This is a genomic window from Caldimonas sp. KR1-144 (assembly GCF_049446155.1).
Classification (GTDB): domain Bacteria; phylum Pseudomonadota; class Gammaproteobacteria; order Burkholderiales; family Burkholderiaceae_C; genus Rivibacter.
Map to the genome: position 1 here is coordinate 1 of NZ_JBMSEE010000012.1, position 109,995 is coordinate 109,995.

A 109,995-nucleotide genomic window follows, 5' to 3' on the forward strand; every position below is an offset into this window, starting at 1 on the left:
CAGGCCCTCCACAGCTGGCAGCACCACTACAACTGGCACCGCCCCCACCGCGGCATCGGCCGCGTCGCTCCAGCCTCTCGACTACCGGGGCCTCGACACAACGTCTTGACAGCTCACACCTAGCTCCCGTTGGCAGCCTTGCCCAGCCCCAGCCGCTCGACCACGCGCTTCTCGTGCGCATAGGCATCGCGGCAGGCCTGCGCGTACTCGGCCGGGCCCAGGTAGGCCGGCTCCTGGTCGTACTTGGCGAGTTCGGCGACGTAGGCTGCGTCTTGCATCGCGGCGCGGAACGCGTCGTGCAGCGTGGTCACGATGGGCGGCGGCAGGCCGCGCGGCCCGGCGAGTCCGTAGGGCGAGTTCGCGACGATGCCGAAGCCCAGCTCCTTGAGCGTGGGCACCTGCGGCCAGCGCTTGCTGCGGTGCTCGCCGAAGGTGGCCAAAAGGCGCAGCTTGCCCTGGTCGACGAACGGGCCGAACGAGGTCGAGCCCACGCCGACCATCACCTGCCCGGAGGCCACGCCCAGCATCTGCTCGGCCGCGCCCTTGTAGGGCACGTGGATGTACTTCAGCCCGCGCTGCGCCATCAGCTCGTCGATCACGACGTGGGGCGTCGTGCCGACGCCGTTGGTGGCGATCGTCAGCTGGCCGGTCTTCTCGCGCGCCGCGGCGAATACGTCGTCGACCGTGCGCAGCGCGCTGTCGGCGGGCACGACGATGCCGAAGGTGGTGCCGGTGAGCTGCAGGATCGGCGTGGTGTCGCGGATCGGATCCCACAACAGCCTTTGCGTGTACGGCGCGCGAAACACCGTCTGCGGCATCTGCGCGATCGTGTAGCCGTCGGGCGCAGCCTGCTGGAGGATGGGCATCGCGAGCGTGCCGCCGGCGCCGGCGCGGTTCTCGATCGCGACCTTCTGGCCGAGCCGGTGGCCCGCGGCTTCGGCAAGCACGCGCATCGCGAGATCGGTGCCGCCGCCGGCCGGCCACGGGATCCACAGCGTGACCGGGCGCGATGGGAAGGGCTCCTGCGCGAAGGCGAAGGCGGGCGAGGCGATGGTGGCGCAGGTCGCGCCGATCAGCAGCCGGCGGCGTTCAGGGTTCATTGCGGGCCTCCGCCGCCGCGCTTGGTCAGTTGACCGAAGCCGCGCTGCGGGTCATAGCCCCAGCAAGCGAGCCCGAAGAACACCACGGTGCAGCCGATCACGATCCACGGCGCGAGCCCCGGATCCTTGCCGTAGATCGCGAAGCGGATCCACTCGACCGCGTGCGTGAAGGGGTTGAAGCGCGCCATCTGGTACACCCACTCGGCGCCCGACTCCTGCAGCTTCCACAGCGGGTAGAGCGCGGTCGAGAGAAAGTACATCGGGAAGATGACGAAGTTCATCGTCCCGGCAAAGTTCTCGAGCTGCTTGATGTGCACCGAAAGCAGGAGCCCGAGCGCGCCCAGCATCAGCGCCGCGCACACCAGCGCCGCGAGCGCGTGCAGCCCGTCGAGCGAGAGCAGCGGCAGCGTGGTGCCGATCAGCGCCGCGATCACGACGAAGGCCAGCGCTTGCAGCACCGACAGCAGTGCCGTGGCCGCGAGCTTGCAGAACAGCAGCCAGGGCCTGGGCAGCGGCGCGGTCAGCAGCAGGCGCATCAGACCCATCTCGCGGTCGTAGACCATCGCGAGCGACGACTGCATGCCGTTGAACAGCAGCACCATGCCCACCAGGCCGGGAGCGATGTAGACGTCGTAAGGGATGTAGGTGTCGTACGGCTCGACGATGGCCACGCCGAACACGTTGCGAAAGCCCGCCGCGAACACCGCGAGCCACAGCAGCGGGCGCACCAGCGCCGAGATCAGACGACCGGTCTGCTGGCTGAACTTCAAGAGCTCGCGCAGCGCGATCGCGCGCAGCGCCTGCAGGGCGTGGGCGAGCCCGTGCCGGGCGGCGGGGTCGCCGGCGCCGATCGCGGGGGTGGCGGTACTGCTCATCGGTTCATCTCGGGTTCTTGCACAGCTTCTCGGGCGCATCCGCCCCCAGCGTGTCGAGCACATTGCTCGGATGCAGCACGCCCTCGACCGGCGCCATCGAGATCACGCCTTGCCCATCGGTCAGCAGCATCGGCTGGCGCAGCTGGCCGTCCCAGGCGCGAAAGCCCATGGCCACGCCCTTGCTGCCGTCCAGCGGCAGCTTCGGCAGGTTCTGCGCCCACAGCGCGGGCGTGCCCTTGGGCGCGCCGGCGACGAGCTGCACCAGCACCTTGCCGGCCATCCACGCGGCCCAGTCCTGGGCGACCATCGGCCGCTTCGCGTTCTTCTGGAAGCGGCGCGAGACCTGCGGCGCGCCGAAGCGCTCGAACTGCGCGTGCCAGCCCACGGCCACCAGGCCGGCGTCGCCGACCACCGGGCGCGGCAGTACGGTGCGGTAGGGCAGGGTGCGCGCGAACTCGCCGTCGCTGTCGACCACCCACACCGCGTCGTACTGGTTGCCGGCGGTCAGGAGCAGCGGGTTGGCGAGGTCGCGCTCGCGCGGATCGGCCGAGAGCTTGAAGGGCTTGCTCGCCACCACCTGCAGGCCGTAGCGCTTGATCGAGGCCTGCGCCACCTGGCTGCGCTGCGCGTCTTCCGCGCTCGGGCCAGTGAGCAGCAGCAGCTTGCTCCACTTGCGCGAGAGCAGGGTCTGCGCGAGCGCGTCGGTGCGCATGCGTTCGCTCGGCAGCAGGTGGAACAGGCGCGCGCGGCAGTCCTGCTGACGCAGGCGGTCGCTCGGCTCGCCGACGTTGAGCACGGGGATCTTGACCGCGTCGGCGACGGCGAGCGTCCAGTCGGCGGGCAGGTCGGTCAGCAGCACCGCGGCGCCGGCCTTCTCGGCGGCGACCGCGAGCGCGCGCGCGGCGGCGAGGTCGCGCGCTGCCTTGGCATCGAGCGCGACCTGGGCGCCGGCGGCCTCGAGCTCGAAGCGCGCGTCGTCGAGCGCCATCTGCAAGCCTTCGGCCACCGGCCCGCCGGGGTGGCCGAGGTAGGCGCGCTCGATGCGGTTGCGCTCGAGGCGCGCGTCGTCCTCGGGCTGGATCAGCGTGGCCTTGAGCGTCGCGGCATGCGCGCAGGCCGCGGCCAGCGACGCGAGCGCGACGACGAGGGACTGGCGCTTCATCATCGATCGCTCACTCGACGATCACCACGCCGTAGGGCACGCGGCCCACCGGAATGCTCTTGAGCGCCTTGGCGGCCGGCACGTCGACGACCGTGATGTCGTCCGACAGGCCGTTGACCACGAGCAGCCGCGATTCGTCGCCATTGAGTGCGACGTTCCATGCGCGCTTGCCCACCAGCACCAGGTTCGTGACCTGGCGCTTGGCCACGTCGACGAAGGCCACGTGGTTGGCCTTGCCCAGGCCGACGAAGGCGCGCTTGCCGTCGCGGTTCATCGCGATGCCCACCGGCGTGATGTCCTCGGCGCGCGCGCCCTTGACCTCGAACTTGAGCGTCGCGATCACCTCGTGCGTCGCGGTGGCGATGATGCTCACCGTCGCGTCGAGCTCGTTGGTGACCCACAGTTCCTTGCCGTCGGGCGTGAGCGCCATGCGCCGCGGGCGCTTGCCGACCTTGATGTTCTTGACCACCTTGGCGCTCGCGGTGTCGATCACGTGCACCATGCTCGCGACCTCGCTGGTCACGTAGACCAGCTTGCCGTCGGGCGTGGCCTTCACGCCCTCGGGTTCCTCGCCGACCTTCACGGTCTTTTGCACCTTGCCCGTGGCCGCGTCGATGAAGCTCGCGCTGGCCTCGTCCTCGTTGGAGACGTAGGCGGTCTTGCCGTCGGGCGAGAGGTCGAAGGCCTCCGGCTCCTCGCCGAACGGGATGCGCTTGACCGACTGGCGCGTGGCGATGTCGATGAAGTCGAGCTGGTTGGAGTCGGTGCACGCGACCATGATCTGCTTGCGGTCGGGCGTGAGCTGCAGGTGTCGCGCGCGCTTGCAGGTGGGAACGCTGCCGGCCACCGTGAGGGTCTTCAGGTCGATCACGGCGAGCGCGTTGTCCTTCTCGCTCGAGACGAAGGCCAGGCCCTGCGCCTGGGCGCCCAGCGGCAGCGCGGCGGCGCCGCACAGCGCGGCAACGAGGAAGAGTCGGGTCGGGGTCACGCGTTGGTCTCCTGTGGCGGCTTGCGCGCAGCGGCCGGGCCATCGGCCGCGGGGTTGCCCGCTGTATTGCCGGTTCTGGCAATGAACCCCTGCTCCAGCGTCGGTTCCCCGAGCGCGGCCGTGACTTCTTCCCGAGTGCCGTCGGCCAGCAGCCGACCCTTGTGCAGCACCAGCACGCGATCGGCCTCGGCGGCCTCCTCGACCCAGTGCGTGGCCCACAGCACGCTCGCGCCGCGCTCGCGCACGTCGGCATGCAAGGCCGCGAGCAGGTCGCGGCGCGACTTCGGGTCGAGGCCCACGGTGGCCTCGTCCATCAGGAACAGCACGGGCCGGTGCAGCCCGGCGCGCACCAGCTCGACCTTGCGGCGGTTGCCGCCCGAGAGCTCGCGCACCTTGCGCGTGAGGTCGGCGTCGATCTGCAGGCGCTCGCAGCCTTCGGCGATGCGCGCTTGCGCGAGCGCGCGCGGCAGGCCTTGCAGGTCGGCCTGCAGCAGCAGGTTGCGGCGGATCGAGAGGTCGAGGTCGAGCGATGACTGCTGGAACACCACGCCCAGGGCGCGCAGCGCCGCGCTCGGCTCGCGGCGCAGCGAATGGCCGGCGATCTCGACCTCGCCTGCGTCGGCCGCGAACAGGCCTGTCACAACCTGGAACAGCGTCGACTTGCCGGCGCCGTTGGGCCCCAGCAGCACGGTGAAGCTGCCGGCGCGCAATTCGAGGCTGAGGTTGTCGAGCGCGGTGCGCTCGCCATAGCGTTTGGTGAGACCACGGACAGAGAGCATGATGAATAAGTCCACCCCCGAAGCGCCTTCGGCGCCTCCCCTCGAGGGGGCGACGCCAGCAGACCGGCATCGCCGGATCTGCGGCGTCTGCTGGATGATTTGTCTTGATGGATTGTTGTTGCAAACCACATGCCCTTGTTCCTCAGCAGATACCCTGGGCTATGTCTCCGATAGACCCTGCCGAGTCATGCTGGCTGGCGCCGCGGGACGGCCACCGCGTCTGGTGGCACGCCGAAGGCAATCCGCAGGCACCGGCGGTGCTGCTGGTGCATGGCGGCCCGGGCGGGCGCACGCGCGAGGAATCGATCGCGCCGTGGCGCGGCACCGGGCTGTCGATCATCGCCTTCGACCAGCGCGGCTGCGGGCGCAGCGAACCGCTCGGCGAGACCGCTGCGAACACGCTCGATGCATTGGTCGACGACATGGAGGGCGTGCGCGCCGCGGCCGGCGTGGAGCGCTGGGCGTTGGCCGCCGGCTCGTGGGGCGCGCGGCTGGCACTGGCCTACGCCGTGCGCCATGCCGAGCGCGTGAGCGCGTTGTGGCTGCGCAGCCCTTTCGTCGGCAGCCTGGCCGAGACGCGCCGCTACGTCGGGCCGTGGCGCGCCTGGCTGGGCGAGAGCGGCCGCGCCTGGCTGGGCGAGGCGACGGTCGACGCGGTGCGCAGTCTGTACCACGACCTGCGGCCGGCCGTCGGCGATGACACAGGGTTGTCCCGCGGCGTGCTGCCGCCGCTGTTCGACAGCGTGCATCTCGCGCTGGCGTGGTCGGCGTTCGACGACGCACAGTCGCTGCCGGGCGGTGCGAAGGCCAGCGGGGCGCGCTGCGATGTCGCCCGGCTCGCGGCAGCGGTCGCCGACCGGCGTCGCGGCTCGCCCGCGGCGCAGGCACTGGCGGGCTGGCGCGTGCATGCGATCCATGCGCTGCGGCGCTGGGGCACGGACGATGCGCTCGAAGGCGCCTGGCCCGAGGCGCGCGCGCTCGCACGGCGCTGGCAGGGGCCCGTGGAGATCGTCGCGGGCTGCGACGACGCGACCTGCGATCCGCAGGTCGCGCTGCAGTTGGCGAACGTCTTGCCGGATGCGCGCTGCCATCTGATGCCGGGGGCGGGGCATCGCATGAGCGACGAGCGGCTGGTGCCGGGCTTGGCGACGGCGGCGCGGGCGCTGGCGGCGCGGCTGGGTTTCAACTGAAAGACGCGTCTGGCGGGCTGAAACGCGAGCGTGAGGCCCGGCCGCGACGATGGGGGCCTCGCAACGCAGGAGGCCAGCGATGGACGACGACACCACCACCTACCGCGGCACGGTCTACCCGTGGCACTGCGACCACATGGGCCACATGAACGTCATGTGGTACGTCGGCAAGTTCGACGAGGCGCTGTGGAGCCTGCTCACGCGCTTCGGGCTCACGCCGGGCTACATGAAGCGCCAGCAGCGCGGCATGGCGGCGCTGGAGCAGAAGATCCAGTACCACCGCGAGCTGCTGGCCGGCGACGTGGTCGCGGTGCGCTCGGTGGTCGTCGAGCAGCGCGAGAAGGTGCTGCTCATCCGGCAGACGATGCTCAACGTCGAGGACGGCCATGCGGCGGCGACGATGGACATCGTGGCCTGCCATATCGACACCGCGGCGCGCAGGGCGGTCGCGTTTCCCGAGGCGGTGGTCGAGGCGGTGCATGACTACCAGCGGCGCTGCGCGCGGCCGCTGTCGACCTTGTCCGGCGCCTGAGGCCGTTTCAGCTGTAATGCACGCGCGGCGAGGCGGCCACGCCGCCCCGGCCGGCGGGTGACACACTGGCGGCGCGCGCCTCGACGCGGCGCCGAATCCGCACCGATGTCCACCGAGTTTTCCATCAACGACGACCGCGCGGCGCCGGCCGCCCTGCTGGTCGACACCGACGCGGCGCTGGCCGAGTTGCTGGCCGTGTGGCTCGGCGCCGCCGGACTGCAGGTGCGCATCGCGAGCGAAGCCGACGCGCCGGTGCGCGAGCGCGTTGACCTGATCGTTGCCGACATTTCGCCGCCCCGAGGCCGCGGCGGCGAGCGGCTGCAAGGGCTCGCCGCGCGCCATCCCGGCGCGCCGGTCCTGGCGCTGTCGACGGCGTTCTTCGCCGGCGTGCCCAGCCAGGGCGCGGTCGCGCGCGAACTGGGCGTCGCAGCGGTGCTGGCCAAGCCGGTCACGCGCGACGCGCTGCTGGGCGCGGTCGCTCGGCTGATCGGCGTGCGCGGCGCCTGAGGCTTGACCGACCACGATGGACTCGTCCAGCGACACCGCCGCCGAGCTGCCTGCCTGGCAGCGCAGCGGCCTGGTCGCCTGGCTCGGCGGGCTGATCATCGTTGCGATCGTCGGCCTGGCGGTCTACGACATCGTGCGCGGCTACCGCCAGACGATCGCGCGCACCGACGGCGAGCTCAACACGCAAGCGCGCGTGATCGCCGAGCAGACTGCGCGCAGCATCCAGGCGGTCGACCTGGCGCTGCGGCATCTGGTCGAACAGCACCGTGCGGGCAAGCTGGCGCAGCTGGGCCGAGACGAGCTGCACCTGTACCTCAAGGAGCAGGCCGTCGGCCTGGTGCAGATCGACGGCCTGGTCGTGTTCGAGCCCGACGGCCGCGTGCGTGCAGCCTCGCTGATGCCGCCGGCCGAGATGCCGCCGCTGGTGGCTGCGGCGCGCTCGCCGTTCATGCGCCTGAAGGGCGGCGAGTCGGGGCTGATGATCGACGACGCGTTCAAGAGCCCGGGCAACGGTCAGTGGGTGTTCCCGATGGGCCGGCGCCTCGAGACGCCGGCGGGCGAGTTCGCCGGCGCCGTCGGCGCGGCCGGGCGCGTGGCCTACTTCCAGCAGTTCTACCGCGACGCCTATCCCGAGCCCGGCACGCGCATCGCGCTGCTGCGCAAGAGCACGTCGCTGCTCGCGCGCCACCCGCCGGCCGACGATGCGCTCGGCAAGCAGTTTCCGATCATGCAGCGCCTGCTCGACGAGGCCGCGGCCGGCGGCCCCACGCTGACGCGCAACGCGAGCCCGCTCGACGGCATCGACCGCTTCGGCGCGATCCGCGAGGTGCCCGACTACCCGCTCGCGGTGATCGTCACGCGCGACGCCGACGCGGTGCTCGCGCCGTGGCGCGCGCAGGCTGTTGGTTCGGTGCTGCGCACGCTGACGCTGGCGGCACTGGCCGGCTTGCTGTTGCTGCTGACGCTGCGCCAGCTCGCGCGGCTGCAGGCCGCGCACCAGTCGCTGGCCGAGTCGCGCGAGCGCTTCAGCGTCGCGGTGGCCGGTTCGGACGACGGCATCTGGCTGTGGGACTTCGTCAACCAGCGTGCCTTCGCGTCGGCTCGCGCGCGAGAGATCCTCGGCCTCGCGCCGGCCGGCGAGATGCAGTCGATCGACGACTGGTTCGCTGCGATGGAAGGCCAGCTCCACCCCGGCGATCGCGCGCACCGGCGCGCCGCGATCGATGCGCACCTGGCCGGCGAGACGCCGGCCTACGAGGCCGAGTACCGCGTGAGGCATCGCCATTCCGGCAGCGACGAGTACCGCTGGATCCGCGTGCGCGGCGTGTGCGCGCGCGACGCGCAGGGCCGCGCGGTACGCATGGCCGGCTCGGTCAGCGACATCGACGCGCGCAAGCGCGCCGAAGCGGCGCTGCGCCGCTCCGAGGAGCGCTACCAGCTCGCGGTCGAAGGCGCGAACGAGGGCCTGTGGGACTGGGACCTGGCCAGCGACGTGCTGTTCCTGTCGGCGCGCGCGCAGGGCATCCTCGGCCTCGTGCCGGGCGAGACGCAGCGCCCGCGGCGCGACTGGATCGCGCTGATGACCTACCACCCGGACGACCTGCCGGTCGTGCGCAAGGCCATCCGCGACCACCTGCGCGGACGCACGCACCACTTCGCGGTCGAGTACCGGCTGAGGCTTTCCGACGGCGAATGGCACTGGTACCGCCAGCGCGGCATCGCGCTGCACGACGCGCACGGGCGCGCCTACCGCATGGCCGGCTCGATGGAGAACATCACCGGGCGCAAGCGCGCCGAGGCCGAGCGCGACCAGCTCGAGCGCCAGCTGCGCCAGGCGCAGAAGCTGGAGGCCATCGGCACGCTGGCCGGCGGCATCGCGCACGACTTCAACAACATCCTCTCGGCCATCCTCGGCTATGGCGAGATGGCGCAGAAGGACACGCCCGAGGGCTCGGCGCTGCGCCGCCACGTCGATGCCTCGGTCGCCGCCGGCCTGCGCGCCAAGTCGCTGGTGCAGCGCATCCTCGCGTTCAGCCGATCGGGCGTGGGCGAGCGCGTGCCGGTGCACGTGCAGTCGGTGGTGGCCGAGGCGCTCGAGGGCATCGCGGCGTCGCTGCCGGCCGGTGTGCGGCTGGAGCGGCACCTCGCGGCAGGCGACGCCGGCGTGCTGGGCGATCCGACGCAGATCCACCAGGTGGTGATGAACCTGTGCGCGAACGCCGTGCAGGCGATGCGCTCGGAGGGCCTGCTCGCGGTGGCGGTCGACACCGCCGAGATCGAAGAGCCGCGGCCCTTGTCCACCAGCCGGCTCGAGCGCGGCCGCTACGTGCGCCTGACCGTCAAGGACAGCGGCTGCGGCATTGCACCGCAGGTGCTCGAGCGCATCTTCGACCCCTTCTTCACGACCAAGGAGGTCGGCGTGGGCACCGGGCTCGGGCTGTCGCTGGTGCACGGCATCGTCACCGACCTCGGCGGCGGCATCGACATTGCCAGCCGCGTCGGCGAGGGCTCGACGTTCACCGTCTACCTGCCGTGGCAGGGCGTGGTCGCGCCGCCGGCACCCTCGATCGAAGACGTGGCGCCGGGATCGGGGGAGACCGTCCTGCTGGTCGACGACGAGGAAACACTGGTGCGCCTGGGCGAGGAGTTGCTGGCCGAGCTGGGCTACGAGCCGGTCGGCTTCACGTCGGCCGAGGCGGCGCTGGCCGCGCTGCGCGAGGAGCCGGGCCGCTTCGATGCCGTGCTGTCCGACGAGGCGATGCCCGGCATGACCGGCTCGGAGTTCGCCCAGGCGATCCGCCGCCAGGGCCTGGCGCTGCCGATCGTGCTGATGAGCGGCTTCGTCAGTCCGGCGCTCGTGCAGCGTGCGCGCGAGGCCGGCGTCGCCGAGGTGCTGTCCAAGCCGCTGGTCGCGCGCGACATCGCGCGCAGCCTCGCCGCGGCCTTGCGTCCGCAGGCGGTGGCGCGATGAGCCCTTTCACCGCCGGCTTGCGAGATGCAGCCTGCCGATCCATGCTTGATGAAATGAACCACCCCCGAAGCGCCTTCGGCGCTCCCCCCTCAAGGGGGCGCCGCGTGTGGACCGGCGAAGCCGGATCCACCGAGTCCGTCGGAATCTGCGGGTTCTCGCGCAGCCAGGCGCGCGAAGCGCGGCGGAGCCACTGACATGCAGGAGTTTTCGCTGCCCCACGTGCTCGCCGTCGACGACGACCCGGCGGTGCGCGAACTCGTCGCCGACTACCTGCGCGGCAACGAGCTGCGCGTGACCGCGGTTGCCAGCGGCCGCGAACTGGCCGAGGTGATGGCGCGCGAGACGGTCGATCTGCTCGTGCTCGACGTGCGCTTGCACGGCGAGGACGGCATGCAGATCGCGCGCCGCCTGCGCGAGAGCTCGACGATCCCGATCCTGATGCTCACCGGCCTGGGCGAGGAGGCCGACCGCGTGATGGGCCTCGAGCTCGGCGCCGACGACTACCTCACCAAGCCGTTCTCGACGCGCGAGCTGCTCGCGCGCATCCGCGCGCTGCTGCGCCGCGCGCAGGCGCAGGCCACGGTGGCCGACGCGGTCGCCAAGGTGCGCGCCTACCGCTTCGGCGGCTGGGAGCTCAACATCGGTCTGCGCCGGCTCAAGGATCCGCAGGGGCAGGCGGTGCCGCTCACCAACGGCGAGTTCAGCCTGTTGACCGCGTTTCTGTGCTCGCCGCAGCGCGTGCTGACGCGCGACCAGCTGCTCGACCTCTCGCGCCTGCACAACGCCGAGGTCTACGACCGCTCGATCGACGTGCAGATCCTCAGGCTGCGCCGCAAGATCGAGGAGGACGCGGCGCATCCGCGCTTCATCAAGACGCAGCGCGGCGCGGGCTATCTGTTCGACGCGCCGGTCGAGCCCGTGCGCTGATGCCGGCCCCCACGCTCGCCTTGCTCGCAGCCCCGAGGGGGCTGCGTCGGCTTGGGGCGGCCCGCCGCCGACGCTGAACCTCCTCAGGCGCGGTTTCAATCGAAATCGCACCGCGCGCTGCGGTAACCGCCGCGCAACCCCCGAAGCGCGAAATACCTCCTGCCGAGAAGGCCCTGGCGCCCGCAGCCCGCGACGCCGGCCCCGAGGCATCGCAGGAGGGGCGCGCGATGCAAGCCTCGAATTCCACCGCCGCCGACGCCGCGTTCGAGCTGCGCTTCGAGTCGCTGTTCGACGCCGGGCGCGGCTTTGCGTTTCCCTGCGACCGCAGCGGCCGCGTCGCGCGCACCGGCCTGCGTGAGCGCACCTGGCGCAGCTACCTCGCGGTGCTCGAGCGCGTCGGGCGCGACTTCTCGGCACCCGTGGTGTGCGCCGCGGCCGCTCACTGAATCGCGAAGGAGCTCGCATGACCGCCCTGCAAACCGTGCGCTGGACGTTCTCCCTGGCCGTCGGCGCTGCCTGCCTGCTCGTGCTGTGGGGCGCCGAAGCCGCGCCGCTGCCGCTGTCCGCGCTCTGGGCTCTTGCCCTCCATTCCTCTCGATGAGACCTGCCCGAATGAACACGCCTTCCCACCTGCGTCACGCCCTGATGCTGGCCTGCGCGACCGTCCTCGCGGGCTGCGCCGCGCCGCCCGACCGGGAGGCGCGTCCGCAGGCGATGGCGGTCGAACGCCTGGCGAGTGCCGACAGCCTCGCGGCCGCACCTGCGGCCCGCTGGCCCGCCGACGCATGGTGGCGCGCCTACGGCGATGCGCAGCTCGACGCGCTGATCGCCGAGGCGCTGGCCGATGCGCCCACGCTGGCGGCGGCGCGCGCCCGGCTGCACAAGGCCCAGGCGGCGGCCGATCGCGGCGTCGCCGAGCGCCGCCCGCGGCTGGATGCCAATGCATCGATCACCGCGCAACAGCAAAGCGAGAACCACCTCAGCCCGCCGTCGGCGACGCCGAATGGCTGGCACGACTACGGCCGCGCGACGCTCGACTTTTCCTGGGACCTCGATCTCTGGGGCCAAAGGCGCGCGGCCCTCGCCGCGGCGGTGTCCGAAGCCGCGGCCGCCGAGGCCGACCTCGCGCAAAGCCGCCTGCTGCTGTCGACCGCGATCGCGGCGTCGTATGCCGAGCTGGCGCGTGCCTACGCGGCGCTCGACACCGCGAAGGCCGCGTTCGAGGTGCGCGCCAAGACCGCGACGCTGTTCGCCGAGCGCCAGCGCAACGGGCTCGAGACGCTGGGCAGCGTGCGCCAGGTCGAATCGCGCCGCGCGAGCGCGGCGGCCGACGTGCTGGCGATCGAGGAGCAGATCGTGCTGCAGCGCCATCGCCTCGCCGCGCTGATGGGCGCAGGCCCGGACCGCGGCCTTTCGATCGAGCGGCCCGCCGAGCAGGCGCTGCGCCCGCTCGGACTGCCCGCGCAGCTGCCGGCGCAGCTCATCGGCCGCCGGCCGGACCTGGTGGCCGCGCGGCTGCGCGCCGAGGCGAGCGCGAAGCGCATCGACGAGGCCCAGGCAGCGTTCTATCCGAACGTCAACCTGCTGGCCTTCGTCGGCGTGCAGTCGCTGGGCCTGGACATGCTGGCCCGCGGCGCCTCGGCCATCGGCAGCGTCGGCCCGGCGGTGTCGCTGCCGATCTTCGACGGCGGGCGGCTGCGCAGCCGGCTGCGCGGCGCCGACGCCGATCACGCGCTCGCGGTGGCCGAGTACGACCGCACGCTGGTGCGGGCGCTGCAGGACGTGGCCGATGCCGCGGCCAGCCAGCGCGCCCTGGGCGCCCAGCTCGAACGCAGCGACGAGGCCGTGAACCTGGCGCGCGAGGCGTGGCAAGTCCAGAACCGCCGCTACGAGGGCGGCCTGGCGACCTACCTCGAAGTGCTGAGCGCCGAGGACAGCCTGCTGGCGACGCTGCGCAGTCAGGCCGACCTGCGTTCGCGTGCCTTCTCGCTCGATGTTGCCCTCGTGCGCGCGCTCGGCGGCGGCTACTCGGCACCGTCTCTCTGATCTCTTCGATCTCTTTGAACCAGGAGCTCTCCATGTCCCAGATGCAAACCCAACGGTTGGCTGCCGCGTCCGAAGAAATCGAGCGCGAGGCCGACGCGGCCATGAAGGCGCGCCGCAAGCAACTGCTCGTCGCGCTCGGCTGCGCGGTGCTGGTCTGTGCGTTCGGCTTCGGCGCCTACGAGTACATCCACGCCTCGCGCTTCGTGTCGACCGACAACGCCTACACCGCGGCCGAGACCGCGCAGGTCACCCCTACGGTCAGCGGCATCGTGCGCGAGGTGCGCGTGACCGACACGCAACGCGTGCGCCGCGGCGATATCGTCGTGCAGCTTGACGACACCGACGCCAGGCTCACGCTCGCGCAGGCCGAGGCCGAGCTGGGCCGCGCGATCCGCCGCGTGCGCGGCTACGCGGCCAATGACGACAACCTCGCGGCCCAGGTCGCCTCGCGGCTGTCGGAGCAGCAGCGCGCGGCCGCGCAGCTCGCCTCGGCGACCGCCGATCTCGACCGCGCCCAGATCGACCTCGCGCGCCGCGAGGCGCTCACGAGCTCCGGCTCGGTCTCGGCCGACGAGCTCACGCGCGCGCGCAATGCCTTCGAGACCGCCAAGGCCAACCTCGCGGCCGCGCAGGCGCAGACCGCGCAGGCGCGCGCCAACCACGCGGCGGCGGTCGGCGCGCGCGAGGCCAACGCGGTGCTGATCGCCAACGCGACCGAGGACAGCAACCCCGAGGTCGCGCTGGCGCGCGCGCGCCGCGACCAGGCGCGCGTGAACCTGGAGCGCACGGTGGTGCGCGCGCCGATCGACGGCATCGTCGTCAAGCGCCAGGTGCAGGTCGGCCAGCAGGTGCAGGCCGGCGCGCCGCTGCTGTCGATCGTGCCGATCGAGCTGGTGCACGTGGACGCCAACTTCAAGGAAGTGCAGCTCGAGCGCGTGCGCGTCGGCCAGCCGGTCGAGGTGGTCTCGGACCTCTACGGCGACGCGGTCAAGTACCGCGGCGTGGTGACCGGCTTGTCGGGCGGCAGCGGCTCGGCCTTCGCGACCATTCCCGCCCAGAACGCGACCGGCAACTGGATCAAGGTGGTGCAGCGCGTGCCGGTGCGCATTGCGCTCGATCCTGCCGAGCTGGCCGCGCATCCGCTGCAGGTCGGGCTGTCGATGACGGCCACCATCGACACGCGCGCCGCGACCCTGTAAGCCGCCTTCGTTCGAGGAGCAGCTCATGTCCGCGACTCCCTCCGGCGCCCACGGCGCATCGGGCGCCGACGCGCCGCTGCAAGGCGGCATGCTGTGGCTGGCGGCCATCGTGCTGGCCACGGCGAACTTCATCGCCGTGCTGGACATGACGATCGCCAACGTCTCGGTCGCCAGCATCGCCGGCAACCTGGGCATCAGCAGCACGCAGGGCACCTGGGTCATCACGTCCTACGCGGTCGCGGAGGCGATCGTCGTGCCGCTGACCGGCTGGCTGGCCGCGCGCTTCGGGCCGGTGCGGGTGTTCGCGACCTGCATCGCGCTGTTCGGCGTCTTCTCGGCGCTGTGCGGCCTGTCGGGCTTGCTCGGCATGCTGGTCTTCGCACGTGTGCTGCAAGGCCTGGCGGGCGGGCCGCTGATGCCGCTGTCGCAGACGCTCCTGCTGCGCATTTTTCCCAAGGAGAAGGCGGCGGCCGCGACCGCGCTGTGGGCGATGACGACGCTGATCGCGCCGGTGCTGGGGCCGGTGCTCGGCGGCTGGCTGTGCGACAACTTCGCCTGGCCGGTGATCTTCCTGATCAACGTGCCGCTGGCGATGCTGTTCGCACCGATCGCCTGGCGCATGCTCAAGCGCTACGAGGCGCAGCGCGTGCGCGCGCCGATCGACACCGTGGGCCTGGCGCTGTTGATCGTCTTCGTTGGTGCGCTGCAGCTGATGCTCGACCTCGGCAAGGAGCACGACTGGTTCGAGTCCAGCCTGATCTGCTGGCTCGCGGTGACCGCGGCGATCGGCTTCGCGGCCTTCATGATCTGGGAGCTGACCGAAAAGCATCCGATCGTCGACCTGCGCGTGTTCCGCCACCGCGGCTTCAGCGCTGCGGTGATCACGATCGCGCTCGGCTTCGGTGCCTACTTCGCCGCCAACGTGCTGACGCCGCTGTGGCTGCAGGGTTACATGGGCTACACGGCCACGTGGGCCGGCCTCGCCACGGCCTGGAGCGGCGTGCTGGCGATCTTTGCCGCGCCGGTCGCCGGCAAGCTGAGCACCAAGCTCGACCCGCGCCGGCTGATCTTCTGCGGCTTGCTGTGGCTGTCGTTCGTGACCTTTTGGCGCATCGCGAGCAACACGGACATGGGCTACTGGGACATCTCGCGGCCGCTGCTGCTCACGGGCCTGGGCCTGCCGTTCTTCTTCGTGCCGCTGACTGCGCTGGCGCTGGGCAGCGTCGAGGAGCGCGAGACCGCGTCGGCCGCGGGGCTGATGAACTTCATTCGCACGCTGTCGGGGGCGTTCGCGACCTCGCTCGTCACCACCTCGTGGGAGAGCCGCAGCGCCGTCGTGCACGAAGAGCTGGCCGGCAAGCTGGATCGCGGCGGCGAGCTGTGGGGCGCGATGATGCAGGCTCAGGTGAACGCCGATGCCGCACACGTGATGATGGAACACATGGTGCAGAGCCAGAGCGTGATGGTCGCGACCAACCAGATCATGGCCATCGTCGTGCTGGCCTTCATCGTCGCTGCCGCGGTGATCTGGCTGGCGCCGCGGCCCACGCGAGCGGTGGACCTGTCGCAGGCGGGGCATTGAGGTCGGCGCGTGCGGCGCACGGCCGCGACGCTGTCGACCAAGGCGGCGTCGGGCCGCGTCCCGAGCCGGCGGGACCGCGTGAGGCCCGGGATAATCCGCGCCCGTCCGGCGCGCTAGAGATGAAGTGAGATGAAGCCTCGCATTCGCCTGTCATCACCCCAACGGTCCGACCAGCGCGACTTCCTCGCCGCGGCGGGCGCGAGCCTCGCGTTGCATCGACCATGGGTCACGGCACCGTCCACGCCCCAGGCGTTTCGAGCCTACGTGGCGGCGATGCAGCGGCCGGAGAACCGCGGCTTCGTCGTGCGCTCTCGTGCGGACGACGGCCTCGTCGGCGTGATCAGCGTCACCAACATCGTTCGAGGCATCTTTCGCAGCGCCTACCTCGGCTACTACGCCTTCGCCGGCTACGAGCGCCAGGGCCTGATGACCGAAGCCTTGCGCGCCGTGGTGCGCGAAGCATTCGGGCCGATGAAGCTGCACCGGCTGGAAGCCAATATCCAGCCAGGCAACGTGGCGTCGATCGCCCTGGTCAAGGCTTGCGGCTTCTCGCTCGAAGGCTATTCGCCGCGCTACCTCAAGATCGGCGGACGCTGGCGCGACCACGAACGCTGGGCGATCGTCGCGCGCTAGCCTGCTCGCGCCCGTGGCGAAGGCTTCCCGGGATAATCCGCGCCATCCCAGTCCGGCTTGACCTCGCATGAGCCTCGATCCCGTTCGCCCCGATCTCGTCGGCAAGCGCCTCGTGCTGGCCTTGTCGGGCGGCGTCGCCTGCTACAAGGCGGCCGAGTTGCTGCGCCTGCTCACGCGCTCGGGCGCGCAGGTGCGCGTCGTGATGACCGATGCCGCGCGGCAGTTCATCACGCCGACCACGATGCAGGCCTTGAGCGGCCAGCCGGTGGTCACCTCGCAGTGGGACGCGAGCGAGGGCAACGCGATGCCCCACATCAACCTCACGCGCGACGCCGACGCGCTGATCGTCGCGCCGGCCAGCGCCGACCTGATCGCCCGGCTCGCGCACGGCCAGGCGGACGAGATCCTGAGCCTGATGTGCCTGGCGCGGCCGATCCATTCGTGCCGGCTGCTGATCGCGCCGGCGATGAACCGCGAGATGTGGGCGCACCCGGCCACGCAGCGCAACGTGCGTCGCGTGCGCGAGGACGGCGCCAGCGTGCTCGGCCCCGACGCCGGCGACCAGGCCTGCGGCGAGATCGGCGACGGCCGCATGCTCGAGCCCGAGGCGCTGCTCGAGGACATCGTGGCCGAGCTCTCGCCCAAGCCGCTCGCCGGGCGGCGCGTGCTGATCACCGCCGGGCCCACCTTCGAGCCGATCGATCCGGTGCGCGGCCTGACCAACCTGTCGAGCGGCAAGATGGGCTTCGCGATCGCGCGTGCGGCGCGCGAGGCCGGCGCCTCGGTGACCCTGGTGGCCGGACCGGTGCACCTGCCCACGCCGCGCGGCGTCGCGCGCATCGACGTGCGCAGCGCGCAGCAGATGCTCGACGCGGTGCTGCCGCAGGCGGCGTCGCACGAGGTCTTCGTCGCCACCGCCGCGGTGGCCGACTGGCGCCCGGCGCAGCTGGCCGAGCACAAGCTCAAGAAGAACGGCATGAAGGTGCCGCCTTCGCTCGAGCTGACCGAGAACGCCGACATCCTCGCCACCGTGGCCGCGCTGCCGAAGCCGCCTTACTGCGTCGGCTTCGCGGCCGAGAGCCACAACCTGGCGGCGCATGCGCGCGAGAAGCTCGAGCGCAAGAAGCTGCCGCTGGTGGTGGGCAACCTCGGGCCCGCCACGTTCGGCCGCGACGACAACGCGCTGCTGCTGGTCGACGCCAAGGGCGAGCAGCCGCTGCCGGCCGACGGCGCGGCGGCCGACAAGCTCACGCTCGCGCGACAGCTCGTCGCCGAGATCGCGCGCCGGCTCGCGGCCGCGCGCTGACCCACTTCTTTCTCGCCTTCACCCGATGCAACCGACGATCGACGTTCGCGTGCTCGACGCACGCATGGCCGAGCAATTGCCGGCCTACGCCACGCCCGGCAGCGCCGGCCTGGACCTGCGCGCCTGCGTGGAAGCGCCGCTGACGCTGGCGCCAGGCGAGAGCGCGCTCATCCCGACCGGCTTGTCGATCCACATCGGCGATCCGGGGCTGGCCGCGATGATCCTGCCGCGCTCGGGTCTGGGTCACAAGCACGGCATCGTGCTGGGCAACCTGGTCGGCCTGATCGACTCCGACTACCAGGGCCCGCTGATGGTGAGCTGCTGGAACCGCAGCCAGGTGGCGTTCACGGTGCAGCCGCTCGAGCGCATCGCGCAGCTGGTGATCGTGCCGGTGGTGCAGGCGGCGTTTCGCGTGGTCGACGGCTTCGAGGCCTCGACGCGCGGGCAGGGCGGCTTCGGGTCGACGGGCCGCAGCTGAGGCCGCGCCTCAGCGCGGCGAGATCAGCAGCCGCGCGCCGAGCCCGATCATCACCAGCCCGCTGGCGCGAAACACGCGGCGCACCGCGCGGTCGCTCTTGCGCAGCGTCTGGCTGAGCGCGCCGGCGGCCAGTCCGGCGGCCGCCTGCACCGTGATGCCCACGACCGAGAAGCCCAGGCCCAGCGCGATCGCGTCGAGCGTCGGCGTCGCGCTCGAGGCCGGCACGAACTGCGGCAGGAAGGCCAGGAAGAACAGCGCCAGCTTCGGGTTCAGCAGCGCCGACAGGGAGCCCTGCAGGAACAGGCTGGCATTGCCGACGCGGTCGGTGGCCGCGTGGATGTCGATCGACGGCGCGGCGCGCCACATCTGCACGCCGATCCAGATCAGGTAGAGCGCCCCGGCGATCTTGAGCGCGAGAAAGGCCGTCTCGGAGGCCTGCAGCAGCACGCTGACGCCGAAGGCCGCAAGCAGCGTGTGCGCCGCCAGGCCGAGCGTGAGGCCGGCGGCCGAGACCAGCCCGGCGCGCGCACCCTGCGCCAGCGCGCGCGAGACGACGTAGATCATGTCCGGGCCCGGCGTCAGCGCCAGCGCGAGCGACGCGGCGAGGAACAGGCCCCACTGGATGTCGGGCGACATGGCGGTGGGTCTTCAGCGAGGGATCAGTGAAGATGCGGCGAGGCCGGCGCGGTGGCGAGCACGGTCACCGCCGGCGTGCCGACGCTGCCTTGCTCGATCTCTTTGTCGGTGGCCTCGCGCACGTCGCGCACCTTGAGCGCGAGCACCAGCGCGATGCCCGCCAGCGGGTGGTTGCCGTCGAGCACGATGTGGCTGTCGTAGACCTCGGTCACCGTGTAGATCGCGTCGGTGGGCATGCCCACCGTGGCGGCGCCTTCGGGCAGGCCGTCGAACTGCATGCCTTCCTCGATGTGCTCTGGAAACAGCGAGCGATCCTCGAAGCACACGAGCTGCGAGTCGTAGTCGCCGAAGGCGTGCTCGGGCTCGAGATGCAGCGTGGCCTCGAAGCCGGTGTCCTGGCCGATCAGCGCTTCTTCCACCTTGGCGAGCAGGTCGTCGCCGCCGACCAGGAACTCGACCGGCTCGGTGAGCTCGTCGATCAGCTGGCCCTGGGTGTCTTCGAGCCGCCAGGTGAGACTGACGACGCATGGAGCGGTGATCTGCATGCCGGGGATGATCGCACAATGCTGCGATGCCTTCCCCCAAGAAACGCCGCGCCGGCAGCTCGGCGCTGAACATGGCGACGCCCTTGCTGGGCGGCCTGAGTCCGCAGACCTTCATGCGCCGCCACTGGCACAAGCGGCCGCTGCTGATCCGTGGCGCGGTCGATGTCGCCCACCCCTTTGTCGATCGGCGCATGCTGTTCGAACTGGCCGCACGCGAGGACGTCGAGTCGCGCGTGGTGGAACAAGGCGGCAGGCATGGCTGGAAGCTCAAGCACGGCCCTTTCGAGAAGCGCGCGCTGCCGCCCGTGTCGCGCGCGGGCTGGACGCTGCTGGTGCAGGGCCTGGACCTGCAGCTCGACGCCGCGCACGCGCTGCTGCAGCGCTTTCGCTTCGTGCCCGAGGCGCGCCTCGACGACCTGATGGTCTCGTGGGCCAGCAATGGCGGCGGGGTCGGTCCGCATTTCGACAGCTATGACGTTTTCCTGATCCAACTGGCCGGTCGCCGGCGCTGGCGCGTCGGCCGGCTGGCCGATCCCCAGCTCGTGCCCGACGTGCCGCTGAAGATCCTCGCCAATTTCGAAGCCGAGGAGGAGTGGCTGCTCGAGCCGGGCGACATGCTCTACCTGCCGCCGCGCTGGGCGCATGACGGCGTGGCCGAAGGCGAGTGCCTCACCGCGTCGGTGGGCTTTCGCGCGCCGGCACGAGGCGAGCTGGCGCAGTCGCTCGTCGAGCGCCTGCTCGACGCACACGACGACGACGCGCCGGCGCGCTACCGCGATCCCGCGCAGCCGGCGACCGCGACGCCGGGGCGCATTCCCGCGTCGCTCGGCCGCTTCGCGCGCGATGCGGTGCGCGCGCTGCTGGCCGACCGCGACGCGCTGGACATCGCGTTCGGCGAATGGGCCAGCGAGCCCAAGCCCAACGTCGTGTTCGAGCCGGGTGCGGATCTCGACGCGACCCGTGCCCTGGTGCTGGACCGCCGCACGCGGATGCTGTATGACTCGCGTCACGTCTACGTGAACGGCGAGGGCTGGCGCGCCGCCGGGGCCGACGCGGCGCTGATGCGCCGCCTGGCCGACGGGCGCCGCCTCGAGGCCGCGCAGTGGCGCACGGCTAGCCGAGGCGCGCGCGAGCTTCTGCAGCGCTGGGCGGCAGACGGCTGGCTGCACGCCGCGACCGACGATGAACCAGGAGCCGAGCATGAACCCGTCACCGAACGACCCCGCCGGCGCGCGCGCTGAGGTGCCGCCGCTCGACTGGGACCCGATCCCGCTGGCCGAGCTGCTCAAGGACGCGGCCATCGTCAAGGCGGCGCCGCCCGAGGACGAGCGGCCGCGCTCGCCCGACGCGATCGAGACGCGCGGCGCGTTCTTCGCGGCGTTCGACGCTGCGCTTCAGGTGGCTGTCGAGCGCAACGTCGCCGAGCTTTGGCTGGTCGATCCCGACTTCAGCTCCTGGCCGCTGGGCCTGCGCTCGACGATCGAGCGGCTCGACACCTGGATCAACTCCCATCGCCGGCTGCGGCTGCTGGCCTGCGACTTCCAGTGGCTGTCGCTCGAATGTCCGCGCTGGGTCGCCTGGCGGCGGCGCTGGGCGCACGTGGTCGACTGCCTCGCGGTCAGCGAGGAGGACGCGCCTCACATGCGCTCGTTGATGCTGGTGCCCGACGTGCAGGCGATCCGGCTGTTCGATGCCCAGCGCGGCCGCGGGCGCGTGATGCGCGATGCCGATGACCTGACCGGCATCCGTGAATTGGTCGAGGATTTGGCGCAACGCGCCGAGGCCGCCATGCCGGCCACGACATTGGGCCTCTGAGAAACCCGTAGAAAAGAAGGCTAGAATTTCCGGCTGGGCATGCAAATGCTCGAGCCGTATGGCTCGTTGCGGAATCCTGCGGTGTTTTGCGTCGATGGGTTCCGATCAATCCGATCATCGTTGACCCACTCACCACTTGAGGATCTTTCCAATGAACAAGTCGCTTCTGCTGGCCCTGATCGCTGCTGCTGCCCTCGCCGCTTGCGGCAAGAAGGAAGAGGCTGCCGCGCCGACCGCTGCTGATGCCGCCGCCACGGCTGCCTCGGCCGTCGCCGACACCGCTGCCTCGGCCGCTGCCGGTGCCGCTGCTGCGACCGACGCTGCCGCCTCGGCCGCCGCTGGCGCCGCTGCTGCTGCCAACGCCGCCGCTGACGCGGCCGCTTCGGCTGCTTCGGCCGCGAAGTGAGTCGACGGGTCGCGTTGGCTGCGCGTCCGCAGCCAACGCACCGCGTGATCTGAAAGCCGCCTTCGGGCGGCTTTTTTTTTTGTGGGTCGCGCCGGGACAGCGCAGGCGTCAGCTCAGATCGAGCCAGTCGAAGCCTTGCGCCTGGCTGGCCACGACGACGTCGTCCGGCGCAGCGCCGAGCGCGCCCGCCAGGGCCGCGGCGGCGAGGTCGGGCCGGTTGTTCTGCTCGCTCAGGTGCGCCGCCACGACATGGCGCAGGCCTTCATGGCGGCAGCGCGCGAGGATCTGCGCGGCGGTGTCGTTGGCAAGATGGCCCAGCCGCCCGCCGATGCGTGCCTTCAGCGACGCCGGATAGCGCGAGGCCGCGAGCATCGCGAGGTCGTGATTGCATTCGATCAGCAGCGCTTCGCAGCGCTGCAGCGCCGCGACGAGGTGGTCGGTCGCGCAGCCGGCGTCGGTGAGCAGACCCAGGCGCGCGTGGCCGTCGGTGGCGGTGAGCTGCAGCGGCTCGGCGGCGTCGTGCGGCACGGTATAGGGCCGCAACTGCAGCGCGCCGATGTCGATCGGCTCGCCGTCGCGCGCGAAGCGCAGCAGTGCGTCGTCGAGTGCCGGCATGCCGGCGGCGCGCCAGGTGCCGCGGCTGGTCCACAGCGGCACGCCGTGGCGGCGGGCGAGCGAGAAGGCGCAGCCGACGTGGTCGCCGTGCTCGTGCGTGACGAAGACGCCGTCGAGGTCGCCGGGCGACAGGCCGATCGCGGCCAGCCGGACCGAGGCCTCCTTGAGCGTGAAGCCGCAGTCGACGAGCACGCGCGTCGTGCGCGGCCCGTCGCGTGCCTCGATCAGCGTGGCGTTGCCGCCGCTGCCGCTGCCCAGGCTGCGAAAGCGCATCGCCGTCGAGCCGGGTGCGGCGACGCGAACGTCACTTGAGGTCGTTGACCAGCAGTTCGAGGATGCGCTGCGAGGCGTCGCCCGTCTCGGGCTGGCCCTGGGCGTTCTGCACGGTCACCGCGGTGGTCTCGCCTTCGCCCTTGAGCGCGATGCGGTAGCGCGCCGGGCCCGAGGTCTGCGGCTTCTTCTCGCCGCTGGTGAACAGGCTGAACAGCTTGTCGGTCCAGCCCGGCTCGCCCTTGCCGATGCTCTTGGGATCGACGTAGCGCACGTAGAACAGCCCCTGCGCGCGGTCTCGATCCTCGACCGTGAAGCCGCTGCGGTCGAGCGCGAGCGCCACGCGGCGCCAGGCGCGGTCGAACGAGTCGTCGACCTGCATGCCGGTGCCCGGCGGGCCCGGCATCATGCGCGCGCGCGCCGGCAGGTCGGCCGCGGGCTTGTTCGCAGCCGCCGTCTTGACCTGCTCTTCCTTGGCCCCGAGCTTTTGCATCAGACGCGAGAGCATGATGGCCTCGAGGTCCGGGTCGTTGGGGCGGCCCGTCCAGGTCGTGGTGTCCTTGCGGTCGTTGACGTAGATCTCCTGCATGCCGCGGTGCGAGATGTAGATCTCGGTGCCGCCGCCGGCGCTGCGTTCGACGCGCGTGCGGAAGCTGTCGCGCAGGCCGCTGTCGTAGAGGCCGTCGAAGACCTTGCCGATCGTGTCGCGGATGAGGTCCTGCTGCAGTCGGGCGCGGTTCTCGACCCAGTTGGTCTGCATCAGGCCGGTCTCGCGTGAGTCGAGCTCGAGCACGAAGCCGCGCTCTTGCCAAAACTCCTGCAGCTGGGGCCAGATCTGTTCGGGCGTCAGCGTCGTCGAGAGCCAGCGCTGGTTGCCTTCGCGCTCGATCTTGACGTTGCCGATCTGTTGAGGCGCGACGGCGGTCGCGCTGGGCGCCAGCGTCACGCCGGTGGGGACCCCGGGCGCGGCCTGGATCGCCGACGCGCTGATCGCGCCTTGCACCGGCTGGTAGCGGCTGTCGCGCTGCAGCTGGCTGAGGTCGGGCGGCACTTCCAGCGACACCTGCTTGGCGCCGGTGGTCTTGTAGTCGACCTTGTCGCCTTCGAGCCTCTTGTTGATCGACGAGCAGGCCGCGAGGCCGAGCGCGGTGGTCAGCGTGACCGCGTGGACGATGGGGCGGCGCGGGAACGAGGAAACAGAGCGGGTCACGGAAAGCCTCGACATCGGGAAAGGGGTCAGCGCACGAAGCGCAGGGCGGTCGGATCGACCTGGCAGCGCCGGGTTCCGCGGAAGCCGCGTGCGCGAAGCGTCACAGCAGTCCGGACTCGACCAGCGCCTGCTCGACGGCCTTGCGGCCGTCGCCGCCCAGCGCCGTGAGCGGCAGGCGCAGCGTCGACTTGCCGCGGCCCAGCCGTTCGAGCGCCCACTTGACCGGGATCGGGTTGGGCTCGCAGAACAACTGCTTGTGCAGCGGCAGCAGCTTCATGTGGATCTCGGTGGCGCGCTTGGCGTCGCCGGCGATCGCGGCCATGCACAGCTCGTGCATCGCACGCGGCGCGACGTTGGCGGTGACGCTCACGTTGCCGTGGCCGCCGAGCAGCATCAGCGCGACCGCGGTCGGGTCGTCGCCGGAGTAGATCGAGAAGCCCTTGGGCGCATTGCGGATCAGCCAGGCGGCGCGCTCGATGTTGCCGGTGGCTTCCTTGATGCCCACGATGCCTGGCACCTGCGCGAGCCTGAGCACCGTGTCGACCTGCATGTCTGCGACCGTGCGGCCGGGCACGTTGTAGAGCACCACCGGAATGTCCACCGCCTCGGCGATGGCCTTGAAGTGCTCGTACATGCCCTGCTGCGTGGGCTTGTTGTAGTAGGGCACGACCTGCAGCGTGCAGTCGGCGCCGACCTGCTTGGCATAGGCCGACAACTCGATCGCCTCGCGCGTGGCGTTGGAACCGGCGCCAGCCATGATGGGCACGCGGCCCTTGGCGTGCTCGACCGCGACGCGGATCACCTCGCGGTGCTCCTCGTGGCTGAGCGTGGGCGATTCGCCGGTGGTGCCGACGACGCCAATGCAGTCGGTGCCTTCGGCGATGTGCCAGTCGATCAGGCGGCGCAGCGCGTCGTAGTCGACGCTGCCGTCTTCGTGCATCGGCGTGACGAGCGCGACGATGCTGCCAACAATGGGTTTCATCGGGGAAATCCTCGGAATCGAAGGATTCTACTCAGCGGCCGCGGCCCGCCGATTGGGGTTGTCAGCCGATCGAATGGCGCGCCGGCGCGTAGCCGGGCTGCTCGCGCACGGCGGCGATGCGTTGCACGAAGCGCGCCGGATCGTCGAGGAAGCCATCTTCGTAGGCGACGATGCGCAGGCCGTGCCCGCGCGCAGCGTCGACCAGCTCGCCGGGGCGCAGCAGGAAGTCCGGCCGCGCCGGGCGGCCGACCGTTTCGTTGCCGGCCGCGAAGGTCTCGTGCAGCCACCAGCCGCCGGGCGCGACGGCCTGCGTGATGCGCTCGAAGAGCGGGCGCCACAGGTAGTTGGTCACCACCACGAGGTCGAAGAGGCGTTCGGCGAGCGGCCAGGGGCCGTTTTCGATGTCGGCCTCGACGACCTCGGCCAGATCGCGCAAGCCTTCCAGCGCCTGGCCGTCGCGGTCGACGGCCGTGACCCGCAGTCCGCGCGCGGCGAGCCAGCGCACGTGGCGGCCGCTGCCGCAGGCGAGGTCGAGCACCGTGGCACCGGCCGGCAGTGCCGCCGCGAACCGCAGCACCCAGGGCGACGGCTTCAGCACCGCATGTTCGCTCGTCATCAGAAGCACGCCCAGAGCTGGTTCGCCAGATCCAGCATCAGATCCGGCCGGAGGTAGGAAGCGAACACCAGCGCCAGCACGGCCAGCGCTGCCGTCCACGCTGCAGCACGCTTCACGCCGCCGCCGGCGCGGCAACGCGCCGGATCGCGCTTTCGCGCACAGGCAGGTTCACGAGCGCCGCAAAGACGCCCAGCGCGATCGCGATGTACCAGACGATGTCGTAGCTTCCGGTCGCGTCATAGAGCTTGCCGCCCAGCCACACGCCGAGGAAGCTGCCGATCTGGTGGCTGAAGAACACGAAGCCGCCCAGCATCGACAAATACTGCACGCCGAAGATCTGCGCGACCACCGCATTGGTCGGCGGCACGGTCGACAGCCACAGCACGCCCATCACCGCCGAGAACACATAGACGCTCGTCGGCGTCAGCGGCGCGGCGAGGAAGGCCACGATCGCCACCGAGCGCAGCGCGTAGATGGTGCTGAGGATGTGGCGCTTGGCCAGCTTCTGCCCGAGCACGCCGGCCGCGTAGGTGCCGAACACGTTGAACAGGCCGATCAGCGCCAGCGCGGTGGTCGCGACCTGCGGCGTGAGGCCGTGGTCCTTCAGGTAGCTTGGCATGTGCACGCCGATGAACACGACCTGGAAGCCGCAGACGAAATAGCCCGCCATCAGCAGCTGGAAGCTGCGGTAGCCGAAGGCCTCGCGCAGCGCCTGGCCGATGCTCTGATGGTGCGCATGGGCGGCGGCGGCCTGCGCCGGCTCCTTCAGGCCGAAGGCCAGCGGCATGATCGCCAGTGCCGCGATGCCCAGCAGCACCAGCGCCTCCTGCCAGCCGAAGCTTGCGATCAGCCAGTTCTCCACCGGCACCATCAGGAACTGGCCGAACGAGCCGGCCGCGGCGGTGATGCCCATCGCCCATGAGCGCTTCTCGGGTGCGACGTTGCGACCGATCACGCCATAGATCACCGCGTAGGTTGTGCCCGACTGCGCCATGCCCAGCAGCAAGCCGGTGCTGCCGGTGAAGGCCAGGCCCGAGGTCGACATCGCCATGCCGATCAGCCCCAGCGCGTACAGCAGGCTGCCGGCCAGCAGCACCTTGAAGGCGCCGAAGCGGTCGGCCAGCATGCCGGCGAACGGGCCGGCGATGCCCCAGGCGAGGTTCTGCACCGCGAGCGCGAAGGCGAAGGTCTCGCGCGTCCAGCCGCGGTCGCTGGTGATCGGCTGCAACCACAGGCCGAAGCCGTGGCGGATGCCCATGCTGAGCGTCACGATCGCGGCGCCGCAGATCAGCACCTGCGTCATCGAGAGCGTGGGGCGGGTCTGGGGTGTGGTCGTCATGCGGGCCCTTTTTCGTGTGCGCGCGATTCTGTCGGCAACGCGATCGCCTTGCCGGCGGTCGGGGGTTCCTAGAATCCGCCGCCATGGCAACCCGAACGAATCCGTCCAGCGCCTACGGCGAGGCCTCGATCCGCGTGCTCAAGGGCCTGGAGCCCGTCAAGCAGCGCCCGGGCATGTACACCCGCACCGACAACCCGCTGCACATCGTGCAGGAGGTGATCGACAACGCCGCCGACGAGGCGCTGGCCAACCACGGCAAGCGCATCGCCGTGACCCAGCATGCCGACGGCTCGATCAGCGTCGACGACGACGGCCGCGGCATTCCCTTCGGCCTGCATCCCGAGGAGCAGGTGCCGGTCATCGAGATCGTCTACACGCGGCTGCACGCCGGCGGCAAGTTCGACAAGGGCGCCGGTGGCGCCTACAGCTTCTCGGGCGGCCTGCACGGCGTGGGTGTGAGCGTGACCAATGCGCTGGCCAAACGCTTGGTCGTCACTTCGCACCGCGAGGGCCAGGTCGCGACGATCGCGTTCTCGGGCGGCGACGTGGTCGAGCCGCTGGCCACGCGCCGCGCGACCAACGCCGACCGCAAGCAGGGCACCTCGGTGCGCGTGTGGCCGGACGCCACGTATTTCGAGAGCGCCGAGCTGCCCAAGGCGGAGCTCGTGCACCTCTTGCGCAGCAAGGCCGTGCTGATGCCGGGCGTGACCGTCACGCTAACCAACGAGAAGTCCGGCGAAACCCAGACCTGGCTCTACAAGGGCGGCCTGCGCGACTACCTCGTGCAGGCGCTGCAAAGCGATCCGCTGATCCCGCTGTTCGAAGGCGAGCACTACGCCGAGGAAGGCGAGACCGAGAACTTCGCCGAAGGCGAGGGCGCGGCCTGGTGCGTGGCCTTCTGCGAAGACGGCGCACCGATGCGCGAGAGCTACGTCAACCTGATCCCCACCGTGGCTGGCGGCACGCACGAGGCGGGTCTGAAGGATGGCCTGTTCGGCGCGGTCAAGGGCTTCATCGAGCTGCACTCGCTGCTGCCCAAGGGCGTGAAGCTGATGCCCGACGACGTGTGGTCGCGCGCGAGCTTCGTGCTCTCGGCCAAGGTGCTGGATCCGCAGTTCCAGGGCCAGACCAAGGAACGGCTCAACTCGCGCGACGCGCTGCGGCTGGTCTCGGCGTACGTGAAGCCGGCGCTGGAGCTGTGGCTCAACCAGCATGTCGAACACGGCAAGAAGCTCGCCGAGCTGGTAATCAAGCAAGCCCAGGCGCGCCAGCGCGCCGGCCAGAAGGTCGAGAAGCGCAAGGGCTCGGGCGTGGCCGTGCTGCCCGGCAAGCTGACCGACTGCGAAAGCCGCGACCTCTCGCTCAACGAGGTGTTCCTGGTCGAGGGCGACTCGGCCGGCGGCAGCGCCAAGATGGGCCGCGACAAGGAGACGCAGGCCATCCTGCCGCTGCGCGGCAAGGTGCTCAACGCCTGGGAGGTCGAGCGCGACCGCCTGTTCGCCAACAACGAGATCCACGACATCGCGGTCGCGATCGGCGTCGATCCGCACGGCGCGGCCGACGATCCCGACCTCAGCGGCCTGCGCTACGGCAAGGTCTGCATCCTGAGCGACGCCGACGTCGACGGCTCGCACATCCAGGTGCTGCTGCTGACGCTGTTCTACCGCCACTTCCCCAAGCTGATCGAGCGCGGCGTGATCCACGTCGCCAAGCCGCCGCTGTTTCGCGTCGACGCGCCGGCGCGCGGCAAGAAGCCGGCCGCCAAGCTCTATGCGCTCGACGAAGGCGAGCTCACGGCCATCCTCGACAAGCTGCGCAAGGAAGGCGCGCGCGAGAACTCGTGGACCATCAGCCGCTTCAAGGGCCTGGGCGAGATGAGCGCCGAGCAGCTGTGGGAGACCACGCTCAACCCGGACACGCGCCGCCTGCTGCAGGTCTCGTTCGGCGCGCAGGGCGCGCAGGCGACGACCGAGTCGCTCAACAAGCTGATGGGCAAGGGCGAGGCCGCCGCGCGCCGCGAGCTGATGGAGCTGCACGGCGACGCGATCGAGGTGGACGTTTGAACGCCCCTTCGAGCACCGCGGTGCGGCTGCGGCCCACCATGCTGTCCGACCTCGATGAAGTCATCGCCATCGAGCAGGACGCGCACAACCTGCCCTTCATCACGCCCTGGGAGCGCACGCAACACGAGGGTGCGGTGCGCTTTCCGGACTTTCGCCACTTCATCGTCGAGGCGGGGCCGGGCGGCGGGCGTGCCGGCTTCGTGATCCTGCAGGGCTGCCGCAATCCGCACCGCTCGGTGGAGCTCAAGCGCATCGTGCTGCAGTCCAAGGGGCGGGGGCTGGGGCGCATCTGCGTGCGCCTGCTCAAGCGCATGGCGTTTCGCGATCTCCATGCGCACCGCTTCTGGCTCGACGTGAAGACGCTCAACACCCGCGCCCACGCGCTCTACGCGAGCGAGGGCTTCGTCGAGGAAGGCCGCCTGCGCGAAAGCGTGAAGGTGGCCGACGGCTACGACACGCTGATCGTGATGAGCCTGCTCGACCGCGAATACGAGGCCCGCGTCGCGATGGGCCTCGAGGCCTTGCCGGGCGATTGACGCCCTGCGAGGCGGCTGAAGAATCTTTCGAATGACCATGGACCAGCTCTCTCTGGAAGCACCGCCGGCCGACGGCGACAACGCCCTCGCGCTCGCGCACTATGCCGAACGTGCCTACCTCGAATACGCGCTCAGCGTGGTCAAGGGCCGCGCGCTGCCCGACGTGTGCGACGGCCAGAAGCCGGTGCAGCGCCGCATCCTCTACGCGATGGCGCGCATGGGCCTGGTGTTCACGACCGCGGGCGGCCCCAAGCCCGTCAAGAGCGCGCGCGTCGTCGGCGACGTGCTCGGCCGCTACCACCCGCACGGCGACACCGCCGCCTATGACGCGCTGGTGCGCATGGCGCAGGACTTCAGCCAGCGCTACCCGCTGATCGACGGCCAGGGCAACTTCGGCTCGCGCGACGGCGACGGCGCGGCGGCGATGCGCTACACCGAGGCACGCCTCGCGCCGATCGCGCGCCTGCTGCTCGACGAGATCGACGAAGGCACGGTCGAGTTCGTGCCCAACTACGACGGCTCGACCGAGGAGCCGAAGCAGCTGCCCGCGCGATTGCCCTTCGTGCTGCTCAACGGCGCCAGCGGCATCGCGGTCGGTCTTGCGACCGAGGTGCCGAGCCACAACCTGCGCGAGGTCGCGGCCGCCGCGGTCGCGCTGATCCGCGACGAGAAGCTGCCCGACGAGGAGCTCTACCGGCTGCTGCCCGGCCCCGACTTCCCCGGTGGCGGCCAGATCATCTCGAGCGCGCAGGACATCCGCGAGGCCTACGCGAGCGGGCGCGGCAGCCTCAAGGTGCGCGCGCGCTGGAAGATCGAGGACCTCGCGCGCGGCCAGTGGCAGCTCGTGGTCACCGAGCTGCCGCCGGGCACCAGCGCGCAGAAGGTGCTCGAGGAGATCGAGGAGCTGACCAATCCCAAGGTCAAGACCGGCAAGAAGGCGCTGACGGCCGAGCAGACGCAGCTCAAGGGTACGGTGTTGAGCGTGCTCGATGTCGTGCGCGACGAGTCGAGCAAGGACGCGCCGGTGCGCCTGGTGTTCGAGCCCAAGAGCCGCACCGTCGAACAGCAGGAGCTGATCAACACGCTGCTCGCGCACACCAGCCTGGAGTCGAGCGCGCCGGTCAACCTGACGATGGTCGGCGCCGACGGCCGGCCGACGCAAAAGAGCCTGCGCCAGGTGCTGGGCGAGTGGATCGGCTTCCGGCTGGCGACCGTCAAGCGCCGCAGCGAGCATCGCCTCGCCAAGGTGCTCGATCGCATCCACGTGCTCGAAGGCCGGCAGCTCGTGCTGCTGAACATCGACGAGGTGATCCGCATCATCCGCAACGCCGACGAGCCCAAGCCGGCGCTGATCGAGCGCTTCAGGCTCAGCGACCGCCAGGCAGAAGACATCCTCGAGATCCGGCTGCGCCAGCTGGCGCGGCTGGAAGCGATCAAGATCGAGCAGGAGCTCAAGAGCCTGCGCGAGGAGCAGGGCAAGCTCGAGGACATCATCGCAAGCCCGACGACGCTCAAGCGCACGGCGATCCGCGAGATCGAGACCGACGCCAAGACCTTCGGCGACGACCGCCGCACGCTGATCGAGGAGACCAAGCGCGCGGTGGCCGAGGTCAAGGTCGTCGACGAGCCGGTGACCGTGGTCGTGAGCCAGAAGGGCTGGGTCCGCGCGCGCCAGGGCCACGGCCACGACGCGGCCTCGTTCGCGTTCAAGGCCGGCGACGGGCTCTACGGCACCTTCGAGTGCCGCACCGTCGACACGCTGCTGGTGTTCGGCAGCAACGGCCGCGTCTACAGCGTTGCGGTGAGCAGCCTGCCGGGCGCGCGCGGCGACGGCCAGCCGATCACGACGCTGATCGAGCTGGAGGCCGGCACCCAGCCGCAGCACTACGTCGCCGGTCCGGCCGATACGGTCTTGCTGCTGGGCAACACCGGCGGCTTCGGCCTGCTCGCCAAGCTGGGCGACATGGTGAGCCGCCAGCGCGGCGGCAAGAGCTTCCTCTCGCTCGACGCGAACGATCGCCTGCTCGCGCCGGCGGCGGTGGCGCCCACGCACCGTCAGGTGGCCTGCCTGAGCCTCGATGGCCGCCTGCTGGTGTTCGCGCTCGACGAGCTGAAGCTGCAGTCCAACGGCGGGCGCGGCCTGACGCTGATGGATGTCGATGCGAAGGAGCCGCTGGTGTCGGTGACGGCCTTCGCCGAGGCGCTGCAGGTGCAAGGCGCGGGCCGCGGCGGCAAGGCGAAGGACGAACTGCTCAAGGGTGCGGCGCTGGCCGCGCACACGGGCAAGCGCGCGCGCAAGGGCAAGAAGGTCGAGGGCTTCGTGAAGGCGACGCGGGTGGTCGCGGGCTGAGCTTCCCGGCTCAGGCCCGGCGGCCTGCGCGCTTCGGCCGCTTGGCGCTTCGGGCCGGCGCGGCCTTCTGCGCCGGCTGGCGCGGCGCCGCGGCGGTCGGCGAGCGCGGATGACGCACCGGCGCGTCTTCGCCGGTGGCGTGCAGGCTCGGGCGCGGCGCGCTCGCCGCGGGCGGCACCGGCGCAGCCACCGGCGCGGACGCCTCGTTCGCCGGCCAGGACGGCCATGCCACGGTCATGTAGCGCCACCAGGCCTGCGTCGCCGCCGCCGCGTGGCGCCACATCTCGAGCTGGGTTTCGGCCAGGGCCTGCGGTGTCCAGGGACCGGTGACCCAGCTGGGCAGGTCGCTGGACGCGTCCAGCGTCGCGTCGCCCGGTCGGTGGCCTGGTGCGGGCCAGAACGGATGCCAGATCGTCATCGTCGCCTCCCGTCGAGTCGGGTCAGAGCGACCCACTCGGGCGAGAGCTTAGTGGATGCGCGCTCGCCTGGCAGAGAGGATCAACACCGCCGTGATGGAGATCAAGGCGAACAGCAGGCCGCTCCAGACCTCGAAGCCGAGGCCCAGCAGCTGGTAGCTCGCCGCCTCCATGCAGGTCGCGGTGACCTGGAACAGGAAGGGCAGCATCGTCTCGAGGCCGGTGACGAACAGGAAGCGGTCGGCCAGCGTCAGCGCGCAGCTCACGTCCTGAGACGCGACCTGGTGCTGGAACACCGCCGAGGCGATGCCGCCGAGCGCGAGCGCCAGCACCAGCACCGTGCTGGCCAGCGTGACCGGGCGCGAGCGCACCAGCCAGCCGATGCCCGCGACCAGCGCGATCGCCAGGTAGATCACGCGCTGGAAGATGCACCAGGGGCAGGGCTTCATCTCGAACACGTGCTGCGAGACCAGCGCCGCGCCGACGGCGCCCAGGCTGACGAGCGCGATCAAGGCCAGCACACCGCGCGGCAATCGGGCGAACACGCTGCCGTGGTGAACCGTAGCGCCATGTACCGTTGCCGTCATCCGCGGACCTCGGCAATCAGTTCGATTTCCACGCACGCACCGAGCGGAACCTGCGCAACGCCGAACGCGCTGCGCGCGTGCAGCCCGCGCTCGCCGAACACCTGGCCGATCAGCTCCGAGGCGCCGTTGGTCACCAGGTGCTGCTCGGTGTAGTCGGGCGTGCTGTTGACCAGGCTCATCAGCTTGACGATGCGCACCACGCGCTCGAGATCGCCATCGAGCGCCGCGGACAGCGTGCCCATCATGTCGATCGCCACGGCGCGCGCCGCCTGCTGGCCGGTCGCCGTATCGATGTTCTTGCCGAGCTGGCCGACCCAGGGCTTGCCTTCCTTCTTGGCGATGTGGCCGGACAGGAACACGAGGTTGCCGCTGCGCACGAAGGGCACGTAGGCCGCGGCGGGCACGGCCACCGGCGGCAGCACGATGCCCAGTTCGGACAGGCGTTGGGCGATCTGCGACATGGAGGTCTCCTGCAGGCAAGGGCGTCGGGGCGCGGAATCCTACACTGGCCCTCACCATGCGCATGGAGCTGCGGCTGCTGGCATTCGGGCTGGGGTTCGTGGCCGCGACGGCGCTGCAATTGCAGCAAGCCGAGCTGTGGGCCGTGCAGGCTTATCGATGGATGACGCTGGCCGGCGTCGGGTTCCTGACGCTGGGCTGGCGGCGGTCGCGCTGGTGGCTGCTCGCGTGGTCGGCGGCGCTGCTGTCGGGCGCCTTGCTCGGCGCCGGTCAGGCGGGTTGGCGCGCGCACGACCGGCTGTCGGAGCAGCTGCCGGCCGATCTCGAAGGGCGCGACCTCGTCGTCACCGGCGTGATCGACGGCCTGCCGCAGGAAGGCGCAGGGCGCTGGCGCTTTCGTTTCGAGATCGAATCAGCGCATCGGCAGGGCGATCCCACGGCCGAGGTGGCGCTGCCGCGGCTGGCGATGCTGGGCTGGTACGCGCAGGCCGATGGCTCCGGGCTTGCGGCGCTGCGCGCCGGCGAGCGCTGGCGCTTCACGGTGCGGCTCAAGCGGCCGCACGGCCTGGCCAACCCGCACGGCTTCGATCACGAGCTGTGGCTGTTCGAGCAGGGCGTGCGTGCCACCGGCTACGTGCGCCCAGCCTCGGGCGCGGCGCCGCGCCGGCTCGCCGGCGGCGTCGGCCATCCGGTCGACCGCGCGCGCCAGTGGGTGCGCGACGCGATCGCCGCGCGCGTGGCCGATGCGCGCGCCGCCGCGGTGCTGGCCGCGCTGGCGGTCGGCGAACAGGCGGCGATCGACCGCGACGACTGGGCGTTGTACCGGGACACGGCGGTCGCGCATCTGATGAGCATCAGCGGCGTGCACGTCACCATGTTCGCGTGGCTGGCCGGCGGCGCGATCGGCTGGGCCTGGCGTCGCAGCGAACGCGCGATGCTGCACTGCCCGGCGCCGACGGTCGCGCGCTGGGGCGGACTGGCCGCGGCGCTCGCCTATGCCGTGTTCGCCGGCTTCGGCGTGCCGGCGCAGCGCACCGTCGTGATGCTGGCCACGGCCGGCGTGCTGCGCGGCAGCGGCTTCGTCTGGCCTTGGCCGCTGGTGATGGGCGCCGCGGCGCTGGCGGTCACGGCCTTCGATCCCTGGGCGCTGCTGCAGCCTGGCTTCTGGCTCAGCTTCGGCGCGGTCGCGCTGCTGCTGGCTTCGGGCGAGTCGCGCGCCGCGGTGGCGGCGAGCAGCGGCCTCGACGACGCGCCGCGCTGGTCGGGCTTGCGCACGCGACTCGCGTCGCTGCTGGCCGGGGGCCTGCGCACGCAGCTCGTCGCGACGGTGGGCCTGGCGCCGCTGTCGCTGATCTGCTTCCAGCAGCTCTCGGGCCTGGGCTTCGTTGCCAACCTGGTCGCGATCCCGCTGGTCACGCTCGCGATCACGCCGCTGTCGCTGCTGGGCATCGGCGTGCCGCCGCTGTGGCCGCTCGCGGCCTGGCTGGTCGACGCGCTCAATGCCGCGCTCGCGCTGCTGCAGGCGCACGGCGGCGCGGTACTGATCGGCGTCGCGGCGGCGCCGCCCTGGGCCGTGGCCTGCGGGCTGCTCGGAGCGCTGCTGGCCATCGTACCGCTGCCGTGGGCGTTGCGCGGGCTGGCCGTGGTGTTCGTGCTGCCGCTGGCGATGCCGCCGATCGAGCGCGTCGCACCGGGCGAGCTGAGCGTGCTCGCCGCCGACGTGGGGCAGGGCACCGCGGTGCTGTTGCGCACCGCCGACCACGCGCTGCTCTACGACGCCGGGCCGCAGTACTCGCGCGAGGCCGACGCCGGCGAGCGCGTGCTGCGCCCGCTGCTGCGCGCCCTCGGCGTCGTGCGGCTCGACGCCATGATGCTGAGCCACCGCGACAACGACCACACCGGCGGCGCTCGCGCGCTGCTCGATGCTGTGCCGATCCAGCGCTTGTCGAGCTCGCTCGAAGCCGCGCATCCGCTGCTGGCGCTGGCCCGCGAGCGCGGAGCGCAGGTCGAGCGCTGCGAGAGCGGACGGCGCTGGCAATGGGACGGCGTCGCGTTCGAGCTGCTGCATCCCGGTGCCGAGCGGCTCGACGCGGCCCAAGGCCGCCCGAACGCGCGTTCCTGCGTGCTGGCCGTCACCGCCGCGAACGGCCGTCGCGTGCTGCTCACCGGCGACATCGAGCGCGCCGAGGAAGCCGCGCTGCGCGAGCGCGTGCCGCCCGAGGCGCTGCGCGCCGACGTGCTGCTCGTGCCGCACCACGGCAGCCGCACCTCGTCGAGCGATGACTTCCTGGACGCGGTGCGCCCCGATGTGGCCGTTGTGCAGGCCGGCTACCGCAACCGCTTCGGTCATCCGGCGGCTGAGGTCACCGACCGCTATCGCCGGCGCGGCATCTCGCTCGTCGAGACCGCGCGCTGCGGCGCCTGGCGGATCGACGCGCAAGGGCCGCGCTGCGAGCGTGCGCTGTCACGGCGCTACTGGCACCATCCGCAATGGCAGGACGGCCTGGGAGCGGGTCCGAGGGCCGATGGCTTGGAAGTTGCTATCCCCGTGGAAGACCAGCCCTGACGGGCGCCACCTCGCAAGGAGCCTGCGTTGGCCATTCATGTCGCGCTGAACCACGTCACGCACTACCGCTACGACCGCCGCGTGACGCTGTCGCCGCAGGTGGTGCGCCTGCGGCCCGCGCCGCACTGCCGCACGCCGATCCTGAGCTACTCGCTGCGCGTCGAGCCGGCGCAGCACTTCATCAACTGGCAGCAGGACCCGTTCGCCAACCACCTCGCGCGCCTGGTGTTCCCCGAGCCGACCACCGAGTTCAAGGTCACGGTCGACCTGGTGGCCGAGATGTCGGTCTTCAATCCGTTCGATTTCTTCCTCGAGCCCGAGGCGGAGCACTTCCCGTTTCGCTACACGCCGGAGCTGGCGCACGAGCTCGCGCCCTATCTCGCGAAGCAGCGCCTGGGCGAGGACACGCCGCGGCTGGCGGCCTTCCTGGCCGGCGTATCGCTCGAGCGCCAGCGCACGATCGACTTCCTGGTCGGGCTCAACCAGCGCCTGCAGCACGAGATCCGCTACCTGATCCGCATGGAGCCCGGCGTGCAGACGCCGGAGCGCACGCTCGAGCTGGGCTGCGGCTCCTGCCGCGACACCGGCTGGCTGCTGGTGCAGCTGCTGCGCCATTGCGGGCTCGCGGCGCGCTTCGTGTCCGGCTACCTGATCCAGCTCAAGCCCGACGTGAAGTCGCTCGACGGCCCCTCGGGCACCGAGGTCGACTTCACCGACCTGCATGCCTGGTGTGAGGTCTACCTCCCCGGCGCCGGCTGGATCGGCCTCGACCCGACCTCGGGCCTGCTGGCCGGCGAAGGCCACATCCCGGTCGCCTGCTCGCCGGAGCCCGCAAGCGCCGCGCCGATCACCGGCGCGGTCGACAAGAGCGAGGTGCAGTTCGAGCACCACATGTCGGTCACGCGCATCCACGAGTCGCCGCGCGTCACCAGGCCCTATGACGAGCTGCAATGGCAGCGCATCGACGCGCTCGGGCGCCTGGTCGACGACCAGCTCGCGGTGCAGGACGTGCGCCTCACGCAAGGCGGCGAGCCGACCTTCGTCTCGGCCGACGACCGCGACGGCGCCGAATGGAACACCGACGCGCTCGGCCCCACCAAGCGCGGCCTTGCGACCGATCTCGTGATGCGCCTGCGCGCCAAGTACGGCCAGGGCGGCTTCCTGCACTTCGGCCAGGGCAAGTGGTACCCGGGCGAGCAGCTGCCGCGCTGGGCGCTGTCGATCTGCTGGCGCGCCGACGGCCAGCCGTGCTGGCTCGATCCCACGCTGTTCGCCGACGAGCGCACGCCCGGCGGCCATGACGAAACCGATGCCCGCGCCTTCATCGACCTGCTGACGCGCAAGCTGGGCCTGGCCACCGACCACATCCGTGCCGGCTACGAGGACACCTGGTACTACCTCTGGCGCGAGCGGCACCTGCCGGTCAACGTCGACCCGTTCGACGCGCGCCTCGATGACGAGCTCGAGCGAGAACGCCTGCGCAAGGTGTTCTCGCAAGGGCTCGACAAGGTCGTCGGCTGGCTGCTGCCGATCAAGCGCGAGCCCGGCGCGCCCGGCCTGGCCGGCGCGCGCTGGACCACCGGCCCCTGGTTCGTGCGCGACGAGCGCCTCTACCTCGTGCCTGGCGACTCGCCGATGGGCTATCGCCTGCCGCTCGACTCGCTGCCCTGGGTCGCGAAGAGCGACTACCCGCACCTGATCGAGCAGGACCCGTTCGCGCCGCGCGCGCCGCTGCGCGCGCTGTCGGCGCTGCGCGCGCAGGTGGCCGCGCGCGGCGCCGCGCTCGACCAGGGCGATGGCGCGGCGCTGGAGCGCGAGATGCCGCTGGGCGCGGTGTCGGCTTTCGCGCCGCTGCCGGATGGCGTTGGCGCCTCTGATGCCGGTCGCGACCGGGACCGCCAGCCGGCGCGCTTCGAATCGGCCGCATGGATCACGCGCACGGCGCTGTGCGTCGAGGCGCGCGGCGGCGTGCTCTACGTCTTCATGCCGCCGCTGGCCGCGCTGGACGACTATCTCGAACTGCTCGCCGCCGTGGAGGCCACCGCGACGGCGCTGGGCGTCAAGATCGTGCTGGAGGGCTACCCGCCGCCGCGCGATCCGCGCCTGAAGCTGCTGCAGGTCACGCCCGACCCGGGCGTCATCGAGGTCAACATCCATCCGGCGGCCGACTGGGACGAGCTGGTCGACCACACCGAGTTCCTCTACGAGGCCGCGCACGCCTCGCGCCTGACGACCGACAAGTTCATGCTCGACGGGCGCCACACCGGCACCGGCGGCGGCAACCACATCGTGCTCGGCGCCGCGACGCCCGCCGACAGCCCCTTCCTGCGCCGGCCCGACCTGCTCGCCAGCCTGATCACCTTCTGGCACAACCATCCGAGCTTGAGCTACCTGTTCTCGGGCCTGTTCATCGGCCCGACGAGCCAGGCGCCGCGCGTCGACGAAGCGCGCAACGACCAGGTCTACGAGCTCGAGATCGCGCTCCATGAACTGGAGCGCCAGCAGGGCCAGTGGCTCGCCGCCGGCGGCGTCGCGCCGTGGCTTGTGGACCGCGCGCTGCGCAACCTGCTGATCGACGTCACCGGCAACACGCATCGCGCCGAGTTCTGCATCGACAAGCTCTACTCGCCCGACGGCCCGACCGGCCGGCTCGGCCTGCTGGAGCTACGCGCCTTCGAGATGCCGCCGCATGCGCGCATGAGCCTGGCGCAGCAGCTGCTGTTGCGCGCGCTGGTGGCCTGGTTCTGGCGCCAGCCCTACCGCGGCCGCGGCGCGACGCGGCTCACGCGCTGGGGCACCGAGCTGCACGACCGCTTCCTGCTGCCGACCTTCGTCAAGATGGACTTCGACGACGTGCTGGCCGAGTTGCGCGAAGCCGGCTTCACGTTCGAGGACGCCTGGTTCGCGCCGCACTTCGAGTTCCGCTTTCCCTTCGTCGGCCAGCTCTCGGTGGGCGGCATCCATCTGACGCTGCGCGCCGCGCTGGAGCCCTGGCACGTGATGGGCGAGGAGGGCGCGATCGGCGGCACCGTGCGCTATGTCGACTCCTCGCTCGAGCGCCTCGAGGTGCATGCCAGCGGCCTCAACGGCAACCGCCACGTCGTCACCGTCAACGGCATCGCGGTGCCGCTGCAGCCCACCGGCCGCGTCGGCGAGGCGGCCTGCGGCGTTCGCTATCGCGCCTGGCAGCCGCCCTCGGCGCTGCACCCGACGATCGGCGTGCACGCGCCCTTGACCTTCGACGTCGTCGACACCTGGATGCGGCGTTCGCTCGGGGGCGGTCGCTATCATGTCGCGCATCCCGGCGGTCGCAACTACGACACGTTCCCGGTCAACGCCTACGAGGCCGAGAGCCGGCGGCTGGCGCGCTTCTTCACCATCGGGCACACGCCCGGTCCGATGGACGTGGCGCCGGCACAGGCCAGTCGCGAACTGCCGTTCACGCTCGATTTGCGGCGCTCCTCGTAACGTGGCCTTGTGCTGAATTCCCAGTTCGAACTCGACCCCGACCGCGACCCGGCCGCCGAAGCCCTGCGCGCCGCGGTCGCGGCCGCATTGCCGGCCACCCCCGGCCACTACGACGAACTGCGCAGCGGATGCGAGCTGCGCGCGCCGTGGGCGCGCTTTTTCGCCTTGCTGGGCGCCGAGGGCCTGGGTGATCTCGACCGCCGTGCCGAGCAGGCGGCGCAGCAGGTGCGCCACAACGGCATCACGCACAACGTCTATGCCGAAGGCGACCCGGCCGCCGGCGCCGACCGGCCCTGGCCGCTGCGCGTGCTGCCGTTCCTGATCGAGCCGCACGAGTGGGCCGGGATCGAGGCCGGCGTGCGCCAGCGCGCGGCGCTGCTCGACGCGATGGCCGCCGACGTCTACGGCGAGCAGCGCCTGCTGCGCGAAGGCCTGCTGCCGCCGGCGCTGGTGTTCGGTCACCCCGGCTACCTGCGGCCGCTGCAAGGCGCCGGCGTGCCGGGCGGCGTGCGGCTGCACGTGGTCGCCTTCGACCTCGCGCGCGGGCCCGATGGGCAATGGTGCGTGGTCTCGCAGCGCACCCAGGCGCCGTCCGGTCTCGGCTATCTGCTAGAGAACCGGCTGATCGTCTCGCGCCTGTACCCCGAGGCCTACCGAGAACTGCGCGTCCAGCACCTGGCATCGGCCTACCGGCGCATGCTCGACACGCTGCACAGCCTTGCCGAGCCGATCGCGCGCGCCGCCGGCGACGGCGCGCCGCAGCTCGCGCTGTGGACACCCGGCCCCTACAGCGAAACCTACTTCGAGCACACCTACCTCGCGCGCTACCTCGGCCTGCCGCTGGTCGAAGGGGCGGATCTCAGCGTGCGCGGCGAGCGCCTCTACCTGAAGACGGTGCAGGGCCTGCAGCCGGTGCACGGCCTGCTGCGCCGGCTCGACGACGCCTGGTGCGATCCGCTCGAGCTGCGCCCCGACTCCGCGCTCGGCGTGCCGGGCCTGCTGCAGGTGCTGCGCGCACAGCAGGTGGTGATGGCCAACGCGCTCGGCGCCGGCTTCCTCGAATCGCCCGCGGTGCACGGCTTCATGCCGGCGATCGCGCTGGCGCTGCAGGGCCAGCCGCTGGCGCTGCCGACAATCGAGACTTGGTGGTGCGGCGAAGCGGCGGTGTGGGAGCAGGTGCGCGGCGACCTCGCCGGCGCCGTGGTGCGGCCCGCCTTCCACGGCGCCGATCCGGGCGGACCGCGCGACGCCGTGATCATGGCCACGCAATCGCCTGCAGAGCGCGTGCGGCTGGCCGCGCGCATCGCGCAGCAGCCCGAGGCCTATGCGGTGCAGCGCTACCTGCCGTTCTCGCAGGCGCCGGTGTGGGACGAGGCGCACCTCAGGCCGCGCAGCGCGCTGCTGCGCGTCTACGCGATCGCCGACGGCGCCGGCGACTGGCAGGTGCTGCCCGGCGGCCTGACCCGCACGGCGACGCGCGACGCGTATTTCGTCTCGATGCAGCGCGGCGGCACGAGTCTCGACACCTGGGTGATGACCGACGGCCCGGTCGACACCTACTCGATGCTGCCGCAGCGCCTGCGGCCCGAACAGCTCGCCGGCCACCGCTGGCCGGTCGCCAGCCGCACCGCCGAGAACCTGTTCTGGATGGGCCGCTACACCGAGCGCACCGAGCACCTGGTGCGCCTCGCGCTGGCGACTGCCGACCTGATCGACGACGACGACGATGCCGCGCCCGCGGTGCTCGAGGCGGTGTCGCAGCTGGCCGAGGCGAGCGGCCTGGCGCCGCCGGGCGTGCCCTCGCTGGCGCAGGCGCCGCGCGTGTTCGAGCGCGCGGTCGTCGCCGCGCTGGGCGATGCCGACGGCGCGGCCAGCGGCGCGACCAGCATTGCCTACAACCTCGCGGCCCTGTCGCGCAGCGCCAATGCCTTGCGCGAGCGGCTCTCGACCGAGCACGGCCGCCTGGTGCGCGCGATGCGCGAGGACTTCCAGCGCGATGTCGCGCGCGTGGCCGGCGCGTTCCCGGCTTCGGCGGGCTTTGCCGCCACCGAGCTGCTCGACGCGCTCGAGCACCTGGCCGGCCAGCTCGCCGCGGTCACCGGCGCGCAGACCGACCGCATGACGCGCGATGACGGCTGGCGGCTGTTGACCATCGGGCGCCTGACCGAGCGACTGATCGCGATGGCGACCACGCTGCGCGAGTTCGTCGCGCGCGGCGCGCTGGCGCATGCGCAGGGCTTCGACATGCTGCTCACGCTGTTCGACAGCACGATCACCTTCCGCGCGCGCCACCACGGCCGCCAGGAGCTGCTCGCGCTGCTCGACCTGCTGGTGGCCGACGAGGCCAACCCGCGCGCGCTGGCCTGCACGCTGCGCCGGCTGCGCACCGAGCTGCGCAAGCTGCCGGCCGCGTCGGGACCGATCGAAGGCCTGCTCGCCCTGCTGCCGCAAGAAGGCGCCGGCGCGACGCTCGCCGAGCTGGGCACGGATCTCGGCGCCGACGGCTTCGTCGTCGACGATGCGCGCGTCGTCGCGCTGTGCGACCGGCTGGCCGAGGCCGGCGCGCGGCTGTCCGACGAGATCGGGCGGCGTTACTTCGCGCTGGCGGCCGGCGACGAAAGGCACCTGTATGCCTGAGGTCGATCGGGCCGAGGACCGCGTGCTGCTCGACGTCGTCCACGAAACCGGCTATCGCTACGCCAGCCCGGTCGAGCTGTCGCAGCACATCGCCCATTTGCGTCCGCGCGAGGACGCGTGCTGCCAGCGTCTGCTCGGCTTCGAGATGAGCGTGGACCCGCCGCCCAGCCACCACGCCAGCGACGTCGACGGCTTCGGCAACCATCGCGCGGTGTTCTCGATGGCCTACGCGCACGACCACCTGCTGGTGCGCGCGACCAGCCGCGTCGAGGTGCGACCGCAGCCGCCGCTCGACGCCTCGCCGCCGTGGGAGCTGGCGCGCGAGCGCTGGCGCTTTCGCGCCGGCGCCGCCTACGACGAGGCGGCCGCGTTTCGATTTGCCTCGCCGCAGGTCGGCGCCGCGGCGCTGGCCGATCCCGGACTGCGCGCCTTCGCGCTGGCCTCGTTCACGCCCGGGCGGGCCCTGCACGAGGCGGCGACCGAGCTGATGCACCGGGTGCACGCGGCGATCCGCTACGTGCCGCAAAGCACTACCGTCAGCACGCCGGTGCTGGAGGTGTTCGCGCAGCGCCGCGGCGTCTGCCAGGACCAGGCGCACCTGATGATCGCGCTGCTGCGCTCGCTGGGGCTCGCGGCGCGCTACGTCAGCGGCTACCTTCGCACCGAGCCGGCCGGCGCGCCACCGCGCCTGCTGGGCGCCGACGCCTCGCACGCCTGGGTGGCCCTGGCCTGCCCGGCGGCCAGCGGCGGGGACGGCAGCGCCGAAGCGGTGCGCTGGCTCGAACTGGACGCCACCAACGACCGGCTCGCCGGCACCGATCACGTGCGCGTGGCCTGGGGGCGCGACTTCACCGACGTGACGCCGCTGGCCGGCGTGATCCGCGGCGGCGGCGCGCACACCCTCTCGGTGCGTGTGAGCACTCAGGAAGTGCCCCAGGCCATGCACCCGATGGGCACAATCCCTGCATAGCCCCGGCATCCTCGTTCAGCACCATGACGAAGTCACATCCCTACGACGAGATGCACGCCAGCAGCGCGCGGGTGCGCGAGCACTACGCGTCGTACGACCGCTGGCTCGCCAAGCAGCCGCGCGAGCTGATGAAGAGCCGGCGCGAGGAGGCGGAGGTGATCTTCCGCCGCGTGGGCATCACCTTCGCCGTCTACGGCGCCAAGGACGAAGACGGCGCCGGCACCGAGCGGCTGATCCCCTTCGACCTGATCCCGCGCATCATCCCGGCCGCCGAGTGGCGCGAGATGGAGCGCGGGCTCAAGCAGCGCGTGACTGCGCTCAACCGCTTCCTGCACGACGTCTACCACGGCCAGGAGATCCTCAAGGCCGGCGTGATCCCGCCCGAGCAGGTGATGGCCAACGCGCAGTTCCGGCCCGAGATGATGAACGTCGACGTGCCGTTCGACGTCTACTCGCACATCGCCGGCATCGACATCGTGCGCGCCGGCCAGCCCGACGGCAGCGGCACCTACTACGTGCTCGAGGACAACCTGCGCGTACCCAGCGGCGTGAGCTACATGCTCGAGAACCGCAAGATGCTGATGCGGCTGTTCCCCGAGCTGTTCTCGCAGCATCGCGTCGCGCCGGTCGCGCACTACCCCGACCTGCTGCTCGACACGCTGCGCGCGGTCGCGCCGGTGGGCGTCAACGATCCGACCGTGGTGGTGCTGACGCCCGGCATGTACAACTCGGCCTACTTCGAGCACGCCTTCCTCGCGCAGCAGATGGGCGTGGAGCTGGTCGAGGGCGCGGACCTGTTCGTCAAGGACGGCTTCGTCTACATGCGCACGACGCAGGGGCCGCGCCGCGTCGACGTGATCTACCGCCGCGTCGACGATGACTTCCTCGATCCGCTGGCCTTCCGCAAGGACTCGACCCTGGGCTGTGCCGGCCTGCTCGACGTCTACCGCGCCGGCAACGTGACGCTGTCCAACGGCATCGGCACCGGGGTCGCCGACGACAAGTCGATCTACCCCTATGTGCCCAAGATGATCGAGTTCTACCTTGGCGAGAAGCCCATCCTGCAGAACGTGCCGACCTACCTGTGCCGCGAGGACGAGGACCTCAAGTACGTGCTGGCGCACCTGGGCGAGCTGGTCGTCAAGGAGGTGCACGGCGCCGGCGGCTACGGCATGCTGGTCGGCCCGGCCGCGAGCAAGGCCGAGATCGAGGCCTTCCGCGCCCAGCTGGTCGCCAACCCGACCAACTACATCGCGCAGCCGACGCTGAGCCTGTCGACCTGCCCGACCTTTGTCGAGTCGGGCGTCGCGCCGAGGCACATCGACCTGCGGCCCTTCGTGCTGTCGGGCAAGACGGTGCAGATGGTGCCGGGCGGGCTGACGCGCGTGGCGCTGAAGGAAGGGTCTCTGGTCGTCAACTCCTCCCAGGGGGGCGGCACCAAGGACACCTGGGTGCTCGAAGCATGAGTGCCCCCACGCTCACTGCGTTCGCTGCCCCCCGAGGGGACCGGCCGGCCTTGGGGCGGCCCGGCGGCCGGCCGGGCGCGGTTGAAGGGAGACTCTGAAAATGCTTTCGCGCACCGCCGACCACCTGTTCTGGATGGCCCGCTACACCGAGCGCGCGGAGAACACCGCCCGCATGCTCGACGTGAACTACCAGACCGCGCTGCTGCCGCAGTCGAGCGAGGCGGCCGAGCAGGGCTGGCGCGGCCTGCTGTCGATCTCCGAGCTGACGCACGACTTCAAGCGCAAGCACGACCGGATCACGCCGGCCGCGGTGATGGAGTTCATGGTCAGCGACGAGTCCAATCCCTCGTCGATCCATTCCTGCCTGCGCGCGGCGCGCGAGAACGCGCGCGCGGTGCGCGGCGCGCTGACCACCGAGGTCTGGGAGACCGCCAACACGACCTGGCTGGAGTTCAAGCGCCTGCTCGCCAGCGGCGCCTTCCAGCGCGATCCGGGCGAGTTCTTCGAGTGGGTCAAGTTCCGCTCGCACCTCTCGCGCGGGGTCACGCTGGGCACCATGCTGCAGGACGAGGCCTTTCACTTCCTGCGCATCGGCACCTTCCTCGAGCGCGCCGACAACACCGCGCGCCTGCTCGACGTGAAATACCACGCCGCCAACAGCGAGTTCTTCGGTGCCGGCCAGCAGCGAGACCAGCTCGAGGTCGACTTCTATCACTGGAGCGCGGTGCTGCGCTCGGTGTCCGGCTTCGAGGTCTACCGCAAGGTCTACCGCAACGTGATCCGCCCGGAGAAGGTGGCCGAGCTGCTGATCCTGCGGCCGGACATGCCGCGCTCATTGCTGGCCTGCCTGAACGAGTTGTGCGCCAACCTCGGCACGGTGGGCAACGAGCAAAGCCACGAGACCTTGCGGCGTTGCGGGCGGCTGCGCTCTGATCTTCAGTACGGCCGCATCGACGAGATCCTCGCGACCGGCCTGCACGCCTTCCTGACGCAGTTCCTGGACCGCGTGAACGACCTCGGCCGCGGCATCAGCCGCGACTTCCTCGTCGCGGCCTGAACGACGCCCCCACGCTTGCGGCTTTGCCGCTGCGCTGCCCCGAGGGGGCTGGCCGGGATTGGGCCGGCCCGGCGCCCGGCCGTCCGCCGTCTGCCGTCCGGTTAACGGCGCAACGGCGCGGGTCGGCTCGCGTCGGGGAAGGGCGCGTCCTGCTCGTCGAGCGCGGCTTCCCATTCGCCCCAGGTGCTGTCTTGCACCTCCAGGCCGTCGAGCTCGCTTTCGGTGGCCTCCTCGGCATCGGCCTCGGACGTCGGTGCCGGCGGTTGCAGCTCGTTCGAGGGAGACGGGGACGGAGCAGGGGCGCCGACGAGTTCCTGCATCAGCAGCGCTGCCAGGTTGTTCTCCGCCGCGGCGACCGCGGGGTCTGGCAACGGCATGGGTCGCGATCGCTTGCTCATGTCGATGAATGCCGGGCACGACGCTCGTGCGGCGCGGACGATGGCCTGCAACGTCCCGCATTGTGAAGGGATCAGGCCAAAAGAGCGACGGATGCAGTCCATCGCGGGCCGCCGATCGTGGCATGCCGACCACGCGTCCGAAGAATCCCGCGGCTGCGGGCCTCGTTCGGCGGGCGCGACGGACCGTGCGCGAGCTCAGACGTTGCTGGTCGCGCGCACCTCGTCGATCGTCGTCAGGCCTTGCAGCACCTTGTCGATGCCGTCCTGGCGCAAGGTGGCCATGCCTTCGGCCAACGCGCAGCGCTGCAGCTCCTCGGCACGCGCGCCGGTCTGGATGAGTCGGCGCAGCGGGCGGCTGATCGGCATCAGCTCGTGGATGCCGGTGCGTCCGGCGAAGCCGGTGCCGTTGCAGTGGGGGCAGCCCGGACTTTCGAAGCGGCGCAGCCGGCCGTCGCGGCCGTGCGCGGCGAGCCAGCGCAGGCGCTGCGGCTCGCGCGCGGTGGCGGCCTCGTCGGGTGGCAGCACCGACAGGTCGTCGTCGAGCAGTTCGTCGACCTCGGCCTCGGTCATCGGTCGCTCTGTGCGGCACGAGGGGCACAGCTTGCGCACCAGGCGCTGCGCGACCACCAGCAGCAGCGCGTCGGCGAAGTTGAACGGGTCCATGCCCATGTCGAGCAGCCGCGTCACCGTCTCGGGCGCGCTGTTGGTGTGCAGCGTCGAGAGCACCAGGTGGCCGGTCAGCGAGGCTTCGATCGCAGTGCGCGCGGTCTCGCGGTCGCGCACCTCGCCGACCATGATCACGTCCGGGTCGGCGCGCAGGAAGGCGCGCAGCGCCTTCTCGAAGGTCCAGTCGATCTTGGCGTTGACCTGCACCTGGCGCAGGCCCGGCTGCGTGATCTCGATCGGGTCCTCGGCGGTCCAGATCTTCCGCTCGGGCACGTTGATGTGGCTGAGCGCCGAGTGCAGCGTGGTGGTCTTGCCCGAGCCGGTCGGGCCGACGCACAGCACCAGGCCGTAGGGCCGCTCGACCGCCGACTTCAGCCGCGCGACGTTGACCTCGTTCATGCCCAGGCGGTCCAGCGGCACCGGCCGCGCCGAGGTGAGCAGGCGCATCACCACATCTTCCAGGCCGTTGGCGGTGGGGATCGTGGCGACGCGCAGTTCGACGCGATGCGCGGCCGAGAACTTGGCGAAGTTGATCTTGCCGTCCTGCGGCTTGCGGCGCTCGGAGATGTCGAGGTCGCACATGATCTTCAGTCGACCGATCAGCGCGGCACGGTAGGTGTGCGGCAGCTCCAGGTAGGGCCGCAACTGGCCGTCCTTGCGAAAGCGGATCTTGACCTTCTGCCGCCCCGCGTGGCTCTCGATGTGGATGTCGCTCACGCCTTGCTGGATGGCTTCGACGATCATCGTGTTGACCAGCCGCACCAGCGAGTTGTCGCTTTGCTCGATGGCCTGCTCGTCGTCGGCGCGTTCGGCGCCTTCGCGCTCGAGGTGCTCGATCAGCTTGCCGGCGTCCCAGGTCTGGACCTCGGCCGCGGCGGTGTCGACCTCGGCGCCGATGCGCGCATAGGCCTCGGCCAGCGTCGTGGCGAGTTCCGGCTGGCGCGCCAGCACGGGCACGGCCTTGCATTGCGTGGCGAACTCGATCTGCTCCACCGACTGCCGCCGGCTCGGGTCCTCCAGCGCGACGACGATGGTGCCGTCGCGCAGCAGCAGCGGCAGCGCTCCCGCGCGCGCGGCCACGCTGTAGGGCAGCTTGCGTAGCGCCTCGGGCTCGATCGGAAAGGCCACCACGTCGACCAGCGGGTAGCCCATCTTGCGTGCCAGCGCGGTCTGGAGGTCCTGGCGCGAGATGCGACCCAGGCGCACCAGCAGCTCGCCGATCGGCACGCTGCGGTCGGCCTTCTGCTGCTCCAGCGCCTCGTCGAGCTGCGCCGACGTCACCAGGCCCAGCGCGACCAGCGCTTCGCCGATGCGCACCATCGGCATCCGGCCCTGCTGCTCGATCGCGGTGACGAGCTGCTCGGGCGTGACCACTTGGCGCGCCAGCAGCAGGTCGCCGAGCCTGCGCTCGCGCAGGCGCTGCTGCTCCTGCGCGGCCTGCTCGACGGCCTCTGCGCTGGTGGCGCGCGCGGCCACAAGAAGTTCGCCCACCCGCGGGCCGACCTCGAACGCGGCGATCTGCTCGCGCGGCACGAACAGGCGCGTCACGCGGCCCGCGGCGCAATCGGTCACGGGCGGGAACAGGAACAGGCCCGCGGGCGTCTCGACGTGGCCGACGGTTTCGCCACGGCGCTCGCCGCCGTCGATGAGCTTGAGGCGAAACGCGCTGCAGGGACGGTGGTCCAGCAGCCGGGCATGCGGGTCGGGGGCCGCCGCGCTGCGCGGCGCCACCGGGTCGGTGAGGGTGAGCGTGCGGAACTGGCCGAAGCGCAGGGTCACGGTCGTGCGCGCCTTCGGCAGCTGCACGTTGGCGAATCCCTGCAACGGCTCGAACTGGATCAGCTGGCCCTGGGCGCAATGGCCGTTGACGCCCTCGAACTGGCAGGCTTGCGGGCCGGCGGCCGGGCGATCCGGCGCATAGGCGGCGAACGGCGGTGTGGGCCACGCCCAGGCGTCACCGGCGGCGAGCTCGGCGGGTGCAGGCGTGGACAGGTCGCTCATGCGGGAATCATCGGCCGATACGCGCGCAGCTTGAGTCCCCTGAACGTGGTCCGGCCGACGAAGAAGGCGCCGGCGCGGCCGTGGCCGGCCGGCTCAATCGTCCGCAGGACGCTCCACGTAGCCGCGCCAGCGGTCCATCGCGCGGTCCATCAGCTCGATCTGGCGCGCGAAGCGCGGGCAGGCGTCGCACGCCGCCAGATGCAGGCGCAGCACCAGCCGCGTGCCCAGCGGCAGCTCGCGATCGAGCCTCGCCGTGATCAGGCGGGCCGATTCCTGGCAGCTGATGCGAAAGAACTTCATTGACGTGCGCCGAACCAGTTGAGCTGCAGGCATTCGCGCAGCCGCAGCCGCGCACGGTGCAGCATCACCCACAGGTTGGTCGAGGTAATGCCCAGCTCCTTACAGATCTCGTCGGTCTCGAGTTCCAGCCACTCGCGCATCAGGAACACGCGGCCGAGCTGGTTGGGCAGCTTCTCGACGCAGGCGTCGAGCACCACGACGAACTGGCGCTCGCCGAGGCTGGCTTCGGGATTGCCCCAGTCGGCCGGCAGCTCGGCGAAGTGGCCGGTGGCGTCGAACAGCGCGTTCTCGAGGGCCTCGCTGCCGTCCTCGTCGGTGTCGCAGGCCAGGCGCGTCTCGCGCGTCTGGCGGCGCAGCTGGTCGACGATCTTGTGCTTGAGGATGCCGATCAGCCAGGTCAGCGGCTGCGCGCGTCCGGCAAAGGCCTCGGGCTTCTCCAGCGCGGCCAGCAGCGTCTCCGAGACCGCGTCCTCGGCCCAGGCGTCGTTGCGCAGCTGCATGCGCGCGTAGCGCAGCAGCCGCGGCCGGAAGGCATCGAGCGAAGCGGTGGCGGGACTCATCGGCAGGAATCTTCGATGCGCGAGTGTAAGGACCGCGCGCTGGTCCCGACACACCGGCATCGGCGCGTGCACCGCTTGCCTTGCGGGCCACGCGGCGATGCCGCGGTGCACCGGCACCGCGGTGCCCATCAACGATTCAGGAGCCAGACATGTCCCACCGTCCCCTCATCACCGCCTCCGCTCTCGCCGCCGTGCTGTCGCTCGGCGTGGTGACGCAGGCGCATGCCCAAGACAGCGGCAAAGAGAAGTGCTACGGCATCGCCAAGGCCGGCCAGAACGACTGCGCGAGCTACAGCGGCACGCACTCGTGCGCCGGCCAGACCAAGGACGACATGTCGCCGGCTGACTGGAAGTACGTCGCCAAGGGCAGCTGCAAGACCATGGGCGGCCTGTCGGCCGACGAGGCCAAGAAGAAGGTCGAGGCGATGGGCAAGAAGTGAGGCCGGCGGTGCAGGCCCGTCACGCCATGAACGCCTTGCGCGAACACCTGGGCATCGGCCTGCGCCAGCCCCATTACCGCGAGATCGCCGAAGCGCCGCCGGCGCTCGGCTTTCTCGAGGTGCACAGCGAGAACTTCTTCGCCGACGGCGGCGCGGCGCTCGCCGTGCTGCAGGGCATGCGCGAGCGCCACGCGATCAGCCTGCACGGCGTGGGTCTCGCGCTGTGCTCGGCGGCGGGGATCGACGAGTGGCATCTCGAGCGCCTGGCGCGGCTGGCCGATCGCATCGAGCCGGTGCGCATCTCGGACCACGCCGCGTTTGCGCGCGCGCCGCTGGCCGGCGCCGGCCTGGTGCATGCGGCCGACCTGCTGCCGGTTGCCTTCACGGACGAGTCGCTGGAGATCTTCTGTGCCAACCTGCAGCGCGTGCAGGAGCGGCTGCGCCGGCCCATCCTGGTCGAGAACCTCTCGGCCTATCTGTCCTTCGACGACGACGCCTGGCCCGAGGCGGCGTTCTTTGCCGAGCTGGCGCGGCGCACCGGCTGCGGCGTGCTGCTCGACGTCAACAACCTCGTCGTGAACGCGATCAATGCGCAGCGCGACGGCTGCGATGCGCGCGAGCCCATCGCAGCCGCGTGCGCGTGGATCGACGCGCTGCCCGCGCACTGCGTCGGCGAGGTCCATCTCGCCGGCTACCACGACACCGGCACGCTGGTGATCGACGACCACGGCAGCCGCGTGCACGCGCCGGTGTGGCAGGTGTACCGCCATGCGCTGGCGCACTGCGGCCCGACCGTGCCGACGCTCGTCGAGTGGGACACCGACGTGCCGCCGCTGGCGGTGCTGCTCGACGAAGCCGAGCGGGCGCATGCGTTGCGCTGCGAGGCGGCGAGCGCGATGGAGATCGCAGCATGATGGAAGCGCTGCGCCAGCAGGCCTTGATCGCCGAGCTGTTCGGTGCACCGCCGGATGAGGTGCTGGGCTGCGCGCAGCAAGGCGAACGCCGCCGCCGCGGCCTGGCGGCCTACCGCGCGAATGCGGCGGCCCTCGCCGAGCGTGCGATCGCCGCGCGCCATCCCTGCCTCGCAGCGCTCGTCGGCGACGAGACGCTGGCCGCGCTGGCGAAGTCGCTCTGGCGTGCCGAGCCGCCGGTGCGCGGCGACCTGGCCTGCTGGGGCGACGGCCTGGCCGCGTTCATCGACGCGCAGCCGAACCTGGCCGAGTGGCCCTACCTCGGCGACGTGGCGCGGCTCGAAGCCGCGATCTCGCAGGCCGAGGCCGCGGCCGACGTCGAGACGCAGCCCGCCACGCTCGCGCTACTGGCCGAGCACGCGCCCGATCGCCTGCGGCTGCGGTTGCAGCCGCATGTCCACGTCCTGGCCTCGCGCTGGCCGATCGCGCGCATCCATGCCGCGCATGCGGTCCATGCCGATGGTGCGGCCTTCGAGGCCGCGCGCGTGGCGCTCGCGCTGGGCGAGTCGGATGCGGTGGTCGTCGCACGCCGCGGCTGGCGCGCGGTGGTCGAACGCATCGACGCGCCGAACTGGGCCTGGATGGACGCCTTGCAGCAAGGCGACTCGCTCGACGAGGCGCAAGCCGCCGCGGGCGCCAATTTCGACCTGGCCGCCTGGCTCGCACGCGCCCTCGGCGCGGGCTGGCTCTGGCAAGCCGAAACCCTGAGCTCACGACGGAGCACGACATGAACACGACGACTCAACCGATGGCCGCCATGCTCGACTGGGGCACGCGCCTGCGCGGCTGGCTCGAGGCCTTGCAGCCGCCGGCCCAGCTTGCCGCGCGGCTCTACGTCGCACAGGCCTTCTTCGCGTCGGGCCTGACCAAGCTGCGCGACTGGGACATCACGATTGCACTGTTCCAGGACGAGTACCACGTGCCGCTGCTGCCGCCCGAAGTAGCGGCGCTGATGGGCACCGGCGGCGAGCTCGTGTTGCCGGTGCTGCTGGTGCTCGGCCTCTTCGGCCGCTTCGCCGCGTTCGGGCTGTCGATCGTCAACGTCGTCGCCGTGCTGAGCCTGGCGGAGATCGCGCCGGCGGCGCTGCAGCAGCACGTGTTCTGGGGCAGCCTGCTCGCGGCGCTGGTGCTGTGGGGGCCGGGGCGCTGGTCGGCCGATGCGTGGTGGTGGCCCCGCGCCATGCACGGCCGGGCTTAGACGGCGCACTCCGGTCAGCGCAGGGCCGCTCCCAAGCGGACCGGGGCCCCCTCGGGGGGCAGCGAACGCAGTGAGCGTGGGGGCTCAGAAGTCCCTGGGGCGGAAGTCCAGCACCATCGGCGAGGGCACGCGGCCGTCGACATCGCGCGGCAGCACCTCGGTCTTGTCGATCGCACGCAGCACCGCGTCGTCCCAGGCCGGCACGCCGCTCGACCTGACCAGGCGCCGGCCGACGATCGTGCCGTCGGGCGCGCAGCGCACCTCGACGCTGGCCAGCGGATTGCCCGCCACTTCGTCCGTGAAGGTGACGTTGGGCTTCACGCGCGCCTTGATGCGGCCCGCATAGCTGGCCGACGGACCCGAGCTCTGCATCGCCGTGCCGGTGCTGTTCTCGGCACCGGTCGCGCCGGCTTGGCCCATCACGCGCGCGAGCTGGTCCTGGCGCGCCTTGGCGGCCAGCGCCTCCTGCTTCTTGCGCTGCTCGGCTTCTTCCTTCTTCTTGCGCTCGGCCTCGTCGCGCTTTTGCTGCTCCTCGGTCTTCTTCTGCGCCTCGAGCTTCTTCTGTTTCTCGTCGGCCTCGCGCTGCTCGCGCTCCTTCTGCTCGCGCTTTTGCTTCTCGCGCGCGATGTCGGCCTCGGCGCGCTCGGGCGCCGGCGGTGGCTTGACCACCGGCGGCTCGGGCACGGGCTTGACGGGCTCCGGCTTGGGCGGTTCCGGCGGCGGCGTGGCCGGCGCCGCGGCGATCTGCGGCACCGCCGACCACAGCTCGGCCTCGACGCCCTCGGGCTCGCTGCTGCGCCAGCTCACGCCCAGCGCCAGCGCGACGATCAGGCCGGCGTGCGCGACGATTGCGAAGATGCCACCTTTCGACAGCGCATCGGCCTTGCGCGGACGCAGCTGGTCGGCGTCCCGGTCCACGCGGAGTTGGTCGAGCTTCATGACCTCAGTTCGCACTGCCTGCCTTGACCGACAGGCCCACGCGCTGCACGCCCGCCTTTTGCAGCGTGTCCATCACCTGAACGATGCTCTCGTACTTGACCGCCTTGTCGCCGGCGATCACGACCGGCGTGTTGGCGCTGTTGCCCTGCACGGCCTTCACGCGCGCGGCCACCTCCTTCAGCGGCACGCGTTGCGCGTCGCTGCCGTCGACCCGCAGCTTGAGCTGGCCGTCGGCGGCAACCTGGATCTCGATCACGTGATCGGGCTGGCGCCTGGCGGCGCCGACGCTGGGCAGGTCGACCACGCCGGTGGTGATCAGCGGCGCGCTGACCATGAAGATGATGAGCAGCACCAGCATCACGTCGATGAACGGGACCATGTTGATCTCGTTCATCGAGCGGCGGCGCGTGCCGTGGCGGGCGGTCAGGGCGGCCATGGGAGCTCCTTCGCGCTCAGTGCCCCGCCGGCTGTCCGGCGTTGCGCTGCAGAATGTTGCTGAACTCCTCGATGAAGGTTTCGAGCTGGATCGCGATGCGGTCGATGTCGCGCGCGAAGCGGTTGTAGGCCAGCACCGCCGGGATGGCCGCGAACAGGCCGATCGCGGTGGCCACCAGGGCCTCGGCGATGCCCGGCGCCACCGTCGCCAGCGTCACCTGCTGCAGGTTCGCCAGGCCGGTGAAGGCGTGCATGATCCCCCAGATCGTGCCGAACAGGCCGATGTAGGGCGACACCGAGCCGACCGAGCCCAGGAACGAAAGCTTGGACTCGACGACGTCGAGCTCGCGCTGGAAGCTCGCGCGCATCGCGCGGCGCGCGCCGTCGAGCAAGGCGGCGCCGTCGGTGACGCGGCGCTCGCGCAGCTTGAAGAACTCGCGCATGCCCGAGGCGAAGATGCGGCTCATCGGCCCGTCGCGGTCGGCGCGCTTGACGGCGTCGTCGTACAGCGCCTGCAGGGTCTGGCCGGACCAGAACTCGCGCTCGAAGCCGTCGTTGAGCGCGCGCACGCGCTTGAGGCCGAACAGCTTGCCGAAGATCACCGTCCAGCTCGCCAGCGACATCACCAGCAGGATCGCGATGACGATCTGCACCACGAAGCTCGCGTGCAGGATGAGGTTGATGATCGAGAGGTCCTGGGTGTTCATGTCGCGAGTCAGGTGGGATTCGGATCAGGCGCCGAGGCGCTCGAGGATGCCGGCCGGGATGCGGCGCGGCTTGAAGGTCTGCACGTCGACGCAGCCGATGCGGATCGTGCCCTCGGCCAGCAGCTGGGGCGCCGTGCCGGGGCCGGCGCGCCAGGCCTGCTGCGCGACCGCCAGGCTGGCGCGGCCCTGCTCGACCAGGCGCACGGTGATCTCGAGCCAGTCGTCCAGGCGCGCCGGCTGCAGGTAACGCACCGCGGTCTCGCTGACGACGAACATCGCACGTTCGACGCTGCGCATCGGCTCCTGCGAGAAACCGAGCGCGCGCAGCCACTCGGTGCGCGCGCGCTCGAAGAACTTGAGGTAGTTGGCGTAGAACACGACGCCCCCGGCGTCGGTGTCCTCCCAGTAGACGCGCAGCGCGAAGCGAAAGTTCTCTGACGACGAGTTGGAAACGGTCACGGTGAGGTTCGAAGGGGCCCATCGGCGCATCGCGCGCCGGCAGCGGGCGAAAGCATAAGGCCTGCCACGGACGCCGCCGCGGCAGGCCCGCGTGGGGTCAAGGCCCGGCGACGACCTTCTTGTAGACCGGTCCCCAGAGCGGGTGACCGGCCTCGGCCTTGTTGAGCGCGAACTGCGGATCGGCCTCGCGCGCGGCACGGAAGGCCGCCTCGCATTGCTTGAGGCGACGGCTCGTGCAGTAGACGAAGGCCAGGGTCTTGTGGGCCGCGGCGCGGTCGGCGGGCGCGGCGAGGCCGAGCTTGAGTGCCTCGGCCAATCGCTGCTCGGCGACGCGGTACTGGGCGTCGTCGTAGGCGCGCAGGCCGCCGATCAGTGCCCGCTCGGCCGGCCGCGACGAGAGTTCGACGACGCTCACCGGCTCGGGGGTCGGACAAGCCGGCGTGGCCGCTTGCGGCGCGGGGCAGGCCAGCGGCGCTGGCGCAGGCGCCGCGGCGGCCGGCGCGGCGCCCTGGGGCGGCATCGGCGCGCAGGCGCTCACGAGCGCCAGCAGGGCAACGGACAGGGCGAGCCGGCCAAGCGGCGAGGGCAGGGTGATGATGGGCATCATGAACCGAAGCGGTGCTTCACGAGCACGGGTTCGTCGCCGCCGACTTCGACGACGACGCGATGAGGGGCGAAGCCGCTGTTGCGCAGCATGATCTCGTAGCGACCGGCGGGCAGCTCCAGCCGCGTGAGCGGCGGCGCGATGCCATGCGGCTTGCCGTTGACCACCACCTCGGCCCAGGGCGCGACGGCGATCTGCACGACGCCGCGCTCGGCCGCGGCCGGCGGCGCCGCGACCGCGGCGGCCACCGCTGGAGCCGCCGGTTCCGGGGCGGCCTGCGGCGCCGTCCCAGGCGGCGGCTCAGGCGTTGGCACTGGCGCGGCAACGGCCGGGGCGGCAGGTGTGCGCGCTACCGCCGCGGCGCTTGCCTGGGGCGCGAACGCCTCGTCGTGCGGCGACAGCATCTGCCACGCGCCGACCGCCGCGATCAGCAGGCCCAGACTCGCCACGCCCGCCAGCACCACGCGCTGCAGGCGGCGCGGCGCCGGATCATCGTCGCCGACGGCCAGCGACTCGGGGTGCTCGCGCAGCCATTCGCGCAGCTCGCGCGCCAGCGCGCGGGCCGAAGCATGCCGGGACGCCGGGTCGCGCGCGAGCGCCTGGTTGGCGATGGCCGCCAGCGCCGAGGGCACGGACGAGACCACCTCGTGGGCCGGGCGCGGCGGCGTGGCCAGCACGGCCTGGCCGATCTCCTCGAGCGACTTGCCGGGAAAGGCCTTGCGGCCGGTCAAGAGCTCCCACAGCACGGCGCCGAGCGCGAACACGTCGGTGCGCGCGTCGGTCTCGGCGCCTTCGATCTGCTCGGGCGCCATGTAGTGCGGCGAGCCGGCCTGGCTGTCTTGCTGCTGGCGTGCGCCGTCGCGGCGCGCGCGCACGATGCGGGCAATGCCGAAGTCGAGCACCTTGGGCGTCGTGCGCCCGACCATGAAGATGTTGGCTGGCTTGATGTCGCGGTGGATCACGCGCTTGCTGTGCGCATAGGCCAGCGCATCGGCGACGCGGCGCACGATCAGCGCCGCTTCGCCCGGCGTGGGCCGCCAGCCTTCGGCGAGGCGCTGGCGCAGGTCCTTGCCGTGCAGCAGCTCCATCGCGATGTAGGCGCCTTCGGGCCGGATGCCGGCGTCGAAGACGGTCACGATGTTCGGGTGCGACAGCCGCGCCGCGGCGCGCGCCTCGTTGAGGAACAGCTGGTGCAGCGCGTCGCGCGAGGTCATCGACGACGGCGCCTCGCCGGCCGACGGGTCGCGCAGGTTCAGCGTCTTGATCGCGACGCGGCGCGACAGCAGCGGGTCGTCGGCCGCATACACGCTGCCAATGCCGCCTTCGCCGATGCGCCCGCGCAGCGTGTAGCGGCCCAGGCGCTCGGCGCCCGGCGCGTCGTCGAGCGCGACCGTGTCGCTGACGGTGCTGGCGGCCTGCGTGAGGCCTATCGTGCTGAGCGCGCTGTCGCTCGGGCCGCGGCGGCGCAGCAGGCGGTTGCGCAGCGCGCTTCGCAAGCGCGACAGCCGATGGACTGCCGACGTGCCGTTCGGCGAGCTCGTCATTTCGGACATCCCGCGAGCTTAAGGTCTGGCGGGCGCTGCCTTGCGAGTCACCCTGCTGCGATTGCAGCGGTTCGTAACCGAATACCGGGGTGATGCGCGTGCGCTCAGCGTGCGCCGAGCGCGCGTCGCATGCGCGCGACGCCGGTCTCGAGTGTCTCGAGGCTGTTGGCGAAGCTCAGGCGAAGGAAGCGGCCCGTATCGGCATGGCCGAAATCGCGGCCCGGCGTGAGCGCGACATGGGCCGAGTCCATCAGCTCGAACGCGAGTTCCCAGCTGGTCTGGCCGGGCTTGAGGTGGCGCGAGCAGTCGGCCCAGGCGTAGAACGCACCGTCGGGCATCACCGGCACCGGCAGGCCGAGCTCGGCCAGCGCCGGCACGATGGCGTCGCGCCGCGCGCGAAACGCCGCGCGGCGGCGCTCGAATTCCGCGATCGACTCGGGCTCGAAGCAGGCCAGCGCGGCATGCTGAGCCGGCGTGGAGGCGCAGATGAAGAGGTTCTGCGCGAGCTTCTCGACCGGCGCGACCAGTTCGCGCGGCAGCACCAGCCAGCCCAGGCGCCAGCCGGTCATGCAGAAATACTTGGAGAAGCTGTTGATCGAGATGACGTCGTCGCCGTGCTCGAGCGCACTGTGGCCGAAGGCCTCGTCGTAGCTCAGGCCGAGGTAGATCTCGTCGACGATCGTGACGCCGCCGCGCTGCCGCACGGCTTGTGTGATGCGGCGCATCTCGTCGCGCGCGATCGAGGTGCCGGTCGGGTTGGACGGCGAGGCGAGCAGCACGCCGCGCGTTGCGTCGCGCCAGGCGTTGGTGACCGCATCGGCCGTGGGCTGGAAGCGCTGCCCGGGCCCGCAGTCCAGCAGCACCGGCGTCGCGTCGGCCGCGGCAACGAAGTGACGGTTGCACGGATAGCTCGGGTCGGGCATCAGCACCTCGTCGCCGCGCTCGAACAGCGCCAGGCAGGCGAGCTGCAGTGCCGCCGAGGCGCCGGCGGTCACGACGATGCGTTCCGGATCGATGTCCAGGCCGAAGCGCTGCGCGTACCAGCCGGAGATGGCCTTGCGCAGCGCCGGCAGGCCGGCCGCCGGCGTGTACTGCGTGCGGCCGGCCGCGAGGCAGCGCTGCGCCGCTTCGAGCACCGCGGGCGCGGCGGTGAAGTCCGGCTCGCCGATGTTGAGGTAGATCATCGGCTCGCCGCCAAGCGCCGGATCGCAGGCCGGGCTCGCCGCGATGCGCATCGCGGCCTTGGCACACTCCATCACGTAGAACGGCTCGATGTGCTCGAGCCGCTGCGCGGTCTTCATCGGCGCGCCTGCACTTCGCTCGGGCGCAGCACCGCGGCGGCCTTGTCGAGCACGCCGTTGACGTACTTGTGGCCGTCGGTGCCGCCGAAGGACTTGGCGAGTTCGACCGCCTCGTTGATCGCGACGCGGTAGGGGATGTCGATGCAGTGCGCCAGCTCGTAGGCGCCGATCAGCAGCACGCCGTGCTCGACCGGCGACAGCTCGGTGGTCTTGCGGTCGACGTGGCGCGCGAGCACCGCGTCGAGCGCGGCGGCTTCGCGGATGCAGCCGTGCAGCAGCGCGTCGAAGTGGGCGCTGTCGGCGAGGCGGAACTCGTCTTGCTCGCGCATGTGGGCGTCGATCACGCCGGCCTCGGCGCCGCCGACCAGCCATTCGTACAGGCCTTGCAGCGCGAGTTCGCGCGAGCGTCGGCGCGCCGACTTCTGCGGTGCAGGGCGCTTGCCGGCGGGCTTCTTGGGGGCCGGGGAAGCAGGGGCGTCGGTCACGTCAGGTCTTCCAGCAGGTTCGCCATTTCGACCGCGACGCGCGCGGCGTCGCGGCCCTTGTCCTCGGCGCGGGCCCAGGCCTGGGCCTCGTTCTCGACCGTGAGGATGGCGTTGGCAATCGGGATCTCGTGGTCGAGCGATACGCGCGTCACGCCGGCGCCGCTCTCGTTGGCCACGAGCTCGAAGTGATAGGTCTCGCCGCGGATGATGCAGCCCAGGGCGACCAGCGCGTCGAACTCGTCGCGCTGCGCCATGGCCTGCAGCGCCAGCGGCACTTCGAGCGCGCCGGGCACGGTGACCAGCTCGATGTGCTTGTCCGCCACGCCCAGGCGCGCCAGCTCGGCCTTGCAAGCGGCGGCGAGCGCATCGGTCAGCTTGGCGTTGAAGCGCGCCTGCACGATGCCGATGTGCAGGCCTTCGCCGTCGAGCGAGTGGGTGGACGTGCCGGTGTCGGCGCCTTGCATCGCAGCTCCTTGGGTGAGAAAGGCCGCTTCAGGCGGCCGACACGAAGCCGGTGACCTCGAGGCCGTAGCCCGTCATGCTGGGCATGCGGCGCGGGCTGCCGAGCAGCTTCATGCGGGTGACGCCCTGATCGCGCAGGATCTGCGCGCCGACGCCGTAGGTGCGCAGGTCCATCTGGGCGGTGCGCGGCGCGCCGTGCGGCGCGGCCAGGCCGTGGAGCAGGGCGTCGCCGGCCTCGCCGCAGTTGAGCAGCACCGCGACGCCGCGCTGCGACTCGCGCAGCGCCGCGAGCGCCTTGGCCAGCGGCCACGAGTGATGGCATTCGCCGACGTCGAGCAGGTCGAGCACCGACAGCGGCTCGTGAACGCGCACGAGCACCTCGTCCGTCGCGTCCCAGCGCCCGGTGGCGAGCGCCAGGTGCACGCCGCCGGAGCGGTCGCGGTAGGCGGTGGCTTCGAAGGCGCCCTGCGGCGTGGACAGCGTGCGCTGCCCGACGCGCTCGACCAGGCTTTCGTTGCGGCTGCGGTAGCCGATGAGGTCGGCGATGGTGCCGATCTTGAGGCCGTGCGTCTCGGCGAAGGCTTCCAGGTCCGGCAGGCGGGCCATGGTGCCGTCGTCGTTCATGATCTCGCAGATCACCGCGGCCGGCGTCAGGCCGGCCATCTGGGCGAGGTCGCAGCCGGCCTCGGTATGCCCGGCGCGCATCAGCACCCCGCCGTCTTGCGCCTGCAGCGGGAAGATGTGGCCCGGCTGCACGAGGTCGGACGGCTGGGCGTCGCGGGCCACGGCGGCCTGCACGGTGCGCGCCCGGTCGGCGGCCGAGATGCCGGTGGTCACGCCGGTCGCGGCTTCGATCGAAACCGTGAAGGCAGTGCCGTGCTGGGTGCCGTTGCGCGCGGCCATCGGCGGCAGCCGCAGTCGCTCGCAGCGTTCGCGCGTGAGCGTCAGACAGATCAGGCCACGGCCATGCTTGGCCATGAAGTTGATCGCCTCGGGCGTGACGTGATCGGCGGCCAGCACGAGGTCGCCCTCGTTCTCGCGGTCCTCCTCATCGACGAGGATGACCATGCGGCCGGCGGCCAGCTCGGCGATCAGCTCGGGTACGGGTGCAATCGGCATAAGCCCGCAATTGTAGGTTGCGGGCGTGGGCCGACGGGCTTCAGGGCTTGGCCAGGGCGCCAGTGGCCAGCATGCGCTCGACGTAGCGCGCGATCAGGTCGATCTCCAGATTGACCCTGGAGCCTGCCGCCAACTGGCCGAGCGTGGTGTGCTCCAGCGTGTGGGGGATCAGGTTGATGCTGACTTCGGTGTGGTCGGGTGCGTCGGACACGCGGTTGACCGTGAGGCTCACGCCATTGATCGTGATCGAGCCCTTGTAGGCGAGAAAGCGGCCGATCTCGCGTGGCGCGGCGATGCGCAGCTCCCATGATTCGCCGACGGGTGCGAAATGGCTGACCGTGCCGATGCCGTCGACGTGCCCCGAGACGAGGTGGCCGCCGAGGCGATCGTTCGCGCGCAGGGCCTGCTCCAGATTCACGGCACCCTCGGCGTCGAGGCCGGCGGTGCGCGCCAGACTCTCGGCCGAGATGTCGACCGTGAACCAGCCGGCGGCCTGATCGAACGCTGTGACCGTCATGCAGGCGCCGTTGAGCGCGATGCTGTCGCCGAGTTGCACGCCTTCGAGCCAGCCCGGCGGGGTGGCGATGGTGAGGCGGCGGCCATGCGAGGCGCCGGTGCCGAGTGCTTCGACACGGGTGATGCGGCCGAGGCCGGTGATGATGCCGGTGAACATGGGCGCGATTGTCGCCGCCCGGCAGAAGACCTCGGCGCTCAGAAGTCGGCCCGGCCGGGCGGGCGGGCGACGATGCGCAGGTCATCGCCGACGCGTTCGACGCTCTCGTAGCGCAGCGCGAGCGCCTGGCTCAACTGCTCCAGCGGGCCGAAGCGGGCCATCTCGCGGCCGAGGCCGATCATCGTCGGCGCAAGGTAGACGAGGAACTCGTCGACCAGGCACTCGCGCATCAGCGAGCCATTGAGCTTGTGGCCGGCCTCGACGTGCAGCTCGTTAATCTCGAAGTTGGCGGCCAGGTCGTCGAGCACGGCGGCGAGATCGACCTTGCCCAGCGCGCCGGGCAGGCTGCGCACGGTGACGCCAGCATCCGACAACGCCTTGGCGCGCGCGGCGGCTTCTGCCTGCGTGAGGTCGAGTGAGCAATAGACGAGCACGCGCCCCGGCGGCTGCACGATGCGCGCGACCGGCGCAAGCTCCAGCCGCGAATCGATGACGACGCGCCAGGGCTGAACCTCGGTGTCGACCAGGCGCACGTCGAGCCTGGGGTCGTCTTCAAGCACCGTGCCGATGCCCGTGAGGATCGCCCCGGCGCGCTTGCGCCACGCATGGCCGTCGATGCGCGCGGCTTCGCCGGTGATCCACTGGCTGGTCCCGTTCTCGAGCGCCGTACGGCCGTCGAGCGAGGCCGCGATCTTCATGCGCACCCAGGGGCGCTTGCGGATCATGCGCGAGAAGAAACCGATGTTGAGCTCGCGCGAAGCGCGCCCCCATTCGCCGTCGACGACTTCAACCTCGATGCCGGCGGCACGCAGGCGCGCGATGCCTTGGCCGGCGACGAGCGGGTTCGGGTCTTCGATCGCGACGACGACTCTGGCAATGCCGGCAGCGATCAGCGCGTCACAGCAGGGTGGCGTGCGGCCGTGGTGGGAGCAGGGCTCGAGGGTGACGTAGGCGGTGGCGCCGTGGAGGTCGTGGCCGGCGGTGCGAAGGGCGACCACCTCCGCGTGCGGACCGCCTGCCGCATCGGTGCGCCCTTCACCAAGCGTTCGGCCGTCGGAACCCGTGAGCACGCAGCCGACGCGGGGATTGGGCTCGGAAACGCCGATCGATCCTTCGGCAAGCCAATGCGCCCTGGGCAACACGATGTGCAATCCAACTGCTACATCTTCAGAACCGCGGTCGTGTCCGTACTCTCGTCCTTTGCAGCGTCCCACTGGTTGGCCTGGATCGAGAACGCTCCACCGTGCTGCGCCGTTGTGCCGGAAGGAAGTTCGGTTTGGTGGCTGAAGGTGTTGTTGTTGACGTACTTGCCGGTCAGTGGCTCTGCCTCGGTGTCACTCGGGCAGGTCTGGTTGCCACGAATGACGACGTAGTTCTGGTTGTCCAGCGTGCCGGTGACGTCGCGGTAGACCAGAGGATGCTCAGCGTTAGTGATCTCGTCGTCATCGTCATAGTCACCGCTGAATCGGCATAGCCTGAACGTTCCGCTGGCCGTTCCGAGCGACCAACCGTTAGGCGTGATCAGAAACTGACCGAACCAGCGTGCAGGTTGTCCTGAAGTTACGACCACCGGCGTTATCACGCACACATAGGTCGTGAACGCGTAGTTGTGCGTCGTTGATGCGTTGTAGGCAACGATCGCGTTATCCGACGAGCGCGACATCTGCTGCTCGAAATAGCACTCACGACTTGCCCCCGTCGTCGGACTGGTGAACTCGATCGTCACACCGTTCGTCGCGGCCAACGCCTTGACGTCTTGCAGGTCGTTGTTGCTGTTGCTGACGGATAGGGTCAGGTCCCCAGACGACGGCGAGCTGCTCTTGTCGCGATAGAAGATGTAACCGCTGAGCAAATAGGCCGTCAAGGCCGTGCAGCCGCCGCTGTTCGACGAGACCGAAACGACGGATGTGCCCGTGCAGCGGTGCGTCACCTCGCCGGTGGTGTTGTCGAAGACGAAGTAGACATTGGATGCGCCGCCAGGCATGAAGCCGCTCGTGCCGTCGCCGAAGTCGGTGGCCGGATAGGGGATGTCGATGTTACGGTTCTTCGGTGTCCGGTTCGTGGTCGACCCTGCATTGGTCGTCCACAGCTTCATGTCGACCGGATCGGAGCGCGCGATAACCGAACGCAGGGTCACACTTTGGTTGTAGTCGGTGGAACTTGTAGCCGAGCGGTCGGCCCACTCCACGGTGACGGCGATCCATTTCTGCACGTCGGTGGATGCTGCCGCCGTCGTGCCGTCCGAACGGGTGACCGTCCAGGAACGTCGAAATGTGGTGTTCGTTTCGTAGGTGGTGGAGTCAGTGAACGTTTCCGGCGAAGTCGAACTGACGAGATCCTCCGTATAGTCCACCATGCCGGTAGTGGTACTGAGGGACCCAAACGAGCGCAACTCTTCCAGCTTGGCTTGAGCGAGGCGCACGGCCTCCGCCCGCTGCTTGGCGACATCCGCGCCGCGCGTCAGTGCCAGTTGAAAGCCGGCGATTGCCAGCATGCCGAACGACAGCACCAGCAGCGCGACCAGAGCCTCGACTAGCGTGAAACCGCGGCTGCCTTTGCGCATCCCCCGCTTCATCAGGCCGTTCATGTCGCCATCCTTTGCTTGAGCTGCATGCAGGGCAATCAGTTCGAAGTCGTGTAATCGCTGGCCGAGTCGCGCCATGTTCCAGGAACCCGGACCATCGTGCCGCGAGTGTCGCCTTCGCCGAACAGGTTCGGGTCGTAGATCAAGTCCAGAGTCCCCGAACCCTTGACGAAGTCACCGCGCGAAATAAAAGCCCCGAAAACCTTCGCGGTGCCGAAGCCGGTAGCGTCCCAGTTGTCGGTGGCGGTAGCCGTGGCGGCGTAGAAGAGTCCGTAGGCGGTAATGTTGGACCGCAAAGTCATTTGTCCCGAACTGGCGAAGACGATCGGGTCGCCGCCCGTAGCCGCGCCCAAGGTTCCAATTGACGGCAGGTTGGACGAGTTCCAGGTCACATCGGTATCGGCCCAGAACTGGCGGGCGCCGTTGTTGTACGCAGTGGAAACTGCCTGGCCGCAGGCAGTGTCACCACCGCAAGACGTGCAGCGCGTGTTCGTGCCGCACGAGCCGCTGGTGATCAGCCAGGTCTTCGAGTTGCGCTGGTACTCGTCCATCGTCATGCCGAAGAACGACTTGAAGAAGGCGTCGCCGTTGGTGTCGGCATTTGTCAGTGTGCTGAGCGCGGTGTCGTTTTCGAGGACGGAGGACTTCGATGGCGTACCTGGTAGGGTCGTGACGTTCGACGAAGCGGTCAGCGTTACCGCTCCGCCAGCATCGATCGTCACACCATTGCTTTTCGGGTCGAGATTGACGACGTTGATGTTGCCGGTGTTGACTGTCGTTGCGGCACCCGTCACCAGCCCAGCGCCTGGCGCATTGGCGATCGTCGGCTTCATCTTGAAGATGGCGCTCACGACGGCCGCGCCATCAGGGGTGGCCGTGGATCCGCTATTGCAGGGGGCGCCCTCGTTCGTACAACCGTAGGACGTGATCCGCACGGACCAGGGATCCGACGAGACCGTTTCAAACATGATTCGGAATCTGGGTTCCGTCGACGCTCCGAACGTCGGGTTCGCGCTGGCAGTCGTGGGGCAACTGCAGGTGACTGCTCCGGTGCTCGAGATGCTGCATCCCGGCCATAGCGTGCTGCTGGGCGTGAACTGTTCGTTGACGGTGTCGATCGGCACGTAGATGTCGGCGAACTTCTTCGTGGTATCTGGAGTAGTGCATGCCCCCGACGCGGAAATCTTGAGATCCTCGTTGAGCCGCGCGACAGCCCATTCCATGCCGGCCTCGGCCATCTCGAACGCGCGCGTCGATCGGTATTGGTTGGCCGACGATCGCTGTTCGAAGATCAGGCTTCGATTGCCGAAGAAGGCCACGAGCGTGATGCCGAACAGAATGAACAGCGAGACGACCAATGCCGTCACGCCGCGCTGAGACGATCTGCGTGCCGCTAAGTGCCCCGCGGGCAGACGCGAAATCGAGTTGCGCCTCATGGGCAGGTCCCTTCGGGCTTATCGTTGCGGATGCGAACGCGCTCGGTGATGGAGCGTTTGACAGAAGGGTCGGTCGCCGAAATGCCTTGCAGGGTGATCGTGTAATCGGAAATGACCGCTCGGGGTCGCGTCGCGTAATGGGTGCCACCACTTGCGAAGTCGGTATCGACGCAACTACCGTCGTTCAGACATGGACAGCCGTTCCAGAGATCGATGGTGCTTTCGACGGGCAAGTTGACGGTCATCTGGATCGACAGCATCTGCGGGTCGGTAACCGACTGCCAGCTTCCGCCCTGCAACGTCTGGAGCGATCCGTTGGCACCGATTTGGAATCCTCGGTTCTCCGCCGTATCCAGCGTGTCATTGTTGTCCTTGGCGTAGCCGAACGTGATGCTGCTGTAGCCATTCGCGGTACCGACGGTTATCGCACGATAACTGTTCGTATTGAACGACGATGTAGTGGAGTTCCAGATGCTGTTGCTGGCGTTCTGCCAGTAGCCGGCCCGACGCAGGTCGCGCACGATCAGGTCCGCGGCAGCGCGAAGGTCCTGATTGACGCGCGTCTCGAGAATCAGCCGGCGGTTGCTGCCGAGATAGTTGACAAAAAGGCTCAGCACGCCTCCGACGACGAACAGGCCGACTGCCAATCCGACCATCAACTCGACGACCGACAGGCCGCGTTGTCGATTGGGCTGTGAGCGACGAGTGAAGCTCAGGATGCGCATTGCGTGTATCCCGAAATGGCGGTCGATCCGATCGGATAGCAGACCGTCATGCTGCCGACCAAGGTCACGTTCGATCGCAATTGCCACGAACCGACACTGCTGGTCACCGTGATCGCGCCGCTGGCTGCGCCGGTGCTGAAGGAAGCAATTCCACGGACCGGATCGAATTCGATCCAAGACAGCGAACTGACCGGGCTGAAACTGACCCCGGCTCCTGACTGAAGCTGAACCTGCTTGACGTTCGTCGCGCCGGTGCCGAGTGTCGGGTCGGTCGTCTGCGAGCAGGCTGAGCTTGGCGAACTTCCGTCAGGCTGAGCCGTGATCACATAGCAGCCTGTGCCGAACGTGATGCGGACCTTGGCATTGCGCGCCACGGCCTCGCTGCGTGCGTACTGCAGATCAGTGGCCAACTCGGACTGAACACCTTCGACGCGCTTCTTGGCCATGAAGTCGCGGAACGACGGAGCGGCCAGCGCCAGCACGATCGCGATGATCGCCACGACGATCAACAGCTCGATCATCGTGAATCCGCGGCGAATCAATGCGCGAGGCTTGGCCATCATCGGTTCCAGCAGGTGTTGGCCGATGCGCTGCCGGTCGATGTGTACTGGGTCGACCCTCCGGAAACCGTGATGGTCAGCGACGTGCATTTGCTGTCCGACGCCTGGCTACCTGCGGCGGTGGCTGTCGCAACATAGCCAACCGAGCTGGCGCTGGAGATGGCGAGTGTGTAGTAGCCACTCGACGTCGGCGAACTGATGCCAAGGCCGCTCGGCCATGCCGTCGTGAGTGCCGTCGTGTATGACGTGTCATTCGCTCTGAATCGCTCTTGCGCCTGCTGAATCTGCGCCAAGGCCGAGATCGCCTCACTACGTCGGCTCTTGCGCACCTGATCCATGAATGACGGATAGGCCACCATCGCCAGAACGGCGACGACAGCAACCGTGATCATGAGTTCGATCAGGGTGAACCCGCGACCACGGCTGTGGGTGGATCGGCAGGACAGGAGGGCGCGTGCTGGCATGCCTGGATTGTCGGAAGCGGCAGCAACAAGGACAAGCTTCGTGCGTTCCGCTGAGTTGCTGATGCACGCCGCTTGTCCTACGCCCCGATGCCGAGCGTGACCTTTAGCACGGCTTTAGTCCAGCCACGTTCCCGCTCGGCGTGCAAGTACGAACTCGACCCATGATGTTGACGACGTGCCGAACGGTCCTGCCCTGAGAGTCCGCCAGTTCGAATCCTCCGCCAGGTGACGTGGTGCCGAATCGGGGGTCATAGACCATCGATCGTACGTTGGACCTCAGCGTGATTCTCTCGGCGGCGGGTAGTTGAACGCTCTTGGCCGCCGTGACTCCTGGGGTGCACTTGGCCGGACCCTCGCCATTGCAGGTGCAGGCGTTCGCGTCACCGTCGTGAACGATGTAACAGGCTCCGTCAGCATCGCTGAGCACTTCGATCCGCAATGAAGCATTACGTGCCAGCGCTTCAGTTCGCAGCCACTGAAGGTCCGTTGTCAGTTCGGCTGAGCGCCCCTCCAGCTTGCGCAGCGTGAGCATATCGATGAACGACGGCGTGGCGGACCCCACAAGAATGGCGATGATGGCGAGGCAGGCACATGCCTCGATCAAGGTGACGCCGCGCTGCGCGTAGGCGCGAAGACTGGATTGAGCGCCTTTTTGTTGCTTGAACATCGATGCCTCCCTGGCGTTGTCGATGCCCTGCAATCTAAGAATGTGCGACCGTTTGCACGTCCCTCCGGCAGGTGCGCCCCTTTGGGGGAGGTGAGCCGCCCCCTATCAGATCTCCTTGATCAACCGACTGAACTCATCCACCCCCTCGAAGCTTCGATACACCGAGGCAAAGCGCACATAGGCCACCTTGTCGAGCTTCTTCAGCTCGCGCATGACCATCTCGCCGATCTTGCTCGAGGCCACTTCGTTGGCCGCGCTTGCCAGCAGCTTTTCCTCGATGCGCGCGAGCGCCGCGTCCACCTGATCCATGCTCACCGGGCGCTTGCGCAGCGCCAGGGCCATCGATGCGCGGATCTTGCGGCGGTCGAACTCGCTGCGGCTGCCGTCCTTCTTCACGACCGCGGGCATGCTCAGTTCGGCGCGCTCATAAGTGGTGAAGCGCTTGTCGCACGACGGGCAACGGCGACGGCGACGGATCACGTCGCCTTCGTCGGATTCCCGGGTCTCGGCGACCTGGGTGTCGGCGTGGCCGCAGAAGGGGCAGCGCATGTCAGGGCAGGGGCCGGCTGAGGTGCCGCTGGCCCGATGCTTCAGCGGTAGACAGGGAACTCGCTCGTCAGCGCGGCCACCTTGGCGCGCACGGCGGCGATCGCGGCCTCGTCGTGCGGCTTGTCGAGCACGTCGGCCACCAGGTGCGCCGTCTGCACGGCCTGCGCTTCCTTGAAGCCGCGGGTCGTCATCGCCGGGCTGCCCAGGCGGATGCCGGAGGTGACCATCGGCTTTTGCGGGTCGTTGGGGATGCCGTTCTTGTTGCAGGTGATGTGGGCGAGGCCCAGCACTGCTTCGGCTTCCTTGCCGGTCAGGCCCTTCGGGCGCAGGTCGACCAGCATCACGTGGCTTTCGGTGCGGCCGCTGACGATGCGCAGGCCGCGCTGGGTCAGCGTTTCGGCCATCGCGGCGGCGTTCTTGACCACCTGCTGCTGGTAGGCCTTGAAGGCCGGCTGCAACGCCTCCTGGAAGGCGACCGCCTTGGCGGCGATCACGTGCATCAGCGGGCCGCCCTGGATGCCGGGGAAGATCGCGCTGTTGATCGGCTTGGCGACATGGTCCTTCATTAGGATGATGCCGCCGCGCGGGCCGCGCAGGCTCTTGTGCGTGGTGGAGGTCACCACGTCGGCATGGGGCACGGGGTTCGGGTACACGCCCCCGGCGATCAGGCCGGCATAGTGCGCCATGTCGACCATAAAGTAGGCGCCGACCGCCTTGGCCACCTTGGCAAAGCGCTCGAAGTCGATGCGCAGCGCATACGCCGAAGCCCCCGCGATGATGAGCTTGGGCTTGTGCTCGTGGGCCAGGCGCTCCATCGCGTCGTAGTCGATCTCCTCGCGCTCGTTCAGGCCGTAGCTCACGACCTTGAACCACTTGCCGCTCATGTTCAGCGGCATGCCGTGCGTGAGGTGGCCGCCTTCGGCCAGGCTCATGCCCATGATCGTGTCGCCGGGCTGCAGGAGGCCGAAGAACACGGCCTGGTTGGCCTGCGAGCCGGAGTTGGCCTGCACGTTGGCGTGCTCGGCGCCGAACAGGGCCTTGAGGCGGTCGATGGCGAGCTGCTCGACCACGTCGACATGCTCGCAGCCGCCGTAGTAGCGCTTGCCGGGGTAGCCTTCGGCGTACTTGTTGGTGAGCTGCGAGCCTTGCGCGGCCATCACGGCCGGCGACGCGTAGTTCTCCGACGCGATCAGCTCGATGTGCTCTTCCTGGCGACGGTTCTCGGCCTGGATGGCGGCCCAGATCTCGGGGTCGACGTTGGCGACCGTGGAGGTGGTGCGATCAAACATGGTGGGGTGGCAGTCCGCTTCGATGTGAAGACCCGCGGATCCAGCGACGAGGCTGGGTCAAAGGGCTGCCCAGGCGAACGGCTGGAAGCGCGATCGCGGCTCACCAGGCGGTGGCGCGACCCGGCAGCGCTCCCCCGTGGGTCTCCACGTCGGGCCGGTCTCGGAGAGCCGGCCGTATCGCCAGTCGCGCTGCGGGAGCGAGTGTAGCGGAGCCGGCCCGGCGCTCAGCGCAGCAGGGCGACTTGCCGACCGTCATCCGACGGCGCGTGCTTCGCTTCGGTGGCCTCGGCAGCCGGCGCCGGCGGCGTGCCGGGCGATGCGACCGGCACGCTGACCACCAGGGGCGCCAGCGGCGAGACCGATCGACCGGCCACCACCTGGCGCAGGTGCGCCTGCTCGGCCAGCACCTTGCCGGCGTAGCCGCCGTCATCGACCATGTTCGCGGCGCCGACGTAGTACTTCAGGCCGCCTTCCAGCGAGCCGGCGCGCGAGATGCACTCGCGCAGCACCTGCACGCCGACGCGCAGATTGGTCACCGGATCGAACGCCGCATGGCTGCCGCCGAAGGTCTCGTACTTGTCGTCGTGCACCCGCGTCATCACTTGCATCAGCCCCTGGGCTCCGACGGGGCTCTGCGCAAACGGGTTGAAGCCGGACTCGATGGCCATGATCGCGAGGATCAGCGTCGGGTCCAGTTGGGTGCGCTGACCCACGTCCCAGGCTTCCTTGACGAGGCGGCCGACCGGCTCGACCGCCACGCGGTAGCGCCGCGACAGCCAGTTGGCGACGGCGGCCTGCTGGCGGGTGAGCTCCTTGACGTCGGCGGCCGTCGCGCGCTGGATCGCGCCGGGTTCGGCCAGGGCGACCATCAGGTTCGGGTCGGCATCGACGCGCGCTTCCTGGCGCGACTGCAGCCAGCCGAGCGCGCGCTCTTCCAGCTGATGGCGCAGGTCGGCGCGCCCGGCCAGGAACAGGCAAATGCCCACGACCGCCAGGCCCACCAGGGCGAGCGAGTTGTGGCAGACCTCAAGCAGACCTTGCGCGGCGTCCTTGGCGAACACGGCGATCGGCCGTCCGATGCGGCGCGCCGTACGGGCCAGCGCGTCCTGTGCTGTGGCCAACGCTGTCATGGTTGTCCTTTCTTCTCGTGGCGGTGCGAGCGTGGCAACGGACATGCCGTCGTCGACGCCCACCCCGCAGCGATAATCCTTCGCGGTTACAAATCTGGCCAGAGGCCGTGCGCCCGCGAAGCTTCGATGGGCAGCGTCACGCCATTCAAATGGCGCGGGTAATCCCTTGGTGAGGGAAACGGCGCGCAGTCTAGGAATCGTGAAAATAACGTGTCAACCCTAAAGGGTCGGCGTTTAATTATCAAAAATTATGAAGTACGCTGACCTTCGCGACTTTTTGCACGGCCTGGAAGGGCTCGGCGAGCTGCGACGGATCCGCGAACCTGTATCGACGCGGCTCGAGATGACAGCGCTCGCCAACCGGGTGCTTCGCGCGGAAGGCCCGGCGCTGCTGTTGGAGTGCCCGATCCAAGGGGGCCAGAGTTACAAATTCCCGGTGCTGGCCAACCTGTTCGGCACGCCTCGCCGGGTGGCGCTGGGCATGGGCGCGGATTCGGTCTCGCAGCTGCGGGAGGTCGGCCAGCTGTTGGCGTCGCTGAAGGAGCCCGAGCCGCCGCGCGGCTTGCGCGACGCGGGTCGCCTGATGCAGATGGCCAAGGCCTTATGGGACATGAAGCCGGCGACGGTGCGCTCGGGCCCGTGCCAGGAGATCGTGCGCGAGGGTGGCGATGTGGATCTGGCCGACTGGCCCGTCCAGTGGTGCTGGCCCGGCGACGCCGGGCCGCTGCTGACCTGGGGCTTAGTCGTCACGCGCGGTCCGCAAAGCGTCGTGCAGCCGCGCCGGCGCCAGAACCTGGGCATTTACCGTCAGCAGGTGATCGGGCCGCGCCAGGTGATCATGCGGTGGCTGGCCCACCGGGGCGGGGCGCTGGATTTCCGCGACTTCGCCTTGGCTCACCCTGGCCAGCCGTTCCCGATCGCCGTCGCCTTCGGGGCGGATCCGGCGACCATTCTCGGCGCGGTGACGCCGGTGCCGGACTCACTGAGCGAGTACCAGTTTGCCGGCTTGCTGCGCGGCGGGCGGACCGAGCTGGTCGACACCCGTGTCGGCGAGGGCGATCTGAAGCTGCAAGTGCCGGCGCGCGCGGAACTGGTGCTCGAGGGGCACATCCCGGTTGCCGAGCCGGGTTTCAACGGCATGAGCGAGCATGGCGTGCCGCTCAAGGAGCGCGGCGGCTACCTGCACGCCCTCGAAGGGCCGTTCGGCGACCACACCGGCTATTACAACGAGCAGGACTGGTTTCCGGTGTTCGAGATCGATCGCCTGACCCATCGGCGCGACGCGATCTACCACTCCACTTACACCGGCAAGCCGCCCGACGAGCCGGCAGTGCTGGGGGTGGCGCTCAACGAGGTCTTCGTGCCGATCCTCCAGAAGCAGTTTCCGGAGATCGTCGACTTCTATCTCCCGCCGGAGGGGTGCAGCTACCGCATGGCCGTGATCAGCATGCGCAAGGCCTATCCGGGCCACGCCAAGCGGTTGATGTTCGGGCTGTGGAGCTTTCTGCGCCAGTTCATGTACACGAAGTTCATCGTCGTGACCGACGACGACGTCGACGTCCGCGACTGGAAAGAAGTGGTCTGGGCGATCACGACCCGCATGGACCCGGCGCGCGACACGACCCTGGTCGAGCAGACGCCGATCGACTACCTGGACTTCGCTTCGCCGATTTCGGGCCTGGGCGGCAAGATGGGCCTGGACGCCACGAACAAGTGGCCGGGCGAGACAGCGAGGGAGTGGGGACGCCCGATCACGATGGATGCCGAGGTCGAGGCGCGGGTCGAGAGCCTGTTTCAGGCGCTCCAGCGTGGCTGAACCGCCTATCAATCGCCGGGGCCGGGTTCATTGGCAGTGCCTGCTGGCGGGCGTCATTTGCGTCGCCTAAGGTTCATGAGCCTGTCATCAGGCAAACCCAAAAGGCGCAGTCTCTGCGCGCCAGGCGCCCCGGACCTCATCTCTCCGGAGCACCGCGGTGGTGACACCACCTGCCCCTCCCCACCAGTCCGGTCGGGAGGGGTATCTATTTGGGCAGCCGCTTCAAGCTTCTAGATGGGCAGCCGCCCGTGGCGGTTCAGCGTGGTGCGAGCCGGATCGCGCCATCGAGGCGGATCACCTCGCCGTTCAGCATCTCGTTGGTGACGATCTGGTGCACGAGCTTCGCGTAGTCCTCGGCGGTGCCGAGGCGGCTGGGGAAGGGAACGCTGGCGGCCAGCGCGTCCTGCACCTCCTGCGGCATGCCGAACAGCATGGGCGTACCGAAGATGCCCGGGGCGATCGTCATGTTGCGGATGCCGTTGCGCGCCAGGTCGCGAGCGATCGGCAGTGTCATGCCGACCACGCCGCCCTTGCTGGCCGCGTAGGCGGCCTGGCCGATCTGGCCGTCATAGGCCGCGACCGACGCGGTCGAGATCATCACGCCGCGCTCGCCGGTGGCCTCGGGCTCGTTCTTGCACATCGCTTCGGCGGCCAGACGGATCATGTTGAAGCTGCCGACGAGGTTGACCATGATGGTCTTGGTGTAGACCGCCAGCGGATGCGCGCCGTCCTTGCCGACGGTCTTGACCGCGGGAGCGATGCCGGCGCAGTTCACCAGCCCCATCAGCTTGCCGAGGCTCACGGCCTTGGCGACGACGGCCTGGCCGTCGGCTTCGCTGGAAACGTCGCACTTCACGAAGGCGCCGCCCAGCTCCTTGGCGACTGCCTCGCCCTTGTCGGCCTGCAGGTCGGCGATGACGACCTTGCCGCCTTCGCGCGCGAGCATGCGCGCCGTGCCTTCGCCCAGGCCCGAGGCGCCGCCGGTGACGATGAAGACCTTGCCTGCGATGTCCATGATGTCTGCTCCTGTGTCGTGGATCGGCTTGACGTTGACGTTAACGTCAATTCGAGGGCGGGAAAAGGGCCGCGCGAAGGCGGCCCCGATAGGATGAACGACGCGACGCGGCTCAGGCCAGCGCAGCTAGCGCGCGCGCGGTGATGTCGTCGACCGAACCGAGGCCCGGGATCTTGCGGTACTTGGGTGCCTGCGCGTCGCCGGTCGCGGCCCAGGCGGCGTAGTAGTCGACCAGCGGGCGGGTTTGCTGCTGGTAGACGTCGAGGCGCTTCTTGACCGTTTCTTCCTTGTCGTCGTCGCGCTGGATGAGCTCCTCGCCCGTCGCATCGTCCTTGCCGGGCGTCTTGGGCGGGTTGAACTTGACGTGGTACGTGCGGCCGGAGGCGACATGCACGCGGCGCCCGCTCATGCGCTCGATGATGGCCTCGTCGGGGACGTCGATCTCGAGCACGTAGTCGATCTTGACGCCGGCGGTCTTCATGGCCTCCGCCTGCGGGATCGTGCGCGGAAAGCCGTCGAACAGGAAGCCGTTGGCGCAGTCGGGCTGCGTGATGCGTTCCTTGACCAGGCCGATGATGATGTCGTCGCTCACCAGCCCGCCGGCGTCCATGACCTTCTTGGCCGCAACGCCCAGCGGAGTGCCGGCCTTCACCGCAGCGCGCAGCATGTCGCCGGTGGAGATCTGGGGAATGCCGAACTTCTGGCACAGAAAGGCGGCCTGCGTGCCCTTGCCGGCGCCGGGCGCGCCCAACAGGATCAGTCTCATCGGAATCCTCGGAGTTCTTGTGCTTGAGGCGACGCGCGTCGTGCGCGGCGTCCGCGCAGGGAATTCGCCTGTTCGGCGACCGTTCGCGCGCTGGGCCCGGTGTTGAGTGCAGGATATCACGCACCCTTTCGCCAGACTGACTCGCGCGGGCCGGGTGAAACCCTGCGCCAGAGCGAGACAGCGGCGCGCCGCCGGGCTTAGCGCGCGAACAGCGAGCGCACGCGCGCGAGGTCTTCGGGCGTATCGACGCCGGGGCCCGGACGGGCCGCGCTCACGTGCACGGCGATGCGCTCGCCGTGCCACAGCACGCGCAGCTGCTCGAGCGACTCGATCGCTTCGATCGGGCTCGGCGGCAGCGTGGGGTAGCGACGCAGGAAGCCGGCGCGATAGGCATACAGCCCGACGTGGCGCAGCGGCGGTGGGCTGGGCAGGCGATCGATGCCGTTCGCGTTGGCGTCGCGCCACCAAGGGACCGGCGCGCGCGAGAACATGAGCGCGCGGCCGGCCGCGTCACAAACGACCTTGACCACGTTCGGGTTCGTGAACTCGGCGACGCTGTCGATCGCGTGCGCGGCGGTCGACATGACGCATTCACTGTGTGTTGCCAGCAGTGCCGCGCAGGCGTCGATCAGCGCCGGCTCGATCAGCGGTTCGTCGCCTTGCACGTTGACCACCAGCGCCTCGTCGGCCAGGCCCAGCAGGTCGCAGGCCTCGGCGAGGCGGTCGCTGCCGGTGGCGTGGTCGACGCGCGTGAGCACCGCGCGCACGCCGTGCGTGGTGCAGGCCTCGACCGTGCGCGCATCGTCGGCGGCGACCACGACCTCGCGCGCGCCGCTGCGCGCCGCCCGTTCGGCGACGTGCACCACCATCGGCTTGCCGGCGATGTCGGCCAGCGGCTTCATCGGCAGCCGAGTCGATGCCAGGCGCGCCGGGATCAGGATGGTGAAGCTCATGCGCGACTCAGGCTGCGGGCGCCGAGCTGTCGTCGGTCGAGCGCGCCTCGCCCTCGAGCATCACCGGGATGCCGTCGCGGATCGGGAAGGCCAGCCGGTCGGCGGCACAGACCAGTTCGTGCGTTTCGCGCTCGTGCGTCAGCGGCCCTTTGCAGATCGGGCAGACGAGCAGTTCCATCAAGCGGGTGTCCATGGCATTCAGGGGAGTCGGCCGGGCGGCGCGCCGATCGCGGCGTCGAGCGCGACCCACAAGGCGGGATCGGGTGCGTAGTCTAGTGGCGCAACCCACACGCGCGTCGCGGGCCGTTCGCGCGCGATGCGCTCGGGGCGCAGCTTGACCGCGTCCTTCTCGGTGACGAGCAGATCGGTCACGGTCGCAGGCCATGGCAACACGTCGAAAGTCGCATGGTCGGGCAGGGGCATCGGCGTGAACCGCAACCCATGCGCGGAAAGTAGCTCGAAGAAGCCCTGCGGCCGCGCGATGCCGGCGAGCGCCCAGACCTGGCGAGCGGCGGCGGCCGGGTCCGCCAGCGCCACCAGCGCGCTCGCGTCCGCTTGACCGGCCTGCCACCAGGCCGCCAATGCGACCAGGCCCCTCAGCCGGCGCCGCGCCAGAAAGCCGGGCAGCGGTGTCGAGGCACGCTCGGCGTTGTAGAGCACCAGCTGCGCCGGTGAGCGCGGCGCGGCGTCGATCGGCTCGCGCAGCGGGCCGGCCGGCAGCAGCCAGCCGTTGCCGGCACCGCGCGCATCCCACACCCACAGCTCCACGTCGCGACCGAGCGCGAGGTGCTGCCCGCCATCGTCGCTGACGATGATGTCGACCTCGGGATGCGCCGCCCGCAGCGCATGCGCCGCCGCGACGCGGTCGCGCCCGACCGCGACCGGCGCGCCCGATCGCAGGCGGATCAGCAGCGGCTCGTCGCCGACCTCGGCCGCATCGCTGGCGGGCGTAACCAGGCGCGCAGCATCGCCGCGTCCACCGTGGCCGCGCGAGATCACGCCGGCTCGCCAGCCGCGCGCGCGCAGATGCGCGACGACCGCCAGCACCGTGGGCGTCTTGCCGGCGCCGCCGGCGATGCGGTTGCCGACCACGATCACCGGCACGTCGAGCCGCGCCACCGGCCGACGCCCGTCGGCAAAGGCGGCGCGCCGACGCGCCGCAAGCCATCCGTAAAGCCATGACAGCGGCAGCAGCGCGAGCGCCGGCGGGCCGCGCCGCGCCCATGTGCGCTGCAGCGCCGCTTCCAGCCAGGCGCGCGCGGTGGGCACCGGGCCCCGCGCGCTCAGCGCGCCTCGGCGCCGTTGGCGCGCGAACTCTGCGTCGCGAAAGTCAGCTGCGACAGCCCGGCGCGGCGTGCGGCGTCCATCACGTTGATCACGCTCTGGTGCGCAGCGGCAGCGTCGGCGGTGATGATCACCATGCGCTCGCCCTGGCCCTCGGCGGCGATCGCCATCGCCTGCGCGAGCTCGTCGACGCCGCGTCCGGCCACCGCCTGGCGGTTGACCATGTAGCGACCATCGGCGCTGACGGCGACGACGATCTCCTTGGGGTGGTCGCGCGCCTTCTCGGCGTCGGCGACCGGAAGGTTGACCTTGAGCTCGGTGTAGCGCGAGTAGGTCGTCGTCAGCATCAGGAAGATCAGGATCACCAGCAGCACGTCGATGAACGGGATCAGGTTGATCTCCGGATCTTCGGTGCGCCGGTGGCGGAAGTTCATCGTCGAGCGCTGCTGCATCGCGCTCACTCCGGCGCCTTGACGGTCGCGTTGGGCTGCGTGCGCAGCAGCGAGAAGCGCAGCAGGTGCGGCACGAGCCGCTCGGCGGCCTGCTCGAACTCGATCGCGTACTCGTCGACGCGGCCGCGGAAGTAGCGATAGAACATCAGCGCCGGGATCGCGATGATCAGGCCGAACGCCGTGTTGTACAGCGCGATCGAGATGCCGTGCGCCAGTTGCTCGGGGTTGCCGCCGGTGGGCGACTGCGAGCCGAAGATCTCGATCATGCCGATCACGGTGCCCAGCAGGCCCAGCAGGGGCGCGGCCGCGGCGATCGTGCCCAGCGTGTTGAGATAACGCTCGAGGCGATGCACGGCGGCGCGGCCGGTCGACTCGAACACCGTGCGCAGCGCCGGCTCGCCGATGCGCGGCTCGGTCATCACCGCCTGCACGCCGCTGGCCAGCACCTGGCCGAGCACCGAGCTCTTGGCGAGCTTGCCGACCACGTCGGGCGAAGGCAGGCTGTTGCGGCTGACGGTCAATACCTCGTCGAGCAGGCGCGGCGGCGCGATCTTGATCGTGCGCAGGCTGACGAAGCGTTCGATCACCAGGGCCAAGGCCACGATCGAGCAGAGGATCAGGGGCCAGATCGGCCAACCGGCCGCTTGTATGATCGTCAGCAAAGGGCAGTCTCCTGCGTGCGGGGCAAGCGAAACGGCGCGGATTATCGCGTGCAGTGCCTCGCGGGCCATCGTCTGAAAGCCTTCGCGACGGCATCTGTCGTCGCGGCGCCGCAGCCCGCAAGCCGCCATCCACCGTTCGTGTGGATAACTTTGTGGGCAACCCTTGGCGCCGCGGCGGCAGAGCCCGAATTTCCACGCTCGGGCACAGATTGCTCAATCCGTGAGCAGAAAAAAGTTGTTGTATTTCAAGGCCTTGCGCGAATATTTCCGCGAAATGACAGCACAGTCGGGCGCCAAGCCGCATTCCGCTTGGCTTGTGGAGTTCCGGCCCTGCAATGGCGCGGCTTGCGGCGCGATGCGCGCCGCGCGAATCGGGGGTGCCGATGGCTGCGCTTGATGGCGGCGCACCGCTCGGTCGGCAGGTCTGGAGCGTCGCCGGGCTCGTGCATGCGGTGGCCGACGCGCTCGCGGCGCGTTTTGCCGTCGTGTCGGTGCGCGGCGAGATCGGCAACTTCACCCGCGCTGCCAGCGGGCATTGCTACTTCACGCTCAAGGACGCCGATGGCAGCGCCGCGCTGCGTTGCGCGATGTTCCGTCGCGCGGCCTCGCTGCTCACCGAGATGCCGAAGGAGGGCGACGAGGTCGAGCTGCGCGGGCGCGTGGCGGTCTACGAGCCGCGCGGCGAACTGCAGTTCGTCGTCGAGTCGCTGCAGCGCGCCGGCGCCGGCGCGCTCTACGAGCGCTTCTTGCGTCTGAAGGCGCAGCTCGAGGCCGAAGGCCTGTTCGATCCGGCGCGCAAGCGGCCGATCCCGCTGTATCCGCGGCGCATCGGCATCGTCACCTCGCTGGGCGCCGCGGTCCTGCGCGATGTCGCGACCGCACTGGCGCGCCGTGCGCCGCAGGTCGAGCTGCTGGTCTATCCCAGCGCGGTGCAAGGCGCCGAGGCGCCGGGCCAGCTGGCGGCGGCGATCGCGCTGGCGTCGCGGCGTGCCGAGGTCGACGTGCTGCTCGTGTGCCGCGGCGGCGGTTCGCTGGAGGACCTGTGGGCCTTCAACGAGGTCGCCGTGGTGCGAGCCATCGCCGCGTGCGAGATGCCGGTGGTCAGCGGGGTCGGCCACGAGACCGACGTGACGCTGGCCGACTTCGTGGCCGACCTGCGCGCGCCGACGCCCACGGCCGCGGCCGAGCTCGCCGCGCTGCCGCGCGCCGACCTGCTCTCGACCCTCGACGTGCTGGCGCAGCACCTCAGGCGCACGCTCCACGCGCGCCTGGACCTGCAGTCGCAGCGCCTGGACCGCGCCGCGCTGCGCCTGGCGCGCCCGGCGCAGGCGCTGGCCGGCCATCGCCAGCGGCTGGCGATGCTGGCGCAGCGCATCGGCGTCGCGCCGCGCGTTCGCCTCGAGCGCGAGCGTCAGGCCATGGCGCGCGAGGCCGTGGCGCTGCGACATGCTGTGCAGCTGCAGTTGTCCGAGCGCCAGCGTCGCGTGCAGTTGCTCGACGCGCGACTGGCCGGGCTCGATCCGCAGCGCGTGCTGGCGCGCGGTTATGCACGCCTGACGGATGCACAGGGCCGCACGCTGATCTCAGTGGCGCAGATGCACGCGGGCGAGACCATCGAGGCCGTGCTGTCCGACGGCCGTGCGCAGGCGCAGGTGCTGTCGGTCGAGCCGGCCCCCTCGCCGGCGCGCTGAGCCGAGCCACGCAAGCCAGCACGGCGATCAAGGCCGAAGGCGCTGCCTACAATCGTTTTCGGAATCGAACGAAACCACCACTGCGCCGACAACCGGTCACCCACCCTCAAGGAAGGACACCGACATGGAACACACCCTGCCGCCGCTGCCGTATGCGATGGACGCCCTCGTGCCGCACCTCTCGAAGGAGACCTTCGAGTACCACTACGGCAAGCACCACGCGGCCTACGTGACCAACCTGAACAACCTCATCAAGGGCACGGAGTTCGAGAACGCCTCGCTCGAGGACATCATCAAGAAGTCCAGCGGCGGCATCTACAACAACTCGGCGCAGATCTGGAACCACACCTTCTTCTGGAACTGCATGAAGCCGCAAGGCGGCGGCGAGCCCTCGGGCGCGCTGGCAGCTGCGATCAACGCCAAGTGGGGCAGCTACGCGGCGTTCAAGGAAGCATTCACCAAGAGCGCGGTCGGCAACTTCGGTTCAGGCTGGACCTGGCTGGTGAAGAAGGCCGACGGCTCGGTCGACATCGTCAACATGGGCGCGGCCGGCACGCCGCTGACCACGGCCGACAAGCCGCTGCTGACAATCGACGTCTGGGAGCACGCCTACTACATCGACTACCGCAACGCGCGCCCGAAGTTCGTCGAGACCTTCTTGAACTCGCTCGTGAACTGGGGCTTCGCGGAAAAGAACTTCGCCTGAGGCGAGATCTTCACCGCAGCGAAAAGGCCGGTCAGCGACCGGCCTTTTTCGTTCATCGCGGCTGGACGATGCCGCCGATCAGCGCGCCGGGGGCGATACCGCGCTTGGCGAACCAGCCCTGGTTCATCTCGAGCACGTAGCGCACCGGCTTGGTCGAGCAGTGCGAGTCCAGGGTCTGCGGCTTCATGTCGGCAAGGTTGACGATGCGGCCTTGGTCGTCGATGAAGGCGGCGGTCAGCGGGATGCGCGTGTTCTTCATCCAGAAACATTGCGTGCCCGCGCGCTCGAACACGAACAGCATGCCCTCGTTGGCGCCCATCGCATCGCGATGCATCAGGCCGATGGCGCGCTGCTCGTCGTTGCGCGCGACCTCGGCGCGGATCAGGTGCATGCCCGCCTGCAGCTGCACGGCGGGAAGGCGTTGCGGTGCGTCCTGGGCAACGGCGCCGAGGGCCGCCAGCGCGGCGGCGGCGATGGCAAGTCGGGTGGCCGGTCGCGCGGTCGAAAACTTGAGCTGCATCAGTCGGTCATCAAGGGGGCACGGCTAGATTAACGCAGCCGTGTTGCCGCGGCGCTGACAGCGCATGCCATGCACGCCGCAAGCCTCGATCCCCGCCATGCCGCCGCGCTCGCCGACGAAAGCGAGCTGGCCGACTGCACCTCCTGGCGACAGCGCCCCGACGGCCTGCGCGAGGCGACCACCCGCCTGGCCCTGGGCGGCCTGCATTGCGCGGCTTGCGCCGGCCTGATCGAGGCCGCGCTGTGCCGCGTGCCGGGCGTTGCCGGCGCCGAGGTCAATGCGGCCGCGCAGCGCGCCAGCGTGCGCTGGGATCCGGCGCGCACCTCGGCCGCCAGCCTGATCGACGCCGTGCAGCGCGCCGGCTACAGCGCCCATCCGGCACGCAGCGAAGCCGCCTTGCAGGCCCAGCGCAACGAGGCGCGCCTGGCGCTGTGGCGCCTGTTCGTTGCCGCCTTCTCGATGATGCAGGTGATGATGGTCGCGACGCCGTCGTACGTCGCGGCACCCGGCGAGCTCGCGCCCGATCTCGATGCGCTGCTGCGCTGGGCCGGCTGGGTGATGACGCTGCCGGTGATGTTCTTCTGCGCAACGCCGTTCTTCCGCGGCGCCTGGCAGAGCTTGCGCGCCGGGCGCGTCGGCATGGACGTGCCGGTCGCGCTCGGCATCGCGATCGCCTTCGTCGCGTCGACCGGCGCGACCGTCGACCCCGGCGGCGCGTTCGGTCGCGAGGTCTGGTTCGATTCGCTGACGATGTTCGTCGCCTTCCTGCTGGCCGGGCGCTGGCTCGAGCAGCGCCTGCGCCTGCGCAGCGCCGGGGCGCTCGACGCCTTGCTGCGCGAGCTGCCCGACAGCGTCGAGCGTGCGCTGCCGGGCGGAGGCTGGGAGCGCGTGGCGACTTCGCGGCTCGCGGTGGGCGACCACGTGCGCATCGTCGCCGGCCAGGCCTTTGCGGGCGACGGGCGCATCGTGCAGGGCCGCACCAGCGTCGACGAGGCGCTGCTGTCCGGCGAATCGCGCCCGGTCGAGCGTGGACAGGGCGATGAAGTCGTCGCCGGCAGCGTGAATCTCGCCGCGCCGGTCGAGGTGCTGATCGAGCGGCTCGGTGCCGACACGCGCCATCGCCAGATCGTCGACCTGATGGAGCGTGCGTTGTTCGAGCGGCCGGCGCTGCTGCGCATGGCCGACCGCGTGGCCGCGCCCTTCGTCGTCGTGGTGCTGCTGGTCGCCATGCTGGCGGCCCTGGTGTGGCAGGCCGTCGATCCGTCGCGCGCGCTGTCCGTTGCGATCGCAGTGTTGATCGTGACCTGCCCGTGCGCGCTGTCGCTGGCGGCACCGACCGCGCTGCTGGCAGCCGCGGGGGCGCTGGCGCGCCGCGGCGTGCTGGTGCAAAGGCTCGACGCGATCGAGGCATTGGCGCGCGTCGACGTTGCGCTGTTCGACAAGACCGGCACGCTGACCGAAGACCGGCTGAGCCTCGTGCAGGCGACGCGCCGCGACGGCGGCGTGCCCGACCAGCGCGAGTTCGCGCGCGCGGTGGCGTTGGCGCAGCAGTCGTCGCATCCGCTGGCGCGCTCGCTCGCGTCGCTGCGCGCGTCGACCGGCTTCGAGGGCTGGCGCAGCGTGCGCGAGGAGCCCGGGCGCGGCGTCGAGGCGATCGACGAGGCGGGTCGCGCGTGGCGGCTCGGCTCGGCCGCGTGGGTCGGCGTCGACACGGGCGAGCCGCAGCGGCGCCCCGCGGTGTGGTTTGCGCCGCTTGGTCAAGGCGATCGCGCGCTGCGCTTCGAGTTCGATGAGGTGCTGCGCGCGGATGCACTCGGCCTCGTCGAGGGCCTGCGCGCCGATGGCGTCGAGTCTCGGCTGCTGTCGGGCGACCAGGCGAGCCCGGTCGCGGCGGTCGCCGAGCGCCTGCACTTGCGGACCTGGCGGCACGGCGCAAGTCCGCAGGACAAGCTCGCTGAGCTGCGGGCGCTGCAGCGCGCCGGCCACCGCGTGCTGATGGTCGGCGATGGCCTGAACGACGGCCCGGTGATCGCACAGGCCGACGTCTCGGTCGCGCTGGGCCACGGCGCGGCGCTCGCGCAGCAGCGCGCCGACATGGTGGTGCTCGGCTCGCGCCTGGGCGCCGTGCGCGAGGCGCGCGCGCTCGCGGCGCGGGCAATGCGCACGATCCGCCAGAACCTCGCGTGGGCGCTGTTCTACAACGCCGCCAGCGTGCCCCTCGCGCTGGCCGGCTGGCTGCCGCCCTGGGCCGCCGGACTGGGCATGGCGGCCAGCTCGCTGATCGTGATCGGCAATGCGCTGCGGCTGGCGCGCTGAGTTCATCGATGGACATCCTCTACCTCCTGCTGCCGCTGTCGGTGCTGCTCGTGCTGGGCCTGATCGCGCTGTTCGGCTGGGCATTGCACGGCGGCCAGTTCGAGGATCTCGAACGCGAGGGCCAGCGCGTGCTCGACGCGATCGACACGGGCGAACCGCCCGTAGCTTGATGCCGGTCAAGCCCGCCGCGCGCCCCGCTTTCGAGAATTCGACCCATTGCGAGGAACGCCCTGCCGGGGCGCATGAGGAGTGCAATGATGAGTCGAGGATCAGCCGCTTCAGCGTCCGCGCAGGCCGCGCCGGCTGCGGCCTATGCCGATCGCACGGTGCGCCTGTTCGCGCTCGCCGCGGTGGTGTGGGGCGTGGTCGGCATGGCGGTCGGCGTGTTCATTGCGGCCCAGCTGGCTTGGCCCGAGCTCAACTTCGGCATCCCTTGGCTCAGCTATGGCCGGTTGCGGCCGCTGCACACGAACGCGGTGATCTTTGCGTTCGGCGGCTGCGCGCTGTTCGCCACCAGCTACCACGTCGTCCAGCGAACCAGCCAGACGAAGCTGTTCGCCCCCTGGCTGGCGGACTTCACCTTCTGGGGCTGGCAGGCCGTGATCGTCGCCGCGGCGATCACGCTGCCGCTGGGCTACACGCAGGGCAAGGAGTACGCCGAACTGGAGTGGCCGATCGACCTGCTGATCGCTGCCGTGTGGGTGGCCTATGCGATCGTCTTCTTTGGCACCATCGGCAAGCGCCGCGTGCGCCACATCTACGTGGCCAACTGGTTCTTCGGCGGCTTCATCCTCGCGGTGGCGCTGCTGCACATCGTCAACAGCGCCGCCATGCCGGTGAGCCTGTGGAAGAGCTACTCGGCCTACGCCGGCGTGCAGGACGCGATGGTGCAGTGGTGGTACGGCCATAACGCGGTGGGCTTCTTCCTCACCGCCGGCTTCCTGGGGATGATGTACTACTACATCCCCAAGCAGGCCGAGCGCCCGGTCTACAGCTACCGCCTGTCGATCGTCCACTTCTGGGCGCTGATCTTCACCTACATGTGGGCGGGTCCGCACCACCTGCACTACACCGCGCTGCCCGACTGGGCGCAGAGCATCGGCATGGTGTTCTCGCTGGTGCTGCTGGCGCCGAGCTGGGGCGGCATGATCAACGGCATCATGACGCTGTCGGGCGCATGGCAGAAGCTGCGCGACGACCCGATCCTGAAGTTCCTCATCGTCGCGCTGTCGTTCTACGGCATGTCGACCTTCGAGGGGCCGATGATGTCGATCAAGACGGTCAACGCGCTGTCGCACTACACCGACTGGACCATCGGCCACGTTCACTCCGGCGCGCTCGGCTGGGTGGGCCTGATCTCGATGGGATCGCTGTACTACCTGATCCCGCGCATGTTCGGCCAGACGCGCATGTACAGCGTCAAGGCCATCGAGCTGCACTTCTGGATCGCGACCATCGGCATCGTGCTCTACATCGCCGCGATGTGGATCGCCGGCGTGATGCAAGGACTGATGTGGCGCTCGGTGAACCCCGACGGGACGCTGGTCTACAGCTTCGTCGAGAGCGTCAAGGCAACCTATCCCTTCTACGTGATCCGCTTCGCCGGCGGCCTGCTGTACCTTGGCGGCATGCTGCTGATGGCCTGGAACGTGGTGAAGACCGCGATGGGCGGCGACCGTGCCGCAGCGCTTGCACGTGCCGTCCCGGTCGCGGCCTGAAGCAGGGAGCAACAACGACATGAACGCATCCCACGACACGGCCTCGCGCGGCTTCACGCACGAGCGCATCGAGACCAACAACTTCCTGATGATCGTGCTGATCGTGCTGGTGGTGGCCGTCGGCGGCATCGTCGAGATCGTGCCGCTGTTCTTCCAGCGCAGCACCACCCAGCCGGTCGACGGCCTCAAGCCCTACACCGCGCTGCAGCTCGCCGGGCGCGACATCTACCTGCGCGAAGGCTGCTACGGCTGCCACTCCCAGATGATCCGCACGCTGCGCGCCGAGACGCTGCGCTACGGGCCGTACTCGCAGGCCGGCGAGTTTGTCTACGACCATCCGTTCCAGTGGGGCAGCAAGCGCACCGGGCCGGATCTCGCACGCGTCGGCGGGCGCTACAGCGACGAGTGGCACCGCATCCACATGCACAACCCGCGCGACCTCGTGCCGGAGTCGAACATGCCGGCCTATCCGTGGCTGGCCACGGCGCCGCTCAAGCCCGAGGAGGCCGAGCCCAAGATGCGCGCGCTGCGCACGCTGGGCGTGCCGTATCCCGACGAGCAGATCGCCGGCGCCGCTGCCGAGCTCAAGGGCAAGACCGAGCTCGACGCCCTTGTGGCCTACCTGCAGGTGCTCGGCACCGCGGTGAAGTGAGGAGGGCGCGATGGACATCAACGACGCACGCATTGCGGTGACGGTGCTGCTGTTCGCGGCCTTCATCGGCATCGTGGCCTGGGCTTGTGCGCGCAGCAACCGCGCGCGCTTCGACGAGGCCGCGCTGCTGCCGTTCGCCGACGAAGAAAAAGGGAGAAAGGCATGAGCGATTTCGTCTCGAACGGCTGGTCGATCTTCGTCGCGGTGGTGACGATCGTCGGTCTGGTCGCCTGCTTGTGGCTGTTGGTGGTCGCGAGCAAGCGCACCGTGATGGCCAACGACAACACCACCGGTCACGTCTTCGACGGCGACCTGCGCGAGATGAACAACCCGCTGCCGCGCTGGTGGATGGTGCTGTTCGTGCTGACGGTGGTGTTCTCGATCGTCTACCTGCTGCTGTACCCCGGGCTGGGCAGCTCCAAGGGGCAGTTGGGCTGGACTTCGCCGGGCGAAGTGGCGTCCGCCAACGAGCGGGCGCGCTCGCAGATGGAGGCCGTGTACGCGCGCTTCCAGCCGATGAGTGTCGAGGCCCTGGCGCAAGACGCCGGCGCGCGCGCGATCGGCGAGCGGCTGTTCCTGAACAACTGCGCCACCTGCCACGGCTCGGACGCGCGCGGCAGCAAGGGCTTTCCTAACCTGACCGACGACGACTGGCTGTGGGGCGGCAAGCCCGAGAACATCGTCGAGACGATCACCAAGGGGCGCCAGGGCATGATGCCGCCGATGGCGGCCGCGCTCGGCAGCGCCGAGGACGCGCGCAACGTTGCGAACTACGTGCTCAGCCTGTCGGGCAGCCCGCACAACAACATCGCGGCCCAGCTCGGCAAGAGCAAGTTCGGCGCCTGCGCGGCCTGCCACGGCATCGACGGCAAGGGCAACCAGGCACTCGGCGCGCCGAACCTGAGCGACCGCATCTGGTTGCACGGATGGGGCGAGGCAGCGGTGATGGCGATGATCACCAACGGCAAGCACAACCAGATGCCGGCCTTCGGCGAGCGTCTCAGCGACGTGCAGGTCCGCATCCTCGCCGGCTACGTGACCGGCATGCGCGGTCAGACCGTGGCGGCGCGATGAACGTCATCGGGAAGGCGGGCGGATGAACGAGTCCCCGGCCCGCGCAGGCGATGCGACCGTCGAGATCGTGTCGCTCTACCGCAAGGAGGCGACCATCCATGCGCGTGCCGTGCACGGCTGGTTCGCCGCCTGGCGCTGGGTGTTGGTGTGGCTCACCCAGCTGGTCTTCTACGGCCTGCCGTGGCTCACGTGGAATGGTCGCCCGGCGGTGCTGTTCGACCTGATCGAGCGGCGCTTCTACATCTTCGGCCTCGTCCTCTACCCGCAGGACTTCATCTACCTCACGGCGCTGCTGATCGTCTGCGCCTACGGCCTGTTCCTGTTCACTGCGGTGGCGGGGCGACTGTGGTGCGGCTACGCCTGCCCGCAGACGGTCTACACCGAGATCTTCATGTGGGTGGAGGAAAGGCTCGAAGGCGACCGCAACGCGCGCATCCGCCTCGATGCGTCGCCGTGGACCTTGGAGAAACTGCTGCGCCGCGGCGGCAAGCACCTCGCGTGGGGTGCGATCGGGCTGTGGACCGGCTTCACCTTCGTCGGCTATTTCACGCCGATCCGCCAGCTGTGGGCGGGTGCGATGTCCTTCGGCCTGGGCCCCTGGGAATCGTTCTGGATCCTGTTCTACGGCTTCGCCACCTACGGCAACGCCGGCTTCCTGCGCGAGCAGGTATGCAAGTACATGTGCCCGTACGCGCGCTTCCAGAGCGCGATGTTCGACCACGACACGCTGATCATCAGCTACGACCCGGGCCGCGGCGAGCCGCGCGGCTCGCGACCGCGCAGCATGGCGCATGCCCAGCTTCGCGGCCAGGGCAAGGGCGATTGCATCGACTGCACGCTGTGCGTGCAGGTCTGCCCGACCGGCATCGACATCCGCCGCGGCCTGCAGTACGAATGCATCGGCTGCGCCGCCTGCATCGACGTGTGCAACGGCGTGATGGACAAGATGAGCTACCCGCGCGGCCTGATCCGCTACGCGACGCAGCGCGAGATCGATGGCGGCGCGCGCCTTGGCTGGCGGCGCGTGCTGCGCCCGCGCGTGCTCGTGTACTCGCTGGTGCTGCTGCTGATCTCGGTGGCCTTCGTCGCATCGGTGGCGCTGCGCGCGCCGCTGCGCGTCGACGTGGTGCGCGATCGCGGCAGCCTGGCGCGGCTGGTGGAGGACGGTCGCATCGAGAACAGCTACCGCCTGCAGCTGATGAGCTCGTCCGAGGCGGCATTGCGCGTGCAGGTGTCGGTGCGCGGCATAGACGGCGCCAAGGTGCTGACGCGCTCGGCGGTCACCGAGCTCGGCGCGGCCGAGTCGCGCTGGCTGCCGCTGGCGGTGCAGGTGCCGCCCGAAGCGGCGCTGTCGATCGGGCCCGGTGCGCATCGCATCGAGTTCGTGATCGACGTTCAAGGTGCCGGCCGCGCGCCGGTGATCGAAACCTCGACTTTCGTGGTGCCGCGATGACGACCCAAGCTGCGTGCGCGCCGTGGTGGCGCTTTCCGATCGTCTGGCTCGTGATCGCCGGGCCGCTGGCGGTGGTGGTGGCGGGTGTGCTGACCGCCGTGCTGGCGGTGAACGGCGCCGACGCCAGCGTGCCGGCGGTGCCGGTCACGCGCGAGCGCAGCGCCGCGCCGGCAATGGCCGGACGCAATCACGCGGCGACGCCGCTGCCTTCGGGCAGCGCTTCTCGCTGACCGCGGTTCAGCAGCTGGTCGCGGCGACCAGCCGGCGCAGGCCGGCGGCGTCGCGCACGCGCACGTCGCGCTGCTTGACCTCGAGCAGGCCGTCGTCTTGGAACTTGGAGAAGGTGCGGCTCACGGTCTCGAGCTTGAGACCGAGGTAGCTGCCGATCTCCTCTCGCGTCATGCGCAACACCAGCGCGGTCGGCGAGAAGCCGCGCGCCTGCAGGCGCTGCGTGAGGTTGAGCAGGAAGGCCGCCACACGCTCCTCGGCGCGCATGCTGCCCAGCAGCAGCATCACGCCGTGGTCGCGCACGATCTCGCGGCTCATGATCTTGTGGAACTGCTGCTGCAGCGGCGTGAACTCGCGCGAGAGCTTCTCGAGCTGCTCGTACGGGATTTGGCAGACCTGGGAGTCTTCCAGCGCGACCGCATCGACCGTGTGGCGGTCGCTGCTGATGCCGTCCAGGCCGAGCAGTTCGCCGGCCATCTGGAAGCCGGTGACCTGGTCGCGGCCGTCGTCGGCGACGACGCGGGTCTTGAAGAATCCGGTGCGTACGGCGTAGATCGACGTGAAGCGATCGCCGGCCTGGAACAGGGGCTCGCCGCGGCGCACGGAACGCGGCGGCGCGACGAAGCGCCCCAACCGGTCCAGTTCGTCGGCGGACAGCCCGAGCGGCAGGCACAGCTCGCGCAGGTTGCAACTCGAGCATGCGACCTTGACGGCCTCGATGCGCGTTGAATCGGCAGAAGCACTCATGCGCGAAATTATCGTGATGCAGCTCAGCGCGAGAACTCGTGCGGCGCCGCCGCGCAAGCGCTGTTTGACGGAGATCAAGCGACTGCGCGGACCCGGGCGGCACAGTCCTTCGCATGCTCACCGAGCCGAAATCCGTGGCGCCCATGATCGACGCCGAGCTGCTGCGCCGCTTCTCCAAGGGCGGGCCTCGCTACACCTCCTATCCGACCGCCGATCGCTTCGTCGAGGCCTTCGGCGCCGAGCAGTACCTGCAGGCGCTGGCCCAACGCCGCGAAGGCGGGGCGCTGCATGGCGGCGAACCTTTGTCGGTCTACGTTCACATCCCGTTTTGCGAGTCGCTGTGCTACTACTGCGCCTGCAACAAGGTCGTCACGCGCCAGCATGGCCGTGCCGAGCCTTATCTGGCGGCGCTGGAGACGGAGATGGCGCTGCAGGCGCAGGCGCTCGGGCCGCACCGGCCGGTCGCGCAGCTGCACCTGGGCGGGGGCACGCCGACCTTCCTCAGCGATGCCGAGCTCTTGCGCCTGATGACCAGCCTGCGGCGCAGCTTCGCGTTGCAGCCCGGTGCCGAATGCTCGATCGAGGTGGACCCGCGGACCGTGGACACGTCGCGGCTGGCGTGGCTGGCCGAGCTGGGCTTCAACCGCATCAGCTTCGGCGTCCAGGATCTGGACGCAGCGGTGCAGCAGGCGGTGCACCGCGTGCAGCCGCTCGAGCAGATCGAGGCGTTGATGCGCGATGCGCGGGCATTGGGCTTCGAGTCGATCAACGTCGACCTGATCCACGGCCTGCCGCGGCAGACCACGGCGTCGTTCGCGCGCACCGTGCGCGAGATCGCCCGGCTGCGGCCCGACCGCATCGCGCTGTATGCCTACGCCCACCTGCCGCAGCGCTTCAAGCCGCAGCGGCGCATCGTCGCCGAGGAACTGCCCGGTGCGGGAGAGCGGGTGGCGCTGCTGGCCCAGGCGATCGACGGCTTCCTCGAGGCGGGTTATGAGTACATCGGCATGGACCATTTCGCGCTGCCGGGCGATTCGCTGGCCGTTGCGCGGCGGCAGGGCCGTCTGCATCGCAGCTTCCAGGGCTACTGCACACAGCCCGACGGCGATCTGATCGCGCTCGGCGTCTCGGCAATCGGCCGCGTCGGCGCGACCTACAGCCAGAACACCAAGGATCTGGCCGAGTACCAGGAACTGCTCGCCGCGGGCGTGCTGCCCGTCGTGCGCGGTCTGGCGCTCAGCCGGGACGACCTGCTGCGCCGCGCGGTGATCATGGCGCTGATGTGCCAGGGGCGGCTGGCGTTCGAGTCGATCGAGCTGGCGCACCTGATCGATTTCCGCACCTACTTCGCCGAGGAATTGGCGGAGCTGCAGGCACTGGCCGACGACGGCCTGGTGACGATCGACGCCGACGGCCTTGAGGTCACGCCCTTGGGCTGGTACTTCGTGCGTGTGATCGCGATGGTGTTCGACAGGCCGCTGCGCAGCGACCGTGCGCGCGAGCACTACTCGAAGGTGATCTGAGGATCCGTCGATGGACGGCTCCCTGCTGCTGTCCGGCCTGCTGATCGGCTTGGCCGGGAGTCCGCATTGCATCGCGATGTGCGCCGCGCCTTGCACGGCGCTGGCCTCGCGCTGCGATCCGCAGCGTCCGCGGCGGGCGCTGCTCGCCTGGCACGCGGGCCGCGCGCTCGCCTACACGGCGGCCGGTGCGCTGGCGGCCGCGGGCAGCGGCGCGCTGTTCGAGCTGGCGCGCGCGTCGGTGGCGCTGAAGCCCTTGTGGACGCTGCTGCAGGTGGCGGCGATGGTCCTGGGCTTGTGGCTGCTGGTGACCGGCCGGGCACCGTATTGGTCGGCCACCGGCATGCCGGGCTGGCTGCGTCGCATCGGCGCTGCGGATGACGCTCGGCCGATCGTCGTGGCGCCCGCCGGCCAGCGCGGCGCGTTCGCGATCGAAGCGCCGTCGGCTGGGGGTGGCTGGCGCGCCGGCGCCGCCGGACTCGCCTGGGTGGCGTGGCCCTGCGGCCTGCTCTACGCGGCGCTGGCGGTCGCGACGCTGGGGGCGACACCCTGGCACGGCGCTGCCGTGATGGCGGCCTTCGCGCTGGGCAGTTCGGCGGGCCTCGCGGCCGGGTCGTGGCTGTGGCGGCTGGGACGGGGCAACCGCCAGGTCGTGCCGCCGACGGTCGCGCTGCGCCTGGCCGGCGCGTTGCTGACCGCCGCCGGACTGTGGGCGTTGTGGCGCCACGGCGTGGCGGGCGAGGTTCAGGCCTGGTGCCTGCCATCCTGATCGCAGCGCCAGTGAAGCCCCGAAGGCCCGAGCGCTAGAGTCGCTCGCCTACAATCGCCGGCTCGGTCCGACACCGTCGCCGGCCCGAAAAGAACCCTCCCGCAGCCTTATCGATCCCCGAGCGGAGACTCATCGACATGTACCAGCACATCAAGGTGCCCACGGGCGGCCAGAAGATCACGGTCAACAAGGACTTCTCGCTGAACGTGCCCGACCAGCCCATCATTCCCTACATCGAGGGCGACGGCACCGGGTTCGACATCACGCCGGTGATGATCAAGGTCGTGGACGCGGCCGTCGAGAAGAGCTACGGCGGCAAGCGCAAGATCCACTGGATGGAGATCTACGCCGGCGAGAAGTCGACCAAGGTCTACGGCCCGGACGTCTGGCTGCCGGAAGAGACCCTGCAGGTGCTCAAGGAGTACGTGGTCTCGATCAAGGGCCCGCTGACCACGCCGGTCGGCGGCGGCATCCGCTCGCTGAACGTCGCGCTGCGCCAGGAGTTGGACCTCTACGTCTGCCTGCGCCCGGTGCGCTACTTCAAGGGCGTGCCCTCGCCGGTCAAGGAGCCCGAGAAGACCGACATGGTCATCTTCCGCGAGAACTCGGAAGACATCTACGCCGGCATCGAGTTCGAAGCCCAGAGCGAGAAGGCCAAGAAGCTGATCAAGATCCTGCAAGAGGAATTCGGCGTCAAGAAGATCCGCTTCCCCGAGACCTCGGGCATCGGCGTCAAGCCGGTCTCGAAGGAGGGCACCGAGCGCCTGGTGCGCAAGGCCATCCAGTACGCGATCGACAACGACAAGCCCTCGGTCACCCTGGTTCACAAGGGCAACATCATGAAGTTCACGGAAGGCGGCTTCCGTGACTGGGGCTACGCCCTGGCCCAGAAGGAGTTCGGCGCCGAGCTGATCGACGGCGGCCCGTGGTGCAAGTTCAAGAATCCGAAGACGGGCAAGGACATCGTCGTCAAGGACGCGATCGCCGACGCCTTCTTGCAGCAGATCCTGCTTCGCCCGGCCGAGTACTCGGTGATCGCGACGCTGAACCTCAACGGCGACTACGTCTCCGACGCGCTGGCGGCGCAGGTCGGCGGCATCGGCATCGCCCCGGGCGCAAACCTCTCGGACTCGGTCGCGATGTTCGAGGCCACCCACGGCACCGCACCCAAGTACGCCGGCAAGGACTACGTCAACCCGGGCTCCGAGATCCTCTCGGCCGAGATGATGCTGCGTCACATGGGCTGGACCGAAGCGGCCGACCTGATCATCAGCTCGATGGAGAAGGCCATCCTGTCCAAGAAGGTGACCTACGACTTCGCCCGTCTGCTCGATGGCGCGACGCAGGTCAGCTGCTCGGGATTCGGCCAGGTCATGATCGACCACATGTGAACCGCCGGCGCTGGCCGCCGGAATCGAACGAAATCAGAAGGGCCCGCCATCGGCGGGCCCTTCTTTCATGTCGCTTGTGCTTTTGTCTTGCCCGGCGGCCGTCGTGTCAGCTTGGCGGCAGCCTCGGCCGGCCTCAGGGGCTCGGCTGGGGCGCTGCCTCGCTGCGGACGGCGGCACCGCTACGGGCATCGACCGGCGTGATGTTCTGCGCCAGCTTGCCCTTGGGACCTTCGACCAGCTCGAAGGTCACGCGGCTGCCCTGCTTGAGCGTCCTAAAGCCTTCCATCTGGATGGCCGAAAAATGGGCGAAGACGTCTTCGCCACCCCCCTCCGGCTCGATGAAGCCGAAGCCCTTTGCATCGTTGAACCACTTGACGGTCCCGTTGGCCATGACGCCCTCCTCAAACGGGTGCACTATCGTTATTGGGTCATTCTTGGCGAGCGCTTTTCGGGGTGTCAATGGCGCGGACCCGGTAAGCCCCTGCCCGCGGCAGGGGCGGCCAAGAGGCGTGTCGGATCCATGCCCTCGCCGTGGCGCCCAGGCGTCATGCCTTGAACGCGGGGAATCAGTCGCCATCTGCCCACGCAAAGGGTCGTCCGAGCCCCCTGGCGCGAGTGCGGATCGGACGCTGTCTATAGAATGAATTCCATGCCGGACGACCCGATCAAACCCCCCGCAGTGCCGAGCGTCTTGCCCCGGCCGGACGACGGTCAGGGTGCGGTCGTGGCCGAGCGGAAAACGGCCAAGGTCGAACCTCCCCGGCTGTTCCAGGTCGTGATGCTGAACGACGACTACACCCCGATGGAGTTCGTCGTGATGGTGCTGCAGGAGTACTTCCAGCGGGACATCGAAACAGCCACGCAGATCATGCTGAAGATCCATCACGAAGGCAAAGGCGTGTGCGGCGTCTACACCAAGGACGTCGCCGCCACGAAAGTCGAGTTGGTGCTCGCGGCCGCCAAGCGGTCGGGACACCCGTTGCAATGCACCATGGAGGCCGCATGATTGCCCAGGAACTAGAAGTCAGCCTGCATATGGCCTTCGTCGAGGCCAGGCAGCAGCGGCACGAATTCATCACGGTCGAGCATCTCCTGCTGGCTCTGCTCGACAACCCCTCGGCCTCCGAGGTGCTGAAGGCGTGCTCGGCCAACATCGATGACCTGCGCAAGAGCCTGACGCAGTTCATCAAGGAGAACACGCCCACCGTCGGCGGTACCGACGAGGTGGACACCCAGCCCACGCTGGGTTTCCAGCGCGTGATCCAGCGCGCGATCATGCACGTGCAGTCCACCGGCAATGGCAAGAAGGAAGTGACCGGCGCCAACGTGCTGGTTGCCATCTTCGGCGAGAAGGACTCGCACGCCGTCTACTACCTGCACCAGCAGGGTGTGACGCGCCTGGACGTGGTGAACTTCATCGCCCACGGCATCAAGAAGAGCGAGCCGCCGGAGCCGTCGAAGTCCAGCGACGGCGGCGCCGACGCCGAGAAGGAAGAAGCCGCGGAGGGCAAGGGCTCGCCGCTGGAGCAGTTCACTCAGAACCTCAACCAGCTGGCACGCGAAGGCAAGATCGATCCGCTGATCGGCCGCGAGCTCGAGGTCGAGCGGGTGATCCAGGTGCTGTGCCGCCGGCGCAAGAACAACCCGCTGCTGGTCGGCGAGGCCGGCGTCGGCAAGACCGCGATCGCCGAGGGCCTGGCCTGGCGCATCACGCAAAGCGACGTGCCCGAGGTGCTCGCCGATGCCAACGTCTACGCGCTCGACATGGGCGCGCTGCTGGCCGGCACCAAGTACCGCGGCGATTTCGAGCAGCGCCTGAAGGCCGTGCTGAAGTCGCTCAAGGACCAGCCGGGCGCGATCCTCTTCATCGACGAGATCCACACCCTGATCGGCGCCGGCGCGGCGTCGGGCGGCACGCTGGACGCGAGCAATCTGCTCAAGCCGGCGCTGTCGAGCGGCGCGCTCAAGTGCATCGGCGCGACCACGTTCACCGAGTACCGCGGCATCTTCGAGAAGGACGCGGCGCTGTCGCGGCGCTTCCAGAAGATCGACGTGGTGGAGCCCTCGGTCGAGCAGACGATCGAGATCCTCAAGGGACTGAAGTCGCGCTTCGAGGATCACCACCAGGTCAAGTACGCGCTTGGCGCGCTGCAGGCCGCGGCCGAGCTGTCGGCCAAGTACATCAGCGACCGCCATCTGCCGGACAAGGCGATTGACGTGATCGACGAGGCCGGCGCCGCGCAGCGCATCCTGCCCAAGAGCAAGCAGAAGAAGACCATCACGCGCAGCGAGGTCGAAGACATCGTCGCGAAGATCGCGCGCATCCCGCCCGCGAGCGTCAGCAACGACGACCGCGGCAAGCTGAAGAACCTCGACCGCGACCTCAAGAACGTGGTGTTCGGCCAGGACGCCGCGATCGACGCGCTGGCTTCGGCGATCAAGATGGCGCGCTCGGGCCTCGGCAAGCCGGACAAGCCGATCGGCTCGTTCCTGTTCAGCGGCCCGACCGGTGTCGGCAAGACCGAGGTCGCGCGCCAGCTCGCGTTCACGCTGGGCATCGAGCTGATCCGCTTCGACATGTCGGAGTACATGGAGCGCCACACGGTCAGCCGGCTGATCGGCGCGCCGCCGGGCTACGTCGGTTTCGACCAGGGCGGCCTGCTGACCGAGGCGATCACGAAGAAGCCGCACGCGGTGTTGCTGCTCGACGAGATCGAGAAGGCGCACCCGGACGTCTTCAACGTGCTGCTGCAGGTGATGGACCACGGCACGCTGACCGACAACAACGGGCGCAAGGCCGACTTCCGCAACGTGATCATCGTCATGACCACGAACGCGGGCGCCGAGACGATGAACAAGGCCACGATCGGCTTCACCAACGCCCGCGAGCAGGGCGACGAGATGGCCGACATCAAGCGCTTGTTCACGCCCGAGTTCCGCAACCGGCTCGACGCCATCGTCAACTTCCGCGCGCTGGACGAGGAGATCATCCTGCGGGTGGTCGACAAGTTCCTGCTCCAGCTCGAGAGCCAGCTGGCCGAGAAGAAGGTCGAGGTCACCTTCACGGACGCCTTGCGCAAGCACCTGGCGAAGAAGGGCTTCGATCCGCTGATGGGCGCGCGTCCGATGCAACGGCTGATCCAGGACACCATCCGCCGCGCGCTGGCCGACGAGCTGCTGTTCGGTCGCCTGGTCGACGGAGGCCGGCTGACGGTGGACATCGACGCCGAAGGTCAGCCGGTGCTGGACATCCAGCCGCCGCGCACGAATGGCAAGCCCAACAGGGCCGAGCCGGCGACCGCCGACTGACGGTCGCGTCACGCTTGGTCGCAGGGGCCCGCAAGGGCCCCTTTTTCATGTCGATTCGGCGTCCGGTCGCGGCAACACGGCGGCCGGGTCTTGCCTGAAATAGCGCGAGAGCAGGTCGTAGAGCGCTGGTGCTTCGTCGCGCAGCCCATGCGGGGCGACGAAGAACGCCTCGGCGGCGACCGGAAAGAACTCGTCCAGGCCTTCGCAGCCGTAGGGGTCGAGCACGGTGGCGCGCCCGGCATCGACCGCGCGCTCGAGCTGGCCAAGCGCCGCCTCCAGCACCTGCACCCAATGCCGCCGGTCGATCTCGCGCGGCAGCGGCGGAACGCCGTCGGGCTCGCCCTCGACCATGTCGAGCACGTGCATGAACTCGTGGATGACGACGTTGTACGCGCCTTCGGGGTGTTCGCCGGCGTGCGCCACGTCTTGCCACGACAGCATGACCGGGCCGCCTTGCATCGCCTCGCCGGCGAGCACCTCGTCGTACTCGTGCACGATGCCGGTCTCGTCTTGCACCGAGCGGCTCGCAACGACCTCGTCAGGATGCATCACGATGCCGACGAAGCCGTCATAGGCGCCGAGCCCGAGGTGCAGCACGGGCAGACAGGCCTGGGCAGCGACCGCGACGGCCATCGCATCGTCGACCCGCAGCCCGCCTGCGCCATGGAACTGCTTGCGATCGAGGAACAGCGTCGCAAGGCGGCGCAGCGCCACGAGATCGCCGGCGTCGCGCAGGCCGATGAAGGGGTAGCGCTCGAGCGTCGCCTGCCAGATGTCGTCGGGGACCGGCCGCTCGGCCAGCGCGCGCGCATCGCGCCGTCGGCGCCACCAGGCGAACATGCCGTGCCTCAGGAGCCCGTGGCCGGCGCGACGCGCTCGAAGCCGCGCTCCGACAGCCGCAGCACGCCGGCGCGCTGCGAACCCCGGTCGCACTCCCAGTCGGTCAGCACCATGCGCATGAAGCCGGGCGCGAGGACTTGGTCGCCGGGCCGGTGCGTGTGGCCGTGCACCATCACCGATGTGCCGGTCGCGCGCATCCACTGCACGGCCGCGGCGGCGTCGACATCGGCCCACAGTTCCTCGCGCTGACCGGCCTGGTGGGCGCGGCTGGCTTCGCGCATGCGCTCGGCGATCGAGCGGCGTTCGGCCAGCGGGCGCGCGAGGAAGGCGTCGCGCCAAGCCTCGGTGCGCACCTCGGCGCGAAAGCGCTGGTAGGCCGTGTCTTCGAGGCACAGCGCGTCGCCGTGCGTGAGCAGCACTCGCTCGCCGAACGCCAGCAGCACGGTCGGGTCGGGCAGCGCAGTCATGCCGCAGGCGCCGAGCAACTCCGAGCCGACCAGGAAGTCGCGGTTGCCGGCCATGAAGGCGATCCGACGGCGCGAGGCCGCCTCGTGCAGCGTCTCGACGATGCCGCGCTCGAACGCGCCGTCGCGGGCATCGTCGCCGACCCAGGCCTCGAACAGGTCGCCGAGGATCATCACGGCGTCGGCGGACGTGTGCAGCAAATGGGCCTCGAATGCGGCGCAGGTCGCCGGTTGCGAGGCCTGCAGGTGCAGGTCGGAGATGAAATCGATGGCTCGCCACTGCGGCGGCGCACGAAATTCCTCGAAGCGAGGAAGCCGCGGCGCCGGACCGGCCGTGGCGGGCGATGTGCTCATCGATGCTGGCAAGCTCAGACCGCGACGGCCTTGTTGATCACGACGTTCTCCAGCGGCACGTCGTCATGGAAGCCGCTGCGGCCGGTCTTGACCTTCTCGATCGCGTCGACCACGTCCTGACCGGAGACGACCTTGCCGAACACCGCATAGCCCCAGCCGCTGGGCGATTCGGACGTGAAGTTCAGGAAGGCGTTGTCGGCGGCGTTGATGAAGAACTGCGCGGTCGCCGAATGCGGCGCGTTGGTGCGCGCCATCGCGACCGTGTACTTGTCGTTCTTCAGGCCGTTGGCGGCCTCGTTTGCGATCGGCGCCTGCGTGGGCTTTTGCTTCAGGCCCGGCTCGAAGCCGCCGCCTTGGATCATGAAGCCCTTGATCACGCGGTGGAACACGGTGCCGTCGTAATGGCCGCTGGCCACGTACGCGAGGAAGTTCTCGACCGTCTTGGGCGCCTTGGCCTCGTCGAGCTCGAGGGTGATCACGCCTTGCGTGGTGTGCAGTTCGACCTTCTTCGTCATGTCACTTCTCCAGGGTTGCCTTGTTGATCACGATCGGCTGCAGCGGCACGTTCTGGTGCATGCCCTTGTTGCCGGTGGCTGCGACGCGGATCTTGTCGACCACATCCATGCCGGCGACGACCTTGCCGAACACGGCGTAGCCGTTGCCGTCGCGCGCATTGGCTGCGTCGAGCCGCGCGTTGTCGACCACGTTGATGAAGAACTGCGAGGTCGCCGAATCGGGGTCCATCGTGCGCGCCATCGCAATCGTGCCGCGCAGGTTCGCGAGACCGTTGCGGCTTTCGAGCGGAATCGGTGCGCGCGTGGGTTTCTCGCTCATGTCGGCCTTCATCCCGCCGCCTTGGATCATGAAGCCGTCGATCACGCGGTGGAAGATGGTGCCGTTGTAGTGCCCGGCCTTCACGTACTGCACGAAGTTGTCGACCGTCTTCGGCGCCTTGGCGCGGTCGAGCTCGACGACGATGTCGCCGGCCGTGGTGCTCAGCCGCACGCGCTCGGCGGTCGCGGGCTTGGCTTCGGCGGCCTTGGGCGCAGCGCTCGGCGTGGCCGCGAATGCGCTGCCGGCGGCAGCGAGCAGCCAGGCAGCTGCATGAAGCCAGGAACGACGCGAAACGGGCATGGGTTCTCCTTGTTCGGGACGAGCCGCTATTGTCCACCGCCGCGTCCCCGGGGCGCGGGGAAGGGCCGTCGCGGCCGAGGCCGGTGGCTATACTGCATCGCTTCGATCGTCGGCCGTGCCCTGAGGCACCTCACAGATGAGCCTGCGCATCCACAACACGCTCACCCGCAGCACCGAAGCCTTCACTCCGCTCGAGCCCGGCCATGTCCGCATGTACGTCTGCGGCATGACCATCTATGACCTGTGCCACGTGGGTCATGCGCGGATGATGATGGCCTTCGACGTGGTGCAGCGCTGGCTCAAGGTGAGCGGCTATCGCGTCACCTACGTGCGCAACATCACCGACATCGACGACAAGATCATCCGTCGCGCGCTGGAGCGCGGCATCTCGATTCGCGAACTGACCGACGAGATGATCGCCGCGATGCACCGCGACATCGGCGCGCTGGGCATCGAGCGTCCCACGCACGAGCCGCGCGCGACCGAGTACGTCGGGCAGATGGTCGGCCTGATCGAGGCGCTGGAGCGAAAGGGCCTGGCCTACCGGGTGCCGGATGGCGACGTCAACTTCGCCGTGCGGCGGTTCCCGGGCTACGGCAAGCTGTCTGGCAAGTCGCTCGACCAGCTGCGCGCCGGCGAGCGCGTCGCGGTGCTCGGCGACAAGGAAGACCCGCTGGACTTCGTGCTCTGGAAGGCGGCCAAGCCCTCCGAGCCCGAGGATGCCAAGTACCCGGCGCCGTTCGGCCCCGGCCGCCCTGGCTGGCACATTGAATGCTCGGCGATGTCGCAGGCCCTGCTGGGCGAGACCTTCGACATCCACGGCGGCGGCATGGACCTTCAGTTCCCGCACCACGAGAACGAGATCGCACAAAGCGAGGGCGCGAACGGTAAGCCCTTCGTGCGCTACTGGCTGCACAACGGCTTTCTCAACGTCGACAACGAGAAGATGTCCAAGTCGCTGGGCAACTTCTTCACGATCCGCGACGTGCTCAAGAGCTACGACGGCGAGACGGTGCGCTTCTTCATGCTGCGTGCGCATTACCGCAGCCCGTTCAACTACAGCGATGCAGGGCTCGACGACGCGAAGGCCGCGCTCACGCGCCTGTACACCGCGCTCGACGCCGTGCCGGCCGAAGACATCGGCGCGCTCGACTGGAGCGAGCCCCACGCCGCGCGCTTCAAGGCGGCGATGGACGACGACTTCAACACGCCGATCGCCGTGTCGGTGCTGTTCGAGCTGGCGAACGAGGCCAACCGCACGCGTTCCGCGCGCACCGCAGGTCTGCTGAAAGCTCTGGCCGGCACGCTGGGCTTGCTGCAGCAGCCGCCCGCGAACTATCTTCAAGGCGGTGTCGCGGGCGACGACGCCGCCATCCTCGAACGCATTGCCGCGCGCGCGGCCGCCAAGGCTGCGAAGAACTTCGCCGAGGCCGACCGTATTCGCGCCGAACTCGCTGCGCAAGGCATCGTGCTCAAGGACTCGCCCCAGGGAACCACCTGGGTGCGCGGCTGAGCCTCGTCCGCGTCGTTCGCTTCTTCGAGCACAGACGTCCTCCATGTCGCCGCGCGCTGTTGCCCTGGTCACGCCCGATTATTGGGACGAGGCCTGCAAGCACCTGTCGCGCCGCGATCGCGTCATGCGCAAGCTGATTCCGCAGTTCGGCGAGGCCCGACTGCAAAGCCGCGGCGACGCGTTCACCACGCTGGCGCGCTCCATCGTGGGGCAGCAGATCTCGGTGAAGGCCGCGCAGTCGGTGTGGGAGCGCTTCGCGGCCCTGTTGCCGGCACGCATCGCGCCGCTCGCGGTGCTCGAGCTGGATCCGACGTCGATGCGCTCGGTGGGCCTGTCGGCGCGCAAGGTAGACTATCTGCTGGATCTGGCCCGTCACTTCGAAGACGGCACGGTGCATGTCAAGCGCTGGGCCGACATGGACGACGAGGCCATCATCGAGGAGCTGGTCGCGATCCGCGGCATCGGCCGCTGGACAGCCGAGATGTTCCTGATCTTCCACCTGATGCGGCCCAACGTGCTGCCGCTCGACGACCTCGGACTGCTCAAGGGCATCAGCGTCAATTACTTCAGCGGCGAGCCGGTCTCGCGCGTCGAGGCGCGCGAAGTCGGCGATGCCTGGTCGCCGTACCGATCGGTGGCCACCTGGTACCTCTGGCGCAGCCTTGACCCGCTGCCCGTGGACTACTGACAATGCGCCGCTGCCGGCCAAAGCGGCCGGCGCGCGACGAGAAAGGACCTTCTTCGGATGAATGCCGTGAAGAAGCACTTCCTGGAGTTCGAGCAACCCATCGCCGAACTCGAGACCAAGATCGACGAGCTGCGCTACGTGCAAAGCGAGTCGGCAGTCGACATCTCCGAGGAGATCGATCGCCTGTCCAAGAAGAGCCAGCAGCTCACCAAGGACATCTACTCGAGCCTCTCGCCCTGGCAGGTGACGCAGATCGCGCGCCATCCGCAGCGGCCCTACACGCTCGACTACGTCAACGAGATCTTCACCGACTTCCACGAGCTGCACGGCGACCGCGCCTTCGCGGACGACCAGAGCATCGTCGGCGGCCTGGCTCGCTTCAACGGCCAGGCCTGCATGGTGATCGGCCACCAGAAGGGGCGCGACACCAAGGAGCGCGCGCTGCGCAACTTCGGCATGAGCCGCCCCGAGGGCTACCGCAAGGCGCTGCGCCTGATGCGCCTGGCGCAGAAGTTCGGCCTGCCGGTGTTCACTTTCGTCGACACGCCGGGGGCCTATCCCGGCATCGGCGCCGAGGAGCGCGGCCAGTCGGAGGCGATCGGCCACAACATCTTCGAGATGGCGCAGCTCGAGGTGCCGATCATCACCACGATCATCGGCGAGGGCGGCTCCGGCGGCGCACTGGCGATCGGCGTGGGCGACCAGGTGCTGATGCTGCAGTACTCGGTCTATTCGGTGATCTCGCCCGAAGGCTGCGCGTCCATCCTCTGGAAGACCTCCGAGCGCGCCAGCGAGGCGGCCGAGGCCATGGGCATCACCGCGCACCGACTCAAGGCGCTGGGCCTGATCGACAAGATCGTCAACGAGCCGGTCGGCGGCGCGCATCGCGACCCGAAGCAGATGGCCGCCTACCTCAAGCGCGCGCTCAACGACGCGTTGCGCCAGGTGTCGGACCTCAAGCCGGCCGAGCTGCTCAAGCAGCGCTACGAGCGGCTCAAGAGCTACGGCCGCTTCTCCGACACCAAGGAGCGCTAAGCGCCGATGGCGACGCCCGCCGTCGCCGTGGCCTACAGCGGTGGGCGCGACTCGACCGCGCTGCTGCACGCCACACTGCTCGCCGCGCGCGAGCTGGGCACAGTGGTGCATGCGTTGCACGTCCATCACGGCCTGCAGGCCCGGTCCGACGACTGGGCGGCGGCCTGCGAGGCTCAGTGCGTGCGCTGGGCGCGCCGCGGCCTGCCGGTGGTCTTCCATCTCGAGCGGCTCGCGCTGAAGCCGCGGCGCGGCGAGAGCATCGAAGCACTCGCGCGCGAAGCGCGCTACGCGGCCCTCGAGCGCATGGCGCGTGGCGCGGGCTGCCGGCTCGTGCTGCTGGCGCAGCATCGCCGCGACCAGGCCGAAACCTTCCTGCTGCAAGCGCTGCGCGGCGCCGGCGTGGCCGGACTGGCGGGGATGCCGCATTCGTTCGAACGTAGCGGAATCACCTGGGTGCGTCCCTGGCTCGACCGACCGCGCGAAGCCGTCGAGGCCTACGTCCGCCGGCACCGGCTGCGCTTCATCGACGACGACAGCAATGCCGATGCGCGGTTTGCGCGCAACCGCTTGCGACTGAAGGTGTGGCCGCACCTGCTGGACGCGTTTCCCGATGCCGAATCGACGTTGTTCGATGCTGCCCGCTGGGCCGGGCATGCTGCGGCGCTGGCCGACGACGTCGCGCGCGTCGATCTGGCCGCATGCATGGTCGGGTCCGGCGAACTCGACGTGGCGGCCTGGTCGGCGCTGACGCCGGCGCGCGGGCGCAACGCCTTGCGCGCCTGGCTGCGCGAGCGCACCGGCCGTGCCCCCACCGCCGCCCTGGTCGAGCAGCTGTGCAGGCAGCTGCCGGACGCGCGCGGTACGGCCAGCTGGACCGTCGATGCCGCTATGCGCGTGGAGCGCTATCGCGGCCGCCTTCGCGTCGTGGCGCCGCGCGCGGTCGTCGGCGAGCGGGAATCCCGCCTCTCGGTCGTGCGGGCCGGACGCCATGCCTTGCCGGGTTGGGGCGGAACGTTGGTCGCGACGCGGGTGCGCGAGGGCGGGCTGCCGCGTGCCTCACTGGTCGACCTGGAACTGCGCGAACGCGTGGGCGGCGAGCGCTTCCAGCTCGGGCCGCACCGCCCCGCGCGCAGCCTCAAGAAGCAGTTCCAGTCGGTCGGTGTGGCCGCCAGCGAACGCGATGCGCCGCTCGTCTTCAGCGCCGACGGTCGACTGCTCTTCGTACCCGGCCTTGGCGCCGATGCGCGCGCGCTTGCCGCGCCCGGCGAGCCGCAGTTCGCCCTGATGTGGATTGCCGGCGACCGGGCCGACAGCTAGCGGTCAGTCGCCCCCGTAAAATCCCGGGTTCACGCGCGCGTGGCCGGCCGCGTTCAAAGCAACCAGGCCGATTCCGATGGCATTGATCGTTCACAAGTACGGCGGCACGTCGATGGGCTCGACCGAGCGCATCCGCAACGTCGCCAAGCGCGTCGCCAAATGGGTGCGCGCAGGCCACCAGCTGGTGGTCGTGCCCTCCGCGATGAGCGGCGAGACCAACCGCCTGCTCGGCCTCGCGAAAGAGCTTGCGCCGTCAACGCAGACCGCCGATTACGCGCGCGAGCTGGACATGATCGCCTCGACCGGCGAGCAGGTCTCGGTCGGCCTGCTGTCGATCGCGCTGATGGCCGAGGGCATGGAGTCGGTCAGCTATACCGGCTGGCAGGTGCCGATCCGCACCGACAGCTCGTTCACCAAGGCGCGCATCCAGAGCATTGACGATCAGCGCGTGCGCGCCGACCTGGAAAGCGGCAAGGTGGTCATCATCACCGGCTTCCAGGGCGTGGACGACGAGGGCAACATCACGACGCTCGGCCGCGGCGGCTCGGACACGTCGGCGGTCGCGGTGGCCGCGGCCATGAAGGCTGCCGAGTGCCTGATCTACACCGACGTCGATGGCGTCTACACCACCGATCCGCGCATCGTTCCGGAAGCGCGCCGCCTGCGCACCGTGAGCTTCGAGGAAATGCTGGAGATGGCCAGCCTCGGGTCCAAGGTGCTGCAGATCCGCTCGGTCGAGTTCGCCGGCAAGTACCGCGTGCCGCTGCGCGTGCTGTCGAGCTTCACGCCCTGGGACATTCCGCTCGACGAAGAGGCCAAGTCGGGCACGCTGATCACTTTCGAGGAAGACGAGAACATGGAACAAGCCATCGTGTCGGGCATCGCGTTCAACCGCGACGAGGCCAAGATCACCGTGATGGGCGTGCCCGACAAGCCGGGCATCGCGTTCCAGATCCTGGGCCCGGTCGCCGATGCCAACATCGACGTCGACGTCATCATCCAGAACGTCTCGCACGACGGGAAGACCGACTTCTCGTTCACGGTGCACCGCAACGACTACCCGCGCGCGCTCGAACTGCTCAAGACGCAGGTCGCACCGGCCACCGGCGCGACCGAGGTGCTCGGCGACCCCAAGATCTGCAAGGTCTCGATCGTCGGCATTGGCATGCGCTCGCACGTGGGCATTGCCAGCAAGATGTTCCGCTCGCTGAGCGAGGAGGGCATCAACATCCAGATGATCACCACCAGCGAGATCAAGACCTCGGTCGTGATCGACGAGAAGTACATGGAGCTCGCGGTGCGCGCGCTTCACAAGGCTTTTGATCTGGATCAGCCCGCGGCTGCGGCATAATCGCGCCCTGGCCTGGAGTCGTGACCGAGAGGCCGAAGGTGCTCCCCTGCTAAGGGAGTATGCGCGCTAAAACGTGCATCGAGGGTTCGAATCCCTCCGACTCCGCCACCCGTTTCGCAAGGCCCGCCATCGGCGGGCCTTTGCTATTGGGGCATCGGTACGGTGGGGCCACGGCTAGACTGGGCCTTGTTCGTGGAGGCCGACCATGCCGCATCGCCGCTCATTCCTTCATGCATCGGGCGCGTGGGTCGCTGCCATGCTTTCGGGTTGTGCCGCGCTGAGCGGCCGCGATCCCGTGCAGGTGCAAGTGGCTGGCATTGAACCGTTGGCCGGAGAGGGCCTCGAGCTTCGCTTCCTGGTCAAGCTCAGGATCCAGAACCCCAACGACGCGCCGATCGCCTATGACGGTGTCTTCGTCGACCTTGCCGTCAATGGTTCGAGCTTCGCCACCGGTGTCAGCGATGCGGCGGGCAGCGTGCCGCGCTTCGGCGAGGCCGTGCTGCAGGTTCCGGTGACGGCATCGGCACTGCGACTCGTGCGCCAGGCCATCGAGATGGCTGGACCGGTCGAGCACGGCAGGGTCGAGTACCAGCTGCGCGGCAAGCTGAGCGGTCCGGCGTTCATTGCCCTGCGCTTCGAGTCGCACGGGCGGCTCGAGCTGCCAGGCCTGGCAGGAATTGCCGCGCAGCCCGCGCGTTGATACGGGCCCTGGCCCATTCGCGCGATCGCTTCGCGTAAACTCCGGCGCCAGCGCGGGTGTAGTTCAACGGTAGAACGGCAGCTTCCCAAGCGTGCGACCTGAGGTCGCGTTCGGTCAGCTACGGCCGACCACACCGCTGATGCCACGGCATCACACTAGTGTGGGCAACGTAGCAACGTCGGGCAGGTTCGCCTGTCCCGGCATATCAACCGAGAGGTTCCTCGAGGGCCGCAAGGCGATCGGGACCCAGCGCGGCGCAAGCCGTGCGATGAGTTGTTGCACAGGTGTAAGCCTGCGCGCAACCTGGCGTTCAGCCGCCAGTAGCCTAGGTGCAGTGCGGGGTTGGTAACGACCCCGTGCCGAGCGCACTGACAAAGTAGCCACCCTGACGGGTGCGTGGATCCCGTGAGGGTCTCCACGCGATTCTGGAAGTCGAAATCCGGATGCGGCGCAAGGCTTGGTCAAAGGACCAACGCAAGTGAACCACTGGTAAATGCCGTCAAGCTTGAGCGAGCCAAATCGACTGACAGGCTCGGACCAAAACGGTACGTGATCGGATGTCTCCCTGCTTGGTGGAGACACGCTGGCACAACGATCACCGGCAGATAGGTGGGGCCCTCCTGACCGTGCTCATCACACGGAACAGGGTAAGCCCGTAACTGCGTCGCGCCGCGAGGCGCGACAAGCCTGGTTGTAAAATCAGGTGCAGCGGTTGCGGGTAAAGGATCGCGGAGAAAGCGAATGCCAGGCTGTAATGGCTCGGATAGGGGATGCAACGATCGCCCCGACCCGAAAGGGTGCTGACTTCCGCGTGGTGGCCTGTCGCGAGACAGGTCTGCTCCAACCGTCCCGGAGGGACTATCCTCCGGGGTAGTCGTCCATCCTCCGGGACCGGGCGGGCGTAGTTCAATGGCAGAACTTCTGCTTCCCAAGCAGATAGCGTGGGTTCGATTCCCATCGCCCGCTCCACATCAACGGAGGTTGATATGGACGCAAGTACTTGCGATGTCGCCTCCACCAACTGGACGCACTGGCACGGCATACCGTGGCAGGACGCGCATCAGGTGGTCGGGAGGTTGCAGGCAAGAATCGCGAAAGCAGCGAAGGCAGGCGAATGGCGCACAGTCAAACGCCTGCAAAGACTCCTCACCCGCTCGTCCAGCGCGAAAGCGCTGGCGGTAAAGCGGGTCACCGAGAACCAGGGTCGCAAGACGCCTGGCATCGACCGGCAGACTTGGAGTACTCCGGACGACAAGTGGCAGGCCCTCGGCACCTTGCACAGCAAGGGGTACAGGCCGCAGCCACTCAGACGGGTCTACATCCCGAAAGCAAACGGCGACAGACGCCCCCTGGGCATCCCAACCATGCGCGATCGGGCCATGCAAGCGCTACATCTGCTGGCGCTCGACCCCGTTGCTGAAACGACTGGCGATGTTCACTCTTACGGCTTCCGCCGTGGGCGCTCGACGGCCGACGCGATCGAACAGGTGCGCAACGCGCTTGGACGAAAGCACTCGCCGAAATGGGTGCTCGAAGGAGACATCAAAGGTTGCTTCGACAACATCAGCCACGACTGGCTGCTCGCCCACGTCCACATGGACAAGGGCGTGCTGCGCAAGTGGCTGAAGGCCGGGTACTTCGAGGGCAATGCCCTGTTCCCGACGGACAGCGGTACACCCCAGGGCGGGATCATCTCGCCCGTACTCGCAAACCTGGCTCTGGATGGCCTGCAAAGCAAGCTGGCGGAACTCTTCCGCACGGTACGCGATGCACGGGCCGCCAAGGTCAACTACGTGCGTTACGCCGATGACTTCGTCATCACCGGCAGCTCGAAAGAGCTGCTGGAGACGACGGTCAAGCCGCTCGTGCAGCAGTTCATGCGCGAGCGAGGGCTCGAACTCTCGGAAACGAAGACGCTGGTCACCCATGTGAACGACGGCTTCGACTTCCTGGGATGGACGGCTCGTTGGCAAGGACGCATGCTGTTGACGCAGCCAGCCAAGAAGAACGTCAAGAACTTCCTGGAGAAGGTCCGCGGAACCCTGCGGAAGAAGCGCACCGCCAAACAGGCAGACGTGATCGACCTGCTCAACCCGGTTCTCCGAGGTTGGGCGGGGTACCACCGAAGCCAGATGGCAACGCGCACGTTCGCGAAGGTAGACCACCAGATCTGGCAGGCGCTTTGGCGCTGGGCTATCCGCCGCCACCCCAACAAGGGTGAGCGCTGGGTGAAGGCCCGGTACTTCCGGCGCATCGAAGGTCGCGACTGGCACTTCGCAAACAAGGACAAGCTGCTGTTGACGCTGACGAGCTTCCACAAGAAGCGGCACGTCAAGATCGACGGCAGTCGAAATCCGTACAGCCCCGAAGACGAGGACTACTTCGACGCGCGTCTGGCGCGCAAGATGGAATCCGACTTGAAGGGGCGCAGGAAGCTGGCGTGGCTGTGGCACTGGCAAGACGGCCTGTGTCCGAACTGCCAACAGAGGATCACGAAGGAGACGGGGTGGCACATCCACCACATCACCAAGCGGTCCCACGGCGGCTCGGATCAGGTCAGCAACCTCCAGTTGCTTCACCCGAATTGCCACCGACAGCACCACGCCAACGAGTGAGTCTTGAAAGCAACTTCGCAGCGGTCGTTCATGCCCGACAGGGTGGACGACTTCAGGCTGCCTGAGCCGGATGCGGGGAAACCTGCCCGTCCGGTTCTTAGGGGGAGGGGTGCCGCGAGGCACCCTTCCTACCCGACTTCATACGAGGGTTCGATTCCCTTCACCCGCTCCACACTCCCGCCTCTTGCACGCCCGGCTTGCGCGCTCGCGCAACAACAAATGAAACGGCGCGGGCGGCGACCCTCCGGTACGATCGTCGGCTTCTTGTGAGCGCGTGCGCCGTGCACGTGCGATGCGGAGCGAGGAATGTCCGAAACGCGGGACGCGGCGCAGGCCTTGCGCGTGCTGTGGGTGGCTGAGGCCGGTGCGCAGGCCGAGGCACTTGCCGCGCATCGGCTGGGGCCGTTCGAGTTGGAAGTCTGTCCCGATCGCGTCTCGGCTGCCGAAAGCGTTCGTGCCCGGCCGTTCGATGCCGTGGTGCTCGCGCTCGGCGAGGCCGAGGATGCGCGTGCGGTGGCGTTGCGCGCCTGGGCTCCTCTGGCCCAGGACATGGCGATCGTGCTGATCGCGCCTGCACTCGAACAGCCTGCGGAGTTCAGCGCATGGATGACGCTCGGCGTGCAGGAGCTGCTGAGCGCCGACGAACTCGATGCAGGGACGCTCGCGCGCGCGCTGCGCGCTTCGGTCGAGCGCCATCGCGCCCTGCGGGAGGCCCTGCGCGCGCACGCGAGCGACCTCACGACAGGGCTGCCCAACCAGCAGCAGTTCGTCGACCAGCTGAGCCAGCTGTTGGCGCTGCGCCAGCGTCAGCCGGCCGCAACGGCCGTGGTGGTGCTGCGCATCGAGGGCTTTTCGACCGTGCAGGCGTCGCTCGGGGCGGAGGCCGCCAACGTCCTTCGCCGCAAGGTTGCCGTGCGCCTGCGCAGCGGCGTGCGTGCCAGCGACATGGTCGCCGCGTTGCCGGGCGACGGCTACGCCGTCCTGCTTTCCGCGCTCGACCAGTCGGCGCATGCGTTGGCGGTGGCCGCCAAGCTGGCGGCCTCGCTGCGTTCGGTGTTCCGTCTCGGCACGCAGGACGTGGCGCTGGCGGTGGCGGTCGGCGTGTCGGTTTTTCCTAGCGACGGCGAGGATGCGGCGCCGCTGCTGCAGCGCGCCGTGGGCTTGGCCGCGGGCGCGATGGCCAGCGGCCGTGCCGGCTTCGTCAACCGCGAAGAGGGCGGCCGCAGCGCCGCAGCGAACGACGACGAGCTGGCGCCTTGAGCGGCCCCGTGCTCCTCAGCGCACGATCAGCCAGATGGCTCCCCCGATCAGCACCCACTTGACGACGTTGTACAGCGGCCTGCTGGCCGCCTTGAGCCTCTTGCCGACCAGGCGGATCTTGTAGGCCTGCGCGAAGAACTTGTTGATCGCGCCGATGGGCTCGCCTTCCTCGTTCTGCGAGCCGGCGGCGGCCATCACGAGGCGGCCGAAGCCGCGGTTGAGCCAGCGCATCGGTGCAAAGCGCAAGGGCCGCTCGACGTCGCAGAACAGGATCACGCGCTGCGAGTCGGTCGTGTTCTCGGCGTGGTGGATGAAGGTCTCGTCGAACATCACCGCTTCGCCGTCTTTCCAGTGGTAGCGCTGACCATCGACCTCGATGTAGCAGCCCGGCGCATTGGGCGTGACGAGGCCGAGGTGGTAGCGCAGCGAGCCGGCGTAGGGATCGCGATGGCGCACGAGGCGCGCGCCCGGCGGCAGCGACGCGAACATCGCCGCCTTGATGCTGGGGATCTGGTTCAGCAGCTCCACCGTGCGCGGGCACTTCTGTGCGGCCGACGCGAGGTCATGGCCGTACCACTTCAGGTAGAAGCGCTTCCAGCCGGTGCGAAAGAAGGAATTGAATCCGACGTCGTTGTAGCCGGTCGCGGCGCGGATGCCGCCGTCCTCGTTCAGCCGCATGGCCTCGTCGCGGATGATCTGCCAGTGCTCCTGCAGCGGCGCGAGGTCCTTGAATTCCTTCGTGTCGATGTAAGCCGTGGCCGGCGTGCGCGAGAAGAGATACATCAGCGCATTGACCGGCGCGAGCAGCACCTGGAAGTCGGTCAATGCGCGCACGATGCCGAAGCGCACCTTGCCGCGCAGGTGCGCGTACAGCGCGGTCACGACGAAGATCAGCACCACCAGGTGGCGCACCCCAAGGGAAAAGCCGGCGATTTCCATTGTGCGATTGTCGCTTCAGGCTGCTTGCCCCAGCGGACGCCGTGGATCCGGCTCTGCCGGTCCACTGGCGTCGCCCCCTCGGGGGAGGCGGCCGCAGGCCGCTTCGGGGGGATTACTTCAAGATGTCGCCGAGGCACAGGTACTTGATTTCCACATAGTCCTCGATGCCGTGGCGCGAACCCTCGCGGCCCAGGCCGCTTTGCTTCACGCCGCCGAACGGCACCTCGGCGGTGGAGATCAGGCCGGTGTTGATGCCGACCATGCCGTACTCCAGCCCTTCGGCCACGCGGAAGATGCGGCCGATGTCGCGGCTGTAGAAGTAGCTCGCGAGGCCGAACTCGGTGGCGTTGGCCAGGCCGATGACCTCGTTCTCCTCCTTGAAGCGGAACACCGGCGCGACCGGGCCGAAGGTCTCTTCGCGCGCGCACAGCATTTCGCTGCTCACGTTCGAGAGCACGGTCGGCTCGTAGAAGCGATCGCCCAGCTTCTTGCCACCTGTGACGAGCTTGGCGCCCTTGCCGAGAGCGTCGGCGACGTGCAACTCCACCTTCGCAATCGCCGCGCCGTCGATCAGCGGGCCCTGGTTCACGCCGGCCTCGAAGCCGTTGCCGACCTTGATGCCCTTGACCTTGGCGGCGAGCTTCTCGACGAAGGCGTCGTAGACGCCGTCTTGCACGTAGAGGCGGTTGGCGCACACGCAGGTCTGGCCGGCGTTGCGGTACTTGCTGGCCATCGCGCCTTCGACGGCGGCGTCGAGGTCGGCATCGTCGAAGACGATGAAGGGCGCATTGCC

Annotated in this window: 109 protein-coding genes and 2 tRNA genes (1 of these 111 only partly in view); 55 read left to right on the plus strand and 56 right to left on the minus strand. The window is 69.6% G+C overall.

What is annotated here, in order from left to right; all coding sequences use genetic code 11:
- Positions 1–119 precede the first annotated feature (119 nt).
- Genes ACO2TI_RS22080 through ACO2TI_RS22100 form a run of 5 tightly spaced genes read right to left on the minus strand, consistent with a single transcriptional unit; the run spans position 120 to position 4,904 of the window.
- Positions 120–1,100, minus strand: coding sequence for a Bug family tripartite tricarboxylate transporter substrate binding protein (locus ACO2TI_RS22080; RefSeq protein WP_423287517.1), 981 nt, complete (start codon positions 1,098–1,100; stop codon positions 120–122).
- Entirely contained in the window at positions 1,097–1,975 is an 879-nt protein-coding gene (locus ACO2TI_RS22085) for an ABC transporter permease (RefSeq protein WP_423287519.1), read from the minus strand. The genes ACO2TI_RS22080 and ACO2TI_RS22085 overlap by 4 nt, the downstream gene beginning before the upstream one ends.
- A gap of 4 nt (positions 1,976–1,979) precedes the next feature.
- On the minus strand, positions 1,980–3,140 hold the full coding sequence (locus ACO2TI_RS22090; protein ID WP_423287521.1) for a branched-chain amino acid ABC transporter substrate-binding protein: 1,161 nt from the start codon (positions 3,138–3,140) through the stop codon (positions 1,980–1,982).
- 7 nt (positions 3,141–3,147) lie between these two features.
- The gene (locus ACO2TI_RS22095) at positions 3,148–4,125 is read right to left on the minus strand and encodes a PQQ-dependent catabolism-associated beta-propeller protein (RefSeq protein WP_423287523.1); all 978 of its coding nucleotides are present in this window, start codon (positions 4,123–4,125) and stop codon (positions 3,148–3,150) included.
- A complete protein-coding gene (locus ACO2TI_RS22100) occupies positions 4,122–4,904 on the minus strand; it encodes an ABC transporter ATP-binding protein (protein WP_423287525.1) in 783 nt (260 codons plus the stop codon). Before ACO2TI_RS22100 ends, ACO2TI_RS22095 begins: the two co-directional genes overlap by 4 nt.
- A 161-nt stretch (positions 4,905–5,065) precedes the next feature.
- Between ACO2TI_RS22100 and ACO2TI_RS22105 the strand changes: the two genes are divergently transcribed.
- From ACO2TI_RS22105 to dut, 13 genes are all read left to right on the plus strand, one after another.
- Positions 5,066–6,094, plus strand: coding sequence for an alpha/beta fold hydrolase (locus ACO2TI_RS22105; protein WP_423287527.1), 1,029 nt, complete (start codon positions 5,066–5,068; stop codon positions 6,092–6,094).
- Between the two features lie 79 nt (positions 6,095–6,173).
- Positions 6,174–6,626: an acyl-CoA thioesterase gene (locus ACO2TI_RS22110; protein ID WP_423287529.1), complete on the plus strand. Its 453-nt coding sequence runs from the start codon at positions 6,174–6,176 to the stop codon at positions 6,624–6,626.
- A 105-nt stretch (positions 6,627–6,731) separates the two neighbouring features.
- Entirely contained in the window at positions 6,732–7,133 is a 402-nt protein-coding gene (locus ACO2TI_RS22115; RefSeq protein ID WP_423287531.1) for a response regulator, read from the plus strand.
- 16 nt (positions 7,134–7,149) lie between these two features.
- Complete coding sequence (locus ACO2TI_RS22120; RefSeq protein WP_423287533.1) at positions 7,150–10,104, plus strand: PAS domain-containing protein; 2,955 nt, start codon at positions 7,150–7,152, stop codon at positions 10,102–10,104.
- Between the two features lie 195 nt (positions 10,105–10,299).
- Positions 10,300–11,031: a response regulator gene (locus tag ACO2TI_RS22125; protein WP_423287535.1), complete on the plus strand. Its 732-nt coding sequence runs from the start codon at positions 10,300–10,302 to the stop codon at positions 11,029–11,031.
- 227 nt (positions 11,032–11,258) lie between these two features.
- Entirely contained in the window at positions 11,259–11,477 is a 219-nt protein-coding gene (locus ACO2TI_RS22130) for a hypothetical protein (RefSeq protein WP_423287537.1), read from the plus strand.
- Positions 11,478–11,494: 17 nt separating this feature from the next.
- Positions 11,495–11,632 carry a hypothetical protein gene (locus ACO2TI_RS22135; RefSeq protein ID WP_423287539.1) on the plus strand — a complete coding sequence of 46 codons (138 nt, stop codon included), beginning with the start codon at positions 11,495–11,497 and terminating at the stop codon, positions 11,630–11,632.
- Between the two features lie 11 nt (positions 11,633–11,643).
- Positions 11,644–13,077 carry an efflux transporter outer membrane subunit gene (locus ACO2TI_RS22140; RefSeq protein WP_423287541.1) on the plus strand — a complete coding sequence of 478 codons (1,434 nt, stop codon included), beginning with the start codon at positions 11,644–11,646 and terminating at the stop codon, positions 13,075–13,077.
- Between the two features lie 41 nt (positions 13,078–13,118).
- Positions 13,119–14,276: an HlyD family efflux transporter periplasmic adaptor subunit gene (locus ACO2TI_RS22145; protein ID WP_423287800.1), complete on the plus strand. Its 1,158-nt coding sequence runs from the start codon at positions 13,119–13,121 to the stop codon at positions 14,274–14,276.
- Between the two features lie 25 nt (positions 14,277–14,301).
- A complete protein-coding gene (locus ACO2TI_RS22150; RefSeq protein WP_423287543.1) occupies positions 14,302–15,858 on the plus strand; it encodes a DHA2 family efflux MFS transporter permease subunit in 1,557 nt (518 codons plus the stop codon).
- Positions 15,859–15,987: 129 nt separating this feature from the next.
- Positions 15,988–16,491, plus strand: a complete 504-nt coding sequence (locus ACO2TI_RS22155; protein ID WP_423287545.1) for a GNAT family N-acetyltransferase — start codon at positions 15,988–15,990, stop codon at positions 16,489–16,491.
- A 67-nt stretch (positions 16,492–16,558) separates the two neighbouring features.
- Complete coding sequence (gene coaBC, locus ACO2TI_RS22160; protein ID WP_423287547.1) at positions 16,559–17,797, plus strand: bifunctional phosphopantothenoylcysteine decarboxylase/phosphopantothenate--cysteine ligase CoaBC; 1,239 nt, start codon at positions 16,559–16,561, stop codon at positions 17,795–17,797.
- 25 nt (positions 17,798–17,822) lie between these two features.
- Entirely contained in the window at positions 17,823–18,275 is a 453-nt protein-coding gene (dut, locus tag ACO2TI_RS22165) for a dUTP diphosphatase (RefSeq protein WP_423287549.1), read from the plus strand.
- Between the two features lie 9 nt (positions 18,276–18,284).
- Here dut and ACO2TI_RS22170 read toward each other — a convergent pair whose 3' ends face one another.
- Together ACO2TI_RS22170 and ACO2TI_RS22175 are read right to left on the minus strand one after the other, a co-directional pair.
- Positions 18,285–18,911: a LysE family translocator gene (locus ACO2TI_RS22170; RefSeq protein WP_423287551.1), complete on the minus strand. Its 627-nt coding sequence runs from the start codon at positions 18,909–18,911 to the stop codon at positions 18,285–18,287.
- A 23-nt stretch (positions 18,912–18,934) separates the two neighbouring features.
- Positions 18,935–19,456: an FKBP-type peptidyl-prolyl cis-trans isomerase gene (locus ACO2TI_RS22175; protein ID WP_423287553.1), complete on the minus strand. Its 522-nt coding sequence runs from the start codon at positions 19,454–19,456 to the stop codon at positions 18,935–18,937.
- Positions 19,457–19,482: 26 nt separating this feature from the next.
- Here ACO2TI_RS22175 and ACO2TI_RS22180 point away from each other — a divergent pair, with 26 nt between their 5' ends.
- The 3 genes from ACO2TI_RS22180 to ACO2TI_RS22190 all read left to right on the plus strand — a co-directional run bounded on the left by ACO2TI_RS22180 (position 19,483) and on the right by ACO2TI_RS22190 (position 21,677).
- Positions 19,483–20,697 carry a JmjC domain-containing protein gene (locus ACO2TI_RS22180; protein WP_423287555.1) on the plus strand — a complete coding sequence of 405 codons (1,215 nt, stop codon included), beginning with the start codon at positions 19,483–19,485 and terminating at the stop codon, positions 20,695–20,697.
- Positions 20,657–21,271, plus strand: a complete 615-nt coding sequence (locus tag ACO2TI_RS22185; RefSeq protein ID WP_423287557.1) for a hypothetical protein — start codon at positions 20,657–20,659, stop codon at positions 21,269–21,271. Before ACO2TI_RS22180 ends, ACO2TI_RS22185 begins: the two co-directional genes overlap by 41 nt.
- A gap of 151 nt (positions 21,272–21,422) precedes the next feature.
- On the plus strand, positions 21,423–21,677 hold the full coding sequence (locus ACO2TI_RS22190) for a hypothetical protein (protein WP_423287559.1): 255 nt from the start codon (positions 21,423–21,425) through the stop codon (positions 21,675–21,677).
- 108 nt (positions 21,678–21,785) lie between these two features.
- On the opposite strand, the gene ACO2TI_RS22195 is transcribed toward ACO2TI_RS22190, so the two are convergent.
- From ACO2TI_RS22195 to ACO2TI_RS22215, 5 genes are all read right to left on the minus strand, one after another.
- Entirely contained in the window at positions 21,786–22,565 is a 780-nt protein-coding gene (locus ACO2TI_RS22195) for an MBL fold metallo-hydrolase (protein WP_423287561.1), read from the minus strand.
- Positions 22,566–22,596: 31 nt separating this feature from the next.
- Positions 22,597–23,772, minus strand: a complete 1,176-nt coding sequence (bamC, locus tag ACO2TI_RS22200) for an outer membrane protein assembly factor BamC (protein WP_423287563.1) — start codon at positions 23,770–23,772, stop codon at positions 22,597–22,599.
- 100 nt (positions 23,773–23,872) lie between these two features.
- Positions 23,873–24,754, minus strand: coding sequence for a 4-hydroxy-tetrahydrodipicolinate synthase (gene dapA, locus ACO2TI_RS22205; RefSeq protein ID WP_423287565.1), 882 nt, complete (start codon positions 24,752–24,754; stop codon positions 23,873–23,875).
- 61 nt (positions 24,755–24,815) lie between these two features.
- A complete protein-coding gene (locus ACO2TI_RS22210) occupies positions 24,816–25,370 on the minus strand; it encodes a class I SAM-dependent methyltransferase (RefSeq protein WP_423287567.1) in 555 nt (184 codons plus the stop codon).
- Positions 25,371–25,482: 112 nt separating this feature from the next.
- Positions 25,483–26,709 (minus strand): MFS transporter, encoded by a 1,227-nt coding sequence (locus ACO2TI_RS22215; RefSeq protein WP_423287569.1) that lies wholly within the window; start codon positions 26,707–26,709, stop codon positions 25,483–25,485.
- An 83-nt stretch (positions 26,710–26,792) separates the two neighbouring features.
- On the opposite strand from ACO2TI_RS22215, the gene ACO2TI_RS22220 reads away from it, so the two are divergent.
- From ACO2TI_RS22220 to parC, 3 genes are read left to right on the plus strand one after another with little or no spacing between them, the layout of a single operon-like run.
- Positions 26,793–28,772 (plus strand): DNA topoisomerase IV subunit B, encoded by a 1,980-nt coding sequence (locus ACO2TI_RS22220; RefSeq protein WP_423287571.1) that lies wholly within the window; start codon positions 26,793–26,795, stop codon positions 28,770–28,772.
- Positions 28,769–29,308, plus strand: a complete 540-nt coding sequence (locus ACO2TI_RS22225) for a GNAT family N-acetyltransferase (RefSeq protein WP_423287573.1) — start codon at positions 28,769–28,771, stop codon at positions 29,306–29,308. Before ACO2TI_RS22220 ends, ACO2TI_RS22225 begins: the two co-directional genes overlap by 4 nt.
- A 37-nt stretch (positions 29,309–29,345) precedes the next feature.
- The gene (gene parC, locus ACO2TI_RS22230; RefSeq protein WP_423287575.1) at positions 29,346–31,658 is read left to right on the plus strand and encodes a DNA topoisomerase IV subunit A; all 2,313 of its coding nucleotides are present in this window, start codon (positions 29,346–29,348) and stop codon (positions 31,656–31,658) included.
- 10 nt (positions 31,659–31,668) lie between these two features.
- On the opposite strand, the gene ACO2TI_RS22235 is transcribed toward parC, so the two are convergent.
- From ACO2TI_RS22235 to ACO2TI_RS22245, 3 genes are read right to left on the minus strand one after another with little or no spacing between them, the layout of a single operon-like run.
- Entirely contained in the window at positions 31,669–32,076 is a 408-nt protein-coding gene (locus tag ACO2TI_RS22235; RefSeq protein ID WP_423287577.1) for a hypothetical protein, read from the minus strand.
- A 48-nt stretch (positions 32,077–32,124) separates the two neighbouring features.
- On the minus strand, positions 32,125–32,661 hold the full coding sequence (locus ACO2TI_RS22240) for a disulfide bond formation protein B (protein WP_423287579.1): 537 nt from the start codon (positions 32,659–32,661) through the stop codon (positions 32,125–32,127).
- Positions 32,658–33,122: a RidA family protein gene (locus ACO2TI_RS22245; RefSeq protein ID WP_423287581.1), complete on the minus strand. Its 465-nt coding sequence runs from the start codon at positions 33,120–33,122 to the stop codon at positions 32,658–32,660. Before ACO2TI_RS22245 ends, ACO2TI_RS22240 begins: the two co-directional genes overlap by 4 nt.
- A 56-nt stretch (positions 33,123–33,178) precedes the next feature.
- Here ACO2TI_RS22245 and ACO2TI_RS22250 point away from each other — a divergent pair, with 56 nt between their 5' ends.
- The 6 genes from ACO2TI_RS22250 to ACO2TI_RS22275 all read left to right on the plus strand — a co-directional run bounded on the left by ACO2TI_RS22250 (position 33,179) and on the right by ACO2TI_RS22275 (position 45,284).
- A complete protein-coding gene (locus tag ACO2TI_RS22250; RefSeq protein WP_423287583.1) occupies positions 33,179–35,686 on the plus strand; it encodes a DNA internalization-related competence protein ComEC/Rec2 in 2,508 nt (835 codons plus the stop codon).
- 27 nt (positions 35,687–35,713) lie between these two features.
- Positions 35,714–39,154 carry a DUF2126 domain-containing protein gene (locus ACO2TI_RS22255; RefSeq protein WP_423287585.1) on the plus strand — a complete coding sequence of 1,147 codons (3,441 nt, stop codon included), beginning with the start codon at positions 35,714–35,716 and terminating at the stop codon, positions 39,152–39,154.
- A gap of 9 nt (positions 39,155–39,163) precedes the next feature.
- Positions 39,164–41,791, plus strand: coding sequence for a circularly permuted type 2 ATP-grasp protein (locus tag ACO2TI_RS22260; protein ID WP_423287587.1), 2,628 nt, complete (start codon positions 39,164–39,166; stop codon positions 41,789–41,791).
- Positions 41,784–42,761: a transglutaminase family protein gene (locus ACO2TI_RS22265; protein WP_423287589.1), complete on the plus strand. Its 978-nt coding sequence runs from the start codon at positions 41,784–41,786 to the stop codon at positions 42,759–42,761. The genes ACO2TI_RS22260 and ACO2TI_RS22265 overlap by 8 nt, the downstream gene beginning before the upstream one ends.
- 23 nt (positions 42,762–42,784) lie before the next feature.
- The gene (locus tag ACO2TI_RS22270) at positions 42,785–44,227 is read left to right on the plus strand and encodes a circularly permuted type 2 ATP-grasp protein (RefSeq protein ID WP_423287591.1); all 1,443 of its coding nucleotides are present in this window, start codon (positions 42,785–42,787) and stop codon (positions 44,225–44,227) included.
- A 100-nt stretch (positions 44,228–44,327) separates the two neighbouring features.
- Positions 44,328–45,284 (plus strand): alpha-E domain-containing protein, encoded by a 957-nt coding sequence (locus tag ACO2TI_RS22275; RefSeq protein ID WP_423287593.1) that lies wholly within the window; start codon positions 44,328–44,330, stop codon positions 45,282–45,284.
- 101 nt (positions 45,285–45,385) lie between these two features.
- On the opposite strand, the gene ACO2TI_RS22280 is transcribed toward ACO2TI_RS22275, so the two are convergent.
- The 4 genes from ACO2TI_RS22280 to ACO2TI_RS22295 form a co-directional block, all read right to left on the minus strand.
- Positions 45,386–45,661 (minus strand): hypothetical protein, encoded by a 276-nt coding sequence (locus ACO2TI_RS22280; RefSeq protein ID WP_423287595.1) that lies wholly within the window; start codon positions 45,659–45,661, stop codon positions 45,386–45,388.
- Positions 45,662–45,877: 216 nt separating this feature from the next.
- Positions 45,878–48,349, minus strand: a complete 2,472-nt coding sequence (locus ACO2TI_RS22285; RefSeq protein WP_423287597.1) for an ATPase, T2SS/T4P/T4SS family — start codon at positions 48,347–48,349, stop codon at positions 45,878–45,880.
- Positions 48,350–48,442: 93 nt separating this feature from the next.
- Positions 48,443–48,649, minus strand: a complete 207-nt coding sequence (locus ACO2TI_RS22290) for a zf-HC2 domain-containing protein (RefSeq protein ID WP_423287599.1) — start codon at positions 48,647–48,649, stop codon at positions 48,443–48,445.
- Entirely contained in the window at positions 48,646–49,209 is a 564-nt protein-coding gene (locus ACO2TI_RS22295) for a sigma-70 family RNA polymerase sigma factor (protein ID WP_423287601.1), read from the minus strand. The genes ACO2TI_RS22290 and ACO2TI_RS22295 overlap by 4 nt, the downstream gene beginning before the upstream one ends.
- A 149-nt stretch (positions 49,210–49,358) precedes the next feature.
- Between ACO2TI_RS22295 and ACO2TI_RS22300 the strand changes: the two genes are divergently transcribed.
- From ACO2TI_RS22300 to ACO2TI_RS22315, 4 genes are read left to right on the plus strand one after another with little or no spacing between them, the layout of a single operon-like run.
- The gene (locus tag ACO2TI_RS22300; protein ID WP_423287603.1) at positions 49,359–49,649 is read left to right on the plus strand and encodes a DUF2282 domain-containing protein; all 291 of its coding nucleotides are present in this window, start codon (positions 49,359–49,361) and stop codon (positions 49,647–49,649) included.
- A gap of 26 nt (positions 49,650–49,675) precedes the next feature.
- A complete protein-coding gene (locus ACO2TI_RS22305) occupies positions 49,676–50,563 on the plus strand; it encodes a DUF692 domain-containing protein (RefSeq protein ID WP_423287605.1) in 888 nt (295 codons plus the stop codon).
- Positions 50,560–51,351 carry a putative DNA-binding domain-containing protein gene (locus ACO2TI_RS22310; RefSeq protein WP_423287607.1) on the plus strand — a complete coding sequence of 264 codons (792 nt, stop codon included), beginning with the start codon at positions 50,560–50,562 and terminating at the stop codon, positions 51,349–51,351. The genes ACO2TI_RS22305 and ACO2TI_RS22310 overlap by 4 nt, the downstream gene beginning before the upstream one ends.
- Entirely contained in the window at positions 51,348–51,818 is a 471-nt protein-coding gene (locus ACO2TI_RS22315) for a DoxX family protein (RefSeq protein WP_423287609.1), read from the plus strand. Before ACO2TI_RS22310 ends, ACO2TI_RS22315 begins: the two co-directional genes overlap by 4 nt.
- Before the next feature lie 84 nt (positions 51,819–51,902).
- Here the strand turns inward: ACO2TI_RS22315 and ACO2TI_RS22320 are convergent, their stop codons facing one another.
- The 21 genes from ACO2TI_RS22320 to ACO2TI_RS22420 all read right to left on the minus strand — a co-directional run bounded on the left by ACO2TI_RS22320 (position 51,903) and on the right by ACO2TI_RS22420 (position 69,950).
- A complete protein-coding gene (locus tag ACO2TI_RS22320; protein WP_423287611.1) occupies positions 51,903–52,757 on the minus strand; it encodes a TonB C-terminal domain-containing protein in 855 nt (284 codons plus the stop codon).
- A gap of 4 nt (positions 52,758–52,761) precedes the next feature.
- A complete protein-coding gene (tolR, locus tag ACO2TI_RS22325; protein WP_423287613.1) occupies positions 52,762–53,193 on the minus strand; it encodes a protein TolR in 432 nt (143 codons plus the stop codon).
- Positions 53,194–53,209: 16 nt separating this feature from the next.
- Entirely contained in the window at positions 53,210–53,899 is a 690-nt protein-coding gene (gene tolQ / locus ACO2TI_RS22330) for a protein TolQ (RefSeq protein WP_423287615.1), read from the minus strand.
- Between the two features lie 24 nt (positions 53,900–53,923).
- Positions 53,924–54,358, minus strand: a complete 435-nt coding sequence (gene ybgC, locus ACO2TI_RS22335) for a tol-pal system-associated acyl-CoA thioesterase (RefSeq protein ID WP_423287617.1) — start codon at positions 54,356–54,358, stop codon at positions 53,924–53,926.
- A 97-nt stretch (positions 54,359–54,455) separates the two neighbouring features.
- Entirely contained in the window at positions 54,456–54,962 is a 507-nt protein-coding gene (locus ACO2TI_RS22340; RefSeq protein ID WP_423287619.1) for a TssQ family T6SS-associated lipoprotein, read from the minus strand.
- Positions 54,962–56,506 (minus strand): serine/threonine-protein kinase, encoded by a 1,545-nt coding sequence (locus ACO2TI_RS22345; protein WP_423287621.1) that lies wholly within the window; start codon positions 56,504–56,506, stop codon positions 54,962–54,964. Before ACO2TI_RS22345 ends, ACO2TI_RS22340 begins: the two co-directional genes overlap by 1 nt.
- 104 nt (positions 56,507–56,610) lie before the next feature.
- On the minus strand, positions 56,611–57,807 hold the full coding sequence (locus tag ACO2TI_RS22350) for a pyridoxal phosphate-dependent aminotransferase (protein WP_423287623.1): 1,197 nt from the start codon (positions 57,805–57,807) through the stop codon (positions 56,611–56,613).
- Complete coding sequence (nusB, locus tag ACO2TI_RS22355) at positions 57,804–58,292, minus strand: transcription antitermination factor NusB (protein ID WP_423287625.1); 489 nt, start codon at positions 58,290–58,292, stop codon at positions 57,804–57,806. Before nusB ends, ACO2TI_RS22350 begins: the two co-directional genes overlap by 4 nt.
- Positions 58,289–58,756, minus strand: coding sequence for a 6,7-dimethyl-8-ribityllumazine synthase (gene ribH, locus ACO2TI_RS22360; protein WP_423287627.1), 468 nt, complete (start codon positions 58,754–58,756; stop codon positions 58,289–58,291). The genes nusB and ribH overlap by 4 nt, the downstream gene beginning before the upstream one ends.
- Positions 58,757–58,784: 28 nt before the next feature.
- A complete protein-coding gene (gene ribBA, locus ACO2TI_RS22365) occupies positions 58,785–59,873 on the minus strand; it encodes a bifunctional 3,4-dihydroxy-2-butanone-4-phosphate synthase/GTP cyclohydrolase II (RefSeq protein ID WP_423287629.1) in 1,089 nt (362 codons plus the stop codon).
- Positions 59,874–59,913: 40 nt separating this feature from the next.
- On the minus strand, positions 59,914–60,546 hold the full coding sequence (locus ACO2TI_RS22370) for a riboflavin synthase (protein WP_423287631.1): 633 nt from the start codon (positions 60,544–60,546) through the stop codon (positions 59,914–59,916).
- Between the two features lie 38 nt (positions 60,547–60,584).
- Positions 60,585–61,697, minus strand: a complete 1,113-nt coding sequence (gene ribD, locus ACO2TI_RS22375; RefSeq protein ID WP_423287633.1) for a bifunctional diaminohydroxyphosphoribosylaminopyrimidine deaminase/5-amino-6-(5-phosphoribosylamino)uracil reductase RibD — start codon at positions 61,695–61,697, stop codon at positions 60,585–60,587.
- Positions 61,698–61,705: 8 nt separating this feature from the next.
- The gene (locus ACO2TI_RS22380) at positions 61,706–63,133 is read right to left on the minus strand and encodes a type IV pilus modification PilV family protein (RefSeq protein ID WP_423287635.1); all 1,428 of its coding nucleotides are present in this window, start codon (positions 63,131–63,133) and stop codon (positions 61,706–61,708) included.
- Positions 63,134–63,168: 35 nt separating this feature from the next.
- A complete protein-coding gene (locus tag ACO2TI_RS22385; RefSeq protein WP_423287637.1) occupies positions 63,169–64,566 on the minus strand; it encodes a pilus assembly PilX family protein in 1,398 nt (465 codons plus the stop codon).
- On the minus strand, positions 64,563–65,291 hold the full coding sequence (locus ACO2TI_RS22390; protein ID WP_423287639.1) for a PilW family protein: 729 nt from the start codon (positions 65,289–65,291) through the stop codon (positions 64,563–64,565). Before ACO2TI_RS22390 ends, ACO2TI_RS22385 begins: the two co-directional genes overlap by 4 nt.
- Positions 65,279–65,854 carry a GspH/FimT family pseudopilin gene (locus ACO2TI_RS22395; RefSeq protein WP_423287641.1) on the minus strand — a complete coding sequence of 192 codons (576 nt, stop codon included), beginning with the start codon at positions 65,852–65,854 and terminating at the stop codon, positions 65,279–65,281. The genes ACO2TI_RS22390 and ACO2TI_RS22395 overlap by 13 nt, the downstream gene beginning before the upstream one ends.
- Positions 65,851–66,315, minus strand: coding sequence for a type IV pilin protein (locus ACO2TI_RS22400; RefSeq protein ID WP_423287643.1), 465 nt, complete (start codon positions 66,313–66,315; stop codon positions 65,851–65,853). Before ACO2TI_RS22400 ends, ACO2TI_RS22395 begins: the two co-directional genes overlap by 4 nt.
- 103 nt (positions 66,316–66,418) lie before the next feature.
- On the minus strand, positions 66,419–66,982 hold the full coding sequence (locus ACO2TI_RS22405) for a GspH/FimT family pseudopilin (RefSeq protein WP_423287645.1): 564 nt from the start codon (positions 66,980–66,982) through the stop codon (positions 66,419–66,421).
- A 105-nt stretch (positions 66,983–67,087) separates the two neighbouring features.
- On the minus strand, positions 67,088–67,531 hold the full coding sequence (gene nrdR / locus ACO2TI_RS22410) for a transcriptional regulator NrdR (RefSeq protein ID WP_423287647.1): 444 nt from the start codon (positions 67,529–67,531) through the stop codon (positions 67,088–67,090).
- A gap of 41 nt (positions 67,532–67,572) precedes the next feature.
- Complete coding sequence (gene glyA / locus ACO2TI_RS22415; RefSeq protein WP_423287649.1) at positions 67,573–68,820, minus strand: serine hydroxymethyltransferase; 1,248 nt, start codon at positions 68,818–68,820, stop codon at positions 67,573–67,575.
- Between the two features lie 224 nt (positions 68,821–69,044).
- On the minus strand, positions 69,045–69,950 hold the full coding sequence (locus ACO2TI_RS22420) for a transglycosylase SLT domain-containing protein (protein WP_423287651.1): 906 nt from the start codon (positions 69,948–69,950) through the stop codon (positions 69,045–69,047).
- A gap of 250 nt (positions 69,951–70,200) precedes the next feature.
- Here ACO2TI_RS22420 and ACO2TI_RS22425 point away from each other — a divergent pair, with 250 nt between their 5' ends.
- Positions 70,201–71,766 carry a UbiD family decarboxylase domain-containing protein gene (locus ACO2TI_RS22425; protein WP_423287653.1) on the plus strand — a complete coding sequence of 522 codons (1,566 nt, stop codon included), beginning with the start codon at positions 70,201–70,203 and terminating at the stop codon, positions 71,764–71,766.
- A gap of 256 nt (positions 71,767–72,022) precedes the next feature.
- Here the strand turns inward: ACO2TI_RS22425 and ACO2TI_RS22430 are convergent, their stop codons facing one another.
- The 7 genes from ACO2TI_RS22430 to ACO2TI_RS22460 form a co-directional block, all read right to left on the minus strand.
- A complete protein-coding gene (locus ACO2TI_RS22430; RefSeq protein ID WP_423287655.1) occupies positions 72,023–72,781 on the minus strand; it encodes a 3-hydroxyacyl-CoA dehydrogenase in 759 nt (252 codons plus the stop codon).
- A 112-nt stretch (positions 72,782–72,893) separates the two neighbouring features.
- A complete protein-coding gene (gene adk / locus ACO2TI_RS22435) occupies positions 72,894–73,547 on the minus strand; it encodes an adenylate kinase (protein WP_423287657.1) in 654 nt (217 codons plus the stop codon).
- A gap of 197 nt (positions 73,548–73,744) precedes the next feature.
- Positions 73,745–74,500 (minus strand): 3-deoxy-manno-octulosonate cytidylyltransferase, encoded by a 756-nt coding sequence (gene kdsB / locus ACO2TI_RS22440; protein ID WP_423287659.1) that lies wholly within the window; start codon positions 74,498–74,500, stop codon positions 73,745–73,747.
- A 7-nt stretch (positions 74,501–74,507) separates the two neighbouring features.
- On the minus strand, positions 74,508–74,693 hold the full coding sequence (locus ACO2TI_RS22445; protein WP_423287661.1) for a Trm112 family protein: 186 nt from the start codon (positions 74,691–74,693) through the stop codon (positions 74,508–74,510).
- Between the two features lie 5 nt (positions 74,694–74,698).
- Positions 74,699–75,769 (minus strand): tetraacyldisaccharide 4'-kinase, encoded by a 1,071-nt coding sequence (lpxK, locus tag ACO2TI_RS22450; RefSeq protein ID WP_423287663.1) that lies wholly within the window; start codon positions 75,767–75,769, stop codon positions 74,699–74,701.
- Between the two features lie 14 nt (positions 75,770–75,783).
- Positions 75,784–76,218, minus strand: coding sequence for an ExbD/TolR family protein (locus tag ACO2TI_RS22455; RefSeq protein ID WP_423287802.1), 435 nt, complete (start codon positions 76,216–76,218; stop codon positions 75,784–75,786).
- 23 nt (positions 76,219–76,241) lie between these two features.
- Positions 76,242–76,898 (minus strand): MotA/TolQ/ExbB proton channel family protein, encoded by a 657-nt coding sequence (locus tag ACO2TI_RS22460; protein WP_423287665.1) that lies wholly within the window; start codon positions 76,896–76,898, stop codon positions 76,242–76,244.
- Between the two features lie 383 nt (positions 76,899–77,281).
- On the opposite strand from ACO2TI_RS22460, the gene xseA reads away from it, so the two are divergent.
- Both xseA and ACO2TI_RS22470 read left to right on the plus strand, forming a co-directional pair.
- Complete coding sequence (gene xseA / locus ACO2TI_RS22465; protein ID WP_423287667.1) at positions 77,282–78,589, plus strand: exodeoxyribonuclease VII large subunit; 1,308 nt, start codon at positions 77,282–77,284, stop codon at positions 78,587–78,589.
- Positions 78,590–78,713: 124 nt separating this feature from the next.
- Complete coding sequence (locus ACO2TI_RS22470) at positions 78,714–79,295, plus strand: superoxide dismutase (RefSeq protein WP_423287669.1); 582 nt, start codon at positions 78,714–78,716, stop codon at positions 79,293–79,295.
- Between the two features lie 52 nt (positions 79,296–79,347).
- Here ACO2TI_RS22470 and ACO2TI_RS22475 read toward each other — a convergent pair whose 3' ends face one another.
- A complete protein-coding gene (locus tag ACO2TI_RS22475; protein ID WP_423287671.1) occupies positions 79,348–79,815 on the minus strand; it encodes a DUF192 domain-containing protein in 468 nt (155 codons plus the stop codon).
- A 69-nt stretch (positions 79,816–79,884) separates the two neighbouring features.
- On the opposite strand from ACO2TI_RS22475, the gene ACO2TI_RS22480 reads away from it, so the two are divergent.
- From ACO2TI_RS22480 to ACO2TI_RS22515, 8 genes are all read left to right on the plus strand, one after another.
- Complete coding sequence (locus ACO2TI_RS22480; protein WP_423287673.1) at positions 79,885–82,131, plus strand: heavy metal translocating P-type ATPase; 2,247 nt, start codon at positions 79,885–79,887, stop codon at positions 82,129–82,131.
- Between the two features lie 8 nt (positions 82,132–82,139).
- Positions 82,140–82,301, plus strand: a complete 162-nt coding sequence (gene ccoS, locus ACO2TI_RS22485; RefSeq protein WP_423287675.1) for a cbb3-type cytochrome oxidase assembly protein CcoS — start codon at positions 82,140–82,142, stop codon at positions 82,299–82,301.
- An 87-nt stretch (positions 82,302–82,388) separates the two neighbouring features.
- Entirely contained in the window at positions 82,389–83,849 is a 1,461-nt protein-coding gene (ccoN, locus tag ACO2TI_RS22490) for a cytochrome-c oxidase, cbb3-type subunit I (RefSeq protein WP_423287677.1), read from the plus strand.
- 19 nt (positions 83,850–83,868) lie between these two features.
- The gene (gene ccoO, locus ACO2TI_RS22495; protein WP_423287679.1) at positions 83,869–84,501 is read left to right on the plus strand and encodes a cytochrome-c oxidase, cbb3-type subunit II; all 633 of its coding nucleotides are present in this window, start codon (positions 83,869–83,871) and stop codon (positions 84,499–84,501) included.
- Positions 84,502–84,511: 10 nt separating this feature from the next.
- On the plus strand, positions 84,512–84,667 hold the full coding sequence (locus ACO2TI_RS22500) for a cbb3-type cytochrome oxidase subunit 3 (protein ID WP_423287681.1): 156 nt from the start codon (positions 84,512–84,514) through the stop codon (positions 84,665–84,667).
- Positions 84,664–85,575, plus strand: a complete 912-nt coding sequence (ccoP, locus tag ACO2TI_RS22505) for a cytochrome-c oxidase, cbb3-type subunit III (RefSeq protein ID WP_423287683.1) — start codon at positions 84,664–84,666, stop codon at positions 85,573–85,575. The genes ACO2TI_RS22500 and ccoP overlap by 4 nt, the downstream gene beginning before the upstream one ends.
- 22 nt (positions 85,576–85,597) lie before the next feature.
- Complete coding sequence (gene ccoG, locus ACO2TI_RS22510) at positions 85,598–87,028, plus strand: cytochrome c oxidase accessory protein CcoG (RefSeq protein WP_423287685.1); 1,431 nt, start codon at positions 85,598–85,600, stop codon at positions 87,026–87,028.
- A complete protein-coding gene (locus ACO2TI_RS22515; RefSeq protein ID WP_423287687.1) occupies positions 87,025–87,258 on the plus strand; it encodes a nitrogen fixation protein FixH in 234 nt (77 codons plus the stop codon). The genes ccoG and ACO2TI_RS22515 overlap by 4 nt, the downstream gene beginning before the upstream one ends.
- 7 nt (positions 87,259–87,265) lie before the next feature.
- On the opposite strand, the gene fnr is transcribed toward ACO2TI_RS22515, so the two are convergent.
- A complete protein-coding gene (fnr, locus tag ACO2TI_RS22520; protein ID WP_423287689.1) occupies positions 87,266–88,003 on the minus strand; it encodes a fumarate/nitrate reduction transcriptional regulator Fnr in 738 nt (245 codons plus the stop codon).
- A gap of 143 nt (positions 88,004–88,146) precedes the next feature.
- Between fnr and hemN the strand changes: the two genes are divergently transcribed.
- The 3 genes from hemN to icd all read left to right on the plus strand — a co-directional run bounded on the left by hemN (position 88,147) and on the right by icd (position 91,683).
- On the plus strand, positions 88,147–89,526 hold the full coding sequence (hemN, locus tag ACO2TI_RS22525; RefSeq protein ID WP_423287691.1) for an oxygen-independent coproporphyrinogen III oxidase: 1,380 nt from the start codon (positions 88,147–88,149) through the stop codon (positions 89,524–89,526).
- Positions 89,527–89,536: 10 nt separating this feature from the next.
- Positions 89,537–90,292 carry a sulfite exporter TauE/SafE family protein gene (locus ACO2TI_RS22530; protein WP_423287693.1) on the plus strand — a complete coding sequence of 252 codons (756 nt, stop codon included), beginning with the start codon at positions 89,537–89,539 and terminating at the stop codon, positions 90,290–90,292.
- 137 nt (positions 90,293–90,429) lie between these two features.
- The gene (gene icd / locus ACO2TI_RS22535) at positions 90,430–91,683 is read left to right on the plus strand and encodes an NADP-dependent isocitrate dehydrogenase (protein ID WP_423287695.1); all 1,254 of its coding nucleotides are present in this window, start codon (positions 90,430–90,432) and stop codon (positions 91,681–91,683) included.
- A gap of 133 nt (positions 91,684–91,816) precedes the next feature.
- Here icd and ACO2TI_RS22540 read toward each other — a convergent pair whose 3' ends face one another.
- Positions 91,817–92,074 (minus strand): cold-shock protein, encoded by a 258-nt coding sequence (locus ACO2TI_RS22540; RefSeq protein WP_423287697.1) that lies wholly within the window; start codon positions 92,072–92,074, stop codon positions 91,817–91,819.
- Between the two features lie 258 nt (positions 92,075–92,332).
- Between ACO2TI_RS22540 and clpS the strand changes: the two genes are divergently transcribed.
- On the plus strand, positions 92,333–92,689 hold the full coding sequence (clpS, locus tag ACO2TI_RS22545) for an ATP-dependent Clp protease adapter ClpS (protein WP_423287699.1): 357 nt from the start codon (positions 92,333–92,335) through the stop codon (positions 92,687–92,689).
- Positions 92,686–94,992 carry an ATP-dependent Clp protease ATP-binding subunit ClpA gene (gene clpA / locus ACO2TI_RS22550; RefSeq protein WP_423287701.1) on the plus strand — a complete coding sequence of 769 codons (2,307 nt, stop codon included), beginning with the start codon at positions 92,686–92,688 and terminating at the stop codon, positions 94,990–94,992. The genes clpS and clpA overlap by 4 nt, the downstream gene beginning before the upstream one ends.
- 45 nt (positions 94,993–95,037) lie before the next feature.
- Here clpA and ACO2TI_RS22555 read toward each other — a convergent pair whose 3' ends face one another.
- Genes ACO2TI_RS22555 through ACO2TI_RS22570 form a run of 4 tightly spaced genes read right to left on the minus strand, consistent with a single transcriptional unit; the run spans position 95,038 to position 97,784 of the window.
- On the minus strand, positions 95,038–95,832 hold the full coding sequence (locus tag ACO2TI_RS22555) for a zinc-dependent peptidase (protein WP_423287703.1): 795 nt from the start codon (positions 95,830–95,832) through the stop codon (positions 95,038–95,040).
- Positions 95,833–95,840: 8 nt separating this feature from the next.
- Positions 95,841–96,650, minus strand: a complete 810-nt coding sequence (locus ACO2TI_RS22560) for a UDP-2,3-diacylglucosamine diphosphatase (protein ID WP_423287705.1) — start codon at positions 96,648–96,650, stop codon at positions 95,841–95,843.
- Between the two features lie 14 nt (positions 96,651–96,664).
- Positions 96,665–97,165 (minus strand): peptidylprolyl isomerase, encoded by a 501-nt coding sequence (locus ACO2TI_RS22565; protein WP_423287707.1) that lies wholly within the window; start codon positions 97,163–97,165, stop codon positions 96,665–96,667.
- Position 97,166: 1 nt separating this feature from the next.
- Positions 97,167–97,784: a peptidylprolyl isomerase gene (locus tag ACO2TI_RS22570; protein ID WP_423287709.1), complete on the minus strand. Its 618-nt coding sequence runs from the start codon at positions 97,782–97,784 to the stop codon at positions 97,167–97,169.
- 136 nt (positions 97,785–97,920) lie between these two features.
- On the opposite strand from ACO2TI_RS22570, the gene cysS reads away from it, so the two are divergent.
- The 10 genes from cysS (at position 97,921) to ACO2TI_RS22620 (ending at position 108,263) form a co-directional block, all read left to right on the plus strand.
- Complete coding sequence (gene cysS / locus ACO2TI_RS22575) at positions 97,921–99,297, plus strand: cysteine--tRNA ligase (RefSeq protein ID WP_423287711.1); 1,377 nt, start codon at positions 97,921–97,923, stop codon at positions 99,295–99,297.
- 43 nt (positions 99,298–99,340) lie between these two features.
- Complete coding sequence (locus ACO2TI_RS22580; protein ID WP_423287713.1) at positions 99,341–99,985, plus strand: DNA-3-methyladenine glycosylase family protein; 645 nt, start codon at positions 99,341–99,343, stop codon at positions 99,983–99,985.
- A 66-nt stretch (positions 99,986–100,051) separates the two neighbouring features.
- On the plus strand, positions 100,052–101,020 hold the full coding sequence (locus ACO2TI_RS22585; RefSeq protein ID WP_423287715.1) for an acetyl-CoA carboxylase carboxyltransferase subunit alpha: 969 nt from the start codon (positions 100,052–100,054) through the stop codon (positions 101,018–101,020).
- Between the two features lie 6 nt (positions 101,021–101,026).
- The gene (gene tilS / locus ACO2TI_RS22590; RefSeq protein WP_423287717.1) at positions 101,027–102,337 is read left to right on the plus strand and encodes a tRNA lysidine(34) synthetase TilS; all 1,311 of its coding nucleotides are present in this window, start codon (positions 101,027–101,029) and stop codon (positions 102,335–102,337) included.
- Positions 102,338–102,413: 76 nt separating this feature from the next.
- A complete protein-coding gene (locus tag ACO2TI_RS22595) occupies positions 102,414–103,688 on the plus strand; it encodes an aspartate kinase (RefSeq protein ID WP_423287719.1) in 1,275 nt (424 codons plus the stop codon).
- A gap of 14 nt (positions 103,689–103,702) precedes the next feature.
- A tRNA-Ser gene (locus ACO2TI_RS22600) sits at positions 103,703–103,796 on the plus strand.
- A 97-nt stretch (positions 103,797–103,893) separates the two neighbouring features.
- Positions 103,894–104,388, plus strand: coding sequence for an LEA type 2 family protein (locus ACO2TI_RS22605; protein WP_423287721.1), 495 nt, complete (start codon positions 103,894–103,896; stop codon positions 104,386–104,388).
- Positions 104,389–105,283: 895 nt separating this feature from the next.
- Positions 105,284–105,357 (plus strand) — tRNA-Gly (locus ACO2TI_RS22610).
- 17 nt (positions 105,358–105,374) lie between these two features.
- Entirely contained in the window at positions 105,375–107,003 is a 1,629-nt protein-coding gene (ltrA, locus tag ACO2TI_RS22615; protein WP_423287804.1) for a group II intron reverse transcriptase/maturase, read from the plus strand.
- 306 nt (positions 107,004–107,309) lie between these two features.
- Positions 107,310–108,263 carry a GGDEF domain-containing protein gene (locus tag ACO2TI_RS22620; protein WP_423287723.1) on the plus strand — a complete coding sequence of 318 codons (954 nt, stop codon included), beginning with the start codon at positions 107,310–107,312 and terminating at the stop codon, positions 108,261–108,263.
- A gap of 15 nt (positions 108,264–108,278) precedes the next feature.
- Here the strand turns inward: ACO2TI_RS22620 and ACO2TI_RS22625 are convergent, their stop codons facing one another.
- Positions 108,279–109,175, minus strand: coding sequence for an aspartyl/asparaginyl beta-hydroxylase domain-containing protein (locus tag ACO2TI_RS22625; RefSeq protein ID WP_423287806.1), 897 nt, complete (start codon positions 109,173–109,175; stop codon positions 108,279–108,281).
- A gap of 139 nt (positions 109,176–109,314) precedes the next feature.
- Positions 109,315–109,995 carry the final stretch of an NAD-dependent succinate-semialdehyde dehydrogenase gene (locus ACO2TI_RS22630; RefSeq protein WP_423287725.1) on the minus strand. 798 nt of this gene lie beyond the right edge of the window, so only the last 681 of its 1,479 coding nucleotides appear in the window; the start codon falls outside the window, past its right edge; it ends in the stop codon at positions 109,315–109,317.

What these genes read in the sequence shown, in the direction of transcription:
- ACO2TI_RS22185 (WP_423287557.1), top strand. Translation starts at nt 20,657, where the DNA reads ATGAACCCGTCACCGAACGACCCCGCCGGCGCGCGCGCTGAGGTGCCG.
- ACO2TI_RS22110 (WP_423287529.1), top strand. Translation starts at nt 6,174, where the DNA reads ATGGACGACGACACCACCACCTACCGCGGCACGGTCTACCCGTGGCAC.
- ACO2TI_RS22120 (WP_423287533.1), top strand. Translation starts at nt 7,150, where the DNA reads ATGGACTCGTCCAGCGACACCGCCGCCGAGCTGCCTGCCTGGCAGCGC.
- ACO2TI_RS22455 (WP_423287802.1), bottom strand. Translation starts at nt 76,218, where the DNA reads ATGAACTTCCGCCACCGGCGCACCGAAGATCCGGAGATCAACCTGATC.
- ACO2TI_RS22145 (WP_423287800.1), top strand. Translation starts at nt 13,119, where the DNA reads ATGCAAACCCAACGGTTGGCTGCCGCGTCCGAAGAAATCGAGCGCGAG.
- ACO2TI_RS22580 (WP_423287713.1), top strand. Translation starts at nt 99,341, where the DNA reads ATGTCGCCGCGCGCTGTTGCCCTGGTCACGCCCGATTATTGGGACGAG.
- ACO2TI_RS22080 (WP_423287517.1), bottom strand. Translation starts at nt 1,100, where the DNA reads ATGAACCCTGAACGCCGCCGGCTGCTGATCGGCGCGACCTGCGCCACC.
- dut (WP_423287549.1), top strand. Translation starts at nt 17,823, where the DNA reads ATGCAACCGACGATCGACGTTCGCGTGCTCGACGCACGCATGGCCGAG.
- ACO2TI_RS22305 (WP_423287605.1), top strand. Translation starts at nt 49,676, where the DNA reads ATGAACGCCTTGCGCGAACACCTGGGCATCGGCCTGCGCCAGCCCCAT.
- fnr (WP_423287689.1), bottom strand. Translation starts at nt 88,003, where the DNA reads ATGAGTGCTTCTGCCGATTCAACGCGCATCGAGGCCGTCAAGGTCGCA.
- ACO2TI_RS22595 (WP_423287719.1), top strand. Translation starts at nt 102,414, where the DNA reads ATGGCATTGATCGTTCACAAGTACGGCGGCACGTCGATGGGCTCGACC.
- ACO2TI_RS22155 (WP_423287545.1), top strand. Translation starts at nt 15,988, where the DNA reads ATGAAGCCTCGCATTCGCCTGTCATCACCCCAACGGTCCGACCAGCGC.
- ACO2TI_RS22565 (WP_423287707.1), bottom strand. Translation starts at nt 97,165, where the DNA reads ATGACGAAGAAGGTCGAACTGCACACCACGCAAGGCGTGATCACCCTC.
- ACO2TI_RS22210 (WP_423287567.1), bottom strand. Translation starts at nt 25,370, where the DNA reads ATGACGAGCGAACATGCGGTGCTGAAGCCGTCGCCCTGGGTGCTGCGG.
- ACO2TI_RS22105 (WP_423287527.1), top strand. Translation starts at nt 5,066, where the DNA reads ATGTCTCCGATAGACCCTGCCGAGTCATGCTGGCTGGCGCCGCGGGAC.
- ACO2TI_RS22250 (WP_423287583.1), top strand. Translation starts at nt 33,179, where the DNA reads ATGCGCATGGAGCTGCGGCTGCTGGCATTCGGGCTGGGGTTCGTGGCC.
- adk (WP_423287657.1), bottom strand. Translation starts at nt 73,547, where the DNA reads ATGAGACTGATCCTGTTGGGCGCGCCCGGCGCCGGCAAGGGCACGCAG.
- clpS (WP_423287699.1), top strand. Translation starts at nt 92,333, where the DNA reads ATGCCGGACGACCCGATCAAACCCCCCGCAGTGCCGAGCGTCTTGCCC.
- ACO2TI_RS22240 (WP_423287579.1), bottom strand. Translation starts at nt 32,661, where the DNA reads ATGACGGCAACGGTACATGGCGCTACGGTTCACCACGGCAGCGTGTTC.
- cysS (WP_423287711.1), top strand. Translation starts at nt 97,921, where the DNA reads ATGAGCCTGCGCATCCACAACACGCTCACCCGCAGCACCGAAGCCTTC.
- ACO2TI_RS22345 (WP_423287621.1), bottom strand. Translation starts at nt 56,506, where the DNA reads ATGACGAGCTCGCCGAACGGCACGTCGGCAGTCCATCGGCTGTCGCGC.
- ACO2TI_RS22285 (WP_423287597.1), bottom strand. Translation starts at nt 48,349, where the DNA reads ATGAGCGACCTGTCCACGCCTGCACCCGCCGAGCTCGCCGCCGGTGAC.
- ACO2TI_RS22350 (WP_423287623.1), bottom strand. Translation starts at nt 57,807, where the DNA reads ATGAAGACCGCGCAGCGGCTCGAGCACATCGAGCCGTTCTACGTGATG.
- ccoS (WP_423287675.1), top strand. Translation starts at nt 82,140, where the DNA reads ATGGACATCCTCTACCTCCTGCTGCCGCTGTCGGTGCTGCTCGTGCTG.
- ACO2TI_RS22530 (WP_423287693.1), top strand. Translation starts at nt 89,537, where the DNA reads ATGGACGGCTCCCTGCTGCTGTCCGGCCTGCTGATCGGCTTGGCCGGG.
- ltrA (WP_423287804.1), top strand. Translation starts at nt 105,375, where the DNA reads ATGGACGCAAGTACTTGCGATGTCGCCTCCACCAACTGGACGCACTGG.
- ACO2TI_RS22100 (WP_423287525.1), bottom strand. Translation starts at nt 4,904, where the DNA reads ATGCTCTCTGTCCGTGGTCTCACCAAACGCTATGGCGAGCGCACCGCG.
- glyA (WP_423287649.1), bottom strand. Translation starts at nt 68,820, where the DNA reads ATGTTTGATCGCACCACCTCCACGGTCGCCAACGTCGACCCCGAGATC.
- ACO2TI_RS22245 (WP_423287581.1), bottom strand. Translation starts at nt 33,122, where the DNA reads ATGTCGCAGATCGCCCAACGCCTGTCCGAACTGGGCATCGTGCTGCCG.
- ACO2TI_RS22380 (WP_423287635.1), bottom strand. Translation starts at nt 63,133, where the DNA reads ATGAACGGCCTGATGAAGCGGGGGATGCGCAAAGGCAGCCGCGGTTTC.
- ACO2TI_RS22395 (WP_423287641.1), bottom strand. Translation starts at nt 65,854, where the DNA reads ATGATGGCCAAGCCTCGCGCATTGATTCGCCGCGGATTCACGATGATC.
- ACO2TI_RS22135 (WP_423287539.1), top strand. Translation starts at nt 11,495, where the DNA reads ATGACCGCCCTGCAAACCGTGCGCTGGACGTTCTCCCTGGCCGTCGGC.
- ACO2TI_RS22265 (WP_423287589.1), top strand. Translation starts at nt 41,784, where the DNA reads ATGCCTGAGGTCGATCGGGCCGAGGACCGCGTGCTGCTCGACGTCGTC.
- ACO2TI_RS22370 (WP_423287631.1), bottom strand. Translation starts at nt 60,546, where the DNA reads ATGTTCACCGGCATCATCACCGGCCTCGGCCGCATCACCCGTGTCGAA.
- ACO2TI_RS22150 (WP_423287543.1), top strand. Translation starts at nt 14,302, where the DNA reads ATGTCCGCGACTCCCTCCGGCGCCCACGGCGCATCGGGCGCCGACGCG.
- ACO2TI_RS22570 (WP_423287709.1), bottom strand. Translation starts at nt 97,784, where the DNA reads ATGCCCGTTTCGCGTCGTTCCTGGCTTCATGCAGCTGCCTGGCTGCTC.
- ACO2TI_RS22085 (WP_423287519.1), bottom strand. Translation starts at nt 1,975, where the DNA reads ATGAGCAGTACCGCCACCCCCGCGATCGGCGCCGGCGACCCCGCCGCC.
- ACO2TI_RS22340 (WP_423287619.1), bottom strand. Translation starts at nt 54,962, where the DNA reads ATGCCCATCATCACCCTGCCCTCGCCGCTTGGCCGGCTCGCCCTGTCC.
- ACO2TI_RS22430 (WP_423287655.1), bottom strand. Translation starts at nt 72,781, where the DNA reads ATGGACATCGCAGGCAAGGTCTTCATCGTCACCGGCGGCGCCTCGGGC.
- ACO2TI_RS22475 (WP_423287671.1), bottom strand. Translation starts at nt 79,815, where the DNA reads ATGCAGCTCAAGTTTTCGACCGCGCGACCGGCCACCCGACTTGCCATC.
- kdsB (WP_423287659.1), bottom strand. Translation starts at nt 74,500, where the DNA reads ATGAGCTTCACCATCCTGATCCCGGCGCGCCTGGCATCGACTCGGCTG.
- ACO2TI_RS22280 (WP_423287595.1), bottom strand. Translation starts at nt 45,661, where the DNA reads ATGCCGTTGCCAGACCCCGCGGTCGCCGCGGCGGAGAACAACCTGGCA.
- ACO2TI_RS22215 (WP_423287569.1), bottom strand. Translation starts at nt 26,709, where the DNA reads ATGACGACCACACCCCAGACCCGCCCCACGCTCTCGATGACGCAGGTG.
- tilS (WP_423287717.1), top strand. Translation starts at nt 101,027, where the DNA reads ATGGCGACGCCCGCCGTCGCCGTGGCCTACAGCGGTGGGCGCGACTCG.
- ACO2TI_RS22620 (WP_423287723.1), top strand. Translation starts at nt 107,310, where the DNA reads ATGTCCGAAACGCGGGACGCGGCGCAGGCCTTGCGCGTGCTGTGGGTG.
- tolQ (WP_423287615.1), bottom strand. Translation starts at nt 53,899, where the DNA reads ATGAACACCCAGGACCTCTCGATCATCAACCTCATCCTGCACGCGAGC.
- ACO2TI_RS22310 (WP_423287607.1), top strand. Translation starts at nt 50,560, where the DNA reads ATGATGGAAGCGCTGCGCCAGCAGGCCTTGATCGCCGAGCTGTTCGGT.
- ACO2TI_RS22275 (WP_423287593.1), top strand. Translation starts at nt 44,328, where the DNA reads ATGCTTTCGCGCACCGCCGACCACCTGTTCTGGATGGCCCGCTACACC.
- nrdR (WP_423287647.1), bottom strand. Translation starts at nt 67,531, where the DNA reads ATGCGCTGCCCCTTCTGCGGCCACGCCGACACCCAGGTCGCCGAGACC.
- ACO2TI_RS22115 (WP_423287531.1), top strand. Translation starts at nt 6,732, where the DNA reads ATGTCCACCGAGTTTTCCATCAACGACGACCGCGCGGCGCCGGCCGCC.
- ACO2TI_RS22560 (WP_423287705.1), bottom strand. Translation starts at nt 96,650, where the DNA reads ATGAGCACATCGCCCGCCACGGCCGGTCCGGCGCCGCGGCTTCCTCGC.
- ACO2TI_RS22445 (WP_423287661.1), bottom strand. Translation starts at nt 74,693, where the DNA reads ATGGACACCCGCTTGATGGAACTGCTCGTCTGCCCGATCTGCAAAGGG.
- tolR (WP_423287613.1), bottom strand. Translation starts at nt 53,193, where the DNA reads ATGGCCGCCCTGACCGCCCGCCACGGCACGCGCCGCCGCTCGATGAAC.
- ACO2TI_RS22515 (WP_423287687.1), top strand. Translation starts at nt 87,025, where the DNA reads ATGACGACCCAAGCTGCGTGCGCGCCGTGGTGGCGCTTTCCGATCGTC.
- ACO2TI_RS22405 (WP_423287645.1), bottom strand. Translation starts at nt 66,982, where the DNA reads ATGTTCAAGCAACAAAAAGGCGCTCAATCCAGTCTTCGCGCCTACGCG.
- ACO2TI_RS22290 (WP_423287599.1), bottom strand. Translation starts at nt 48,649, where the DNA reads ATGAAGTTCTTTCGCATCAGCTGCCAGGAATCGGCCCGCCTGATCACG.
- ACO2TI_RS22235 (WP_423287577.1), bottom strand. Translation starts at nt 32,076, where the DNA reads ATGACGATCTGGCATCCGTTCTGGCCCGCACCAGGCCACCGACCGGGC.
- ACO2TI_RS22130 (WP_423287537.1), top strand. Translation starts at nt 11,259, where the DNA reads ATGCAAGCCTCGAATTCCACCGCCGCCGACGCCGCGTTCGAGCTGCGC.
- ACO2TI_RS22170 (WP_423287551.1), bottom strand. Translation starts at nt 18,911, where the DNA reads ATGTCGCCCGACATCCAGTGGGGCCTGTTCCTCGCCGCGTCGCTCGCG.
- ACO2TI_RS22400 (WP_423287643.1), bottom strand. Translation starts at nt 66,315, where the DNA reads ATGCCAGCACGCGCCCTCCTGTCCTGCCGATCCACCCACAGCCGTGGT.
- ACO2TI_RS22500 (WP_423287681.1), top strand. Translation starts at nt 84,512, where the DNA reads ATGGACATCAACGACGCACGCATTGCGGTGACGGTGCTGCTGTTCGCG.
- dapA (WP_423287565.1), bottom strand. Translation starts at nt 24,754, where the DNA reads ATGAAACCCATTGTTGGCAGCATCGTCGCGCTCGTCACGCCGATGCAC.
- ACO2TI_RS22480 (WP_423287673.1), top strand. Translation starts at nt 79,885, where the DNA reads ATGCACGCCGCAAGCCTCGATCCCCGCCATGCCGCCGCGCTCGCCGAC.
- ACO2TI_RS22540 (WP_423287697.1), bottom strand. Translation starts at nt 92,074, where the DNA reads ATGGCCAACGGGACCGTCAAGTGGTTCAACGATGCAAAGGGCTTCGGC.
- ACO2TI_RS22190 (WP_423287559.1), top strand. Translation starts at nt 21,423, where the DNA reads ATGAACAAGTCGCTTCTGCTGGCCCTGATCGCTGCTGCTGCCCTCGCC.
- ACO2TI_RS22140 (WP_423287541.1), top strand. Translation starts at nt 11,644, where the DNA reads ATGAACACGCCTTCCCACCTGCGTCACGCCCTGATGCTGGCCTGCGCG.
- ACO2TI_RS22125 (WP_423287535.1), top strand. Translation starts at nt 10,300, where the DNA reads ATGCAGGAGTTTTCGCTGCCCCACGTGCTCGCCGTCGACGACGACCCG.
- ACO2TI_RS22320 (WP_423287611.1), bottom strand. Translation starts at nt 52,757, where the DNA reads ATGAAGCTCGACCAACTCCGCGTGGACCGGGACGCCGACCAGCTGCGT.
- ACO2TI_RS22180 (WP_423287555.1), top strand. Translation starts at nt 19,483, where the DNA reads ATGCCTTCCCCCAAGAAACGCCGCGCCGGCAGCTCGGCGCTGAACATG.
- ACO2TI_RS22385 (WP_423287637.1), bottom strand. Translation starts at nt 64,566, where the DNA reads ATGAGGCGCAACTCGATTTCGCGTCTGCCCGCGGGGCACTTAGCGGCA.
- ACO2TI_RS22605 (WP_423287721.1), top strand. Translation starts at nt 103,894, where the DNA reads ATGCCGCATCGCCGCTCATTCCTTCATGCATCGGGCGCGTGGGTCGCT.
- parC (WP_423287575.1), top strand. Translation starts at nt 29,346, where the DNA reads ATGGACCAGCTCTCTCTGGAAGCACCGCCGGCCGACGGCGACAACGCC.
- ccoG (WP_423287685.1), top strand. Translation starts at nt 85,598, where the DNA reads ATGAACGAGTCCCCGGCCCGCGCAGGCGATGCGACCGTCGAGATCGTG.
- ACO2TI_RS22470 (WP_423287669.1), top strand. Translation starts at nt 78,714, where the DNA reads ATGGAACACACCCTGCCGCCGCTGCCGTATGCGATGGACGCCCTCGTG.
- ACO2TI_RS22270 (WP_423287591.1), top strand. Translation starts at nt 42,785, where the DNA reads ATGACGAAGTCACATCCCTACGACGAGATGCACGCCAGCAGCGCGCGG.
- ACO2TI_RS22220 (WP_423287571.1), top strand. Translation starts at nt 26,793, where the DNA reads ATGGCAACCCGAACGAATCCGTCCAGCGCCTACGGCGAGGCCTCGATC.
- ACO2TI_RS22300 (WP_423287603.1), top strand. Translation starts at nt 49,359, where the DNA reads ATGTCCCACCGTCCCCTCATCACCGCCTCCGCTCTCGCCGCCGTGCTG.
- coaBC (WP_423287547.1), top strand. Translation starts at nt 16,559, where the DNA reads ATGAGCCTCGATCCCGTTCGCCCCGATCTCGTCGGCAAGCGCCTCGTG.
- ACO2TI_RS22315 (WP_423287609.1), top strand. Translation starts at nt 51,348, where the DNA reads ATGAACACGACGACTCAACCGATGGCCGCCATGCTCGACTGGGGCACG.
- ACO2TI_RS22555 (WP_423287703.1), bottom strand. Translation starts at nt 95,832, where the DNA reads ATGTTCGCCTGGTGGCGCCGACGGCGCGATGCGCGCGCGCTGGCCGAG.
- clpA (WP_423287701.1), top strand. Translation starts at nt 92,686, where the DNA reads ATGATTGCCCAGGAACTAGAAGTCAGCCTGCATATGGCCTTCGTCGAG.
- ACO2TI_RS22195 (WP_423287561.1), bottom strand. Translation starts at nt 22,565, where the DNA reads ATGCGCTTTCGCAGCCTGGGCAGCGGCAGCGGCGGCAACGCCACGCTG.
- ACO2TI_RS22420 (WP_423287651.1), bottom strand. Translation starts at nt 69,950, where the DNA reads ATGACAGCGTTGGCCACAGCACAGGACGCGCTGGCCCGTACGGCGCGC.
- xseA (WP_423287667.1), top strand. Translation starts at nt 77,282, where the DNA reads ATGGCTGCGCTTGATGGCGGCGCACCGCTCGGTCGGCAGGTCTGGAGC.
- ACO2TI_RS22090 (WP_423287521.1), bottom strand. Translation starts at nt 3,140, where the DNA reads ATGATGAAGCGCCAGTCCCTCGTCGTCGCGCTCGCGTCGCTGGCCGCG.
- hemN (WP_423287691.1), top strand. Translation starts at nt 88,147, where the DNA reads ATGATCGACGCCGAGCTGCTGCGCCGCTTCTCCAAGGGCGGGCCTCGC.
- ccoN (WP_423287677.1), top strand. Translation starts at nt 82,389, where the DNA reads ATGAGTCGAGGATCAGCCGCTTCAGCGTCCGCGCAGGCCGCGCCGGCT.
- ACO2TI_RS22390 (WP_423287639.1), bottom strand. Translation starts at nt 65,291, where the DNA reads ATGCGCATCCTGAGCTTCACTCGTCGCTCACAGCCCAATCGACAACGC.
- ribBA (WP_423287629.1), bottom strand. Translation starts at nt 59,873, where the DNA reads ATGCCGATTGCACCCGTACCCGAGCTGATCGCCGAGCTGGCCGCCGGC.
- ACO2TI_RS22295 (WP_423287601.1), bottom strand. Translation starts at nt 49,209, where the DNA reads ATGAGTCCCGCCACCGCTTCGCTCGATGCCTTCCGGCCGCGGCTGCTG.
- icd (WP_423287695.1), top strand. Translation starts at nt 90,430, where the DNA reads ATGTACCAGCACATCAAGGTGCCCACGGGCGGCCAGAAGATCACGGTC.
- ribH (WP_423287627.1), bottom strand. Translation starts at nt 58,756, where the DNA reads ATGCAAGGCGCCGACACCGGCACGTCCACCCACTCGCTCGACGGCGAA.
- ccoP (WP_423287683.1), top strand. Translation starts at nt 84,664, where the DNA reads ATGAGCGATTTCGTCTCGAACGGCTGGTCGATCTTCGTCGCGGTGGTG.
- ccoO (WP_423287679.1), top strand. Translation starts at nt 83,869, where the DNA reads ATGAACGCATCCCACGACACGGCCTCGCGCGGCTTCACGCACGAGCGC.
- ACO2TI_RS22425 (WP_423287653.1), top strand. Translation starts at nt 70,201, where the DNA reads ATGAAGTACGCTGACCTTCGCGACTTTTTGCACGGCCTGGAAGGGCTC.
- ACO2TI_RS22175 (WP_423287553.1), bottom strand. Translation starts at nt 19,456, where the DNA reads ATGCAGATCACCGCTCCATGCGTCGTCAGTCTCACCTGGCGGCTCGAA.